Here is a 115,343-nt window from a genome sequence, read left to right on the forward strand (position 1 = left end):
AAATTCTTGAAGCTTTATTATATGTACAAGGTGATGAAGGCTTAACACCTCAACAAGTTAAAGATATTTTTAACTTAAATACCTTAGCTGAAGCTAGAAAAGTACTTAATGATTTTGTAAAAGCTTATAATGATCAAGATGGTGCATTAAAAGTAGTTGTATTTAACGAAGTTTATAAATTTGCTACTAGAGAAACTTACAAAGAATACATTACAAAAATGGTGCAAGTTGTTAAAAAACACCGTTTATCAAATGCTGCTATTGAAGTAGCAGGTATTGTAGCTTACAAACAACCTGTAACTCGTTCAATGATTAACAACATTCGTGGTGTAGCTAGCGAACAAGTTTTAAATACTTTATTAGCAAAAGGTGTTGTTGAAGAAGTTGGTATTAGCCCAACCCCAGGTAACCCTGTGCTTTATGGTATTACTAACAAGTTCTATGATTACTTTAAAATTAAATCACTTGGTGAATTACCAAAATTAACTGAATTCAACTTTGTTGATGGAGTTGAAAACGAATCTGAAGACTTCAACTTATTTGATAGTCAAAGAATGGATAATAACTAATAAAAAATGGTGCTGCTTTGGCACCATATATTATTTTTGAGGCAAAAGTGATAAAACTTATAGCAAAAGCAGATGATGAAGGACGTAAATTGTTTAAATATCTTCAAAGTGTATTTAAACATATGCCGACTTCTCATCTTTATAAAATTTTAAGAAAAAAAGATATTAAGATTAATTCTAAACGCACTAATGATGAGAATTTAATTTTACATGCAGGCGATTTAATTGAAGTTTATGGTGTAGAAAATGATGATTTAAATTTATATACTTATGATGCTTCAATTAAATTAACTAGTGAAATTATTTATGAAGATGACAACATCTTAATTTTAAATAAACAAAATAATGTTGAAGTGCATGGTTCTAAAAATTCATTAGATAACCAAGTCTTATCATATTTAAATTACAAGCAAGATTCAGCATTTAAAGTTAGTCATGTTGGGCGTTTAGATAAAGAAACTAGCGGGTTAATTATATACGCTAAAAATTATGCTGCAGTTACCGAATTAAACAGTAAAATAGGCAAATTTGACAAAATATATACTTTGAAAAGTGACTATAATGAACCTGATCAAATAGTGTCTTTTTATATACATCATGATGAAAAATTAAAGAAAATGATGGCGACAAATCAGCCATATTATCCTGATGATAAAAAAGCTGAAACCTACATTTTTAAAGAAAATAATAAGCTTTATGCGAAATTATTAACCGGCAAAAAACATCAAATAAGAGTGACTATGGCTTATTTAAATTGACCTATCTATGGTGATAAAAAATATGGTGGGAAACCAGACAAAAGATTGTTTTTACATTCATATAAATTAACTTTTAAAAACCTAGAAGGAAAATTAGCTTATTTAAATAACAAGACTTTTATTTGTGAACCTAATTGATAAAAGGAGTAATTATGAAGCAAATTACAAAAGAAGAATTGAAAACAATTGTTAAATCAATTGAGCTAGACACTAACGATGCTGTTTTAGACCAAATTCTACTTTTATGAAAAGATCTTTCAAAAAGAATAGATTCATTAAATGATTTTGATACAACAAATGTTAAGCCATTAAGCCATATTAATGAAGTTCCAATTGTAGATTTTCTTCGTGAAGATGAAGTAAATACAGAATTAGTTAGCATTAAAAAACAAGATTTATTAGACAACACAAAAGAACATGATTCAGATTATATTATTACTAATAAGGTGGTGAAATAATGAAATTAAAAAACTTAGGTAATTTTCAAGCAGCCTTAAAAGAATTGAAAAACAATAAAAATAATTGCGTTGCTTCTTTATATAATAAAGAACTTAAAGATGGTAAAGGTGTTTTAGATAATGCTGTTTTCACAATTAAAGAAAACTATGCAACTAATGATCAAGTTGCTACCTCTTCAAGTAAAATCTTGTTAAATTTTAAACCACATTATAATGCTACAGCTGTTCAAAAACTTATAAATGCTGGGGCTTTAAGAGTTGCTAAAGTTTATTGTGATGAATTAGCTTTAGGTGGTACAGGAACTTATAGTGCATTTGGTTTAGTTAGAAACCCTTTTGATAAAGAAAGATTAGCAGGTGGTTCATCGAGTGGATCAGTTGCTACTTTAACTGATAATGTTTCTTTTGCATTAGGTTCTGATACAGGAGACTCAGTTAGACTCCCCGCTAGTTATAATGGTAAAGTTGGTTTTAAACCTAGCTATGGAGCTATAAGTCGTTTTGGTTTATTTGCTTTTGCTTCTAGTTTAGATACTGTTGCTTATTTTGCTCACAACGTTAATGATATAGCTGTGCTTTCACAAGTTTTATATGGCAAAGATGAAAAAGATATGACTAGCGTTGAGGTTAAAATCAATAATATTACTAAAGCAAAACCTAAGAAAATTGGTGTATTAAACGTTAATTATTGCGAACCATTTGTTAAAGAAGCTTTAGACGAATTAGTCAATAAATTAGGCAAAGAAGTAAAAGTTGATGTTATCGAATCTGATGAAAAAATCTTAAAAGCTATTAAACCGGTTTATGAAGTTATTTCATTTTCAGAAGCATCAAGTAACTTATCTAACTTAAATGGTATTGCTTTTGGAAATAGATTAAATGGTGCTAATTGAGAAGAAATTATGACTAATACTAGAAGTCAAGGTTTTGGAAAAATGGTACAACTTCGTTTAACACTAGGTTCATACTTCTTACATGCAGATAATCAAAAAGAAATGTTTATTAAAGCTCAACAAGTTAGAAGAATTATCAAAGATTATTTTGATAACTTACATTCAAAATATGATATTTTAATTTATCCGGCTTATGCTGATGTTGCTCCTTATATTGATAGCGATAAAAATAAAGATCATAGCTATATGGAATATATTTTAACCGGTTCAAACTTAGCCGGCAATCCTTCTTTAACAATTCCATGAATTAAAAAAGGTAATTTATTTGTTAATTTAGCTGTGGATTCAAAAATTTATGAAGATGAAAAATTGCTTTCATCTGCTTTATGATTAGAAGAATTTTTAGGAGGTAAACATGAATAATTTTGAAGTTATTATTGGTATTGAAATTCACTTAGAATTAAATACAAAAACTAAAATGTTTTCTCCATCTAAAAATGATTTTAATGCAGAACCAAATACTTGCGCAAGCCAAATCGATTTAGGATACCCTGGAACCTTACCATTAGTTAATAAAGAAGCAGTTATTTCAGGTGTTAAATTAGCTAAAGCTTTAAATATGACTATTGATGATGAATTACACTTCGATAGAAAAAATTATTTTTATACAGACTTACCTAAAGGTTACCAAATAACACAGTTTTATAGACCTATTGGTTCAGAAGGATATCTATTTATAGATACATCTAATGGCAAGAAAAAGATTGAAATTGAAAGAATTCATCTTGAAGAAGATACAGCAAGACAACACCATGATGAATATACTAAATTAGATTACGACCGTGCTGGCGTTCCATTAATTGAAATTGTTTCACATCCTGTAATTCGTTCAGCTGATGAAGCTGTTGCTTATGTAGACATGATTAGAAGAATTGCCTTGAGTTTAAATATTTCAAGTGCCAAAATGGAATTAGGTTCTTTAAGAGCAGATGTTAATATCTCACTAAGACCTAAAGGATTTAATGGTTTTGGAACTAAAGTTGAAATTAAGAACATGAACAGCTTCAGAGCTATTAAAAATGCTATTGAATATGAAATTGAATGACAAAAAAATATGATTTTAAATCATCAAACCATTCAACAACAAACTAAAAGATATGATGAAGCAACTCAAAGTACAGTTTTAATGAGAGTTAAAACAGGTGCTATTGATTACAAATATTTCCCAGAACCCAATATTCCTTTTATTAAATTAAGTAAATCATTTATTAATAATGTTAAATTAAATGAATTACCTTGAGAAAAAGAAGAAAGATATAAAAACGAAGGAATTCAAGACATTTATATTAAAAGTTTAGTTAACGATCTAGAATTAGCAGAGTATTTTGATTCAATCAAATATGCCGATAGAAATAAATTAAGCAAGCTATTTTTTGCTGAAATAGTATCATTAGCTAATTCAAAAGGAATTCATCCTACAAAGTTAAATATTAAAAATAAATATCTTGAAGGTGCTTTGGCGGAACTTGATAAAGAAAATATTTCAGGTAAATCATTTAAAGCATTAATACCTTTATTAGTTAACTTCGAAGGTGATTTAATTGCTTTAATCAAAACAAATAATTTAATGCAAATTAGTGATAAGAAAACAATTACTAATTGAATTAATGAAATTATTAGTCAAAATGAACAAGTAGTTGCTGAGTATCCTGAAAGATCAGAAAGAGTTATTAAGTTTATTCTTGGTAATTTAATGAAGGTTTCAGGTGGTCGTGTAAATCCTACAAAAGCAAATGAAATTTTAATTGATATACTTAAAAATAAATTTAACTAAAAAGTTGTTTTATACTATTTTATAGTTATTTTAGCCAAAATCATTTGGCTATTTTTTATTATGAAAATTTTTCACATTTGCAAAATAATTATTTTAATTAGATTAAAAACAGATTTAAAATATTTATGTGGTGAAAATAACCACAATGGAGGTATCCGTTTAAAAAAGATGTATGAAAATATAATGAATGAATGTAAAATTCATAAAAATCAAAAATTTATAGTTGGTTATATTTTAATATCATCATTTGAAATTATAAATATATTACTTGGTATCTTAATTAGCGTTATATATTTTCAACATAACAAATTTATAATATGAATTTTTCTTGCTATTTTATTTATTTTATGAATTGTTAAAATAATTGTTATAAATACATGTAAACACGAAATGATAAATTTGTGATTATATATGATTCACACAAGAAAAATCACTTTTTATAAGTTTATATTGCTTTTTTATTGTTTCACTAATTATAAGAAGAAGCTTAAAGAAATCATAGAAGAACAGAACAAGAAAAATCAAAAATATGACATTTTAGCGAAACTTTTAACCGCATATAATCAAAACATAATTATTAAAGGGAGTTATTCATTAATAAAACAAAATGTAATATTTAGGGCTCCTAATGATTTAGATTTTATTTTGAATACCTTTGATGAATCTTTAAAAGCGAAAAATGATTTAATTGATACTATGATTAATCATTTGTTTGATGATTATGAAACAGGAAGAAAAAACACAGAAATAAAAAAATCTTGAAAATTAACATATAAAAGTGATTCTTTTTTGCTTGAAACAGTTGTTATTGAAGATATTGATAATAATTCAATAATAGAAATAGATAACGTTAAGTTTACCGCGATTGAACATTCTTTTTGTAGCAAATTTTTCCAATTATTATCTAATGCCTCTGGATTAAATAAAAAAGATCCTAAAGATTTAATTGAAGATTTAGAGTGCATATTAAATCGTTTTACTAAAAAGGATTATCCACAATTGATAAAATCATTTATCAAATTTTTGCATTCAAATATTAAGTTTCAAATTCTTTCATTTTCTTGAACACCGCTAGATGCTTATGAAAATATATACAAATTTGTATCAAATAGCAAAAAGATTTTAAAGTGTAAGAAATTATTAGATTTTCTTTATAGAACCCAAAATAATGATGAAATAGAATTTGAAGTTGAAAAATTTAAATTAATTTATGCAATTAGAAATTATCAATTTGAAATTTTTAAAATATGTCAATTTGAATATGGATTGGATATTAAAAATTATGGAAATATATTTCATATACCAATTCAAATGAAAGAGTATTTTATAAAGAAAATGAATGGTATTAAATTTATACCTGAAAATTTTTTAAAATTGAATCCTGCTCAAAATTTTATAGAGTTCGAGGATTCTGAATATTTTTATTTTAATTTTATGAGATTTATTGACATTTATTTACGTCAATCAATCTAGAAAGAAGTCATCATGATTGTTTATAATGAAAAAATAAACGATGAATCAAACATTGAACAAGATCAATATAATTTAAAAAACATTATTGATGAATTTTTATCGAAAATAGCTCAATATGGAGTTGACGTAAGTCTTTTTGATAAAAATACAAATAAGTTCGTAAAAGATATTTCAAAAATAAAAAATTTGAATAATCTTATTTTAATTCAAAATGAAAATAAAAAGAATATAAAGAATGAGAATATAAAAGCTAATTTTCTTAAATCTAAATTAAATTTAAAATCAATTTCTACTAATTATTTATATGCAGCGGAAAGAAGCGAAAGTATTTTATCTGTTTTAAAAGAATTTACAAATGAGATTTCTGCAGATATGAATAAGGTAAAAGATTTAGAAGAAAAAATGAAAAAAGAAATTAAGAAAATAAATGCTCAAAAAATTACTGCTGCCACTGTTGCCTCGATATTCAGCATAGCTGGAGCAATTTTGCTGTTCGTACCTGGCGTTAATGCCATTTCTACACCTATTGCTGCTTTAGTTTCATATGTTGGAACTGTTGGCAGTATAGAAAGTGATGGAGGCTTGACAATAGCTAAAAAGCAATTACTTGAAATTAGTTCTGATATATTGATACTCTCTGATTGCCTCGACATTGTAGCGAAAGAAGGCGGGTCATTATATGACATGATAGAGTCAAACAGATATCAAGATTTATCTTATTTGAATAAAAACTATGATTATATGAGTAAAATTATACATGTTATAGATTCACTGAAAAAAATACAAAAAATATTTGCAAAATACTCAATACCATATAATGATTATAGAATGGGCGCACTTATTCAATATTTATCAAACGCTAAAGATAACGCTAATTTAATTTTGAGGGATTATGACGGATACTAAAAATAATGATTTTACAATATCAAAACAATCATTTGAAAAATACAAGAAAAAAACAAATACATATCTAATATCTCTTTCTGTCACATATGCTATTGTTATTTTATTTACTATTTTAATATCTGTAATTAAAATCGAATGATTCAATAAAACGCGATATATAGCCTTTTTATCAGTAGGCGCATTGTGAATAATTTTATCAACAATATCTTTATTCGTTAACTCTTACTTATTGTGAAACAAAGTTATCGGAAAAAATATTTCATACATATATTGCAAGCTTTTTCTAAGTACTTTAAAAGAACGCCACAAAATGATGAACTATTTAAGACTTGCTTGAATAAAAGAAAATAATATTAAAGTTGAATACAATCAACAATATGAATTATTTAAAAAAGATTTAAGTCAGATAATAGACACATTAAAACAAAATAATTTAGATTTAGTTTATGATCAAAGAATCAATTTAATTTTAAATGGAAATCATGATTATTTTTGAAATAATAAATTTGATTTATTTATACATAAACAAGGTTTTGAAAGTTTTAGAAAAGTTTTATTGGAAAATTTTGACATTGTTGAGTTAAAACCAAACAGCGGTTATTTAGCTTCTTATATAATAAATATTCCTTATTCAGCGAACACTTTTACAATAAATATAAAAGTTTTAACCTCTGATAATACAATCAATTTTGAAGACACAAATTTTAAACTTGAATCTTATTCAGATTATTTCTTGAATATATTAAAAGAATATTCATTAAAAACTGAAATTAAGAATCCAAACGATCAAGTTGATGCGATATATGATATTTCATTATTAAATGAATCTGCCATGTCAAATAAAATAGATATTAATGTACTAAATGATTTTGCAAATAAATATTGCACAAATCTTGAAGAGATTTATTTCAACCTGCTTAAAATTTGCAATTACATTTTAGATTTAACCAATTTACGCAATATTTTTAAATTAAGAGGACAATATGATTATCAACACAGTTCATAATACAACTATAAATAAAGAAACAAGTGAAATAAATAAATTTAAAACACACGGCTGGATGCAATTATCTTCTAAAGAAGATTTAGAGACAACGGATTTAAGCATTATAGACACTTTATATGATATGACTATTCCGATTAGAAAAAATTATGACGCTATATTAGATACAAATAAAAAATTAAATGACGAATATTTTGATAGCAGAATGTCAGAATTTTTGACAACCGTTTCTTTAGTTACATCTGTTTTTGGCAATTTAGATGCTCTTTCGAAAACATCATCTGCAGTATTAAATACAATTTCAGGCGGGACAGCATTCGCTGATATTGTTCGTGACGCATCGAGCGGGAATAATTTTGCAAAATTAATTTTGGCTTTATATGATGTCAAAAACTTAAGTTATAATTTAGAAAAGTTTGAAACATCAGTTATTAAATTAAAGAATATTTATACATCCACTAATTATGAAGACATGTATAAAATTCATGAAAGCACCGCTTATATTGAATGTATTATTAATATTTCAGATTCATTAACAATAATATCATCTATTTTTAAGTCAAATCACATTCCTTTTAATGAGTATAGAATTAACAGACTATTGCAATATTTAAATCAAGCAAAATGAGGGTCTTCATATTTAAAAGGAGTATATGATGGTTATTAATTGATTAAATTTAAAAGCATCTAAAAAACAAACATTAAAATGTTTATGATCAACAATACTTTTATTTTTTACTTTAATTGTTATGCTAGCTTGGTCAATATGCGATACATTTTTAGCGGTAGACACGATAAACCTTCAAATAACTAGGAATGAGATATTCCGCGAAAAGCACCCAGTTTCATATTTATCTGCCTATATCGCAGCAGCAATGTGAGTGCTTTCAATAGTTTCAGTATTTTTAAGTTTTTTTCTAGGATTCAAAGTAATCTATAATAACACTATAAAAGATGAAAGTTATTTACTATATAAAATATCTTTATCAGATTCAAAAAATAAATCTTTTTGATATACATTAATGAAAATATCTTTAGCAAATCCTAAATATAAAAGAAACCTTTTATTTCAAACAATGGAAGCTATGTCTAGAAATAAAAGAGAATTTTTCAAAGATATCGAATCATTTAATAATTCTCATAAAGTTAAAAAAATTTTATTTATTAATAATATAGATAAAAGTCATGCAATAAATGGAACCAATGAACTTTGAATTGATGATGATGAACTTCGTAAAGAATTTTTAAACGAATATTTATTCAAAAAATATGATTATAAAAAAATATTTGTTCTAGGTAACAAAACCTTTTATCAATTTTCTCTAAAAGATCAATCGGCTAATTTTACAATTGTTTTCAATAACAAACTTCCAGATTTTGATTATAAAATCAAAGAAAATGGTGAACTTGAAACAGATTTACAAAAATACTATTTCGATGGATATCTTTCTGCTTTAAATAAACTAAATACCTTTAACATAAATGATTTATTGATATTGGATAAAAAACTTAAATCAGAAAACTTTAGTAAAGAGTTTAAGAATTATTACGTTTCCTTAAAATCGAACCAAATTCAAATAATAAAACAAAGCAAATCATTCAAAAACATTCTTATTAATCTAACTTTAAAAACATCTGATTTAAAAAACTTAGATAATTTTATAAACAATTACAACTAAAAAATAAAGAAGTGCAACACATTTGAAACTTGTATTTATAATGTGCGGCGCTTTTTTAATACTAAGTCTAATTAAAACAATTATATATATGTTGTTTTGAATTGAATTGCCTATTTATCCTGAGTTTCCAAGTTGGAGCTCTTTTTTTATTACTTTTTTCAGTGTTATTTATATATAAATAAAAAAAAGTTATTTTTTAACATAATTACATTGTAATTTGTGGTATAATAAAGATATGAAAAAAGACAAATGACTATTAATTTCAAGAAAAAATAAGAACTCTACTTACTTATCTTTAGCACTTTCAGGAGGATTTGGCAAAGGTTATAAGAAATCTATCGGTATCGGTACAGTTGAAAAATGAGAAAAATATTGTTCTGATCCAGTAGAAAAAATTAAAAAACTATCTCAAAACTACAATACTGATTGAGATAGAAATATGATAATTAGACAATTAGAGTTAGATATAAGCAAGGTTAAAATTGAAACAAAACAGTTCAATTATGGATATGATTTGTTATACAGTTTCTTAGAAAAATTAAATCCTTTTAAAGATGCTAAAGTATCAAAATCCAAGTATTTAAATGATTTATTAAAATATATGATTTCAAATAGAATTGTAAATCCGGGTAGCATGCTTTCATCCTTTAAAAATAAAGACAAATTCAATATAAATTTAGAAGTTGAAAAGACGACATTTTATAATACTTTAGACTATTTAGCTGAAAATAAAAATAACATTTTAAAGAGTGTTAACGATACATTGATCAAAGATAAAAATAGAAAAATAGATATTATTTGATACGACTCTTCAACGGTATATTTTGAAAGTTTTGTAAGAGAAGGATTGAGATATCCAGGTTATTCTAAAGATGGAAAATTCAAAGAAGATCAAATTGTTTTAGGTTTAGCAACAGATGAAAACGGCATTCCAATTCACTATAAATTATTCAAAGGGAACACTGCTGATGCATCAACATTTATTAATTTTATTTTGAATATAAAATCACAATATGAATTAAACAAAGTAACACTCATTGCTGATAGAGGAATGAGTACAAATAGAAACATAAGATTCTTAGAAGATAACGATATTGATTACATTTTATCTTATAGATTAAAAGCGGCTTCAAATGACCGAAAGACCTTTGCAATAGATGAATCCGGCTATTTTGGAGACAATAATTTTAAATATAAAGAAACTACTTTTTATTCGTTTTGAAAGAATAGAAGAGCAAACGGACACAAGAGAAGATTGGTAGTAACATATAGTAAAAAAAGAGCATTAAAAGATAAAAATGATAGACAAATTTTAATCGATAATTTTATTAAAAGACAAGATAAAGACGGACTAGTTCATGATCAAGTAATGTTCGGTCAAAAGAAATTTAAATTCTTCGAAAAAGTTGGTGGTAAAGGTTATTACAAACTTAACTATGACAAAATTATCGAAGATGAAAAGTTTGACGGATATTATGCTTATGAAACCTCTAGATTTGATTTATCACCTGAAGAAATTGTGAATTTATATTCAAAACAATGACAAATAGAATCAAACTTTAGAGCTTTAAAAAGTGCTTTAGCTGTAATACCTATTTATGTATGAAGTGAAAAGCATATTGAAGGTCATTTCGTACTTTGCTTCTTATCTCTTGTTTTATTAAATTTTGTTATTTATTATTTAAACAAAGGTTTGAAAGAACTCGGTGTTGTAGATGAAAAAATCACAATCAAAAAATTACAAGATGTAATAAAAGAAACAATCAAAACATGCAAGATTATTGACGGAAAAATTGAAAGTGAAGAATATATTATTAACGACAACAATAATCAAGCAATTCAAGATTATCAAACATATTTAAGAATTTTAAATGAATTAAAATTTTAAATTATTAAAAACAGCTCATCAAACAGATGAGTTGTTAAAAATTACATTGTAAAAGTTGGAAACTCGGGAATTGCCTATTTATAGTTACACTTTAATTACCACTTCATCCAATTAACTTTTACCAATTTAGTTATAAAACAACGGAATAAAGAAAATTTGAGAAGTTTTAGTTTATAAAACTAAAAAGAAAATTTTAGATATTGGTATAATATTTTTTAAAGGAGCATTTATGAAAAATATAACTTTAGAATCATATGAAGAATCAAAAAAACTACATAAAAAATTTATCGATTTCTGTATCGCATTAACTGTTTTATTCTTTGTTTATTTAGCAGGTCTTGCTTACATAATCACATCTTTAATTTATAAAATTCAATTAGACAATAAGCAAATAAGTGTGATGCCTAAAGGTTTGATTAATATGAGTATAAGTAGTTATTCATTAGTTATTATGGCTTTTATCTTACTAATAGCATCAAACTTATTCTTTTTACCTAGAAAATATTATCATTCTACTATTGAACAAAATCCAATATATCTTTATTTCGTCTTAACTGAAACTAAAAAAATGTCTTTTGCTTTTACTAAATTTTTCACAAAATTAAGTTACGCAAATATAACAAATATTAAAAATGACTACGATGAAAGGTACAATACACTTAAAAAGAACTTGTTAGAATTAGCTTCATTTTTAAGCAAGTATGATGAGTTATTGATTTTTGATAACAAAGTTCACTTAGTTTTAACATCTCCAAAAGAACATTTAATTAATAATGATTTTGTTGTATATATCGAAAAAGGTAAAGAAGCTATTTTAGATGATTTAGAAAAACATTTAGTTAAAGGCTATGATGTAACTGGTATTTCAGATGCTAATTATTTAAAAGTATATTCACTTGCTGGTCATTTAAGTCAACAACCTATTCTTTTAAAAATTAAAGAATATGATGAAAATACTTCATCAATTATTAAAAAAGATAATATTACTTTTGAAGACAAGGAACATTATGCTGCTAATATTTTAAAAAAGGAATCATTAGCTTTTAATGATAAAACTAAGGTTCAAAAACTTTCTCTAGAAACTGAATTTAATTTGTTATTGGTTAACCATTTATTAAAAAGCAAGGATCATTATTACTCAATTAAAAGATATTTAGATGAATGAAAAGTTGATATTGCTGAACTAGCAAAGTTTATTCATAAAATGCCAATTAACAACTTTAATTTAAGATTATTTTTACAAGAATATATTAACGAAATTCAAGCAAGAAAGAGTTATTAAATATTATAAAAAGCACAAAGGTTTAATTATTGCCTGAGTGCTTTTTATTTATCATTATTGTATTAATTTATCTGTTTATAGATGATTTAGAAAAAATAGCTATTGTTCTTGCATTAATAAAACTTCTTCTTCACTTAATTTTCTAATAGCTCCTTTCGCTAAATTATTATCAAGTTTTAACTTACCAATTTGAACTCTTTTTAAATATAAAACAGCATATCCAAAATGTCCAAGCATTTTCTTAACTTGGTGAAATTTGCCTTCATAAATAGTTAGAAAACAATGCTTGTTATCTATTAATTCATATTCATAATTTTTGATAATAGTATCTTCATCTAGTTTAATATCGGGGTGGCTATTTTTAAATTCTTCACTAAAAGGTTTATCAACTTCTACAAAATATTTTTTAGCAACATGATATTTAGGACTTAAAAGTTTATGACACATTAAGCCATCATTGCTGATGATTAATAAACCTTCAGTATCTTTATCTAATCTACCAAAAGAGAAATATTTGTCTTTATCTAATTTTAAAATATCGAATATAGTAGCATCATTGTTATCTTCATTAGCACAAACAAATCCAGCAGGTTTATTAAACATAAAATAATGATACTTTTCATATTTTAAAAGCACATTATCAAGTTTTACTTGATCTTTTTCTATGTTTATTTTGATGCTTTTTGTAATAATTTGATCATTTACTTTAATGGCTTTTTTGCTAATTTTATTTTTAATTTCATTTCTTGAAATTCCGGTTATATCTGCTATATATTTTTCAATTCTAACTAATGGCATCTTTCTCCTTAATATATAGTTATTTTACATTAAATGTAAAATATTATTAAGGCAAAGCTTTAAACAATATATAATAATTACTATGAAATTAATATCTGACAATAAAAGAAGCTTGCATGGTTATCGGATTATCGATAAATATGAAGCCGGCATTGAGCTTATGGGCTGAGAAGTAAAATCAGCAAGAGCTGGAACCGTTAATCTAACCAACTCATATATTTTTTATCGTAAAGGTGAGTTGTTTTTATGCAATGCAACTTTTAGTCAATATATGCTTGTAAAATGTGATGAAACTAGAGAAAGAAAACTTTTAATGCATAAAAGAGAAATTGAAAGATTAGAAAGTAAAAAACAAAAACTAGGTAGTTCAACCATTTTACCATGCAAAATTTATTTTAATGATAAAGCTAAAATCAAGCTTGAAATCGCTTTAGTTCAAGGCATGAATAAAGCAGACAAAAGAGAAAAAATTAAAAAGAGAGATAATGAACGGTACATTAAAAGTGTTCAAAACAAGTACTTGTAAGATTAGCCTAAAGGCTAATTTTTTAATAAAAAAACTAGCATAATGCTAGTGTCCATTTTTAAATAAAATTTTAGGTCTAAAAATGTTCTTTTCGACTGTTTTATTGGCTTTAAAGTTATTTAATATTCTTACAATTGTCATACCAATTTGAGGATAATCGATAAAGATTTTACATTTAAATCTTTGTTGTGTATCGTATATAGTTGCATAACTAATATCTGTTAATCTTAAGTTTCTATCTTTTGATGAAACTAAGTTAATAAATACTTCATGAGTTGAAGAAACAACATTAACAATGTTTTCTCTATTTAATCAATTTAAGAATTTAGTAAATTGTTTAGGAACTTTATTTGATAAAAGTACAACTTCGTAATCAAGGTTAAGTTCTTTACATGCTTTTTCAAAACCTTCTTGACGTTCACTTTTTTGCTTATCATCTAATTTAGTATCTAAAGCAAAAACCACTTTTTGACCTTTTTCAATATAGGTTGCGAATTGTTTAGTTAAGTTATAAAAGGCTTGTCCGTAATTGATACTAATGCAATTGAATTCATCTAATTCTTGTCCATAAATAAAGGTAGCACAATCAGTAACATTTTCCTTAATGTATTGAAGAATTTCTTCGTTACTCTTTTCTTGATCTTCAAGGTTTGCAGGTTGAGCGCCGCCTACACTATATTGAGGTAAGAAGAAAACAATTGATTTAGGTCTTCATGAGTTAGCATATTTAATAGTTTCTATATAATCCTTCACCGATGGACCTGAATAAGTAATAATTACTCTTTCTTTACTTCTTTTAGCACTTAATTCAATACCGTTCATAACTTGTGTGATCGAGTTATCGTATGATTGAGGGACAATGATAAAAATCGAGTTATCATGTCCACGAATTAAACGTGCTCCATGGTTTGGAGTATAATTATATTTTTTAATAATATCTTCAATTGCTTTTTTAGTTTCGTCAGAAACATAGCCACCATTATAGTAGCGGCTAACGGTACTAATTGACACTTTTGCTAATTTAGATATATCCTTATATGTGAAATTTTTCATAGTCTTTTATATTATATATAAAAAAATAAAATATGGAAATTTTCACATTTTCTTTTATTTTCCTTTGATTTTTTCAAAAAAGGGCTTATACCTTTTCCAAGATTTAATTAGATCTGCTTCAACAATTTTGGATATGTTTTTCAAAGAGCAATCTTAAAAAACACAGATCAAAAATTAAGCTTCTCCAAAATACAAATTTAGTGCCTTTAATTAACTTTTTGATATAATAATCAAGCCAGTGAAATAGAAACCTCATAACTTGGTCAGGACAGAGATGGAGCAGCCACATTGAGAAGTGCTATGTTTGCTGGCTTTTTTATTTTTCATTTTTTTGAAATAAAAAAGCACTTAGATAACTAAGCACTTATGGTATTCTTGCGAATATATGGAGCAAATGAGGGGAATTGAACCCCCGTATCAAGCATGGCAAGCTTGTGTTCTACCATTGAACTACATTTGCATTTAGTAAGTAATATTTTATATGAAAATTTATAAATAGCAAAATAATTTTTATTTTTTTCGAATGCAGTGAGTTATCTCATTTTTTTATTAACCTTATATATTTATATAAAAATAAAAAGATCAGCATTACATAATGCTTAGTTTCTTGATTGTTTAGCAGCTAAATAATTAGAACTTTTATTCTTTTGTTTCTTTTGATTCAAGTTCATCGATTCTTTTTTCAAGTTCAATGTTTTGGTTTTCTAAATCACAAATTCTGTCGAAAAGTTCTTGTATAAGTTTAGTAAACATGTGAGGGTCAAATTGTCCTTGCATGATTTCATTTCTTTCAGGTTTTCAACCTATTTTTGTTTTAACAGTTTCTTTAAGTTTAAGCGCCATAGTATTCTCTTTCTAATATAATATAATTATGTATATTATAATTTAAAAATAATAATAAGTGAAAGCGAGAAGTGAAAAAATGAAGAAAATTAAATTATTAGCTTTATCACCAGTTGCAATATTAATGCCAGTTATGCTCTCAAGTGGTTGTGGTAAAGTAACTCAAGAATTTCTTAATAAAGAAGCTGAAACATTATATAAAACTAGAGAAACAATTAATAATAAAGCTGTGGAAATCTCTAAAAAATATTCAAAAGAAGTGCAAGACGAATTTCCTAAAATTATTAAGACTTTAAGCGATGACATCATTAATAAATTTTTCACAAAGAAAATTAAAAACCAAACTAATCCTAAAGTTTTATCTCTTAAAAATGACTTTGTTTCAAAAATTCTAGATGACAAATTTTTAGATGAATATGCTAAAGAATATAGTGAATTATTATCTAAAAAACCTAATGCAAATGAAATTAAAAATAAAGATGAGTTTAAAAAAGCTATGACTGAATTCGAAAATAAAAAGAATGAATTAATCAAAAAACAAACTCTTGAAATTTATGAAGATGATTTAGAAATTTTAAGTGATAAAGTTAAAGAATTATTAAAGACAGATAAAAGTCAAGAATCACAAACAATTAGTGAAGAATTAAAAGATTTTGAAAATGATTTAGAACATAATGTTCAAAAAATAGACGAAAAATTATCAATCTTCTTTAATCCTATTAATCCTAATAAAGATCAAATTACATTTGTAAATATTTTAGTTCAATATTGTAATTTAATCTCTAAATAACAGCAAAGAAAAAATACCATTATGACTGTTTTATAGGTTAAATGGTATTTTTATTTTGCTTTTTTCGTAATCTTCTTTATTGTTGTATTTTTGTAATTTAATACTCAAGCCATTATTCTTTTAATTCTTGAGCTTGTATATCTTTTTGATGTACAAGCATCAACAAAGCATTCATATGTTGGCATGTTAATATGCTTGAATAATAAGTCTTCTAAACCTTCAGAAACAACTGGAATAAGTTTAATTTTTTCTTTACCTAAAAGCAATACTTTCTTTTGGAATTTAATGTAATAATCAGAGATATTTTTTGGTGTCTTTTTAAAAATCATTGGTGAATATTGGCTGATATCTTCACCTTGATAAATTTTATTTCTTAAAAATGATGCTGAAGCATATTCCCCTTGAGCTACATCACTATGGAAGTCCACATTTCTTTTAAGTGTAAAAATCTTAATAGGTAAATTATTATTAATAATTACTTTAACATATTCAAGTCCAAGAATATCATTAGGCATTTCATAACTAGAACCGGTTAAGTCTTTTAAAGCTTCAGCTGCAGCTTTAGGGAAACTAATTTTATTTTGTTTTTGCTTTTGTCTAATTAGTTCGTAATATTTTGCTTCATTATTTTTTAAAATTGTAGCGATATTAATCATAGTTGAAGGATCATTAGTTTCAGAACCAAAGACAAGTTTATCAATTTTGCCCTTAGTATAAAGTTTCATAATAGCATTGTAAGCAAAAATATGTGCTGCTTGGCAAGTTTCTTCAAAAGATAATTTTAAAACTTTATCAACTCCATATTTTTTAGCAATTTTAGATCTTTCTTTAAAAGATGCTACTGCTAAATCACCTCTTTGAGTGAATTTGTCAGACATTACCACAATAATTTTTTCACCAGGAAAATTTTCCTTAACTCACTCGATTTGTTTAATATGTCCATTGTGGAATGGGTTATACTCAACTACAATACCTACAGCCATTATTTGTCCTTTTTATATGTTATTTTAATTAAAAAATATATTTATGTTTGTTTAATTATTTTACATTATAATAAATATTATGAAAAAATATGCATTAGTAGTAGATTCATCTTGTGGTTTAACCAAAAAACAAGCTGAAAAATTAGGTTGATTTTACTTACCCTTGTATATCGATATAGATGGTAAAAATTATTCTGATGGTGTGGATTTAGATGCCACAACCTTATTTGACAAATTTACTTTAAAGTCTGAAGTCAAAACTTCAATGTTTAATTTAGTCACTGCTGAAACATTGTTTACTGAATTGTCAAAAGAATATGATGAAATTATTGTTTATCCAATTTCTAAATATTTATCAAATAGTTATGCAACCTTGAAAACAATGACAGCTGATTTTCCTAAATTAAGAGTTATTGAAAGTGTTGAAATAGCTTCATTAATTTTAATTGACTTGTTTTGATTTGAACTTGAAATGAAAAAAGATTCAAGCAAGATGGAAGAATATCTTAAGTTCATCGAAGCTGGTTCATTCCAAAAATCAATTACTTTGATACCTAAATATAATAAATATTTAGTTAAGGGAGGGAGATTACATCCAGCAGCTGCTTTAATTGCTAAGATGTTCAATATTGTTCCTCTTATCAAATGAGAAAATGGTCAATTATTAAAAGAAGGAATTGGTAGAAACTTTTACAAAACCATATTAAAAAACGCTGAACAAAAAGCAAAAGATTTTAAAGTAAGTGACAACCACAGTTTAAAAACCATTGTACTTCATTCAGGATCAACCGAAGAAGACAAAAAGAAATATCAAGAAACCGTTTCGGATTTATTTAAAAAAGAAAGTGATTTATTTAGTACACCTTCTGTTGTCTCAATTCACGTTGGACCAGAAGCTTATGTATTAATAGTAACTGAAGTACCTACAGAGTACGAAAAGGCTATTGATGAAAGATTTCAAATATTAAAAGAAAAATAGTTAAATATAAGAATATGCTAGTATGTTGGCATATTTTTATTTTGCTTAATTCAACAATCATATTAGTATTAAATTAATTTCAACAATTGAAAAAGTTGAAAATCAAGTTAAATTTCAAATTTAAATTTTGTTAAAAAAACTATATAAAATCAAATAGTTAATTAAATTCTCATTAAAATAAGTTATTTATCTATTTTGATTTAAAAACCTATAAAACAAATGAATTAGTAAAATGAGGCACGAAAAAAAGTAAATAAAAAAATGGCAGGAGTGACAGGACTCGAACCCATAACACACGGGGTTGAAGCCCGTTGTTCTACCATTGAACTACACTCCTACGCAATTAGTAAAACCATTATACACTATTTTTTCAAAACATTAGCAAAAACTTGTTCAATATCTTTAACTTTTTTGATTTTCATCAAATCTTCATCATTAACGGTTACGCCAAGTTTTTCTTCATAATCAAATACAATTTCTGCTAATGATAATGAGTCAATTTTTAATTCTTCAAAAGTTGATTCAGGTGTTACTTTAACCTTAGTTAACTTTTGAATTTTTGCAATAATTTCATTCATGTTCATAATAGTTTTATTATAAAGTAAAAATAATATATTGTTTAAATTTTATTTAGTGATCAATTTAAACGAAAAGAAATTTTAAAAAACGATAATATAAGATAGCTGAAATAAAGGTATAAATAGTTCCTTAAAGGTTCCTTATTCGTTCCTTATTCGTTCCTTATTTGTTCCTTATTTGATATAATTTTAATATGAAAAAGGAATTAGATTTATCATTTAAATATACTGATGAACTTGTAAATTATCTTCTAGAAATAGAAAAATATAGAAGTGCTTTGAATTATTTATCTTTACCTACAAGAAGCAAACAAAAAATTCAATATGAAGCTAAAATTAAACAAACTCATTTTTCTACGAGCATTGAAGGAAATGTTTTAAATATTGAACAAGTTAAAAATGTTGTAAATAATAAAGCAAAACAAACAAGAATTCAGGCAGAACAAGAAGTATTGAATTACTGAAATGCTTTAAGTTTTCTGGAAATAAGTAAAAAAGATAAAACAAAAATAACTAAAGATTTTATCTTTAATTTACATAATATTATTGAAGCAAAAAGCTCAAAGATTACCAAAATTGATTTTAGAAAACCTACTCCTCCTGGTTTTCTGTTCGCGGTTTACGATTCTATCACTAAAAACCCTGAATATATTCCACCTGAAGCTAAAGATGTTGAAGGTTTAATTGATGAATTAGTATTATGAATAGAAGATAATGCAAATTTACCAAGTGCTGTTAGAGCAGCTATTATTCATTATGCTTTTGTAACAATTCATCCATTTGAAGATGGAAATGGACGGAGTGCTAGAGCATTAGCTACTTATTCTTTAATGATTGATGATTATGATTTTAAAGGTTTCAATTCATTTGAAGAATATTACAGTAATAATTTAAATGAATATTATCAATCCCTACAAATGAATTTAGATCCTTTATTTTATAACGGACGTAATAAACCACCACACTTAGAACAATGGATTACTTATTTTTGTAAAATAATGGCTCTTAATGCTCAAAATGTATATTTATGTGCTTTAGAAGCAAGTGAGAAAAATAAAACCTTTAACGAATTATTAAATGACTTAAATAAAAAAGATTTAACATTATTAAGATATTGTATAGAAAATAATAAAAGCATTATCCATACTAAAGACTTAGCAAATATTTTTGGTGTCACTTCTCGGGCAATATTGAAATGAACTAAAGACTGAGTTAACAAAGGTATTTTGGTGCCTAATAGCGGTAAAGAAAGAATTACATCATATAAATTAAGTGATAAATATGGTAAACTCAAAATTAATGATTTAGGGTTTATAGATTAAGCGCAAAGCTAGGATATAAGACATAGACATTTTCAATTAGAAGTGTCTTTTTTACTACTTTTAAAAAAGATGAATATAAAAAATAATGCTGTTTAATAGACATTTTAGTCAAAAAGCATTATTGTTATTTTTTAATAATTTAACAAATTATGAGCTATATATTTTTTGTTTTCTAATATATAAATCCAAAAATTTTATTTAAAGAACTTAAATATTTCTTCGTAGTTTGGTTCATTAGAAACATTAGAACAATATTCTAAATGAACAATTTTATTATTTTCATCAACTACAAAAACTGCTCTTGTTAATAATCCAATATTTTCAAGTAAAGTTCCTGTTTTAGAAGCAAAATCATGGAATCTAAAATCGCTTAAAGTAGTAATAGCATCATTATCTTTACCTGCACATCAACGTTTAAAAGCAAAAGGTAAATCTTGAGAGATAACTAAAACAGGATATTGTTTTCCTTTAAAATAATTCAAGAACTTTGCTGTTTCTATTTCACAAACACCAGTATCGATTGATGGGATAGAAAATACTAATCTCTTTTTGTTTTTGAAGATTGAACTATCAAAATTATCCATATTTATATCAACAGCTTTAAATTCAGGAAATTCTTGATTTAATTCTAATTGTTTTCCTACTAAATTAGTAGGTTGGTTTTTAAAAAATACTTGCATAATAACCTCTTTCAAATAATTAAAACTTTGTTATTTTATTGTATTAAAAATTTAGATAAATTAATTATTTAGACTTAATAAATCTTTTCTATGTAAAACAACAAAACGATCTTTATTAGACATATCTTTAATAATTAAGGCATTTTTAATTTGTATTCATTTATTAATATGTTTTGGATTAATTTCAAAAATTAATATACCATTTTCATTTAGATATTCAGGCGCTTCATTTAATATTTTTTCATAAAAATATCAACCATTATCAGGAGCATAAATAGCATGCTCAGGCTCATGTTTTAAGCTTAAACTTTGAGCGTCAGGATCATCATAAGCAACATATGGAGGATTGCTTACAATTAAATCAAATTTTTCTTTTATGGCTGTAAAACAATCACTTTGAATAATTTTAACCTTTTCATTTTTATCAAAATTTAACTCAAAGTTTTCCTTAGTTTGTTCTAATGCTTCAGTATCAATATCACTTAAAGTAAAATTAATAGTTGAATTAAATTTCTTTAATGCTAGTCCAATAAAACCTGATCCACAACATAAATCTAAAACCTTCATATTATCTTTTAGATATTTATCTTTAATTAGATAAATTAATTCTTCAGTTTCGTATCTAGGGATTAAAACTTTATGATTTAAATTAATTCTAATATTAGCATATTCAACATATCCCATTATGTATTGAATTGGATAATTAGCCTCAAGCATTTTTAATTCTTTTTCGCTAATTTCTTCTTTTAATCCATATCTTCTTTTTTCTAATAATAAATCTTCTTTTGTAGGCATAAATCTCCCTTACTAAAATAATACAAAAAATTAACACATTTCGTGTTAATCATAATTATTAAAAACCACTTTCTTTAATCTTTTGATTTTGTTCTTCAGTTAATAAAGCATCAATTAAAGCAGTTAATTTACCTTCCATTATTGGTTTTAAACTTGTTGAATAACTAATTCTATGATCAGTAACTCTATCTTGTGGATAATTATATGTTCTTATCTTTTCGCTTCTATCACCATGACCAGCTAATTTTCTATAACCAGATTCTTCTTCTTGTTTCTTTTGTATTTCCAAATCATAAAGTTTAGATTTTAACACCATCATCGCTGTTTCTCTGTTAGCTATTTGGCTTCTTTCATCTTGCGATGTAACAACTATACCAGTTGGTAAGTGTGTAATTCTAACAGCTGAATCTGTTGTGTTAACTGATTGACCACCAGCTCCACTTGAACGATACACATCAACTTTTATGTCTGATGGTTTAACCTCAATTTCAATTGAATCGTCAATTTCAGGCATAACAGTAACAGTTGCTGTTGAAGTGTGAATTCTACCTTGTGATTCAGTAACTGGAACTCTTTGTACACGGTGAACTCCAGATTCAAATTTAAATTTTGAATAAGCCTTATCCCCTTTAATTGAGAAAACAATTTGTGAATAACCACCAGCTGGAGTTGGACTTGTTGAAAGCACTTTTAATCTAAAATCTAATTCTTCAGCAAATTTAGAATACATTCTAAATAAGTCACTAGCGAAAATATTTGCTTCATCACCACCGGCTGCACCTCTAATTTCAACGATAACGTTTTTATCATCATTTTCATCTTTTGGTAAGATTAAAACTTTAAGTTCTTGTTCTAACTCATCTAATTTAATGGTGTTATCATCAATAATACTTTTAGCTAATTCAACTTCTTCTTCATTTTTAGACTCAAGCATCTCTTTAGCCATTTGAAGATCATTGAGTAAGTTTTCATATTTAGTAAAAGTTTCGGCTATTTCCTTAATTTTATTGACTTCTTTGCTGATTTTTGTGTACTCTTTTATATTATTAATAGTTTCTGGATTATCTAATTTTTGTAATAAATTAGTATAACTATTTTTAATTTCAGTTAAAGATTTAAACATATTTTTTTCCATAATTTTTATATTATAAATAAAAAATTAAAAATTGGAAATGACTATATAGCATTCCCAAACTTAATTTATAGGTTTAATGTTAATTTATTAATTGTTATTTGTAGAATCGATTATTTCGATTTCTTTTTTAACTTCATTTAATCTTTTGTTAGCTTCTTTAATTAATTCATTTCCTAATTTGAAATCTTTAACAGCTTGTTCTAAATCTATATCATCAAGATTTTTGAATTTTTCATTAATGTTATTAATTTCTTGAATTAATTGTTTGAATGTTTTTTCTTTATTTTCCATTTTAATTTCCTCTTTCTTTTTTATTTTTTACAACAGTTTCAATAACGCCATCATACACATCTATGTTTAAAATATCGTTAGTTTTAACTTGGTTAACGCTTTTAATTAAATGATTGTTGAATTTCGCTAATGAATAACCTTTTTTAAGTATTGTATATGGACTATAACTTTCTAAGGTTTGACTAAGTAAATTAATTTTTTCATAAAATTTATCAATTCTATTTTTATATGAGTCAAACAACTTTTGTTTTGTATTTTGAATACTATTTTCTAGATATTGTGTTTTGAATTTAATGCTTTGTTTTATTCTTAATAATCAATCATTTAAGTGTTTTGATTTATCAGTTAAATATGAATGAAATTTGTTTGTTATATTTTCTTTAGTTTGTGTTAATTTAGCAATTAAACCACTAAACTTCTCAACTAATAATTTACCAATCAGATTGTTTTGTAGTAGTTTTAGTGTTTCTTGTTTAGACGATAATAAGTTTTTAATTCTATTTTTATAGTTTTCTAAATTCAATAAAGGCTTAGATTCAACATATTTTTCAAAAAGGTTTTTTATAGCTTCGGAAGGAGTTGAAAAACTTTTGCAACTTACTAAGTCAGCAAGAGATATATTAATACCATGTCCTATCGCTGTAACTACTGGGATTTTAGAATTTATAATAGCTTCTATAACTGGTTCTTTATCAAAAGTTTTTAGATCTGCTTCGCTACCGCCACCACGACATAACAAAATTAAATCAAAATGAACTTTTGTATATTCATTAGCTTCTTTAATTTTTTTAACTATTTGTTCAACCGCATCTTGTCCTTGAACCCTTGAGTCCATTAGATATAAATTTGTTGCATTGGTAGTTGATTGTCAACCATTTTGAACGTCTTTAATTACTGCTCCATCAGCAGAAGTTATTACTAAAATATTTTCAGGATAATGCGGGATCAATGAACTTCTTTTTTCTCTTTCACTATTACTAAAAGGAATTTTATATTTTTCCATTAGCATTTCTTTTTCGTTTTCTTCTAAAAAATGTTTATCAATTTCAAACTCATTTCCTTAAAATATGAATCTATTATTAGAGTTACCTAATCGAAACTTACCGCATATGCGAAAAATAAATTTATCATGATCTTTTATATCAATATTCTTTTCTTTAAACAATCTTTCAAATTTTCAGTATTTCGCTTGTTGTACTGAGACTTTTAATTGATAGTCAGGATTATTTATGTCATAAGCAGTTATACTTTTATATTTGTTTGAGTTTGATTCATCTGGTGATTTAAGTTCAATTTTGCATTTAATACAATAAGATAAGTTTTCTATATCTTTATTAAATTTTGATACGGCTTCACTAACATCATAAATTACATCATTTTTATTAATCATTAAACCTCCTTAATTTAATTCTATATCTAATAAGATATCGATAAATGTTTTTCTTATCATGTTAGTTCGCAAATTCTAAAAATATATTTTTAAACACATAATTTCTTTTTTAGAAAAGCAATTATTTTAGATATTTCTGTAATTTTTTAAAAAATATTTAGTTTTATATCCTAATAAAAAATGAATCAATTATTTTCTTATTTTTCTATTTAAATATTGCATTTATTTCTTACTTTTATGATATTTTATGTTTATCTAATATATGGAAAATTTCCACAAAAGGATCGTTTTTTTAATGGTGGGATTAAAATAAAAGGTATAAACCTTTTCTACAATCATTTAATAATTTTTCTATACAAACGGAGTTTATTTATGTCTATTGAAATACCATGCCTTTTATCAACATATGACAATTATACTGTTAAGCCAAGAATAAATGAAGACGACAAACATTTAAAGATATATTATGAGCGCAGTTATGGAACAACTTCAATTCAAGATATCTTTATTTCAAAATTAAAAAAAGTTTATTCTGACAAAAAAATATACGGCAAAAGCAACCAATATAATTGACGTTTAGCTTTTGCTCATTTTCTTTGAGATTTTCACAACGCTAAAAGCTACTATGCAATTTGTTTAAACAAAGATATAGTTTATATACATGCATTTTTTGATGAAAGTAAATTTAAAAGTTTCAAAAGTTATAATTCAGTTTTATGTTCTTTTAATTATAGTGAAAATGAGTAATGTTTTTATTTTAATAAAATAGAGTTTTTGAATTATGATGAACCTTCATCAGATGATGAAACATTTCGAAAAATTGATAAGGTACAATTAATAGCTCAAGACTTAAATTATTCTTATGCTTCTTCAAAAATTGCAAATATATTCGAACAATTAAAAAAAGTTGATTATCTCACTAAAAAACCGAAATTTTAGATTTTAAATTATTAAACAAAATTTTACATCATATGAGAGGCAAAATAGATGATAAATCTATTGATAGCGAATATAAAATTGTTAATCTTTCATTAGAAAATATTGAAGATGTTCATGCTAATCAATTAACTTCTAAAAAAGGAATTTATTGTATATGTCCCAAAAAAATAGGTGAAAAATCTAGAAAGTTAAGGTTTAACTTATATACATCTAATTCAATAAATGATGATGATTTCGAAAAAATAGAAGTATCTTTAAAAGAAACTGCTTTGGAAAAAGTCATTTCTGCTATGAATTACGATAAAAAAATAAAAGATATAGATAATGATATAAACGAAAAAGAAAAAATAATTTCTTCTTTAAAAAGAAACGAACTTAGAAATATAGCAGAACAAATAGAACAAGATAAAAAAGATTTGAATGAAGCCGAAACACAATGGAATGAAATAAAACAAGAAATAAAAAAAATAGAAAAAGATAAAAATGAAGATTCTAAAAACAAAAAAGCTAAGAGTAATGTTGATTCAAAAAATCCTTTATTAAAAAACTATGAAAATGAGAAAAAAATAATAGATAAGAAAATTGAAGAATTAAAAAATAAAATAAAACAAAACCAAGAAAAGAAGCAAAAATTTGAAAATAAAATAGATACTTTAAATAGAAATATCAAGGGTGAGAAATATAAAATATCAATCATTAACCAAATAAAGGGTTGTTTAAACAAATCTTTAAAAAACCCAAATAACAAAATTTATGAAATAGTATATCTTAATTATGAAAATCAAAATGATAGTGATTACGAACCAAAGTATAATTTGCCAGAATTTTTAAAAGAAACAAACTTTCTTCTTATGATTGAAAACCGACGAGCAGAAATGCAAGTTATTAAAAGATATTCAAATGAAATCTTGAATACTTCAAAAGGGCGCTCTGTCAATATTCATATTTTAAGATCTCTTATTAACCCTAAGAAACACTCAAATATTAAGATCAACTTTAATAATGATAACGAGTACCAGGAAGTTATTAAAAATTATAATTTAATCCCTAGACAAAAAGATGCTTTCGAAAAATCTATTTCTACAAGAGATATCCATTTAGTACAGGGACCACCAGGGACTGGTAAAACACAGGTTATATCAGCAACTTTGAATTATTTTGCTTCTAGAGGAGACAATTGCGTCATTTCTTCTTCGACACACAAGGCAATATCAAATTGTCTAGATAGAATTGATGACTATAATAAAAATAATCCTAATATCATTATTTATAAAAAAGATAAATTTAATTCACGCAAGAAAAATAGTTTTGCTGAAGAAAATCTTTACCAAAACTTTTGCACTAAAATAAGCAATTATATATTAGATAAAGATGATGATATTTCCAAATATGAAAATATTTTAAAACATAATAAATCTTTTTTTGCTAAGCACATTAAAACCAATAACTTTAAAAATGTTTATACTCAAGAAATTCTTGACGGAATCAATAAAAATGGATTTTCTGGTGATATATATAATAGTAATAAATACGGGGACAAGAATATAGAAAATATAAAAGAAGGTAAATGTAATTCTCTGAATCTAAAAAAACTTATAACACATTTTGCTACTAATTGGTCGATTGACGATAACTTAACATGAATTGAACAAAATGAAACAGAAATTAAAAAAATCAATAAGGATATTCAACAAATTATGAATGAGGAAAATAAATTATTTATAACTTATTGAGATTTTTATGATTATATTAATTCAAAGATTAATTCAAAAAAGAATGATTCAAATATTTTTAAAGAAAATTTTGAAAAGTTTTGACAATCATATACTTTTAATCCAGAGATTGAAACTATCGACGATAAAAACAGAGATTCAGAAGATAGACAATTTAGAAAAGTGATTTTTGACAATGCGTTGATTAATGTTATTGGTTTAACTAACACTTCAAAACCGATATTAGAAATCAATGATGAATCTAAAAATTTATTAGATGAATACCCCTTATATTTAAATGCAATTGATGAGGTTTCTAAATCATCAACTCCTGAAATTTTATCTAAAGTTAATTCATCTAAAGTTTTAATTTTGTTCGGTGATTATAAACAATTACCTCCTAGATCTACAATTGAACCAACTTTAATAAAAGATACACTTGAATCTCTTAAAGAAGATGATAAAAAAGACTTAAAAGTTTTGCTTAATAAATCATTACATGAAAATCATTTTAAAGAATCTCAAGATGATGTAGAAAATATTCAAAATATTTTAAATATCCCTGTTTTTGAAAAATTAGCAATTAAATCCAAAAAAGAAAATTTTGAATTATTATCAACTTTAACCGAACAACGTAGATTTAACAAAAAAATTGAATCATTAGTTAATGAAAACTATGACTCCGATGAGCGCCTTGAGTCTAAAGATTTAAATTTACCGGAATATAAAGTTAAAAATAACATTGAACAAGTAGTATATGTTGATACATCGCAATTATCTAAGACTTACGCTAAAAAATATAACATTAACGATTCATTAATTTCTTTTGATCGAATTACTACTTTAGATGATGATCTAAAAAACATGAAGCTTTCAGAAGGTTTATTTAATGAATACAATGCAAAAGTTATATTAAAAATAGTTAATGATATACAAAAAAGCAACTCTAAAGCAGACTTAAAAGATAAAATTGGAATTATATGTTTAACTAGTAATCAAAAGCTAATAATTAGGCAATTATTAAAAAATAAAAATTTAGAAAAATTAAATATTAAGGTTGACACAATCGATAACTTTCAAGGCAGAGAAAAAGAAATTATTATTGTGGGCTTCATTAAAGCTGAAAGAAAATATAAAGAAAAAATGCTAACTCTCAAAACAAGAGATCTTTCATTTTTAACATCAGATAAAAGAATTAATGTTGCTGCCTCAAAAGCAAGGTCATTATTGATTTTAGTGGGAGCTTTTGAATGATATTTAAAAGTAATAGAAGGGAATAATTTATTAATTAAATATATAAGCCACCAAAGAAATAAAAACCTTACGCTTTATAAAGGGGAGGAATTTTATGATGAAGATTAGAATACCATTTTATAAATATAACTTTAAATATGATGAAGTTTCATACGTATCATTAGAATTCTTCGAATTTCTTTTATTAAATATTTTTGTGACAAAAAATTCTAATAATAACTTGAACACTATAAAAGAAGCATTATTAGACAAAGCTAATATTCATGAAAGAAATGATGTTATTTTTGAGAAAACTTTTGAAAATCTAGTAAAAAATAAATCAATTGAATTAGATCCACCAGTATCAATTGATGACTTTTCAGAAATAAATTTAAGCAATATTACAGTCAACAAGCAAATAGTTCAATTATTTAACAAGAAAAAATTTTATCAATTTGATTTACTAAATGATTCGAATGAAGTAAAAAAAGAACATCGAAAGAAAGAATGCGATATTTTTTACTCAATGAAATTCAACAAGGTTGATGATGTTCCCGAAAATAATAAAGAAATAATTAACATTAATGTCCCGAATGATAAAGATGAGGTTATAATCGAAAGAGAAGAAGAAATAATAACAAATTACTTAATAGAGAATGATAACAACAAAGCAGTTTTGAATTTTGCTTTAAAATCTAAAACTTGTAATTTAGGCGAGATGAATATCGATAGTTTTAAAATATATTATAAAAATAATGATATTTACATAGGTTCAGAAAATAAAATTGTTAAAGACTTTTTTGAATGATTAGAAGAAGACTTTCGAGAAAGAAAAGAGTTTTTTGATACATTTATTCTTTCGTATTTTGAAGATGAATCTATTGTTTTTGATGATGAATTCATTCAAAGGAATCATCTTAAAATAACCGATATTGATAAAGAGAAAATTGAAAACTTATTTAATAAACGTTATTACCACGAATATTTAAATATTCTTAAAAATGGCAAAATAATCGAAGGGAGTGATTCGTTTTATTATTTAAATAATAATTTCTATAACATTTCAAAAACAAAAGTTAATGTGAAAATATTTAATGGTGATTATTCAAATGAATTAGGTATAGAAAAATCAATTAATATAATAAATGAATTAAATGAAAATGATGTTATCAACAATGTCTTCCCAATTGTAAATCCATTTTTCTTTCTATCTAACTTTTCTAAACCTTGATGTATTAAGTATTCGGAATGAATTGTTAAAAATAGAAAAATTACAGATTTAGATGAGAATACTATCTCTGGAGTGCATAAGTTTATAACAGAGTCAAACGATCAAAAATTGAAAGAAAAATTCTGAAAAGATTTTGAGAATAATAAAAAACATATTTTATCGCTTTTAACTCATGAAGTTAGTTATGAATTTTTAAATTATATTTTAAAGAATGAACCTACATTATTAGTTTCAATCAACTGAAATTCAATTCAATTAAATTATTATGATTACATAAACAAGGCCACTAATTTATTAAAAAATTGCAAAAAAGAATTGTTAAACATTTTAGATCATAAAAAAATGTTTAAATCATTATCTTTACCTCGATTATTCAATGAGATAAATGATGAATATGATTCAATGAAGAAACTATACAATCAAATTAAAAATGCCGATTCTAGTAAATTAGAACTCCCCACTATTAATGATTGAAATCACAAAATTCAAGACTGTAAATACAATTGATTATTTGAAACTTTAATAATTGATATTAGAGTTGAAATAAGCGAAAAATCAAAAGAAAAAGATGATATTTTACGTAATAATAACATAACCCTTTCTCATGAAATAAGAATTTCATTAGAAGGTCACATTGATAAAATCAATAATTCGTCAAACAATTCAACACAAAAAGTAAATAAGATAAGCAGAGAAAATTTAAAAAACTTGTTTAAGTCATTGAAGTTGTCAAAAGAAGATGAAAACAAAATTATAAATAATATTCTGGACAATAATAAAACAGCAAACAAATACCACCATTATGAAGGAGCAAGCGAAGATTCTAAAATTCTTTATGAAGATCAACAAAAGTTAATTAATTTTAAAAAATATATTCAAAATCTTTTAAATAAATTAAAACAAAAATAATAAGAATTAGGAGTGAGTATGAGTCATTCAGTACACATGGTTGTTGCTTTCGAAGACGAAGATAGAAATAATTTATTAGAGTCTTGCGATATCATCTTAAAAACTATTAATGATTGCCAAAAGCAATTTTCAAATATTAATTTATTGAACCAATTTTCAAATGAAATAAATAAAATTAATGACATCAAAGAACAGATAAATAAAGGCTTTTCATTTTCGTATAATGATTATAATAAGAAAGATTTGGAAAATATAAAAAGATTAAATATACAACTCGCTATCTCGAACATAAATAAGCAATTAATTAATTTAAGCTATTTAACAGCTTCTCAATTAAAAGAATTTGATAGTAATAATTTTGATTTTAATTTTGTGCCAATATTACTAAATTACGGTGAAATCGCATATGAAGCTATTAATAATTTAACTAATAACAATATAGATGTTACAGAAAAATCATTAACGGATGAAATTGATAGAATAAGAAATTTAGATGCTTCAAAAGAAGCTATCATTAAATTTAGAAAAGATTGTATAGATATAATTAAAAACGTTTTTCCGAATAATATTAACATTCAAGATGAATTATTTAAAAAGTGTACAAGTATATCTGTAAATAATGAATTAGCTGATTTTAAAGCATATGTTTATAGTAAAAAATCTTCATTAGTCAAGATTAAAAATCTGGCTCAAAAAATATATTCTTCACTTGAATCATTAAATGAAAACTATATGCAAATAGGTAAATCTATCACAAAAATCAACGATGATGGAACAGTAAAAGTCATTTATAAATTTGGTAATAAATATAAAGAAACTTTTGATATCTCTATTGATGAAAATTTACAAATAAGCTATAAAATAGGCGATTACGAAAGATACTGCTGCCAAAAAACATCAGAGAATATAATAAATTATCTAAATAAACATGGTGCTAAAGTTGTTAAATTTAATGTAGTTAGAGAATTTCAAGCTGCTAAGCCAAAATACAAAAGTATTCAAAAAATAAGTTCGAAAACTAAGGAGGCTCAATAATGTCTTTTAAAAATTCAATTTACAATCAATTAAAAATTAAGCTTGACAGGAAAAATATTCTAATTCTTAAAGGTAATGTTAAAGATATAGTTATTCCTTCTACATTAGGAATTGAATTCAAGAAACAAGAAGGTAAAATTTCTTCTTGCTCTTTTCCTGAATATTTATCTTTACTTTTAAATGAATTAGATTATAAAAATATATCTTGATTTTCACCATATTTAGGTAAATTAATTGCCGAAAATGGCTTATTTAATCCTGAAAATGAAAAAAATCATTCAGCGATGAATCAGAAGGCTCATCAAAATATACTCATGATGATTTTGATGATGATTTAAATGTTTCAAACAGTGCAAACAATAATGAAAACTTTGAAACTTTTATTGATAAATGTAATGAATATATTAAAAATCAAATTGATTGTTCAATGAAAGAGTTAGAAGAAAACTCTAGTGCCTTTATAATTGACTGTTCAGATTTTATTTTTGATAATAAAAGTCAATTGCCTTCAGAACAATTAGCCTCATTGCTTGAACAATTTACACTTCAATTAGAACATGAATACATTCGCTATCTTAAAAAGAAATCTAAGCTAATTTTGATAGTTAACAATTCTGAAATATTTAACTCAATTTCTTTCAATTCAAACCCTGAAGTATTAACATTAAACATCAGCAAGCCTGATAATGAAGAAAGAAAAGCCTTTTTTGGGAGTATTGCTTCATCTATAACTTTTAAAAATAAGAGCATTAGTTTAAATGATGAAAAAGTATGAAAAGAAGCAATTAGTATAACTGATGGTTTATCATTTAGAGAAATTTTTCAAATGTTAAGAGTTTTATATTCAGAAAACAATAAAGAAGTTAAGTTCAATGACTTTAAATCACTATATAGAATGATTTATTTCTCAAAGAAAGACTCAGAATGAGAAAAAAATGAACCAGATAAAATCAAAAAACTTGATGAATTTTTCAATAATAGAATAATCGGGCAAGAATCTGCGATTTCTGCTTTAAAAAAGACCTTAATTAGATCTTTAGTTGGTTTACAAGGTATTGTGCAATCAACTGATTCAACTTCTAAACCTAGAGGCATATTATTCTTTGCTGGTCCAACTGGGGTTGGTAAAACAGAAATGGCAAAAGCATTAAGTGAATTTGTTTTTGGTGATGAAAAAAGAATTATTAGATTCGATATGTCTGAATATAATCATGAAGAATCAGACCAAAAATTAATTGGTTCAGCTCCTGGATATGTTGGTTATGAAGCTGGTGGTCAATTAACTAATGCCGTATTAGAAAAACCGTTTTCAATTCTTTTATTTGATGAAATTGAAAAAGCTAACGGAAAAATTATGGATAAATTCCTCCAAATTTTAGAAGATGGTAGATTAACTTCTTCTAAAGGCGAAATGGTAGATTTTTCTGAAACATTTATTATTTTCACATCAAATATTGGTTCAAACAATTTCCAAGATAATTTTGATGCTGAATCATCTAAAAAGCACTTTATAAAAGCTGTTATTGATTATTTTACTAACACACTTAAAAGACCTGAAATCTTAAATAGAATTGGTATTAAGAATATTGTTCCATTTATACCTCTAAATGATGAAGCAGCAAGCAAAATCGTTGAATTGAAGTTCAAAAAAATTGCTAAATATCTTGAAAAAAACAAGAATATCAAATTAGCTTATGATAATAAAGTTATTAGTGGTCTTCAAAAGATAGTTATTCAAAATGCTGATAAATCAATGGGAGGTCGTGGATTAGTTACAAGATTAGAATCTATTTTTGTAGATAATCTTTCTCAATTTATATTCGAACATTTTGAAAAATTTGATAATTTCAAAACTTCTAAAATAATCGAATTAGAAACAAAATTATCTAATGGTAATTCAAAAATTGAATTTAATTTTAATATCAAATAAATCAATATAAACAATCATTTTTGATGTGTGCAGCGCAATTAGGCACATATACTATTACAAAAATATTTATAATTTTTGCGCAGATAATGAGTAATATGCATCTAACGATTAATTTTATGTTGATTTAAAAGCCTAACATTTACAATGTTATATTTTTGTGCTAAAATTAATATTATATTTATCATTTTGCATTTGTGAAGCATTATGAAAGATATGAATATTAATAAAAATAAAAAAGGAGTTTATGAAAAATAGTAAAAAATTAACAAAAAGTTCCCGAGTTTCCAACTTTTACAATGTAATTTTTAACAACTCATCTGTTTGATGAGCTGTTTTTAATAATTTAAAATTTTAATTCATTTAAAATTCTTAAATATGTTTGATAATCTTGAATTGCTTGATTATTGTTGTCGTTAATAATATATTCTTCACTTTCAATTTTTCCGTCAATAATCTTGCATGTTTTGATTGTTTCTTTTATTACATCTTGTAATTTTTTGATTGTGATTTTTTCATCTACAACACCGAGTTCTTTCAAACCTTTGTTTAAATAATAAATAACAAAATTTAATAAAACAAGAGATAAGAAGCAAAGTACGAAATGACCTTCAATATGCTTTTCACTTCATACATAAATAGGTCTTACAGCTAAAGCACTTTTTAAAGCTCTAAAGTTTGATTCTATTTGTCATTGTTTTGAATATAAATTCACAATTTCTTCAGGTGATAAATCAAATCTAGAGGTTTCATAAGCATAATATCCGTCAAACTTTTCATCTTCGATAATTTTGTCATAGTTAAGTTTGTAATAACCTTTACCACCAACTTTTTCGAAGAATTTAAATTTCTTTTGACCGAACATTACTTGATCATGAACTAGTCCGTCTTTATCTTGTCTTTTAATAAAATTATCGATTAAAATTTGTCTATCATTTTTATCTTTTAATGCTCTTTTTTTACTATATGTTACTACCAATCTTCTCTTGTGTCCGTTTGCTCTTCTATTCTTTCAAAACGAATAAAAAGTAGTTTCTTTATATTTAAAATTATTGTCTCCAAAATAGCCGGATTCATCTATTGCAAAGGTCTTTCGGTCATTTGAAGCCGCTTTTAATCTATAAGATAAAATGTAATCAATATCGTTATCTTCTAAGAATCTTATGTTTCTATTTGTACTCATTCCTCTATCAGCAATGAGTGTTACTTTGTTTAATTCATATTGTGATTTTATATTCAAAATAAAATTAATAAATGTTGATGCATCAGTAGTGTTCCCTTTGAATAATTTATAGTGAATTGGAATGCCGTTTTCATCTGTTGCTAAACCTAAAACAATTTGATCTTCTTTGAATTTTCCATCTTTAGAATAACCTGGATATCTCAATCCTTCTCTTACAAAACTTTCAAAATATACCGTTGAAGAGTCGTATCAAATAATATCTATTTTTCTATTTTTATCTTTGATCAATGTATCGTTAACACTCTTTAAAATGTTATTTTTATTTTCAGCTAAATAGTCTAAAGTATTATAAAATGTCGTCTTTTCAACTTCTAAATTTATATTGAATTTGTCTTTATTTTTAAAGGATGAAAGCATGCTACCCGGATTTACAATTCTATTTGAAATCATATATTTTAATAAATCATTTAAATACTTGGATTTTGATACTTTAGCATCTTTAAAAGGATTTAATTTTTCTAAGAAACTGTATAACAAATCATATCCATAATTGAACTGTTTTGTTTCAATTTTAACCTTGCTTATATCTAACTCTAATTGTCTAATTATCATATTTCTATCTCAATCAGTATTGTAGTTTTGAGATAGTTTTTTAATTTTTTCTACTGGATCAGAACAATATTTTTCTCATTTTTCAACTGTACCGATACCGATAGATTTCTTATAACCTTTGCCAAATCCTCCTGAAAGTGCTAAAGATAAGTAAGTAGAGTTCTTATTTTTTCTTGAAATTAATAGTCATTTGTCTTTTTTCATATCTTTATTATACCACAAATTACAATGTAATTATGTAAAAAAATAACTTTTTTTTATTTATATATAAATAACACTGAAAAAAGTAATAAAAAAGAGCTCCAACTTGGAAACTCAGGATAAACAATCATTTTTGATGTGTGCAGCGCAATTAGGCACATATACTATTACAAAAATATTTATAATTTTTGCGCAGATAATGAGTAATATGCATCTAACGATTAATTTTATGTTGATTTAAAAGCCTAACATTTACAATGTTATATTTTTGTGCTAAAATTAATATTATATTTATCATTTTGCATTTGTGAAGCATTATGAAAGATATGAATATTAATAAAAATAAAAAAGGAGTTTATGAAAAATAGTAAAAAATTAACAAAAAGTTCAGTTTTTTATTGAATGTTAATTTTAATGTGATTAGCCTTAGATGCTTCTTTCATTTATTATTTTGTAACATCAATAACGAAACTAAGTTTAAATAAACAAAATCCTTTTGGAAATGCAATTGATCCAAATAGTCTTCCAAGAATTGTGGCTGCGATAATATTTTTAGTTCTTAATGCAATTTTCTTATTGTTTTTTTGATTAAATGGTATCAAGGACTTTTTATATGTAGCCGTTTATTATCTTTTTAGAAGATTATTATTTAAAAAATATAAAAAAGTTTTAAACACAGATGTAAGTAAAGTTAACGATAGAGTTCTTTTAGTATATTGCTGTGCTAATGATATTGTTGAAAGTTCATTAGAAAAGTGTATTCAACAAAAATATAAAAACTTTGATGTAGTAATTCTAGATGATTCGACTGATGAAGAAGAAAAACTAAAAGTAGATAATTTCGTTAAGTCTCATCCAAATATTAATATTAAAGCTATAAGACGTGATAATCGTATTGGTTTTAAAGCAGGTAATTTAAATAACTATTTACAATCAGAAGATTGCAAAAGTAAAAATTATAAATTTTTTGTTATTTTAGACTCAGATGAAATCATTCCAAAGAATTTTATAACTTCTTCTTTAAAATATTTTTATGCCTATGAAAATATTGGAATCGTTCAAGCTAACCATATTGCTACTAACAACAGAAACTTCTTTATGAATCTATTTCATATAGGTGTTAATTCTCACTGACCAGTATATCAAACAATGAAACATAGATTAGGTTTTTCTTCTATGCTTGGACACGGAGCTATGATTGCAAGTGAATGTTATTATAAGCTTGAAAATGGATTTCCTCCAATGGTTGCTGAAGATTTATGTATTAGTATTGAACTTAGAAACTATGGGTACTATGTAGCCTTTGCACCTGAAATTATTTGTCAAGAAGAATATCCTGTAGACTACATAGCTTTCAAAAAAAGACACTCAAAATGAACTCAAGGTAATCTTGAATTTATCAAAAACTTTTCATCTAAAATTTTTAAATCAAAAATGAAATGGTTTGAAAAGTTAGATATTATATTATTTACGTATAACTTACCATTAACTGCTATATTTAGTTTTTATATTTTAATAAATCTTGTTATTTTACCAGTTATTGGGGTTTCTTTGGGAAGTATATATCCAACATGATTTATAATTCCAACCGTTATTTTCTTTTTCTCACCAATGGTAAATGATTTTATTTATTGAATGTTTAGAATAAACTTCTTTAAATTTATATTACACTTTCCACTAGTATTTATTCTTTATGGATCAATGTTCTTAACATCACTAATATCTGCTATTTTAGGTATTTTTGGTAAAAAAGCGAAATTTATTATTACACCTAAAACATCTTACAAATTTAAATTCTTAGATATGTTTAAATTTGAATGGAAATAGATATTATTCTCATTATTTTTAATTGGCATTTCATTAATTAACTTTAAAAATATTTGACCTATTGCTTTATTGGCTATTTCGGCGTTTTTATCTATAATATTAATTTACTTAAGTAATAGTCAATATAATCAAATTAAAACCTCATATATCGATTATAAAACCTCAAGAATATCAGCTCTTAGGATACAAAAAATCTTCCAAAAAACATGCGGATATGATTTAAAACTAAATGAAGAATTTAATTTTGAAAAAATTAATTGAAAAACATTTTTAAAACAAAATTCTCAAATATAACTTTTAATTTTATCTATCGAAATACATTTTTATTAAGTATTAATTTATCCTTAAACAAAACTCCGGCATTAAAATATGCTGGTTTTTTATTTATTTTTGACGGAATAAATGCATAATGATTAACTACATAAGAAAATAATGTTAAATTGGGTAAATAAACGTAATAACATTACAAAAAAATTAAAATTTTTCAATGATTTTCATCAACTTAATTCGTGAAAAAAACTATTTTGATTAAAAAATTAAAAATTAGTCATTCATTAATATTATTATATAATATTAATGTTATGAAAAGAAAATTAATGTTATTAAGCACAAGCATTGCTTGTCCAATTTTAATATCATCATCATGTGTTAGAAATGAAAATGATGATAAAAAAACTAACGATCCAGAAATAAATAGACAAAAAAATAAAATTGAAAATTTGATAACAACAAATTTAAAATACAATAAAGAAACATCAAATATTTACAGCAATCAAGCTACTAAAGAAAATATAAACATACATATTGCTGATGAACCTACATTAGTTTGTGATACTTTTAATGTAGAGATATTAGAACCTCAAAAGATTAAAATTACATTTGATATAAAAGACACAAACACAAATATAAAATCAGATATTCATGAAATTATTATTGATAATTTTAAGGTACCTGTTACCTTTGAAAATGACCATAATACCAATAAAAATAAAAATATTGTTGAAGTTGCAAATAATGCTGATTTAAACCTATTTTATAACCTTTATGGACAAAGTATATACAATAATTTTATTAGAATGTCTATGCTTGTTAAGGGAGATGTTTTATTTGGTATAAACGATAACGGTTTATTTGTATCTAACCAAAAATTACTAAATCAAGAAAAATGATTAGATTACCAAAAGAACTATAAAATAAATCCAGGATTAAATTCTAGAATGGTGTCTTTACCTCCAGAAGCTCGCGGTAAAGATGATGATAAATTTACTGCTATACCTTATTGAAAGAAAGTTATTATCGAAAATCCAGATAAAAAGATTAATATTTGATGTAGAACAGGTATTTCTCAAGACCAATATTTTGAATTATCAAAATACAAGAATGTGATTATAAACTTTGTTGAAGAAAATCCTGATAGATTCCATTACTGAAAAAATAGTGTAGATAAAATGATTGAAGAACATCAACAAAAAACAAATAAATCGATTAAAGATACAAAATTCAATAAGAAATCAGAGTTACCAAAAAGCTACTTTAATTGTTTATTATATGCAAATGTTGTAAACAAATTTAACTACTGATGATCAGTTGATGAATCATATGAATACTTTAAAAATAATGGTTTTAAGAATCATTTATTATTTAGTGGTGTTGATGAAAATGGCAAAGCTAAAAATTATGATTTAACCAATGAAATTTTTAATGTTAGAGATAAAAACAAAAAACGTTTATTCTCTAAATGATGACCAGAAATAAGTGGATATAATTGAGAATTACAAAGAGATATAGTTGATGAAGTAATGAATAATTCTAAACTAAAAGAAAAAGTATTAATTTTAGGAGACTTAACTCCAAAACAATGAGACCTAGTTATAACCGCCTTTGAAAAATACAAAGATAAATATGAATTCTTTTATAAAGGACACCCAGGTCATATTGAAGTTCCAAAATATATAGATACCGATATCAATGTTGCTGGAAATAAGAGATATTATAATTATCTTGAAAATAAATACAAAACATTTACAATGCCTAAAGGTAGAAAAATAACTATTTTAGATCCTCAAATAATTTCTGAAGAATTAACTACTTACCATGTTAAAGATGAAGTTGATGAAAACGGAAAAGTTAAAAAAGGATTAAAATTTGAAAAGTTTGTACCAGTAAGAATTTTTTCAAACGCATTATATGGTTTAAATAATGGATATAACAATTATAAAGAAGATATCTTATTAGCTTTTGATGATCAAGATAATTTCGCAGATTTTTCAGTTAATGACACACCTTTAAGACAAGCATTTTTAGAATGATTTGAGAAAAATCTTAAACAACAATAAAAAAACTAGTAAATAGATTTCATTCCATTCATACAAATAAAGATAAAAAGAGACATTTTCATTAGAAAGTGTCTTTTTAATTTAGTAATAATAATTAATTGAACTTTTATTAATTTATGAATATTATCTAACTTTTTTCATTAACTTTTTCTATGTATTTTGAAATATCACTCAAGGAAATTCCTAAGCATTTTAAAATCTCTTTTTGTTCATTAGATAGTGAGTACTTTCTCATATATGAAGCTTGAACTTTTGTTAATTGAATCTTTCTTAATTCATCCATAATTGTATTAAATGTTTCTGGTGGATGATTTTCTAAAAATGATTTACATTTATATAAGATAAAGTTTCTAACGATTAATGATAAAAATGTAATAAATGTTTTAGCTTCAAGCCCATTATCGTATTCATCAAAATTATTGTTTAACTGTGAATAATTTTTAATTTCTGAAAATGCTTTTTCTGTATTATTCTTGTTTTTGTATATTTCATAAATTTCTTGAGCAGTTTTTTCAATGTTTGAAATAACCACGAAGTATCCAACATTTTGAATTGCTTTTTGATAACTTTCTATGTTAATTTTAATAGACAAGATATTTCCTTTTGAATCGCATTCAAAATCTAAATATTTTTTATAGTTATTGATTTCTTTATTATTTATATTTTTAATGTTTTTTAATTGGTTTCTGTATGATGTGTAGACCTTGTTGTAGTATGAAACAATTTCATCTCTTTTATCTATGCTGAAAAATAAATAAACATTATATGTTGCGTTTTTATTGCTAAAGATTTTAGACTTAAAATGCTTACCGTATAAATTTTGATTGCCAATTAAATAATCTGAATTAAATGTTATTTCTTCTTTATTATTATCTAAAAGTTTTTGAAGATTATCATTTCAATTTTGAACCATAATCACAGTTTATAGTCATTTTCGTCAATAAAATCTAAAGTCTCTATAGTCAAAAAATCTTTCTCTATAACTAAACAAGGATTTTGAAAATTATATTGTTTTGCTTTTTCAATTAAGGAAATGTATTCAATTTGTTCATTAATTAATCCATAATATGTTTCATACAATAGCGGAATTCCAGTTGTTTGGTCATTGATTACACCAATATTAAAAGAAGGATTATAAATGTAATTAGACTGTCTATTTATATTATTCAGGTCAGTATTTGAGTAAACATCTTTTGTTTTAATTTTTAAGATATCTTGAACTTCAAAACATCATTCGTTCAAAAATTCATTTATCTCTTTTTCTGTTATTTCTTTATTAACAAAATTAGATAGTGAACTTGTTATTTCATTTTTGTCTATATCTGCAAAATTATCAAATGATTAATTTATAAAATCTTCTCATGCAAAGCTATTTGAATTAGCATAAAAACAGCTTAATGCTTCAACTAACTTTGTTCTCTCATAAAATATATTTTTTAAGATTTTTCCTATATTCAACACTTTAAAAATATGTTCAAATGTAAGTGATTGTCCTATTGAAATAGTATCTGAGAATTTTTGATTTTTTTCTGTTGTTTCAATATTTGAATCTTTAAAATAAACAAAATATTTATCATTAGGATTCATATAATCGGTATCATCATTAATTACTCTTCCAATACATACTTTCTTATCAAGATAATATCTTTTAACAGGAACATATGTATGATCAATAACTAATTGGACATATGTAAAATTTTGTCGTTTTGATAATTTACATCCTGAAGGAATTTTAACTTTCTTATCTTCATAGAACATTGAAAAAACTGCTCAAGAAATTTATGAAATATACAAAAACAAGAATAATACAGAAAAAGCATTTTCAGAAATTAAAAATTATTCACAGTTAAACAATAATTTTGATGAATACGATAATGGGCTTGAAGCTAAAACATTTATTACATTTTTATCATTAATCGTTAGAAACTTTATCTTATATAAATGTAAATCATTTTTAGAAAATCATCCACCAGAAACATTTAATACAATTATGGATGAATTAAGAAAGATTCAATTAACAAAAGTTCAAGCTTCATATATGAGAAAGTACTCACTATCTAATGAACAAAAAGAGATTTTAAAATGCTTAGGAATTTCCTTGAGTGATATTTCAAAATACATAGAAAAAGTTAATGAAAAAAGTTAGATAATATTCATAAATTAATAAAAGTTCAATTAATTATTATTACTAAATTAAAAAGACACTTTCTAATGAAAATGTCTCTTTTTATCTTTATTTGTATGAATGGAATGAAATCTATTTACTAGTTTTTTTATTGTTGTTTAAGATTTTTCTCAAATCATTCTAAAAATGCTTGTCTTAAAGGTGTGTCATTAACTGAAAAATCTGCGAAATTATCTTGATCATCAAAAGCTAATAAGATATCTTCTTTATAATTGTTATATCCATTATTTAAACCATATAATGCGTTTGAAAAAATTCTTACTGGTACAAACTTTTCAAATTTTAATCCTTTTTTAACTTTTCCGTTTTCATCAACTTCATCTTTAACATGGTAAGTAGTTAATTCTTCAGAAATTATTTGAGGATTTAAAATAGTTATTTTTCTACCTTTAGGCATTGTAAATGTTTTGTATTTATTTTCAAGATAATTATAATATCTCTTATTTCCAGCAACATTGATATCGGTATCTATATATTTTGGAACTTCAATATGACCTGGGTGTCCTTTATAAAAGAATTCATATTTATCTTTGTATTTTTCAAAGGCGGTTATAACTAGGTCTCATTGTTTTGGAGTTAAGTCTCCTAAAATTAATACTTTTTCTTTTAGTTTAGAATTATTCATTACTTCATCAACTATATCTCTTTGTAATTCTCAATTATATCCACTTATTTCTGGTCATCATTTAGAGAATAAACGTTTTTTGTTTTTATCTCTAACATTAAAAATTTCATTGGTTAAATCATAATTTTTAGCTTTGCCATTTTCATCAACACCACTAAATAATAAATGATTCTTAAAACCATTATTTTTAAAGTATTCATATGATTCATCAACTGATCATCAGTAGTTAAATTTGTTTACAACATTTGCATATAATAAACAATTAAAGTAGCTTTTTGGTAACTCTGATTTCTTATTGAATTTTGTATCTTTAATCGATTTATTTGTTTTTTGTTGATGTTCTTCAATCATTTTATCTACACTATTTTTTCAGTAATGGAATCTATCAGGATTTTCTTCAACAAAGTTTATAATCACATTCTTGTATTTTGATAATTCAAAATATTGGTCTTGAGAAATACCTGTTCTACATCAAATATTAATCTTTTTATCTGGATTTTCGATAATAACTTTCTTTCAATAAGGTATAGCAGTAAATTTATCATCATCTTTACCGCGAGCTTCTGGAGGTAAAGACACCATTCTAGAATTTAATCCTGGATTTATTTTATAGTTCTTTTGGTAATCTAATCATTTTTCTTGATTTAGTAATTTTTGGTTAGATACAAATAAACCGTTATCGTTTATACCAAATAAAACATCTCCCTTAACAAGCATAGACATTCTAATAAAATTATTGTATATACTTTGTCCATAAAGGTTATAAAATAGGTTTAAATCAGCATTATTTGCAACTTCAACAATATTTTTATTTTTATTGGTATTATGGTCATTTTCAAAGGTAACAGGTACCTTAAAATTTATCATAATAATTTCATGAATATCTGATTTTATATTTGTGTTTGTGTCTTTTATATCAAATGTAATTTTAATCTTTTGAGGTTCTAATATCTCTACATTAAAAGTATCACAAACTAATGTAGGTTCATCAGCAATATGTATGTTTATATTTTCTTTAGTAGCTTGATTGCTGTAAATATTTGATGTTTCTTTATTGTATTTTAAATTTGTTGTTATCAAATTTTCAATTTTATTTTTTTGTCTATTTATTTCTGGATTGTTAGTTTTTTTATCATCATTTTCATTTCTAACACATGATGATGATATTAAAATTGGACAAGCAATGCTTGTGCTTAATAACATTAATTTTCTTTTCATAACATTAATATTATATAATAATATTAATGAATGACTAATTTTTAATTTTTTAATCAAAATAGTTTTTTTCACGAATTAAGTTGATGAAAATCATTGAAAAATTTTAATTTTTTTGTAATGTTATTACGTTTATTTACCCAATTTAACATTATTTTCTTATGTAGTTAATCATTATGCATTTATTCCGTCAAAAATAAATAAAAAACCAGCATATTTTAATGCCGGAGTTTTGTTTAAGGATAAATTAATACTTAATAAAAATGTATTTCGATAGATAAAATTAAAAGTTATATTTGAGAATTTTGTTTTAAAAATGTTTTTCAATTAATTTTTTCAAAATTAAATTCTTCATTTAGTTTTAAATCATATCCGCATGTTTTTTGGAAGATTTTTTGTATCCTAAGAGCTGATATTCTTGAGGTTTTATAATCGATATATGAGGTTTTAATTTGATTATATTGACTATTACTTAAGTAAATTAATATTATAGATAAAAACGCCGAAATAGCCAATAAAGCAATAGGTCAAATATTTTTAAAGTTAATTAATGAAATGCCAATTAAAAATAATGAGAATAATATCTCTTTCCATTCAAATTTAAACATATCTAAGAATTTAAATTTGTAAGATGTTTTAGGTGTAATAATAAATTTCGCTTTTTTACCAAAAATACCTAAAATAGCAGATATTAGTGATGTTAAGAACATTGATCCATAAAGAATAAATACTAGTGGAAAGTGTAATATAAATTTAAAGAAGTTTATTCTAAACATTCAATAAATAAAATCATTTACCATTGGTGAGAAAAAGAAAATAACGGTTGGAATTATAAATCATGTTGGATATATACTTCCCAAAGAAACCCCAATAACTGGTAAAATAACAAGATTTATTAAAATATAAAAACTAAATATAGCAGTTAATGGTAAGTTATACGTAAATAATATAATATCTAACTTTTCAAACCATTTCATTTTTGATTTAAAAATTTTAGATGAAAAGTTTTTGATAAATTCAAGATTACCTTGAGTTCATTTTGAGTGTCTTTTTTTGAAAGCTATGTAGTCTACAGGATATTCTTCTTGACAAATAATTTCAGGTGCAAAGGCTACATAGTACCCATAGTTTCTAAGTTCAATACTAATACATAAATCTTCAGCAACCATTGGAGGAAATCCATTTTCAAGCTTATAATAACATTCACTTGCAATCATAGCTCCGTGTCCAAGCATAGAAGAAAAACCTAATCTATGTTTCATTGTTTGATATACTGGTCAGTGAGAATTAACACCTATATGAAATAGATTCATAAAGAAGTTTCTGTTGTTAGTAGCAATATGGTTAGCTTGAACGATTCCAATATTTTCATAGGCATAAAAATATTTTAAAGAAGAAGTTATAAAATTCTTTGGAATGATTTCATCTGAGTCTAAAATAACAAAAAATTTATAATTTTTACTTTTGCAATCTTCTGATTGTAAATAGTTATTTAAATTACCTGCTTTAAAACCAATACGATTATCACGTCTTATAGCTTTAATATTAATATTTGGATGAGACTTAACGAAATTATCTACTTTTAGTTTTTCTTCTTCATCAGTCGAATCATCTAGAATTACTACATCAAAGTTTTTATATTTTTGTTGAATACACTTTTCTAATGAACTTTCAACAATATCATTAGCACAGCAATATACTAAAAGAACTCTATCGTTAACTTTACTTACATCTGTGTTTAAAACTTTTTTATATTTTTTAAATAATAATCTTCTAAAAAGATAATAAACGGCTACATATAAAAAGTCCTTGATACCATTTAATCAAAAAAACAATAAGAAAATTGCATTAAGAACTAAAAATATTATCGCAGCCACAATTCTTGGAAGACTATTTGGATCAATTGCATTTCCAAAAGGATCTTGTTTATTTAAACTTAGTTTCGTTATTGATGTTACAAAATAATAAATGAAAGAAGCATCTAAGGCTAATCACATTAAAATTAACATTCAATAAAAAACTGAACTTTTTGTTAATTTTTTACTATTTTTCATAAACTCCTTTTTTATTTTTATTAATATTCATATCTTTCATAATGCTTCACAAATGCAAAATGATAAATATAATATTAATTTTAGCACAAAAATATAACATTGTAAATGTTAGGCTTTTAAATCAACATAAAATTAATCGTTAGATGCATATTACTCATTATCTGCGCAAAAATTATAAATATTTTTGTAATAGTATATGTGCCTAATTGCGCTGCACACATCAAAAATGATTGTTTATCCTGAGTTTCCAAGTTGGAGCTCTTTTTTATTACTTTTTTCAGTGTTATTTATATATAAATAAAAAAAGTTATTTTTTTACATAATTACATTGTAATTTGTGGTATAATAAAGATATGAAAAAAGACAAATGACTATTAATTTCAAGAAAAAATAAGAACTCTACTTACTTATCTTTAGCACTTTCAGGAGGATTTGGCAAAGGTTATAAGAAATCTATCGGTATCGGTACAGTTGAAAAATGAGAAAAATATTGTTCTGATCCAGTAGAAAAAATTAAAAAACTATCTCAAAACTACAATACTGATTGAGATAGAAATATGATAATTAGACAATTAGAGTTAGATATAAGCAAGGTTAAAATTGAAACAAAACAGTTCAATTATGGATATGATTTGTTATACAGTTTCTTAGAAAAATTAAATCCTTTTAAAGATGCTAAAGTATCAAAATCCAAGTATTTAAATGATTTATTAAAATATATGATTTCAAATAGAATTGTAAATCCGGGTAGCATGCTTTCATCCTTTAAAAATAAAGACAAATTCAATATAAATTTAGAAGTTGAAAAGACGACATTTTATAATACTTTAGACTATTTAGCTGAAAATAAAAATAACATTTTAAAGAGTGTTAACGATACATTGATCAAAGATAAAAATAGAAAAATAGATATTATTTGATACGACTCTTCAACGGTATATTTTGAAAGTTTTGTAAGAGAAGGATTGAGATATCCAGGTTATTCTAAAGATGGAAAATTCAAAGAAGATCAAATTGTTTTAGGTTTAGCAACAGATGAAAACGGCATTCCAATTCACTATAAATTATTCAAAGGGAACACTGCTGATGCATCAACATTTATTAATTTTATTTTGAATATAAAATCACAATATGAATTAAACAAAGTAACACTCATTGCTGATAGAGGAATGAGTACAAATAGAAACATAAGATTCTTAGAAGATAACGATATTGATTACATTTTATCTTATAGATTAAAAGCGGCTTCAAATGACCGAAAGACCTTTGCAATAGATGAATCCGGCTATTTTGGAGACAATAATTTTAAATATAAAGAAACTACTTTTTATTCGTTTTGAAAGAATAGAAGAGCAAACGGACACAAGAGAAGATTGGTAGTAACATATAGTAAAAAAAGAGCATTAAAAGATAAAAATGATAGACAAATTTTAATCGATAATTTTATTAAAAGACAAGATAAAGACGGACTAGTTCATGATCAAGTAATGTTCGGTCAAAAGAAGTTTAAATTCTTCGAAAAAGTTGGTGGTAAAGGTTATTACAAACTTAACTATGACAAAATTATCGAAGATGAAAAGTTTGACGGATATTATGCTTATGAAACCTCTAGATTTGATTTATCACCTGAAGAAATTGTGAATTTATATTCAAAACAATGACAAATAGAATCAAACTTTAGAGCTTTAAAAAGTGCTTTAGCTGTAAGACCTATTTATGTATGAAGTGAAAAGCATATTGAAGGTCATTTCGTACTTTGCTTCTTATCTCTTGTTTTATTAAATTTTGTTATTTATTATTTAAACAAAGGTTTGAAAGAACTCGGTGTTGTAGATGAAAAAATCACAATCAAAAAATTACAAGATGTAATAAAAGAAACAATCAAAACATGCAAGATTATTGACGGAAAAATTGAAAGTGAAGAATATATTATTAACGACAACAATAATCAAGCAATTCAAGATTATCAAACATATTTAAGAATTTTAAATGAATTAAAATTTTAAATTATTAAAAACAACTCATCAAACAGATGAGTTGTTAAAAATTACATTGTAAAAGTTGGAAACTCGGGAGTAAATAAAGTTAATTTTATGTAATTTGCAGCTGGAATTCAAAACCGTCAAATTTCCTTATTTTACTTTTAAATAAGGTTTTTGAAAAAATTACATTGTAAAAGTTGGAAACTATCATGATATAAAAAATTATTATCGCGCGATAATAATCCTTTATTTATTTTTGTATCTTTTCTTCTTATATACTCTTCTTTTAGGTTCTATTCTAAAATTATATGGCAATGAGCGGTCTTTTCTACTTATATCAATGTAATAATCAATTACTAAATCATTAAAGAAATATTCGCCTCTTTCATATTTTTGAATTACTTCATTAACTGCATCCCAAACCATATTTTTAACATTTTTAGGATAATGATAAAGTTCAGAATTAGTTTTAAATTCATCAGCATCAACTACATTAATTCCAGAATGAGGATAATACTTAACATCTAAGTCAAAATCTATAAACTTAATAGTATTATCTTCATAAAAAGGTTTTGAAGAAATATTAATATATAAATAATTTTGCTTAGGTTTAAGAAGCACTAAACCGTTATACATACTATGCTTTGGCATAAATCAAATTACAGGTTCTTTATAAGCTCAATCACTTTTAAATTTTTCAGAAACTTTGGTTTTATTTATTAATAAAACATAATGTTTCGGAGTATTACGAAGTACTTTAACTCCATTTCATTGACGGTATAATGATCCATTATATTTATAAGCTTGGACATTTATAATAGATCCAGCTAATGGAAAAATATCAGTTCTTTTATTATTCATTTTGTACCTCTTGGTCAAATTTCACAAGTTTAATATTGCCGTTATCCAAAATTAAACGTTTTGTTCTGAAATCACTTAATTTATAGTATAGGTAATCGCTACTAATTAAATATCTGTAATCAGGTAAATCGTTTTCATTGAAGTCTTTTCACACTTCATTATCATCGTGTTTTCCGTTATTATTTAAATCTCCTTTAAAGAAGTAAAGAGGTTTATTTGGATTGATTTCATTACTATTAATGAACTTAGTATAGTATGCATAATATTTGTTTTTATATTTAGTATTTAATATATCATTAAGCATTTCTGGACTTAAATCTCTAATGCCAGAAGCGTATGAATTTTTAACGTTATAGTTGTAATAATTTACATACGATAATGGTGTCATTTTGACTTTGTTATCGTGTGTATAATAAACTAAATATTTAAAATCATTGCTTGGTAAGTAGCCTGTAAATTGATAATTATTTAATTCTTTAGCATAGACAAAATTTACATTAAAGAAGGCAATTTCTGATTTAATTTGAGCAAATGGTTTTCCGTAAAACATTGTTTCAAGGAACTTTTGGTAAAATTCGTGATGTGTATCTTCAAATTCTCTAGATACTGCTCGATAGTTTTTGTCTCGATAATTATAGTTTAAGCCTCACACTGAATTTGGATAAGCGTAGCTTGAAGCTTCTTTATTTAATTCAAAAATAGTTTTATCATCATCGCCTATTTTAAAAAGCGATCCATTTTGCGCAGTTCTGCCTCAATCATTAGCATATGCTGAGAATAATGTCAATTGATCATATCCATTTTTAATTATGTTTCCATAATAATTTTGGCTTATAGTTCATTTTTGTCTTTTTGATTCATAATTAACGTCGTGTGTGATTTCAAGAGGTAATGCAAAATTATAATAATTATTTTCTTTTATAAATTTTTGAACTTGTTCAGTTTCATAATTTTTCTTTGTTACACCTTGAATATAATAAGGAACATAAGTAAATTTTTGTCATTCACGAGGCACTAATTCAGCCATTGAATAGAAATAAGGCATGCTATCAACATTCATCGAGTAGTCAATATTTGTATATTGAATTCATTTATTATTTGGTCTAAATGTGACACCTTTTATCTTGGTCAATTTATTATAGATTGAGAAAGATTTTGATGCTTCAGTTGAATTAGCATATTCAAAAATATCATTTAATGAAAGTTCTCTTGTAATTGAATCTTTAAAAGGCTCGTAATTTTGTCTTAAATAATTAAAATCATAGTGTAAGCTATTTTTATAACCTTCAACAAAGTTTTTATTTCATGGTTCAAGGCTAGCTTTTTCATTAAACTTTACACGATATTTGTAATAAATCGTATTTGGGTCATTTTGGTTTTTTGAACCATATGAAGCATAGCTAGTTGCTCAATGGTGTTGATATTCATGGAATAAAGCCTCCATTAAAAAGATAACTTTATTTCTTGTTGGATAATGTTTTTCAGCTAAATAAAAACCGTTTAAATAAATAGTATTAACTTGTGGTAAATATAATCCAGCTGAACTATTATCAATTACTGAAAAATCGTTTATATTGATGCTCTTTAATGAAATAATTTCTGGACCAAATGTAACTTTTTCATAAAATTCATGCGCTAATAATGCTAGTCCTGTTTTATCAAGGAAAAATCTAGTGTCCTCATCTGTCCCATAAGCATTATCAATAAATTTAATATGGTTAATAGGATCAGTATAAATCAGTCTATCGCCTACTCTTTTGAAATTACTCTCATCTAGTCAATTAGCGTCATTAAGTAGTTTGTTTGTGCTCTTAAAATATTTTGGATCAACATAATCATTTTCTTTTGGACCAGCAATTTTGATTTTACTTTTTTGTTCTGATGTATTGGTTATAGGCTTTGAAATATCATCATTGGTGCTTAATGGACTAACTTGCTTCATGAAGAAGAAAAGCCCTACCCCAATTCCTACAAATAAAAGCATTACAAGAAAAACTATTCCAAGAATGATTAATCATGTAAGATTTTTGCGACCCCGTTTCTTAGTATTTTTAGGTGGAATCATACCGTTGTTCTCTTTTCTTAAAATTTAAATAAATTTATATTTTAATCAAGATATTTATATATCTCTTGCACTTTTATTATACATACTAATATTAATAATTAAACTAATAATATATTAAAATAATAGATGTATTAAATTTATCTTGGAGGAAATATGAAAATAATAGTTATAGGTGCTAATCATGCAGGTACATCATTTATAAGAACATTAAAAACTGTTAATCCAGATGTTCAAATTACTGCTTATGATCGTAACACTAACGTATCATTTTTAGGTTGTGGTATAGCTGTATGAGTTAGTGGTGAAATGAAACAACCTGATGGATTATTTTATTCATCACCAGAAATTTTAGAAAATGATTATCATGTGAATTTAAAAACCAATCATGAAGTTATTAAGGTTGATACCCTTAAAAAAGAAGTAACAGTGAAAGATAATGCTACTGGCAAGACATTTACAGATACATATGATAAATTAGTTTTTGCAGGAGGAACATGACCTATTGAACCTAAAATTAAAGGGATTGAATATAACAATGTTGTGCTTTCAAAGTTATATCAACATGCTCAAGCATTAGTTGAATATGCTAACAATAAAAATATTAAAAGTGTTGCTGTTGTAGGTGCTGGCTATATAGGTACTGAGTTAGCTGAAGCATTTAGACATAAAGGTAAAAAAGTTACTTTAATTGATATAAAAGACCGTGTAATTGGTAATTATTTTGACAAACCTTTTACACAAATTTTAGAAACAAAAATGGTTGAAAACGGCATTAAATTAGCCTTAAACGAAAAAGTTGTAGAACTTAAAAGTAAGAACGGTAAAGATGTTTCATCAGTAGTTACTGATAAAGGTGAATATGCCGCTGACTTAGTAATTATGTGTGTTGGTTTTAAACCTAGAACAGACATAATTGATGTTGATAAATTACCAAATGGAGCTATTAAAGTTAACAAGTTCCAACAAAGCATTTCGAATAATGATGTTTATGCTTTAGGTGATGCTTGTGCCTTAAAAAGCAATTTAACAAATGACTATGATTATATTGCTTTAGCAACTAACGCTGTTAAAACTGGTGTAGTTGCTGCCTTAAGTATAGCTGGTGCTAATGTACCATTCCCAGGTGTTGTAGGCACTAATGCAATTAATGCTTTTGATTGTCATTATGCTTCAACTGGTTTTACATTAGAAAGTGCTATAGAACATAATTTTAAAAATGCTAAGAGCATTTATTTTGAAGATTATGATAAACCAGAATTTATGCATGATGCTGAAAAAGTAGCTTGCGAAATAGTTTATGATGATAAAACTAAAAAATTATTAGGTGCTCAAATTGGTTCATGAGGCAAAAACATTCATACTGAAACCATTTACATGTTAGCAATGGCAATTCAACAAGGTTTAACATTAGATCAAATTGCATTGAGCGACGTATACTTCTTACCTCACTTTAATAAACCATTTAATTTTGTGCTAGTTCCAATTTTAAAAGCATTAGGAATTGATTATAAATATTAATTATGCATTTTAACATTGAAGAAAACAAAGTTAAATACCAAAGAAGTACAAAATTAATTGCTATTCTTGCAACTTTAATCACAATTGAAATTCTTTTTATAGCAGGTGTTATAGGAATGGTTGTTGCTTTTATCAAGAATAATAATCAAAAATCAATCTGACTTGGAATAACAGGTACACTAGCTTCAATCTTTATTGTTTTAATAATTCCATATATTGTCTTCTTTTTAAAAGTTCATAAGAATGCTCAAGTTTTAGCTTACAAACAATCAATTTGACAAGGAATTTATCTTTTTTCAATTTGTATTTATTCATTAAATAAATATAGAAAATTTTTAGTTAAGATAGATAAAGAAGAATTAACTGAAGCCGATTACAACATTAAAGAAAGCGAAGCTTTAGAATTAAAATTACAAGAAGAAGTTAAAAGAATCATGGAACAAGAAAGTAAAACAAAAGAAGTTGAAGATTTAGAAAATGAAAACAAACATGAAATAAATAACACAAATTAACAATATTTTAAGAATAATCATAAATTTAATTGCTTACACATTATAATTTAATTAGTAGGAATAATCCTACTCAAAGGAGATTTATGTACAAATACAAAGCTAAATTAATTTCTACACAAGAGATAATCGCGGAAGCAAATACAATCGATGATCTTGAAGGTCTTATTTTAGGCTACCGTCGTAAACAAAAACTCGGTCAACACACGAGCGGGAATGAAAAAGTAGAAATCATTCATGTGGAAAGAAATTCATTAGGAGGTAAGCATAAATCTAGAGAAGAAATAGTTAAAGTTGTTTAAAATTTGATTATTTCAAAAAGTGCGGAATAAAAAAAGTTCCGTGCTTTTTTCTTTTAAAAGTTGTTAAATTTTATTATTTATCTGTTTTATAGTGTAATTCGTAAATTTTAAAAGTTTAATTTTATCCAAAATAATTAAAATTAGAATGTGAAAAATATTTCCACATCAAGTTTTGAAAATAATTGTCTAAAACATAAAAGTTTATAATTACTATAGTATTTTTTAATAAATACTATGAATGGAGAATTTATGAAAATAAAAAAATTATCTTTACTTTTAGCATCTGGAGCGACACCATTATTAGTTATGGTGTCATCAAGTTGCTCTAAAAATACAAATCAAGATAATGAAAAAGATATAAATAAACTTTTAAATGATGTTAAGCTAGAGGTTAAAGACAAAGCTAATATCTTAGCTTCAAGCATTACATTACAAAACGCTCAAGATAAAATACAAGCAACAGCAGTTCCAACTGGATATAGCATTGTATATAAAGAAATTAAGGCGTCAAATACATCTTTAACTATTAGCTTTATTATTAAAAAAGGAGATAAAACCTCAACTGTAAAAACTATTACAATTGATGGATTTAAATCGCCTCATATTTTTACTGTTGAAAAATTAAATGAATTTGTTAATGCTTTAACTGCTGAAGATATTTATATTAAAGATATGAATACTTTATTACCTAGTGCAATAACTGATGAAAACATTGCAGTTTCATACAGAGGACAATTTAGAGGTATAGATAAAAAAGTTAAATTTATTATTGTTAAAAAAGAAGCTGATGATAAAGCAGGAAGCCTTAAATTAACATTACGCTTAAAAGAAGTTGTTAATGTTGAAGGTGTAACTGCTCTTGAATCAAGTGCTTCAAAAGAAATAACAATTACTGGATTTAAAGCTAATAACGATGCACAAACAATTCTCGAATCACTTGAACTTGTAATTGATGATATTGCAAGCAAAGAAATTACTTCAATTAAAAAAGAAGATATTAAACCTAAAACACCTCTTAAAGAAGGATATTCATTAGTAGTTGAAAAACTTGTTCCACAAGGTGATAAATTACTTGTAACTGTTTATGTTAAAAATGATGCTGAGGGATTCAAATCAGCAGAAAAAGTCTATGAATTTAGTGGTTTTAAAGAAGCAGAAGGCAAAAAATATGTAAATAAAACAATTTACGATTTATCTAAGAAAGGAACTTTATTCTCATTAGAACCATCAGCTAATAAAGAAGAATTAAAGAAATTGCTTGATAAAGCAATCAATGACGCTAAAGGTATTCTTAGAGTTTATAAAGGCGTAGTATCATTTAAAATAAAATCACAAACAACAAAAATAGAAGGCATTACTGTTAATTCTACTGTTAAAGACAATGTTAATACTCATGGTAGTGGTTTAAACGCAACAATTGGATTAGCTGAACCAAGTGGAAATTCAAAAGGAATTAATATTACAAAAGTAAACGACAACCTTTATGAAATTTCATGAGTTGTAATGGTTGCTGGTTCTAAAACATCTGAACGTGATGATGAAGTATTTAAATACACCATTAATTTAGCTTAATTTAAATTAAAAGAGGGCTAGCAAAAAAAGCTAGTCTTTTTTCATATTATCCTGAGTTTCCAAGTTGGAGCTCTTTTTTATTACTTTTTTCAGTGTTATTTATATATAAATAAAAAAAGTTATTTTTTTACATAATTACATTGTAATTTGTGGTATAATAAAGATATGAAAAAAGACAAATGACTATTAATTTCAAGAAAAAATAAGAACTCTACTTACTTATCTTTAGCACTTTCAGGAGGATTTGGCAAAGGTTATAAGAAATCTATCGGTATCGGTACAGTTGAAAAATGAGAAAAATATTGTTCTGATCCAGTAGAAAAAATTAAAAAACTATCTCAAAACTACAATACTGATTGAGATAGAAATATGATAATTAGACAATTAGAGTTAGATATAAGCAAGGTTAAAATTGAAACAAAACAGTTCAATTATGGATATGATTTGTTATACAGTTTCTTAGAAAAATTAAATCCTTTTAAAGATGCTAAAGTATCAAAATCCAAGTATTTAAATGATTTATTAAAATATATGATTTCAAATAGAATTGTAAATCCGGGTAGCATGCTTTCATCCTTTAAAAATAAAGACAAATTCAATATAAATTTAGAAGTTGAAAAGACGACATTTTATAATACTTTAGACTATTTAGCTGAAAATAAAAATAACATTTTAAAGAGTGTTAACGATACATTGATTAAAGATAAAAATAGAAAAATAGATATTATTTGATACGACTCTTCAACGGTATATTTTGAAAGTTTTGTAAGAGAAGGATTGAGATATCCAGGTTATTCTAAAGAGGGAAAATTCAAAGAAGATCAAATTGTTTTAGGTTTAGCAACAGATGAAAACGGCATTCCAATTCACTATAAATTATTCAAAGGGAACACTGCTGATGCATCAACATTTATTAATTTTATTTTCAATATAAAATCACAATATGAATTAAACAAAGTAACACTCATTGCTGATAGAGGAATGAGTACAAATAGAAACATAAGATTCTTAGAAGATAACGATATTGATTACATTTTATCTTATAGATTAAAAGCGGCTTCAAATGACCGAAAGACCTTTGCAATAGATGAATCCGGCTATTTTGGAGACAATAATTTTAAATATAAAGAAACTACTTTTTATTCGTTTTGAAAGAATAGAAGAGCAAACGGACACAAGAGAAGATTGGTAGTAACATATAGTAAAAAAAGAGCATTAAAAGATAAAAATGATAGACAAATTTTAATCGATAATTTTATTAAAAGACAAGATAAAGACGGACTAGTTCATGATCAAGTAATGTTCGGTCAAAAGAAGTTTAAATTCTTCGAAAAAGTTGGTGGTAAAGGTTATTACAAACTTAACTATGACAAAATTATCGAAGATGAAAAGTTTGACGGATATTATGCTTATGAAACCTCTAGATTTGATTTATCACCTGAAGAAATTGTGAATTTATATTCAAAACAATGACAAATAGAATCAAACTTTAGAGCTTTAAAAAGTGCTTTAGCTGTAAGACCTATTTATGTATGAAGTGAAAAGCATATTGAAGGTCATTTCGTACTTTGCTTCTTATCTCTTGTTTTATTAAATTTTGTTATTTATTATTTAAACAAAGGTTTGAAAGAACTCGGTGTTGTAGATGAAAAAATCACAATCAAAAAATTACAAGATGTAATAAAAGAAACAATCAAAACATGCAAGATTATTGATGGAAAAATTGAAAGTGAAGAATATATTATTAACGACAACAATAATCAAGCAATTCAAGATTATCAAACATATTTAAGAATTTTAAATGAATTAAAATTTTAAATTATTAAAAACAGCTCATCAAACAGATGAGTTGTTAAAAATTACATTGTAAAAGTTGGAAACTCGGGACACCATTAATTTAGCTTAATTTAAATTAAAAGAGGGCTAGCAAAAAAAGCTAGTCTTTTTTCATATTATTTTTGCTAAAATTTATCTATGAGATTACGTAAAGACAGTAAAGCAGAGGAAAAGCTAGAATTATCTAATTTGCTTATAAAACAAACAGATAAGAAAATTTTGCTTAAAGAAACTGATGTATTAGAAATAGGCATGGGCAAAGGTGAAATGATCACAAAATTAGCCAAACTTAATCCTAATATTCATTATTATGGTTTAGAAAAATATGCCACAGTAGCAGCTAAAGCGGCAAAGAGAGCCATAAATTTAGAACTAAAAAATTTTAATATTGTATTAGAAGATGCCTCGAAATTAACGGATTTATTTGAAGGGCAATGTAATACAATATGATTAACTTTTAGTGATCCATGACCTAAAGCAAGACACATAAAAAGAAGACTAACCTATAAAACATTTTTGAATTTATACGCATCAATTTTAACAAAAGATGGACTTTTGAAATTTAAAAGCGATAACGATAAATTATATGAATTTACTTTAGAGAGTCTGAAGGAAAATAATTGACAAATAATAGATTATGGCACTGATTTACACACAAGTAAATATAATGACGAAAATCAAACAACTGGTTATGAAGATAAATGGAGTGCCTTAGGTAAAAATATTAATTTTATATGAGCTAAAAAACCTAAAACAGATATTTAAAAATGCTACAAAATGATCAAATCTTGTATGAAAAAATACAAGACTATTTGCATATTTAATTCAATACGAATAGTATTATTTTTAATTTTGCCTTCAATATTTTTATGTTTATGATTATTAAAAACTTTCTTACTGATTGTTTTAAAATTCTTTTCAAAAATTTTCTTAAATTGCATCATTTTCCTTTATATATAGATAACCAATTAGAAATAATGGACTATAAAGAATTACTAAAATGAGACAATACATACAAAAATTAAAAAAAGAATTTTTATTTGAAGATTGATTTAGATAAGATTTTGGTTTAAATTAAGGTACTATAAACAGTTCTTTTTAAAATTTTAATTTAGTATACTTAAACTAGGAGGAATATATATGAATAAAAAATATTTAAAATTCTCATTTAGTTTAGCACCAGTTATTGCATTACCTATGGTTGCTGCTGGTTGTGGAAGTACTGAAGATAAAAATACATATGATGCTGTTAATGCAGTTATTGAAGCTAATAAATCAAATCAAAAACTTGTTAAAGCATTAGAAACTCTTAAAGAAGGTTCTAAATATGCTGCTATAGCACAAGCTATTAAAGATACAAAATTAGATGTTAATGCTAAAATTGATTCATCTAATAAAGAAGCTATTACTAAAGCTAAAAATGAAATGCTTAAAACAATTGCTAAAGCAGTTGAAATCATGATTAACAATGGTGGTTTTGAAGTAACAACAGATGCCAAAGAAATTCAAAATGCTAAAGCTAATTTAACTAAGAATGAAACATTTGTTCAAGTGTATAAAAACTCAATTGGACGTACAGCATTTAAAATAATTACATTTTCAAGCACATTTACCGATTTTTATAATGCTGTTAGAGAAGTAGCTAGAATTTCAACTCTCTACCCAAATACATACGGTGGGGAAACAAAAGCTCACGCTAATGGAGCAAACCTTGAATTAGTTGATGGTAAATTAGCAATTAAATTTGTTATCTTTGAACCAGATGAACAAGATGGAACTGTGTTAATTGACAATCTTGTATTTAAAATCGAAAAATAATAATTAATATTAATGCCTTTATGTTTCAAACATAAAGGTGTTTTTTATTCTTAAAAGAATAACTAACTAGAATTAAAAAATAAAAATGTATAATCTTTTTATATGAAAAATAATAATGAGAATAAGGTTTCTTTTTGAAAAGTATTATGGTTTATTATCTCCTGAGTTTCCAAGTTGGAGCTCTTTTTTATTACTTTTTTCAGTGTTATTTATATATAAATAAAAAAAGTTATTTTTTTACATAATTACATTGTAATTTGTGGTATAATAAAGATATGAAAAAAGACAAATGACTATTAATTTCAAGAAAAAATAAGAACTCTACTTACTTATCTTTAGCACTTTCAGGAGGATTTGGCAAAGGTTATAAGAAATCTATCGGTATCGGTACAGTTGAAAAATGAGAAAAATATTGTTCTAATCCAGTAGAAAAAATTAAAAAACTATCTCAAAACTACAATACTGATTGAGATAGAAATATGATAATTAGACAATTAGAGTTAGATATAAGCAAGGTTAAAATTGAAACAAAACAGTTCAATTATGGATATGATTTGTTATACAGTTTCTTAGAAAAATTAAATCCTTTTAAAGATGCTAAAGTATCAAAATCCAAGTATTTAAATGATTTATTAAAATATATGATTTCAAATAGAATTGTAAATCCGGGTAGCATGCTTTCATCCTTTAAAAATAAAGACAAATTCAATATAAATTTAGAAGTTGAAAAGACGACATTTTATAATACTTTAGACTATTTAGCTGAAAATAAAAATAACATTTTAAAGAGTGTTAACGATACATTGATCAAAGATAAAAATAGAAAAATAGATATTATTTGATACGACTCTTCAACGGTATATTTTGAAAGTTTTGTAAGAGAAGGATTGAGATATCCAGGTTATTCTAAAGAGGGAAAATTCAAAGAAGATCAAATTGTTTTAGGTTTAGCAACAGATGAAAACGGCATTCCAATTCACTATAAATTATTCAAAGGGAACACTGCTGATGCATCAACATTTATTAATTTTATTTTGAATATAAAATCACAATATGAATTAAACAAAGTAACACTCATTGCTGATAGAGGAATGAGTACAAATAGAAACATAAGATTCTTAGAAGATAACGATATTGATTACATTTTATCTTATAGATTAAAAGCGGCTTCAAATGACCGAAAGACCTTTGCAATAGATGAATCCGGCTATTTTGGAGACAATAATTTTAAATATAAAGAAACTACTTTTTATTCGTTTTGAAAGAATAGAAGAGCAAACGGACACAAGAGAAGATTGGTAGTAACATATAGTAAAAAAAGAGCATTAAAAGATAAAAATGATAGACAAATTTTAATCGATAATTTTATTAAAAGACAAGATAAAGACGGACTAGTTCATGATCAAGTAATGTTCGGTCAAAAGAAGTTTAAATTCTTCGAAAAAGTTGGTGGTAAAGGTTATTACAAACTTAACTATGACAAAATTATCGAAGATGAAAAGTTTGACGGATATTATGCTTATGAAACCTCTAGATTTGATTTATCACCTGAAGAAATTGTGAATTTATATTCAAAACAATGACAAATAGAATCAAACTTTAGAGCTTTAAAAAGTGCTTTAGCTGTAAGACCTATTTATGTATGAAGTGAAAAGCATATTGAAGGTCATTTCGTACTTTGCTTCTTATCTCTTGTTTTATTAAATTTTGTTATTTATTATTTAAACAAAGGTTTGAAAGAACTCGGTGTTGTAGATGAAAAAATCACAATCAAAAAATTACAAGATGTAATAAAAGAAACAATCAAAACATGCAAGATTATTGATGGAAAAATTGAAAGTGAAGAATATATTATTAACGACAACAATAATCAAGCAATTCAAGATTATCAAACATATTTAAGAATTTTAAATGAATTAAAATTTTAAATTATTAAAAACAGCTCATCAAACAGATGAGTTGTTAAAAATTACATTGTAAAAGTTGGAAACTCGGGAAAAGAATAACTAACTAGAATTAAAAAATAAAAATGTATAATCTTTTTATATGAAAAATAATAATGAGAATAAGGTTTCTTTTTGAAAAGTATTATGGTTTATTATCTTATCAACCTTTGTCGGTTTTGGTGGTGGAAATGCTTTAATGCCCATTTTAAAAAGATATTCAGTTGATAAATATAAATGATTAACAAATGAAGAATTCAAAGAAAATATATTAATAACTAATATGTTGCCTGGTCCAAGTGTTATTGAAGCTTTAAGTTATATTTCTTTTAAAATGCTCGGATTTTGAAAAGGGTCAATAGCAGTTATTTTTGGAGTATTGCCTCATGTACTAGTTGCATTTTTACTTTTTTATTTCACTAAGTATATTCCCAAAAATTATCTTTATGTAATCGAAGTTGCCGTTTTATCAACAATTATTGGAACTTTAATTATTTTTGTTGTTAATTATTTTAAAAAAGGTAGCAAACAAATAGGTATTTCGTTATGACTTATTCTCTTTTTATCAACCTTCTTTTTCACATTATTTATTCCTAATCCATATAATATGCCTATTGGTATTATGATAGTAGTTATCTTAATTTTTACTAGTGTTTTTTATGCTAAAAAAAGACTTGATAAAAAGCATAATAAGCCTATAAAACAAGATAATCAGGAAAATAAGGAGGTAAATTAATATGTTCTTCTTATTAGCTTTAACTGTTATTGGTTTACTTATTTTTATAAGCTTATCAGTCTTTGGTGGTGGTCAAATTTTTATACCGATTTTCCAATGATTCTGATCATTATTAAACCGTGTATTTCATACAAATATTTCATTTGATACGATGAATAATTTGTTCGCCATAAGTAATTCAACGCCTGGTGTTTTCTCAACCAAATTAGCTTTTGCTACAGGTTATCTTGTCTCTGAAGGACAATGATGAGGATTTTTATTTAGCTTCTTAACTTATTTTGTTTTTATCATTGTACCTATTTTAATTATGTATGGAGCAATGAGACTAATTGCTAAAAAGCAAAATACTAAATACTTTATTAGTTTAATGAAAGTCATGAACCCAGTAATTGCTGGTATTATTGGAGCATTAGTTATCCAATTATTTATTGGTTTAATGTTTCCACAAATCATCTTTAACTTTTCTGCTAAAGAATACATTTTAAGCCGCCACACCAGCGAAAAAGCTATTTTCTTTGATGATAAGAGAAAAGTTATTCTTGCTTTATATATTCCTTTTGCTATTACACTTTCAACTATTTTATATAAATATAAAGTTTCAGTTTTATGAATTATTTTAATTAATCTTACACTTGGAATGATTTCGTTTTATCCATGAACTTAATAAATCACAATATGTTTTAGCATATTGTTTTTTATTGCTTTATTTAATTACGAAGAAAAAAGGACTCTTGCGAGCCCCTTTAAAAATATTAATAAGTAAAATTAGTGTTTGAATCCACCGTGGTGTTTTTCATCCATTGAAACTGAAGGCTTGTGAATTTTAAGTTCTTCAATAGCTTTAGTAATATCTTCAATTAAGATAGAAGCCATATCGTAGCCAAAACCTTGTCTTACTAATACACGTTGTACAACAACGTTTTGAGCATTAGCGGGTAATGAGTAAGCAGGAACTTGTCATCCACGAACTCTTAATTTATCAGCTAAGTCATAAAGGTTAAATCCTAAGTCAACATTCTTTTTGAATTTTCATGCAACAGCAGGAATTCCTTTTTGTGGATCACCATCGCTAATTAAGTCAAAGTATCCTAACTTTTTAATTGATTTTGCGATGTATTGTGCTGTATCATAGCAGTTTTGGTGAATCTTTCTGTATCCTTCTTTACCTAATCTTAAGAATAAGTAGTATTGGCTAATAATTTGACCAGCAGGTCTTGAGAAGTTAATTTGGAACACAGGCATTCCCCACCAAGATAGTTAACATGGAAAATTAATTTTTCTGGTAAGTATGATTTATCTCTTCAAACAACTCAACCAGCACCTAATGGAGCGAGTCCAAATTTGTGACCTGAAGCACTAATTGATTTAACTCTAGGTACTCTAAAGTCTCATACAATATCTGGTGCACAGAATGGTGCTAAGAAACCACCACTAGCTGCATCGACGTGTAAGTCAATATCTAAACCTTTATCTTTTTGTAATTTATCTGAAGCATCGCTTAATTGTTGAACTGGTTCATACATACCGGTGAATGTTAAACCGAATGTTGTTACAACACCGATTGTATTTTCATCAATGTATTTAAGCATGCTTGCAGGATCCATGTAGAATCTATCTTCTTCCATAGGAACTTGTCTAATTTCAATATCTCAGTAACGACAGAATTTTTCTCAAACAACTTGAACTGGACCACAAACTAAGTTTGGTTTTAATGTGTCTTTACCAGCTGCAATTCTTTTTGCTTTTCAACGTTCAAGCATTGCCATGCCACCAAGCATACATGCTTCACTAGAACCAATACCAGATGTTCCAACTGGGTGTTCTTTGCTTGAAGCGTTTCATAAGTTAGCAATAATTGAAACACAACGTTGTTCAAGTTCGGCAGTTTGTGGATATTCATCTTTATCAATTAAGTTTTTGTTAATTGAAATATCCATTAATTCATGAACTTGAGGTTCTTCATATGTTTGACAGAATGTAGCTAAATTTTATCTAGCGTTACCATCTAAGAATAATTCATCCTTAACTAATTCAAGGACAACATTTGGATCAGTTTCCTTAGCTGGCATTTCATATTTTGGTAATTGAATATCGGCAAATCTGCTACCAAATACGCTATCATTTTTGCCGTTTTTCTTAACATCATGTAATGGCATTGTTTTATGTCCTTTCTACAAAAAATTATTTTTCTCCATATAAACAAAGGTTCATTTTATTGCAAAAATCTTTAGTAATTTTAAAACCTTTTACACTGTTTCCATATGGATCAAGGGGTGGTGCGAAGACTGCAATACCCATTTTACCAGGTACAACAGTCATAAGTCCGCCACCAACTCCACTTTTTCCAGGTAACCCTACTAAATAAGCAAAATCGCCTGAAGTATCATATAGTCCTTCCATTGTCATTTCAGCTAGAATATGTGGAATATTCTTTTTATTAATAACTTGTTTTTTCGTAATTGGGTTTAAACCGTTATTTGCTAAAGTAGCAGCCATAGTTGCTAAATCTAATGATGAAACAAGAGTTGAACATTGTCTTGTATAAACTTCACAAGCATCCATAGGATCTGAGTACATGTTTCCAGCAGAATAAAGCAGTCATGCAATTGCTCGATTATGAAAGTTGGTTGTTTGTTCTGAGTTATTAACTTCATCTGATAAAGCAACTTGATTAGACATTAATTGTCTTTGAAAATCTAAGATTTTATTTCATCTTTCTTCTTTATCTTTAGCTTTAATAATACTGGTTGTAGCCATTGCACCTGCATTTACAAGCGGTGATAATGGTTTGTCTTTATGCAATTCAAGAGCCATTACTGAATTAAATGGCAAGCCAGTTGGACGGTCTCCAATTTTTGAACGAATAATTTCAGGACTATTTTCTTCAAGAGCAAGTGCTAGAGTACAAACTTTAGAAATAGATTCAATTGCAAAACGATAATCATAATCTCCAAGTGAAATAACTTGACCATCAACTGTTACAACTGATACTCCACAAAGTTTTGAATCTACGCTTGCTAAATAAGGAATATAACTAGCATTTTTGCCTTCTTTTATATCCTTATATTTTTTATAAGATTCGTTTAAAACATCTTTTAATTTTTTTAAATCCATATATATCTCTTACAAATTTATTTATTTTCAGTTGAATTAGCACTTGGTGCTGACGAATCAGTTGGTTGTGCTTCATTGCTATCAGCAGGAGCATTGCTTTCTGCTTTTGTAGGTTTCTTTTTGCCTTTTGAAATTGTCTTATTTAGCTGTTTTATAGCCTTTTCTTCATATTTTTTAACGTCGGAGACTTCTCGAACTTCTTCTTTCGTTAAGTTTTGTGCCTCTTTATCCAGTTTGCTGTTCAGTATCTTAGCTTTTGCTAAAATCTTGTCTTCAGCTTTATTAAGTACATCTTTTACTTCTGATTCAAATTCATTGATGTCTGCTTCAACTTTTGTTTCAAATCTCTTAGCATACAATTCAGCAGCATCATTTGATGAACGGTTAATTAAGCCAGGACTTACACCTTCAATTTCTCATGTAAATGGAGCAAAGTCTGATTCTGGATCTTTTCAGTGATCTTTTTTACATTTTACAATGATGAATGGAATAGCACAGAAGACAATTGTTAATACTACTAAGATAGCTATATAGGCTTCTGGACTACCTACTGCAATTTGTGAAGGTGGAACGAAGCTTACAACGAAGGCAAGCAATGAACCAATAAATCCAAGTCCAGCGATAATCCACATACCGACGTTTTTACCCGGTATCTTATAAGGTCTTGGTCTATTCGGTTGGCTATATCTTAGATAAATGGCGGCGGCAAACATTAAAAGATACATAATCAAGTAAAGTATTGTCGTCAATTGACTAAGAATTTGGTAAGCAGATTGAACTGATGGCATAACAACAAAGATAATTGATAATGCTGTTACAATTAATCCTTGAACTAATAATAAGTGGGTTGGTACACCTCTTTTATTAGTGTGTTGTCATCATCTTGGTAAGTAGCCGGCTTTACCAATAACTAACATACCATTACTTGGTCCAGAAACCCAAGTTACAATTCCTGCTAGCACACCGACTGCTAGCATAAGAGCGAGTACAGGTCCTAACCATGGTACTTTGGCTCATCTAAACGCTTTATAGAAAGTCGTTAATAAACCACTAGTAAGGTTAATTTCACCAGCTGGAACGATAAATGCAACAGCTAATGTACCTAAAATAAATACTAATACAGTAACTAATGATGAAACTAATACAGCAATAGGGTAGTTTCTCTTAGGATTATTCATTTCTGTTACGTGGATAGCATTCATTTCCATACCAGCATAGAATAAGAACACACTGGCGGCTAATACAACGCTATCAAATCCCTTAAATTCAGGAATAATATCTCTTGCTCTAATTGGAGTTTGAGGGTCTTTGGTTACGATTACATAAGCGAAACCAAAACCAATCAAGATAATCGCAGGGATAATGGTTCCAATAATACCGCCTCATTTAGCAACTTGGGCAAATACTTTGGTTCCAAAATATGACAAGAATGTAGCTGTTCAATAAATTGCTAAAACAACTAAAAGAACAAACCATTTATTCTCAGATAGTCATATCGCAGTTTTGGTATAAGGGTCAATATATGCTAATGACACAGCACCAAAGGTTAAAGCGGTTGGGAATCAAATTGTAACTTCGGCTCATAGCATGAACATAGCTAAGAATGCGAGCTTAGGTCCAAACGCTTCACCAACTCATCTAAATACACCTCCTTTTTCCGGATATGTCGAAGCTAATTCAGCTGCAACAAGCGAAACAGGAATTAAGAACATGATTGCTGCAAATACATAGTAGAATATCGATCCTAGACCATATTCAGCTTCAGCTGGTAATCCTCTTAAGCTGACTACAGCAACTATATTCATAATGATTAAACTAAATAAACTTAATACTTTTTTACTTTTCTAAGTTCCGTTTGCACTGCTATTTGCGGCAGTATTTGTGCCTGCGGTTGGAGCAGTTGAACTTGGAGACATACCACTCGTTTGAGTGTTATTTTCCATAAAAATATTCTTCCTAACTATACTTACATATTTTTTCTTTATATCAGTCTACTTAAATTATACATTTTATAAAATGTATTGTTCATATGTTTTGCAATATAACCTTTTTTATCTGCAAAATAGATGCGTAAGTAAAAAAACAAAAAATTAATTTTTTGCATTTAGATCATTTTCTAACAAATAATTTTTATTTGTATTTAGATAATATAAAAAGTAATACTAGTTATGTATATTGATTTAAGTTGTTTTAATAATATTTTTAAGCTTAATTATTGCTTAAAATTATGTGAATTTAAAATGAGTTTTTATATATAATTCTCATATGTTAGTATTAGAAGTTAAATATAAAGAAAGAATTGATAAGTACATTAGTGATAATAGTGATATTTCGCGTAATGATGCTAAAGCTTTAATTGAGCAAGAAGCTGTATATATTAATGACCATGTTTATGTTCATAAACCTAATTATATAGTGCGTGAAGGAATGACGATTACCATTATGAAACTGCTAGAAAAGGAAATTGATATTAAGCCTGTTAATATCCCGCTTGATATCAAATATGAAGATGATTACTTGATTGTAATTAATAAGCCAAGTGATTTAGTAGTTCATCCAGCGCCAGGTCATATGAATGATACTTTAGTAAATGGTTTGCTTTATCATTTTAATACATTATCAAATCAAAATGGATTATTACGTCCTGGTATAGTACATAGAATTGATAAAGACACTAGCGGATTATTAATCATAGCTAAAACCAATGAAGTACATAATAAACTAGCTTTAATGTTAAAAGAACATAAAATTCACCGTTCTTATGTAGCAATATGTGAAGGTATCATTGAAAATAAAATCACAAAGATTAATCTTCCAATTCAAAGAAATGTGCAAGATCGTAAAGTAATGAGTGTGCATAAAGAAGGCAAAGAGTCAGTAACTTATGTTTATTTACTTAAAACATTTTACATGGATAATAAGCCATATTCTTTAGTAAGGTGTGAACTTGAAACGGGTCGGACTCATCAAATTAGGGTTCATTTAGCTTATATTAAGCATCCTGTTTATGGGGATCCAACATATGGCAAGGAAGTAGACAAATTTAATCAAAGATTACATGCTTATAAATTAGATTTTATACATCCAATAACCAATGAAGAAATTAAAGTCTTTGCCCCAGTACCTGAGGAATTTAATGTAGCAGATTATGATTTTAATTCATTAATGCATTAAATTATTTTTTAAGATAATAAAATACTATTAAAATACCTTTGTAAAATACTTTTTTAACGATTTTTTAAAGAAAATAACCAAAAAATCATTAATAAAATAACACATTCATTAATATTATATCAGTTATTTGAGCGACAATGAAAAATAAGACACTCGATCAAGAAAATTATCCACATAAAAATAAAGATATTTGATTCATTAATATATATTAATAAGCAAAAATATTGACGCATATCAGCAAGCTCAATATTTTTGCTTATATATACAACAAAATAAAAACGGTATTTTTGACGAACCGTTTTTATTTTGTTTTAATTAAGATATAAGAAATATTTCTTTAGATGTTTTTAAATTGATAAAAGTAAACTTATTTTGTTTTTTAAAAACAAGTACTGGAATCGCATTATGATCATTAGCGAATTTTATTAGTGTTTTCGATTCTTTATTATCTAAGTTTTTAGGTTGATTCTTAAGTTGTAAGTAATATTTTAAATTGGTACTTATATTGATAGCAATTAAATCAACTTTGAAAATTGAATCCAACTTTAGATCAGAAACGATTACTTTAAAATTATCGCTCAGTAATTTAATTAATTGCTGTTCTCTTCTAAAGTTAATGAAAGATCAATAGAATAAAACCTCATAATTATTTGGTATTAATTTATAACTTATATTTTCTTTATTCATTCAAGTTTTTAAGTGACTTAAAAATTTTTTAGAAAACATGCTTTTTCATTCATTGAAACTTTTTGGATTATTTTTGTATAGTAAATCTTTTATATTCATTTTTAACTCTAAAAATGTCGGCATTTTTAGTTTTTGATTCATTACGATTTCCTTTTTTAAGTTTTTTAATTTGTTCTTTTTGCAGAATTATTTGTTCTTTTAGAAACACAATTTGTTGGTTTTGATTCATAATAATTTCTTTTAATTTATTGATTTCCATTGAATCTATGGCATCCATATTTCCAAGTTCTAAAAGTTTAAAGGAAAATATTAGAGAACAAATAAAAAAGGAGTATAATAAAGACGTGTAGATAATTGTTATAAGGTGTGTTTTGTTTTTTCTTATTTAACATTCATCTCACATGATAAAACAGAGTGATTTTCATCTCTGTTTTTTTCTTTATTTGTTATATAATATAAATAATAGATATAAACACACTTTATAAAAAGGAGCCTACACATGAGAAGCAAAGTAGAGTTATTTTGTGATACAGAAACTTTTAATTGCTGAAATAAAAACAAGAGTTTCTATATTTAATTTTTTTCAACCAACTCCTTTTTTATGAATTGTTAAGCCATCTTTTTCTAATTTGATAATGTTTTCTGTTTCACTTTTAATTTCAATTCAATCAGGGGCAATTCTTGTTCCATATGGATGTGCTCAACCATTAGCAGCACAAAAAGGTTTGATAAAGTTGATAATTTTTAGATCATCATTAGAAACTGTTATGTTCATATTTTTAATTCTTCGATCCAAATGTTGTATATTTTCTTTCGATTCTAATGAATCGTGTTCAAGTTCTTTAATTTGCTCCTTTTGCTCATCATTTATCTTTTTAATTTGAGTTATTTCTTTTAATACTGTGTCTTGTATATCTGCTTTAATTTGTTTAATTTTATTTAACGTTTCTTCATCATTTAAATTATTACTTTCAATTAGCTTAATAATGTTTTCATTATTTTGTTTTAAAAGATCTATTTGTTCTTTTAATTTGGTTTTTTCATTATCTATTAGTTCTAATATACTTTGTTGTTGATTATCAACAATTTCTTTTAATGATAATAGTTCATCTATAGTTGGCAAATTAATTTTATTTCATGCTGAATTAATAATTAAAGTTGCAGAAATAGGACACAAATAATTTTCAATTAAACTAAAGTCTCTATTATTCCCAAATTTATTAAAAGAATTAGGCACAAGTGAGTTTTGATAATATAATTATGTAATAAAGGAGACATATGTTTAACAAAAATTATCAATTCGAAACCACCATTGAGGGTTTAAATAAACATTACGAAAAAAGCTTTAAACCAGTTTTTATCGGAACGATTATCGCATTTGTGTTTTACACAATTGTTTCATTTGGTCTTGCTATCTTTGACCTAACAGTAACAAAAACTTTTTTAGCTGATGCTAAAGAAATGGTCTATGCAAAGGCTGAAGCAAATCAAGAAGCTATTTATAGTAGCAAATTCGCTAACTGAATATTTACAATTACGCAATATTTTATAACCGGGGTTTTATTTTTAGTAATGGTGATTATGCTAGGTGTATCAATTTTAAAAGGTAAAAAGAACAAGAATTTTAGCTCATTGCCAATTTGACAAATTTTTGTTTATTTACTTATAACCATTTTTGCAATTTCAACCTTGATTATCCGTTTAATTACCGGTCAAAAATGAAACAATTTAAAACCATATAATATTGTTCCACCAATTGTTGAAGGTATTTCATCAATTGTAATGCTTATACTTTATTTCATTTTCTTAAGAAGATATGCATTAATAAGAGCAGTTTATATTAATGTTACAAGAATTATGGAAGCACAAAAATTCATGCAAGAAAATCCATCTATGAATGAATTTATGACAAATTTATCAAACTTATTATCAAATGGTAATGCTGCCGCAATCGACAATACTAATGATGATGAAATATTAGCAGGTGCGAATACATTACTTCGTGATGAAGAAGAAAAGATGCAACAAAGACAAAAGCAATATGATAAATTAATGCAATTACCTAATGAAAAACTTTATGAAATTGCTAAGGCGCTTTACATAAGTGGCTATCAATCAATGCAAAAAGACGAATTGTCAAATTTAATTTTGAATATTTTTGAGCAAGAAAAAGCTAAAAAAGCAACTGCTGCTCAACAAGAAATTGAGGCTAAAGAAGAAGCTATAATTGATAAACAAGTTGAAAGAGCTAAAAAAGAAGAATCTAAAAATAATACTAATTCTACTAATTCTAAAGATAAAGACAATTCATCCAAAAAATAATATTTAATAAATGCTTAAGATATAATTAACCTTGTATGTAAATATAAGGTTTTTTTATTTAAACGAGGTTAGTATGTTAAATTATGAAAAAGAAAATTACAAAGACTACAAATTAATAGCAGGTTGCGATGAAGCTGGTAGGGGTTGCTGCGCTGGTCCTTTAGTAGTTGCTGCTGTAATTATGAACCCAGATTATGTTAATGACGCAATAAATGATTCCAAACAATTAAGTGAGCCCAAAAGAGAACAATTATTTGAGATTATTAAGGAAAATGCTTTAAGTTATCAAATTAAAGTAATTTCAAATAAAGAAGTTGATGAATTAAACCCTAAAGCTGCTTCAAGATATGGCATGTTTTTAGCCGTTAAAGATTTAAAAATTAAACCTGATTTAGTAATTACTGATTTCGAAAAAGTTGAAAACCTTGATATTAAACAAATTAATTTAGTTAAAGGCGATGCTTTAAGCTTTAATGTGGCTTGTGCTTCAATTCTAGCTAAAGTGTATAGAGATCATTTGATGATTGATTTAGATAAAAAATATCCTAATTATAACTTTGCTAAAAACAAAGGTTATTGTACAAAAGATCATACTGCTGCAATTGAAAAATATGGCATTTGTGATGAACATAGAATAACATATAAAAATGTTAAAAAAGCTTTAGAAGTTTTTGAGAGCAAAAATAACTAATTTCCCTACAAAACAGAGTAATAATAAAAAAATAACTATCTTTTTTGAGATAGTTTTCTTTCATTCATTAGTACTATTTTATTTCTCTATAAAGGTTAAAACATCTTTAACCGGAATACGAGAACTTCTGAAATTATTGATAATAGAATCACTTTTGTATCCTATAGCAATTCCGGTTATAATATCAAATTCGTCTGGTATATTTAATACTTGTCTTAATGGTCTAGCATACTTAACAATTTCATAAGCATGAATTGAATCGATTCCATAATTTTTGGCACTTAACATTAAAGTAGCTGAAAAGGCGCCAAGGTCTAAAATGCTTCATGCTGGTGAGTTTTTAGGTATGCACAAAAGTAAAATAACAGGTGCATTAAATAAATTTTGATTTTGTCTAATGAATTCTTCATTTGAAATTTGAGCATTTGAGATTTCTTTATTAAAAATAGTCATATTGTTAGCAGAATATTTTGGTCATTCGCTTCTTTGAATTGATTTTAGATCAGAACTTCTTTTATCATTATTTGTTGAAGATTTTAAATGATCTATTTTCACCCTTTTAAGCGCTTCGCCCTTAATTGCAAACACTTTTCAAGGTTGTGAATTAGCTCACGATGCACTCTTTTGAGCTTCTGCTACAATTTTAGTAATTAAATCATTAGCTACATCAGTGTTTCTAAAATCTCGAATACTTCTTCTTTTATTAATAACCTCTTGAAATTCCATATTTTTATTATAAATAAAAGCAAAGTAAAAGAAAAATAAAAAGTCGCTTTTTCCTAAAAATACTATAAAAATATGGATTTCTACAATGTATGTTATGAAAAAAATATGAAAAATTTGTGATTATTGCAAAAATAAAAAGAATTTTTTTATCTATGATTATTGAATATATACAAACCTTTTCTAACGTTATATATTATAATTTTATAGGTTGAATTATAAGGAGATGAATGACAAATAACGATGAAAAAACTTCAGTTATCTCAGACTGAGATAGCTATAATCCAATCAAAAATTATCAAGATATTTATAAATCTGATCTTCATAAAAAGGCTACAGAATATTTTGATAAAGAAGTTGAAAAAACTGATTTTAATTTTGAAAAAGATAGAACATTAGAAAAAGCTATTAATCATGAGAAAAGCGTTAATGCTAAATTAACTTCAAGAAAAAAAGGCTTAAAAGCAGGAATGATTTTATTTTTCGTGCTTGCTGCCTTCTTAGCTATTTGTGCAGTAATTGCTTATTTTATAAATAAAGAAAGTGCTAAATATGCATACAATGGAGGAACAAAAATTAGCACGGCAACAATACTATTTATTGTATTTTCAGTTATTTGCTTTATTTTAGCTATAGCACCTTTTGTAGTACTTTTTCATAAAACTAAAAAACAACTTCAATCCTCGGATAATCTGCTAAAAAAATTGTTAGCAGAAGCTAGAGAAAATCTTACTCCAATCCTTAATATTTTTAAACATGGAGCAACTCAACAAATCATTAATGAAACAATTCCTGAAATAGAAATTTATAAATATTTTTCAACCAAAAACCAATATGGCTTTGCAAGTAGAAGTCCTGAAATGTTTGATTACATTGACAACTTAGAAGTTTCTTGCTTAGATGTAATTAACGGTACAATTAATAAATTCCCATTTGTAATTAGTAAATTAAGAAGACATAAAATGGGAACTAAAACATATACAGGACATTTAACTATTACATATACAGTTACAACAACTGATGCTAACGGTAATAGAGTTACAACAGTTAGAACACAAGTATTAACTGCGACTGTAACAAAACCATGCCCATATTATTCAAATCATGTTACTATGTATTATGCAAATGATGCTGCTCCTAATTTATCTTTCAAAAGAGAAAGAAATTATGTACATCAATTAAATTCTGATCAAGTTAATAAATTGATTAAGAAAAAAACTAAAGAGTTTGAAAAACTAACAACAGCCGCCACTAAAAAAGGTAAAAACTTTACTATGCTAGGTAACAATAAATTTGAAGCATTATGAAACTGCGCTAATCGTGATAATGAAATGGAATACAGACTTATGTTCACACCATTAGCACAAAGAAGTATGACTGATGTTTTACTAGATAATAAAGTCTTTTATGGTGATTCATTTGATTTTACAAAAAGTAAAAAAATTAATGCAATTCAAAGTGATGCATTAGATCAATTAGAGTTTACATTTAATGATCTTAATATAAGTGAAGCTTATAGCTTTAACATGCTTAAAACAGAATTTTTAAGATATAACGATCAATTCTTTAAAGCATTATATTCAGGTTTAGTTCCTGTATTATCAATTCCTTTATATTTAAAGCAAAGACCAATTGATGTTATTTTTGATAACAAAGATAATGAGCTTAACTTAAGTCAATGACAACATGAAGCTTTAGTTAACAAGTCTCCAAGAAAAGCTAGAGCTTTTATAAATCCTAAAAACCTTGATACAGTTGCAATGTATAAAACATTTAGCATTGGCAAAGATGATAAGAGTGATGATGTCGGTGTCTATGCTTGAGGTTATAAAATAATTCCTCAAATTGATTATGTTCCAGTTTATGGTAATGATGGACATACACATATGGTTCCAGTTCACTGAGACTTATATGAACCAGTTGATCGCTTTTCTAAAGTTAAAATTAATTTATTAAACAATTATGCTAACTCATTAGCATACAATGAAGAAATTAAAGAACGTATCTTAAATAATGATATGGCAGACAAAATGTATCAAGTTAATTCAACAATTCTTGAATATAACGAAATACTTAAAGATGAAATTAATCATTACAAATAATAATTTAGCAAAAATGCAATTTAATTAAAATTGACTTATCAAATTGCATTCATACATTATCTATATAGAATAATGTATAATTTTTAAGATAAAAAATAAACATGGAGGTTTAAAATGGCAAACGAATTAGATGAAACACAAGACCGTGTTAGAACTGAAGGACGTGATGTTAATGTTCTAGATAAACAATTACCAGTTAAAACAGGTGCTGGTTCAATTGTATTTCAAGTATTTTTATGATTTCCACTTATCATTCCTGGCTTAATCTTCTTATTTATGAAAATTAATGCTAGAAACTATTTACGTCAATTACAACAAAAAATTCAACACAATGCTTCTTTAATCGATAACTATATCGAACAAAGAGTTGTTATTCTTGAAAATGCAGCCGCTTTAGTAGGTAAAGCAGTTAACTTAGATAAAGAAGTTATGACTTCAGTTGCTGCTTTAAGAAGTGGTGTACAACCTGGAGCAAGTGAATCAGGTGATGTTCAAAGAAATGAAATTGCTGCTAAAGTTGATGCTGCTTCAAATAGTTTATTTGGACAAATTAGAGTTCAATTAGAACAATACCCAGATTTAAAAGCACACCAAGCTATTCAAGAAGCAATGCAAGAAAACTCATACTTACAAAGAGAAATTACAGCAGCACGTGAAATTTACAATGACACTGTTTTACAATGAAATACGGAAATTTACCAATGACCAACTAAGATGATTGTTGCTGCAAAAGCTGGTTATACAACTAGAATTCCATTCTCAACAACTGCTGAAATGAAAACTAAAGCAAGAGGAAACTTTTTTCAATAATTAACACGAAGATGCTTATTATAAATAAGCATTTTTTATTAGCTTTATTGAGCCAAAAATTCACTCAATTTTAAGAATTGTTATATAATAATCATATGTTTAAGAAAACTTGTAGAGATGCGTGAAATGTTGTTAAACGTGGCAACATGTTCATGTTAGCAATTGGTCTTTTATTAGGAGCATCTTTCAACGCTGTTGTAAGTTCACTAACAAATGACATACTTGCTAAAGCAATTGCAAATGCAATTAATATTAAAGAAGCTGAAGGCTTAGTAATTAACGGGTTAGCGGTTGGTAAATTCCTTTCTGCCTTATTCTCATTTATTATAGTTTCAGCAATTGTATTCTTTAGTTTGATTATTGTTTTCGGCATTCGAAATTCATTAATCGCTAAAAAATATAAAAAATATCCACCAGTTAATGTTATTCAAGCTCCTTCAACTGAACAATTAATGTTAGCTGAATTAAAGAAAATGAATGAACATTTAACTAGTATAGATACAAACAATACAAAATAAAGGATTAAAATAGTAACTTCTTAATGGAGTTGCTTTTTTGATACTTTTGCTATACTTTTCTCATTTATGTTCTTTTTTTGAAGTTTTATTGCCTTTTAATAATAAAAATGTGAAAGGAGGTAAAATGGATAATCTTAAAAAAGTTAATGATAAAGAAGCCTCTAATATTTACGGTGGTGGTGCGATACTATCAACTATTTTAGCGGTAACTCCTGTAATAATTAGTGCAGTTTCATCATTAGTACCACTCTTTAGATCAATTAAAAGTAAACGTGGAGAAGTTAATAAAAATGGAACAGTCAAATGAGATGATTCAAATGTCGAAACCGTTTATAAACCAGTTTATGTAGCATATTAATACCTTGGAACTTCCAAGGTTCTTTTTTATTTATAAGTCTATAAAACAACAAAAAAGAACATTTTGCATGTTCTTAATTTATTTAAAATTATTCCTGAGTTTCCAAGTTGGAGCTCTTTTTTTATTACTTTTTTCAGTGTTATTTATATATAAATAAAAAAAGTTATTTTTTTACATAATTACATTGTAATTTGTGGTATAATAAAGATATGAAAAAAGACAAATGACTATTAATTTCAAGAAAAAATAAGAACTCTACTTACTTATCTTTAGCACTTTCAGGAGGATTTGGCAAAGGTTATAAGAAATCTATCGGTATCGGTACAGTTGAAAAATGAGAAAAATATTGTTCTAATCCAGTAGAAAAAATTAAAAAACTATCTCAAAACTACAATACTGATTGAGATAGAAATATGATAATTAGACAATTAGAGTTAGATATAAGCAAGGTTAAAATTGAAACAAAACAGTTCAATTATGGATATGATTTGTTATACAGTTTCTTAGAAAAATTAAATCCTTTTAAAGATGCTAAAGTATCAAAATCCAAGTATTTAAATGATTTATTAAAATATATGATTTCAAATAGAATTGTAAATCCGGGTAGCATGCTTTCATCCTTTAAAAATAAAGACAAATTCAATATAAATTTAGAAGTTGAAAAGACGACATTTTATAATACTTTAGACTATTTAGCTGAAAATAAAAATAACATTTTAAAGAGTGTTAACGATACATTGATCAAAGATAAAAATAGAAAAATAGATATTATTTGATACGACTCTTCAACGGTATATTTTGAAAGTTTTGTAAGAGAAGGATTGAGATATCCAGGTTATTCTAAAGATGGAAAATTCAAAGAAGATCAAATTGTTTTAGGTTTAGCAACAGATGAAAACGGCATTCCAATTCACTATAAATTATTCAAAGGGAACACTGCTGATGCATCAACATTTATTAATTTTATTTTGGATATAAAATCACAATATGAATTAAACAAAGTAACACTCATTGCTGATAGAGGAATGAGTACAAATAGAAACATAAGATTCTTAGAAGATAACGATATTGATTACATTTTATCTTATAGATTAAAAGCGGCTTCAAATGACCGAAAGACCTTTGCAATAGATGAATCCGGCTATTTTGGAGACAATAATTTTAAATATAAAGAAACTACTTTTTATTCGTTTTGAAAGAATAGAAGAGCAAACGGACACAAGAGAAGATTGGTAGTAACATATAGTAAAAAAAGAGCATTAAAAGATAAAAATGATAGACAAATTTTAATCGATAATTTTATTAAAAGACAAGATAAAGACGGACTAGTTCATGATCAAGTAATGTTCGGTCAAAAGAAGTTTAAATTCTTCGAAAAAGTTGGTGGTAAAGGTTATTACAAACTTAACTATGACAAAATTATCGAAGATGAAAAGTTTGACGGATATTATGCTTATGAAACCTCTAGATTTGATTTATCACCTGAAGAAATTGTGAATTTATATTCAAAACAATGACAAATAGAATCAAACTTTAGAGCTTTAAAAAGTGCTTTAGCTGTAAGACCTATTTATGTATGAAGTGAAAAGCATATTGAAGGTCATTTCGTACTTTGCTTCTTATCTCTTGTTTTATTAAATTTTGTTATTTATTATTTAAACAAAGGTTTGAAAGAACTCGGTGTTGTAGATGAAAAAATCACAATCAAAAAATTACAAGATGTAATAAAAGAAACAATCAAAACATGCAAGATTATTGACGGAAAAATTGAAAGTGAAGAATATATTATTAACGACAACAATAATCAAGCAATTCAAGATTATCAAACATATTTAAGAATTTTAAATGAATTAAAATTTTAAATTATTAAAAACAGCTCATCAAACAGATGAGTTGTTAAAAATTACATTGTAAAAGTTGGAAACTCGGGATAAAACAACAAAAAAGAACATTTTGCATGTTCTTAATTTATTTAAAATTATTTGCTTTGAATATAAGGTTTGATTGCTTTAAAATAATTTACTCCAGAGAAAATACTAAAGAATAGTGCAACCATTGTAGGTATATTAATTATATAAAGAGCAACGAAATACATTAATGTTGGATGATTTACAAGTCCAAGATAAACATTTGGAGATGAATAATCATAGCCTATTCCAATACATAAAAGAACTATAATTGCAATTGTTTGGAATAAGGTTTTTAATTTGCCCCATTTTGAAGCAGCAATTTCTACATTATTTTGTACCATTACAATTCTAAAACCATCAACAACTATATCTCTTGCTACGAATAAAACTGTAATTCAAATAGGAACAAAACCGAAAGCACATAAACCAATTAATGTTGTTGAAACAATTAATTTATCAGCTAATGGATCTCATAATTTTCCAAAAGTTGTAATTAAATTTCTTTCTCTAGCGATTTTACCATCAAAATAATCAGTTATCATTGCAGCAACAAAAATTAAAAGCATAATTGCTAAAAGAATTCTACCAGCTATATAATATTGTACAAGAAGTACTTTAATTAAAACCTCATAAAGAATAATAGCAACTAATAATGGTGCTAGTAAAATAATTCTAGTTAATGTTAATTTATTTGGTAGATTCATTGCCGAAAAGTCCTTTTTCATAGTATTGTGTAATTTCAACTTGTGCCTTATCACCTACTTCTTTTACTAAATCTGGGTCTAAATCAGCTACATTTTTATCAAAGAATGCTTTAACATCAGCACATTGTTTTGATCAGTTGTTGCAACGAACATGAGTTAATTTAACAAAAGCTCTTAAAAAGTCTCTTGAATCTTCAGAGTTAATGATAAATTCTTTAAAATCAGTATCATTTTCAATGTTTGATAAGTAAGTATTTGCTACTTTAACAATATCTTTCATTTTAAAGTCGCCAATTGATGGCTTAAATTTTGCTAAATACTCTTCAGTGATTTCCATTAACACTTTAAGTCTAATGTTCATGATTTGCATTTGCTCAGCAGTTTTTTGTTTAAAGATAGCATCTTGCTTCTTCTTTTTCTTTTTCTTAACCTTATCTTTAATTGCTGTGAAAACAAAAAGACCTAAGATGATAACGATTAATACACCAAGTATAATTCACATGGTAACGCCACCAGCTGGATTATTAGAGGCAGCCTGTGAGCTAAATTTTTTAGTAATTTCTACATTTATTGTGTTCATGAATTAATCTCCATATAACTTCTATAATAATTTAATATTTAATTTATAATCTTAATTATAATATTAAAGTTAAGTTTTACTTAGCAAATAATTAAAACGATGGTTGCTCGAGTGGCTGAAGAGGTCTGTCTCGAAAACAGATAATGGCTATTAAAGTCATTCAAGGGTTCAAATCCCTTACCATCGGCCAGATCATCAATTGATGAAAATCGTGCTCTTATGGAGCACTTTTTATTTTCCTTAAATAAAAAACACATTAATAATAATGTGTCTTATAAATTAAAATTATTTAAATAGTTATTCTTTATTTTGATTATTTTCAGCTAGTTTTTTATAGAATTCATTTCTACGTTCTTTTGCTAGTCATTTTTCACGTTTTATTTCATTTTCTTGTTTTATTAAATCAATTTTAGTGCGGTGGATATAATCCTTAATCGCTTCACCAAAACCATTTTGTAAAACATCACTTGTATAATACTTCGAAGCCTGTTTTACAGTGTTATTAGCATTATCCATAGCGTATGAAAAACCACTAACTTCGAACATAGCACAATCATTTTCACCATCGCCAATAGACATAACGTATTTAGGATCTGCATCAAGTATTTCACACACTTTAAGCAAGCCAGAACCTTTAGAAATCCCTATAGGTGTAATTTCTAAATGAGTTGAAAGATATAATAAATTGCAATTATCTAGTTTAGCTTGTAACTCTTTATATATTTTGTTTTGTACTTTAGGATTGTTAGCATAAATTTCGATTTTACCTATAGGTTCCGTTAGATAATTATCATTATCGGTTACTCAATCTGAATATTCAAAAAATTCATCAAAGAAATTATGAACTTTTTCATTTCCATTTAATAAGTAATAATTATCTTTACCATACATAAAAGTTGCAACATTTTTATTATTAACAATTTCTGCAGTTTTTTTAACTACATCTGATGGAATGCTATGAAAATCTAAAATTTTATGGCTAGCAATATCATAAATTAAGGCACCACCAGCACAAATTAAATAATTACTTTGTAATTCATTGGCTAATTTAATTAATTTAGGTAAAAGAGGATTACCAGTTGTTAAAACTAATTGAACACCATCAAGCTCAATTGCATTTAAAACATCTTCTTTAGTTTCTGGCATTAATTGTTTTTCAGGAAAACCATAAATTGTGCCATCTATATCACTAAAAACTATTCTTTTAATCATAATTGCCTTATTTAATTAATAAAGATTTTTCTTTCATTTCTTTAGGAATTTTTACACCAATATAATCTAAAACAGTTGGAGCAACATTAGCTAATTTACCATCAGCTAATTTAACTGATTTATCAGTACATACAAACATTACTGGACTGCTTGTATGTTTAGTAGCTGGGTCACCATCTTTATCTTCAGTAATTTCAGCATTACCATGGTCAGCAGTAATAAAGACAGTAACATTATTTTTAGCAGCAAAATCAACTACTCTTTTAATTTGCGAATCTAGGAATGAAACAGCTTCAATCGTCGATTTTAAATTACCTGTGTGACCTACCATATCAGGGTTAGCATAGTTCATAATTGTAACATCATAATTTAAGCAGTTAGCTAATAATTCATCTGTAATTTCTTTAGCAGACATATGTGGAGCATCAGCATAACTTTCAACTTTTAATGAAGGAACCATAATTCTTTTTGAATTCTTAAATTCAATATCATTACCACCATCCATAAAGAAAGTAACGTGAGCATATTTTTGAGTTTCAGCTAGTCTTAATTGTGTTTTACCAGCTTGTTCAAGTACTCTACCAATAGGCATTTTAACTTCCATTTCATTAAAAGCAACCATTGTATTAATTCCTTCATATTTCATCATTGAAGCAAATTTTGAAATGTGAACTGGATGTTTTGGTTTAGCATCATATAATGATGAACCAATAAATAAGTGAGTTAATTGTCTTGCTCTATCTGGACGGAAGTTGAAGAAGATAATTGAATCATTATCTTTAACAAATTTAGCATGGTTATTACATGCTGGTACTAAAAATTCATCAGTAATACCTTCAGCATATTGTTTATTTACATAGTCAATTACATTATCGTAGTGGTGATCTGAATTGCCTAAAATAGCTTCATAGTGTTTTTCAACCCTATCAAACATTTTATCTCTATCCATTCCATAGAATCTACCACCGATTGAAGCAATTTGGTATCCATATTTATCACAAATTGCTTGTAATTTTTCTAATGAAGGAATAATTGACTTAGGAGCAACATCACGACCGTCTCCAAATACATGTACTGATACATTTTTAAGTCCATATTTATGAGCCATGTCTAATAATTCAAATAAATGATCTTCTAATGAGTGAACTCCACCTGGGCTTAATAATCCCATAAGATGAAGTGTAGCATTCTTTTCTTTTACATCTTTAAATACATCTAAGAATACTTTGTTTTTGTCAAATTCACCTTCTTTAATTGCTTGGTTAATTAAGCTTAAACCAGTATAAACAACTTGTCCAGCGCCAATGTTTAAGTGTCCAACTTCTGAATTACCCATTTGCCCTTTTGGTAATCCAACATATTCTCCACTAGCTTGTAAAACGCTATTTGGATAATCTTTTAAAAGCATATCGAAGGTTGGGGTTTTAGCTAATTTGAAAGCATTACCTTGGCTTTCTTCTCTTAAACCTAAACCATCAATAACGATAAGAATTGTATTTTTCATAAATACCTCCTAAAATATAATTATATTTTATCTTATTGTTTGTACTTTTTTGAAAATTAAGATAAAAGATTAGCAAAAAATATAAATACATTTTCATACATTTAGAACAAAGAAAAATGAAGCACTTTATTATTATGCACTTCATTTTTAATTTATCATTAATTTATATAATTCTTCTGTTTTATAGTTATTTTAGCCAAAAAACTATTTTGCTATTCTTTCAAAATAACCACTAATTGCTTTTACTTCAGCTTTGTCCATATTTGTAAAGTCATTAGCATCTAAAGGCATAATGCTTGTTGGAATCTTTTTAGTATCAATTAATGCATTGTATTGTTGAACTAATTTTAATTTTTCAGGATCGTTTTCGAATTGTTTTGTTTCAATTTTTTCATAGTTTGCAATTAAAGTATCAGGATTAACTCCTAAGTATTTATTCAATACTGTGAATAAATCGACTTTTTTTGCTGATAATCCAGTAGAAATTAAACTTAGGTTTGTGAAAAATGCAAAGTCATTTTTAGTTCATTTTGTTGTTTTTGCTTTTCCTTCTAATGCAAGTAAGTCAATTACTCTAGTACTTTGATTTCTAAGCTTTGCAAATTTATCATTTTTTATAGATTGAATTTCTTCACTACTTAAAAAAGTTTTTTCAGTTAATTTCTTGATGTTTGAGAATGCTATACCAACTGGTTTATTAGTCACTAAACTACTCATGATTGCGCTAGTATCTTCAACAGGAGTTGTTAGATATTTATTTCATTTTAAGATTAATTTCATATTTGGATCAGTATATGATGTTATTTTTTCTTTAACTTCTTTGTATTTTCTGTCTTTAATTAAAGGAGTTAACTCATAAACTATATTAGTAGGATCATTAATTATAAATGGTGTTAAAAAGATATAAGGATTATTAACGGTCATTAAGTAAAATTCTTTTTGAATTTCATTTTTTAATCCATCAGTTTTTAAGTCATCTGGTTTTTTTGATCAATCTTTTATCGTATCATAAGGTATTAATTTGCTTGCTACATTAGGCAATTGAACAATGTTATGTGTTAACATTGGCAAAGCATTTAAAACTGCATCAACAATAGCTTTTTTAGAAGGATCTAATAAACCTTTTTCTAATAAGAATTTATAAACTGTTTCAGGATAGATTTTTCCATCTAAAAAGGCTACAATTTCATCTGGAATAATTCTAGTTTTAGCAACTTCTATTAACTCATTTATTCTCTTTGTTGCCTTATCGATTAATTCTTTATGTTCTTTTGGAATTTCAAAAGGTGGTTCGCTAGGTGTAACAGGGTCAGGTGTAACTGGCTTATCTGGATCTTTTGGTTTTTCAGGTGTAACTGGTTTGTCTGGTTTGTCTGGGTCTTTTGGCTTTTCTGGTGTAACTGGTTTATCTGGATCTTTTGGTTGTTCAGGTGTAACTGGTTTATCTGGTTTGACTGGGTCTTTTGGTTTTTCAGTTGTACCAGTATCAGCAGGTTTATCGTTTTGCTTTTGATCATCATTTTTATTACATGCTGAAGATATAGTAGGTATTAACAATGTTGTTGAAACAGAAGCTAATAATAAAGATATTTTTTTAATTTTTTTCATGATTCTCCATTCTTTTATTTTTTACACAATAATTATATATTTTTATTTTTTTCTAATAAAGTTATATTTATATGTATTTAATGTTTTAAAATGAGCATTTTCTTTAGAAAATGTTGATTGATTTATATTGAAAAATATGCTTTATTTATTGTTAAAAAACCTAATTTTAAAAATCTTTTGAAACTAAATATTATTAAAAAAATATAAATAAAGTAAGATTATGTTGCTATGAAGGAAATTGAAATTAAAATTGAAATATCAAAAAATTCTAATATTAAATATGAATATGACCGTGCCGATGGTCAAATTCATGTTGATCGTATTTTAAGAGGAGATTTTAAATACCCTTGCAATTATGGATTTATTCCTAATGCATTAGATTGAGATGGTGATGAATTAGATGTTCTTTTATACAGCCCTGAAACTTTTGTACCTGGTGTTGTATTAAACGCTAGAATTGTTGGAGCAATGAAAATGAACGATTCAGGTGAAACAGATACAAAATTAATTGCTGTTCATGCTGATGATTATCGTTTAGATCACATTAAATCAATTCATGGCATTCCTGAACCATTTTTAAAAGAAGTTGAAATGTTCTTCAATAACTATAAAAACTGAAAGAAACCTGGTATTACAAAAGTATTAGGTTTTGAAGGTGAAAAATGAGCTGAAGAAGAATTAAAAGAATGTATCGAATTAATGGACAAATATGGCAAAATGCCTAAAAAAGAATTCGTTGCTAAAATGATGAAAGAACACCCTGATAAATACACATTTTAATAAATTAAGTTGCTTAATCAAGCGACTTTTTTTATGAAATTTTTTCATAAATATTTCAGAATTCTATATTAAATATATAGAAGTAATACAATTATATATACAACAATTATTCAAAAAATACATGAAGGAAATAAAAAACATGAAGAAAAAATTATTAATTTTAACTCTATCAAGTGCTTCAGTTGTTGGTATTTTGCCAATAGCTTCAGTATCTTGTTTAAATACAGGGACAGTTCAAACACAACCTCAAGTAACTATTGTTGATCAAGCAAATAAACAAGTAGATACAAATAAATCATCTACTGGAGGAAATACTGGCACAAATACTAATACAGGAACTGGTGGTAATACAAGTACTGGTGGTAACACAGGTGGTAACACTGGCGGTAATACAGGCACAGGTGGCAATACAGGCACAGGTGGAAATACTGGAGGTAACACTGGTGGAAACACAGGCGGTAACACTGGAACTGGAGGTAACACTGGTGGAAACACAGGCACAGGCGGTAATACTGGCGGTGAAACAGGTACAAATGTAGAAATTTACACTCCAAAACAAATCAATGGTAGATGATTAAGTACCTATAAACATAATTTAGTTTACGATAAAAATGATTCATATTATTCATCTTTAAACGGACTAAGAGGTCAAGATTTATTTACAGCTCTTTATAATTTACAAAACCAAAAAGCAAAATCCTCTGTTAAAAGCGGAGCCTCAGGATATGCTCAATTATATGAAACTTATAATACAGCATTTATCGATAAATACTTTGAAAACAATGGTACTATTTTAGATCTTTATTCTGAAAATCCAGATGGCAAAGATCCTTATGAATTTGAAGTCGGATATTATCATGGTAACGGATCAATAGGTTCATACCCTCCAAAAAAATATAATGAAGGAATAAGGTATAATAGAGAGCATATGATCCCTCAAGCGTGATTCCGCAAGGCAGAACCCACTCGTAATGATGCGCACTTTGTTTGACCATCAGATGAAACAGTGAATAATCATCGTGGCAATGATCCTCATTATTGAACTCCAGAAGGCAGACCTAGTCTAAATGGCACTAAAGTTCTTTCTGATGTAACCACAGAACCAATTAATATTTTTAAAGGAGATACAGCAAGAGTATATATGTATTTCCAAATTACATGAAAAAATGCTTATTATAGCAAGTCTTCAGAAGTATTCACATCTTCATTCCCATTTTTCACTAAAGATTATTTAAAATGTTACATGGAATGAGCTAAAAAAGATCCTGTTGATATTATTGAAATTGACAGAAATAATGCTATAGCAAATGCACAAAAAGGATTAAGAAATCCATTTATAGATTACCCTGAATTAGTTGAATTAATTTGAGGACAAGGAACAGAAACCTTTAAAGATAAAGGAGTTTTAAAAGATATTCAATAACTTTATTTGTCTATAAAACAGATTAATAAGTAAAAAATAATATTCATATAAAAATCAAAAAGGTATATTCTCATTCAGATATATCTTTTTTGACTCTTATTTTATTCTCTTAAATATATTGATTGAATTAATGAAAGAGATATATTTGAATCAAATTTATTTCATCATGAATGTGCGAATGTTTAAACAACTTTGCAATTATTTCTTTTATAGTACTTAAAGTATTAGTTTTCATAAATGTTACTAATATTACTTGTTCGAATTTTTATTTAATCTAATTATTATCAGAAAGTAATTAAATATTTAATCCTGTAATCCTGCTCTAATTCAAAATCTACTATATTAACTATCATTTTAGATAATTTGTATTAGATTAAATGTATAATTTAATTGTAAATTATTAAGGAGTATTAAAATGAAAGAAAACCAAACATTATTATTTGGAATGCCTAATTGTCAAAAATTAGCGGAAAAGATATCAAAAATCATTCACATTCCATTAACAAATTTAACAGTTACTAAATTTGCTGATGGTGAAGTAATGCCTGTTAGTGATTTAGCAGTTAGAGGTAAAGATGTTTATGTAATAGCAAGTACATCTAGACCTGTAAATGATAATTTAATTGAATTATTATTATTTATTGATTCTTTAAAAAGAGCAAGCGCTAAATCTATTACAGTAGCTTTAACATACTATGGCTATGCTCGTCAAGATAGAAAAGCTAGTGGAAGACAACCAATTGGTGCTAAACTAGTAGCTGATTTATTACAAACTGCTGGCGTAACTAAAGTTATTGCTGTCGATTTACATAATACAGCTATCCAAGGATTCTTCGATATCCCAATCGATGACTTACATGGCCAATTTACTTTAGCTAAAGCTATTAAAGCAACACATGAAAAATTCACAGTTGTTTCGCCAGATCATGGTGGTACAGTTAGAGCAAGAGCTCTTGCTGAATTAATTTCGGATGATATTAAAATTTGTATTATTGATAAACGTAGAACAGGAACCAATCAAACTGAAGTTATGGGATTAATTGGTGATATTTCTAACCAAAACGCTGTTATTATTGATGATATTATCGATACTGGTGGGACTATTATTAAAGCTGCTGAAACCTTGAAAGCTAATGGTGCTAAGAAAATAGTATTAGCCGCAACACATGGTATTTTTAGTAAAGGCTTTGATATTTTTGAAAATAACCCAGTTATTGAAAAAGTTATTATTACAGATTCAATTGACAATTCATCATGAACTAAGAATTATAAGAAAATTGAAGTTGTTAGCTTAGACGATTTCTTAGGTAATGTAATAGATTGTTCAATAAAAGGTAAATCAATTTCTAAGCTTTATGATAAATATACCGAGGAATTTCGTAAGAATGCTTAAGTTATCAAAAGAAGAAATTATTAATCTTTTCCCCGAAGCTATTCCTAAACTAAAAACCTATGCAAAAATGATTCATGAACAAAATCAAATAATGAATATTACTGGTTTTAAAAGTGAAGAAGAAATTTTTGAACAAGGGATATTAACTTCTATTTACACTTTTATGCAAGCTAAAGATGCTTGCAATTTCGATTACACCAATAAAGAAATATTAGATATAGGTGCTGGTGCTGGTTTTCCATCTGTGCCATTGTTAATTGCTCTTAATAATTCATTTCATTTAACAATTATCGAAAGTATAACTAAAAGATGTTTATTTTTAGAACAAGTTAAAAAAGAATTTAATTTAAATATGACTATTATTAATGCCAGAGCCGAAAATGTTACAATAGGTTATGAAAACAAATTCGATTTTATTTGTGCTAGAGCTCTTGCATCATGTACTATCATTTATTTAATTTCAAATCATTTGATGAAAAAAGATGGATATTGAATTTTACCAAAAGGTAAAAGTGCTTTAGATGAAATAAGTTACTTTCAAAGTAAATTTCCTTTAGAAAAAGAAAATATAAAAGCTTATCCTTTTTATGATCCAATTGAAAAAGACAATACATTCTTAGTAACAATTAAGAAGGTAAAAACTTCACCAAGGGGATGACCTTGAGCATGAAGTAAAATTAAAAATTATTAAAAAAATAGTTTTTGGGCGTCTATGAATTTTTCATAAATGCCTTTTTTATAGTCTTTTTGTAATAATATAATTCTTCAAATATAAAATATTATTTTTGACTTGTTTATAGTGCTTTCATGAATTTCCTTATATGAATTTTCATCAAATAATTATTATCCTGAGTTTCCAAGTTGGAGCTCTTTTTTATTACTTTTTTCAGTGTTATTTATATATAAATAAAAAAAGTTATTTTTTTACATAATTACATTGTAATTTGTGGTATAATAAAGATATGAAAAAAGACAAATGACTATTAATTTCAAGAAAAAATAAGAACTCTACTTACTTATCTTTAGCACTTTCAGGAGGATTTGGCAAAGGTTATAAGAAATCTATCGGTATCGGTACAGTTGAAAAATGAGAAAAATATTGTTCTGATCCAGTAGAAAAAATTAAAAAACTATCTCAAAACTACAATACTGATTGAGATAGAAATATGATAATTAGACAATTAGAGTTAGATATAAGCAAGGTTAAAATTGAAACAAAACAGTTCAATTATGGATATGATTTGTTATACAGTTTCTTAGAAAAATTAAATCCTTTTAAAGATGCTAAAGTATCAAAATCCAAGTATTTAAATGATTTATTAAAATATATGATTTCAAATAGAATTGTAAATCCGGGTAGCATGCTTTCATCCTTTAAAAATAAAGACAAATTCAATATAAATTTAGAAGTTGAAAAGACGACATTTTATAATACTTTAGACTATTTAGCTGAAAATAAAAATAACATTTTAAAGAGTGTTAACGATACATTGATCAAAGATAAAAATAGAAAAATAGATATTATTTGATACGACTCTTCAACGGTATATTTTGAAAGTTTTGTAAGAGAAGGATTGAGATATCCAGGTTATTCTAAAGATGGAAAATTCAAAGAAGATCAAATTGTTTTAGGTTTAGCAACAGATGAAAACGGCATTCCAATTCACTATAAATTATTCAAAGGGAACACTGCTGATGCATCAACATTTATTAATTTTATTTTGGATATAAAATCACAATATGAATTAAACAAAGTAACACTCATTGCTGATAGAGGAATGAGTACAAATAGAAACATAAGATTCTTAGAAGATAACGATATTGATTACATTTTATCTTATAGATTAAAAGCGGCTTCAAATGACCGAAAGACCTTTGCAATAGATGAATCCGGCTATTTTGGAGACAATAATTTTAAATATAAAGAAACTACTTTTTATTCGTTTTGAAAGAATAGAAGAGCAAACGGACACAAGAGAAGATTGGTAGTAACATATAGTAAAAAAAGAGCATTAAAAGATAAAAATGATAGACAAATTTTAATCGATAATTTTATTAAAAGACAAGATAAAGACGGACTAGTTCATGATCAAGTAATGTTCGGTCAAAAGAAGTTTAAATTCTTCGAAAAAGTTGGTGGTAAAGGTTATTACAAACTTAACTATGACAAAATTATCGAAGATGAAAAGTTTGACGGATATTATGCTTATGAAACCTCTAGATTTGATTTATCACCTGAAGAAATTGTGAATTTATATTCAAAACAATGACAAATAGAATCAAACTTTAGAGCTTTAAAAAGTGCTTTAGCTGTAAGACCTATTTATGTATGAAGTGAAAAGCATATTGAAGGTCATTTCGTACTTTGCTTCTTATCTCTTGTTTTATTAAATTTTGTTATTTATTATTTAAACAAAGGTTTGAAAGAACTCGGTGTTGTAGATGAAAAAATCACAATCAAAAAATTACAAGATGTAATAAAAGAAACAATCAAAACATGCAAGATTATTGACGGAAAAATTGAAAGTGAAGAATATATTATTAACGACAACAATAATCAAGCAATTCAAGATTATCAAACATATTTAAGAATTTTAAATGAATTAAAATTTTAAATTATTAAAAACAGCTCATCAAACAGATGAGTTGTTAAAAATTACATTGTAAAAGTTGGAAACTCGGGAATTAAAAAAGACAATACATTCTTAGTAACAATTAAGAAGGTAAAAACTTCACCAAGGGGATGACCTTGAGCATGAAATAAAATTAAAAATTATTAAAAAAATAGTTTTTGGGCGTCTATGAATTTTTCATAAATGCCTTTTTTATAGTCTTTTTGTAATAATATAATTCTTCAAATATAAAATATTATTTTTGACTTGTTTATAGTGCTTTCATGAATTTCCTTATATGAATTTTCATCAAATAATTATTATCTATTTAGGCTTATTATTGCATAAATTGACGCATGATATTTTAATCGTTTATCATTTTGTTATTCATTATTAACATTTATTAGAGAATTTCTCTGCAAGGTTTATTTCATATTAAATCGCCAATAATACCTTTGTCAATTTAATAGTTTGTAATAAAGATATGAAGAAAAAATATTTTATGAATTTATCAGCAGTCATTTCTATGACTACTCTAGTATTTATTTCATCTGCATGTGTAAGCAATGAAAATAACAAAAAAGACAAAAACGACAATATAACTATAACTGACAACACAACAACTCCTGGTACAAATCCAGGCACAACAACTCCTGGCACAGACCCAAACCCTGGCACAACAACTCCTGGCACAGACCCAAACCCAAACACAACAACTCCTGGCACAGACCCAAACCCAGGCACAACAACACCTGGCACAGATCCAAATCCTGGAACAACAACTCCCGGTACAGATCCAAACCCCGGCACAGATCCAAATCCAGGCACAACAACTCCTGGCACTGAAGAAGAAATTAAAAAATCAACTGCAAATCTTATTTCAAGCGATAGAGATATCAAATTTTCAAATAACAAAATCAATATTTATAAGAAAGGAACAAACGAATTACCTTATATTGATGTTGTAGAAGCTATAAATGCTTTAGATGGCTTCTTCGACAGCACAAAAGCAACTGTTGCAAGTAAGGATAGCAACACAATCAAAATAACTAACGATGATACCTACTTAGAAATTGATCATGTTCAAAATACAATTCAGACTAATAGCTTAAATTTCTTTAATTTATTTGGTTCTGATGAAGAAGGAACTCAAAACGCTATCTTAAAAAATGTTAAATATAACGAAATTAAGGATGGAACAGGTGATATTGTATTTGATTTAGATAAATATAAACTAGATATTTTAAATACAGATGACAAATTTTTAATCCCATTAGCAGTGTTTAACACTTTATTCTGTTCACCTAATTATTATGGATTGTATTACAATGGTAAATCTATAACAGGTTTTGATTTTGCACCTGATGTAAAGAACGCTCAATATAAGAAAATGGTTAAATCTTCAACTTTTAATGGTAAACAAACCGAACAATTTAGAAAAGACACATTTAATCATATGTGCTTTGCCTTCGATTATTATTATGGTTTGAAAGCATATAAAGGAATTGATGATTCCTTTGAAGACTTTTTCAAACAAAAACACAAAGAAATTTATAATAATATTCTTTCAACTGTGGTCGAAAATAATAACAAAGGATATATAGGATTCATTAATGGAACATTAAATGAATTACATAGTTGGATTAATAATTTTTCATTATATAATCCAAAGAATTTAAACGTGTTTGATGCTGATTATTATGAGGATGGAAAAGAAGCTATAGCTTCTGATGAACTAAGAGGAAAACTTGAAAACTTATTTATTAAGTCATTTCCTACTAAAGATGATGCAACTCCATTAAGAGTATATAATGATATGGCAGTAATTACCTTTGATGAATTCAATGAAGGAGATGAAAGCAATTTAAATGTTGAAGACGATACTTATACATTCATAGCTGAATGCCTCAAAACTTTAGACTCCTCAAAAATTAACAAAATAGTACTTGATCTTTCATTAAATGGTGGTGGATCAGTTTCTGCAATGATTAAAACATTAGGTTTTATGACTAAAGACAACATTGAAACAAGAGATTATGATACTTTAGCTAAAACATCATATATTGCAGAATATTCAGTAGGTATTCCTAAAGAACTAGAAGTCTTTAGAAATAAAAACTGATATGTATTAACAAGTAAAGGAACTTTTAGTGCAGCAAATCAATTAGCAGCAATTGCTAAAGAAAAGAATTATGCAAAAATTATTGGTAAAAAATCTGGTGGTGGCATGTGCGCAATTATGCCTATTGTTTTAGCTGATGGAACAACTTTTGTAATTAGTTCAAATCTTGCTGGATACGTAACAGACAAACCAGAAATCATTGGACCTAATTCAATCGAAGGTGGTGTAGCAGTTGACTATGAATTTGATTATAAAGATTTTTATAATTTAAAAGCTTTATACTCTCATCTTAAATAAAAGAGTTTGAATTAAATTAACATAATTTAAACTTTGCATGTGGTGTGTATTACACATCACATTTTTTATATTATTGAATAATTCAATTAATTGGATTTTTAATTTTTAGAATGCTATAATTTTGCTCTAAAATTTTCTAAAACAACTGTTTAATAAGTGTTTTAGTAAATTGTACGGCGTTATATTTTACTATGGGGTTGTATTCCTTATCGATTACTAAGGGCTTTACTTATATTTTTTGTATATTATAATTTAAGTATGAAGATAAATAAGTTAATAAAAAATATTTCATTAGTTTCAAGTGCAATAGCATTGCCATTACTTTCAATGTCTTGTTCAATTCTAGGAGAAGAAGATAAAAATATCAGCCAAACAAAAATGCCATTTAAGCATTATGGCAAAGAATATGAAGTTGAAAATCAACAAATTTCAGTTTATTATAAAAATGGTAGTGATTTACCATATGTTGATGTAATTGAAATGATAGACAAATTAGATGGGTTTTTGAAAAGCAATATGATTTATTATACTCACAAAAATTTTTTTACTAGAAAGTTAGAATTATTTAACAATGGAACTGTTATGAAAATTGATCATAAAAAGGACGAAATATATGTTAATGATCTAAGCTTTTTTAATTTTGTGAATGAACCTACAGTAACAAACTATGCAAAAAATATAAACTTAGAAGCATACAATATTCAAAATTATTCAAAAAGAAAAGGTGTTGAATTTGATTTAGACGATTATGATTTAGATATTTTGTATTTTGAAAACAAAATTCTTTTACCTTTAGCTGTTTTTAACACAATGTTTTGCTCACCTAATTTTTACAGTTTATATTGCAATGGTAAAGAAGTTATTGGATGTGAATGATATATTAATGAAAAAAATTCTAGTCTTTATTCATCATTTGCTAATTCACTATATGCAAATAAAACACCAACAAAAGAATATAGAAAAGATGTTTTTAATCACATGTGTTTTTCGTTCGACTATTATTATGGTTTAAAAAAATATAAAGAAATAAATGAATCGTTTGAGGATTACTTCAAAGAAAAACGCAAGGATATTTATAATAATATCCTTTCTGAGTCAGTGAGCGATAACAATAAAGGTTATACTGATTTTATTTATCGTGATTTAGATGAATTACATAGTTGAGTAAATAATTTATCTTTCTATAATCCTGAAAGTTTTAGATTTAACACTCCATCGAATGATTCTATGAGATACAGCATAGTGTCGGAGAAATATTATGATACACATGATACGCTTGAAGCTTATTATAAAAATGCAACAGGTTCAAATGATAAACAATCTTTAAGAACTTATAAAGATATGGCTGTAATAAAATTTGATCAATTTATAGTAGGTCCAGGCAAGAACTTAAATAGTCAAAATGATACATATACTTTCATATCTGAATCTTTAAAACAACTAGATCCAAATAAATATAATAATATAGTAATAGACCTTTCATTGAATGGTGGTGGTTCTGTTGCTGCTATGATTAAAACAATCGGTTTTATGACTGATAAATTAGTGCCAGTAAAAGATTACGATACTCTTTCTAATGTTGCTTCTAGTTTATATTATTCTGTAAATATTCCAGAACATGCAAAACCTTTTAGAAACAAATCATGAAGTATATTAACAAGTTTTGATACCTTCAGTGCCGCTAATCAACTAAGCGCTATTGTTAAAGAACAACAAATAGCCAAAATTGTAGGTAAAAAATCAAGTGGTGGTATGTGTGCAATTATGCCTATTGTCTTAGTTGATGGAACAACATTTATTATTAGTTCAACTAATGCTGCCTATGTTACTAAAAAGCCTATTTTATATGGACAAAAGTCAGTTCAAAATGGTGTACCTGTAGACGTTAATTTAGAATACAAAGACTTCTATAATTTAGATGCTTTATACAAAGCAATTAAATAATTTTTGCTTAATTACTCAATAACGCATTATGAAAAATGCAATACATTTAAGTGTATTGCAATTTCGTTTATTCTAAGGCATTAATAAGCCGAGTCGTTTTCACCAGTTAATATCTGTGAGTTCTTGTTTTTTAAAGAATTTTTATATTCTGTTAATAATTTATAACTTGAAGTTAAATTTTTATCATTCTTTTTATAATTAATTATTAAAGCTTCTAAATCTAAGAAAGGATTAATTAATTTATCAATTTTTGTAATAATAGTTTTTCTTTGATCACGTTCGTTTGAAACCAAGTTTTTAATTTTGTTGCTGCTTGAAGAGTTTTTGGTTCATCTTTTGAAATATTTTAATGGAGCGATTACATAGTGGTCATCATTAACTGAAATTTCTTCAGTATAAACATAGTCTTCAGCCATAATACTTGGCATATTTCCAAGATGATTCTTTTCAAGATTATATCTAACCGAAGGGTTAACAGGATGCTTCATAACTTTTTCTACTGTTCCATGTTCTACTTCCTTATTATTTACAAACATGTAAACATAATCGAAGTATTTTGGAGTAATTGTTTTCTTTTCATCGGTTATGAAAACAAAACCAATATTATTCATAATTGTTAATTCGTTGCAAACCCGGATGATTTCAAGTTTTAAGTTAATATCTTTTTGTAAAATATCATCTTCAACAATTACTAATGAAGGTCTTTTAACTAATTTTGAAATAAAGCCCATTTTTACCTTATTAATATAAGGTACTTGTTCAAATGGCTTAACAAGATTGTTAAGCGGAATAGATGACTTATTGAAAATATCAATAAATGAAGCAAAAAGATAATATTTAATTATTTTGTCTTTTTTAGAAATTTGTCTATTTAAGATTAAAGCTTTAAGACCATAAATTTCCTTCATGGTGTTTGATAAAGAATCATTAATTAATTTCAAAGTTTTAATAATTTGATAACTATTATTTAATTCAGGAATAACTTGTATTTTCTTCTTACCAATTTTACATTTTTTAAAAATAGACATTGAAATCAAATAATTCATTTTTTTAGAAATTGAACTATTAACATCCATAATTTTCTTAAAATCTGGAAGCACTCTTTTATCTTTTTGAATTGTATTAAGGAAAGCATTTTTGGTGTTTTCTTGTCTTCATTCAAATTCGTTTTTAATTCTTTGAATTTTTATTTCAAGATCATTAATTGTTTTTGAAAAGTTAATATTATCTTTAACTTTATAAAGTTTCTTCTTAATATCTTTAATGTTGTTAATGTTATATGCTATGTTTTCTTTAACACTTTCAGCATTTTTGTTTGAACTCGAAATATAGTTATCAATATTAAAGTCAAAGTTTTCATTAATTTCTTTATCAATTTTAGCAATTGAGAAGTTTTTGTGAGCCACACTAATTGAACTTAAGTTATTATTAATGAAAAGTTTAAGTTCGAAATCTAAGTTAGTTGTTAAGTCATTTATTTCTTGTTGGCTTAAATATTGCATATATTTTTTGTTATATCTTAAGAACTTATATATGTATTTTTCTAAACGAGCTTTTTTGATTAAAAATTGATATTGATTAGTAACTTTTTCAAAGAAGTTTGCTCTACATAAGTCTGTTTTATAGGCATTTCTGTATTTATAGATTAAATACTTCATGTTTTCGCGAGCATTATTTTTCATTTGTTGAAGTAAGTTATTAAGTATCTTAATTCCGTTTAAATTATCTCTGAGAATTAATTCTTTTTTAACGTTGATCATTGTTGGATTTTTAATTTTTTTCATGAATTCATATTGCTTTTCAAGTGAAGATAATTCATAAGAATCAAAGAAACTAATATTTTCTTTATTTGATTTATAAAGGATTGAAAACTTTTTAGTAAAGCTAGCATAAATATCAAAAGTCTTGCGCAAGATATTTATTACAAATTCTTCAAGTTCATCTTTAGTTTCATTAATTAATTTTAAAAACTCTGGATAATTATTATTAATTAATTGTTCTTCACAATTTTTAATTAATGAACCAAATAACTTATCAAACTTTTGAAATTCATCTAATAGAGCAATTTCATTTTCTTTAATTAATTTAAAGATAATGCCTTTTAATGTGTAATTATATTTTTCTATCACACTTTGAAAATCACGAATAATAGCATCACTAACATTGAATTTATCTTTAATTTTTTGAAATTGTAAATATAAAGGTAATGCAATTTCATCTTTTTTAATTGAACTAATTTCAAAGAATTCAATATTATTAAGCACTTTTTTATTTCTTAAAAACTTGTATTTTTTATTAATTGATGTACCGCTAGCTAAAAGTTGATATTTATTATTTTGTAATATTTTTCAAAAGTTACCATTAAAAAATGATTGCTTATCATCATTTATTAAAAAACCTACTCTTTCTCTTTTTGCTACTTTAATATTATCAATGTCGATCGTTGCTTCATTGTTAATACCTTCGCAATAACAGTCATTAATATTTAACACAGGTTTTTTGTTATCTAAATTGTCTCTACTCATATTAATAATATTTTAACATTAATACGATTTTTATAATAAAGCTTATGCTTTATATTATAATTATTGTGCATTTCGGGGGTGTAATGGTTTCGACATGCATTGAGTTTTATTATGGTTAGTGGTCCGCAAACCTTAAGGCGTCTAGGCTTTATACTCGCAAAAGACGAAAAAGCAGAAGTTCAAACAGAACTCCCAGCATTTGCTTACGCAGGTGCACAATCAAATCTTGCCTTCGCTTAGTTATAGCAGCAAGTGGCTTATTTAGACTTTCTCATCTATTTAAGTTGGTTTCGAGAATTACTCTATGACAAAGCCGATAAATAGAGGACATTCAGGCTTAGTAGTGTAAAAGTTTTTGTTAGTTTTCTAATTGCATTACTTATTTAAAAATTAACTAAACTATAAAAAGCCATAATAAAGTTTGGTGTGTGGACTCGGGTTCGACTCCCGACATCTCCACCATATGTTTAAATACACCATAAGAAAAGGAGCACGCGCTCTTTTTTCTTTTTTGCCTTTTTTAAAGGTATATTAGTCTTTTTGCATTTTTATATTTTTTATAAAATTAGATTTTTAAAATTAAAATTTATGTTCTATCGATATTGTCTTTTCTTCTCTAAAAATATCTTGAAAAAGGTTATAATATTTTATATATTCATAAAGGAGGACTATGAAAAAATCACCTAAACCAAAAATCGCTGGTACAATTGTACTTTTAGTTTTAATCACTTTAATTTTTATTCCAGCGCTTGCACTACTTGCTAAAGATTCAAACTATCTTTCTGATAAAGTTAAAAACATAGAAGGATTTTCTCTTAAGTTTATGACAGGTTTTCTTGGTATTTTTATTCTGTTTGCAGCAAACAATAAACTTGGCATTCCAGCTTCAGATTATTACCCTGAATTTTTTAAAGAAGTATATGAAAGCAGTGAAACAGTCGGTACAAAAGCCACTATAACATTTGGTATGATTTGCTTTATAATTCTAGTGATTTGTTTTATAGTATTTTTTATAAACATGTTCATTATAGCAGTTAGACAATTTTCATCACAAAAAGTAATGCAAATTATTATTGGTGTTCTTTTATTATTGGTATCACTCAGTGCGTCGGCTATATTAGCATTGTATATTTGTGCTGTTCCTGTTTGAATGAACGGCTGATTCAACAACGACAAAACACTCAATTTTATGGGATACGCTCCTGTTGTAATTGTTTCGCTTATGGCTGCTGTACTTATTTTAGGAATTCTTGCTTTAGTATTCCCTGCTCAAAAACCAAAAGAAGAACAAAAAGCTATGGATTAATTCATTGTACATATATTGAGTACAAAAAAAGTTTAATAATAAACTATTTGTTCCTAATCATAAATTTACACATAAAAATTAAGATATATCTATATAAGGTATATCTTTTTAATTAGTTTTAATAAAACATTGAAATAAAGAAAAACGCAAATCCTTTTGACTAATAATCAAAACACATTGCGTTTTAAATCATATTTAAAGAAGTAATTTGATTTATTTTTTATCAATATATTTAGTATAAAATGATCGAATAATTTGCCTTCTAACATTTTGGATTTCAGTACATTTATTAGTTCATAATTGTTGAGCTTCAATGATTTTATTTTTTAATTCCTCATAAGTCATATTTTTACAATTTAGTTTTTTTATAGGGTTATTTGTTAAAAAGTCCATGTATTCTTTTAAAGGTTGTTCCTTATCTTTAACATGTTCTTGGATTAATTGATAGCATTCTTCTAAACTATATTTATCTTTGTTGGAATATGGATTATTTTTAAAAAAGAGTTTCATGACACTGTAAAGATTACGATATTCCTTAAGATGAATTGATGCTCTATAATCTCCTAATTCTTTTTTCAATTTTTGTTTAACAACTTTATAATCTGCAAGAAAAGTTTGAAATTCATTTATATGATCGTAAATAAAAGAGGCTTTGATAACATCATATTTTGAATATTCTGAAAGTTCATTTTTTAATGTACCTTCTTCTAAATTTTTTGAGTACTTATAATAATCTCTAACTGAACGAGCATTTATTTTACGATGATGATAAATATAGAAATAGCCATATTCTGCTGCTGTAAAACCATTTTGCTGCCTTCATGAATTTTTATCATATAAATTTTTGCTTTTTAAAAAGTTAACTTTAGTTTGAAAAAATGATTTGTCGAAAGAAGAATGATCAAATAACTTATCAAGTGAAATAAGTTCATCGTGACTATATACGTTTTTAACTTTAATTAAATTTTTGGTTTCATCAAAAGATTCAAAAAAATGATTTTCTAGTTCAGGATTTCAACCATAAAATTGAATATTATTATTAATTTCTTTTCATGACTTTGCTCCAATTTTATTTTTTATATAGCGAAAAATATCTTTCAAAATCATTCTTCCTAAATGTAAAGGATTATTAATTCAACTAATTTGAGGAATATAAAAATGTTTAGTTCATCCACCTGTACCTTCTTTAGTTTTGAAAGCAATTGAATAGCAAAAAAATAGTTCAGAGTCCTTAGCTTTGCCTAAACCGAGATATGTTTTAAATGGATTTGAAACTGCTTCAAAATCAATTATTACAGGTATTTTCATATTAATAATTATATATGCGTCTAGTATTCATCAAAAATGTTTTTTAGAAAAAATATGAAATATTTTTCAATAATTATTTCATTTATAAGTGTGCTTTAATTGTTTCTAATTATTTAGTCGCATTTTGAGTATAAAATGTCAAAAAGCACTATAAATAAAGGATAAACATAAAAGCTAGATTTATGAACTTTTACTTATAAGTAAAAAACTTAAAGAATTAGTAAATTTAAAATAAATTACTAACCCATTTTTAAGAGCACATTTTAATAAATCTATTATTTTAGTTTATAACTTAATATATAATAATATTTAATATGAATATAGATTTTACTAAGAAACCAATTATTATCTTCGCAGGACCAAGTGGTGTTGGAAAAGGAACTATTGAAAAGTTTTTATTTAGTGACGAGGAATTAAGATTACAACTATCATGCTCAGCAACAACTAGAAAGCCTAGAGTTGGTGAAATTGATGGCGTACATTATTTCTTTATAAATAAGGAAGACTTTTTAGAAAAAATTAAAGAAAATAAATTTTTAGAATATAGTTTTCACTTTGACAATTACTATGGTACCTTATACGAAGAAATAGATCGCATTCATGCGATGAATAGAATTCCATTTTTAGAAATAGAAACTAATGGTGCAAAACAAATTTTAGAAAAAGAAGCTAAAAAACATGATTATCAATTAATCACGTTGTTTATTTTGCCTCCAACTATTAAAGATTTGCAAGAACGCATTATCAAACGTAATACAGAAAATGAGGAAGCTATTCAAAAACGCTTAATAAAAGCTATTCAAGAATTAAAAGAAAAAGACTTATTTAAATATCATATCGTCAATGACGATCCAGAACGTGCAGCACGCGAAATAAAAGAAATTATAATTAATGAAATCGAGAAAAAATAATGGATTTTGGAAAAACATCAGATGTAGGTAGAGTTAGATTAGAAAATCAAGATGCATTAGCAATTTTTGCTAATGATGATTTTGTTTTCTTGCTCTTATGCGATGGTATGGGCGGTCACTATGGAGGTGGAATTGCTTCAAGCACTACAATCAGTACTTTTGATAAAGAATTTAAAAAGAGTTTCCCTAAACATAGCCAACCTTTAGATGTAAAACCTTATATAGAATGATTTAAAAACACTATTTTACTAGCAAAAAATGAAATGACAAGACTTAGTGACCGTGATGAAGCTAAACTAGATATGGGAACTACAGTTACAGGAGCTTTAATCAATCATAAAGAAAATTACATTATAGTTTTCAATATTGGTGATTCAAGAACTTATGCTTTAACAACATCCGGTGAGTTGATTCAAGTAACTACTGACCATAATTACTTAAATCAATTAATTGCACAAGGAGTTCCAGAATTAGAAGCTAGGAAACATCGCAACCAAGCAGCTTTAACAAGTGCTTTAGGTCCTGATAAAAAATTGAAGATAGCAGTTACAACGATTATGCCTAATGATTATAAAAGCGTCTATTCTCTAATAGTAACTAGTGATGGCGTACACGATTTTATAGATAAACCAGAAATGGAACAAAGATTAAGACAAGCGAAAAGTGCTCAAAAACTAACTGAAGAACTTGTTTTATGCGCTTTGGATAATCACTCAACCGATAATTCAAGTTGTGGAATTGTTGTTTTAGATAACGAACCATTGTGGAGGTAAAAATGAACATGAAACCAACGAGTAAAGTTTTTAAAAAGTACCGTGTTGTAAGATGTGTTGGCTCAGGTGGATTTTCAAAAGTTTATCAAGTTGAATTATTAAAAGATAATTCACCTATAAAAACTTATTATGCTCTTAAATATTTTGAACCAGGTGAACATGCTGGTGAAAAAGAAAGCTCACTTAAAAGATTCAAACAAGAAATTGACATTATGAAGCGTATTAATTCCAAATTTTATCCAAAATATATCGATTCATATTTTGGTGAAGATGAACAATACTTAGTAATGGAATTTGTTGAAGGAACAAACTTAAGAGATCAAATTAAAAGAGACGGAAAAATTTTACCTCGTGATGCGGTTAATTATTTAATGCAAATTTGTGAAGCGGTACATGAATTGCATGTTAATAAAATCATTCACCGTGATATTAAAAGTAACAATATCATTATCACAAAAGATAGAAATATTAAATTGCTTGACTTTGGTTTATCTTTAGCTCCTGATAGCCAAAGATTTACTCAAACAGCCAAAATTGTTGGTTCAGTTTATTACATGGCACCTGAATTATGTGTTTCAAATAATGAGCCAAATGAAAGAACTGATATTTATTCATTAGGTATTTTGCTTTATGAACTCTTAGTTGGTGAATACCCAATTCAAGGTAATAATGTAAACGACACAATTAAAAAACAAAAACATTCACAAATGCCTCGTTTGACTGAATACATTAATGCTCCACAAGCTTTAGAAAATGTAATTATTAAAGCAACTGCTAAAGATCCATATAAGCGTTATAGTTCAGCTTGAGCTATGCGTGAAGACTTAAGAACGGTTTTCACAAATAAAAGAGTTTATGAAAAGCCGCTTAATGTGAGAAGAATTAAACCTAAGAAAACAGCTTCTGAAATTGTTAATAGTAAGCAATTTTTGATTGCTATGATTGTAGTTATTGTTGCAATTATTGCTATCGCAATTGGACTTGTTTTTGGTTTAATGAGAGGTTAAGTTGGAAGGTAAAATATATTCAATTAATGCTGGTAAATATTATATTTGCGACAAAGCAGATAAAATGCATATTTTGCCAGCTGCTGGTGTTTTAAGACACAACAAAATTAAACCTTTAGTTGGTGATAATGTTATATTTGATGAAAATAAACATATTAGTGAAATATTGCCTCGCAAGAATTCTTTAATAAGACCTAAGGTTGCTAATATTGATTATGTCATTATTGTAATGTCAATTAAAGAACCAAATTTTTCAACTTATTTAGTTGATAAATATATGGCTTTTATTGAAGCCAATAACTTAACTCCAATCTTGTTTCTATCTAAATGTGATTTAGATCCTAATGAAGCAAATGAATATAAAAAGCAGTATGAAAAATTAGGCTATGAAGTTTATGAAATATCCTATAAAACAGATGAATGAGTAAAAAATATAGCACCAGTTTTTGCTAACAAAACTAATGTTTTAATGGGTCAAAGTGGTGTTGGAAAAACTACTATCGTAAACAAAATAACTAATAGTGATTACGAGACGCAAAGCATTTCTAAAAATGCTAATCGTGGTAAGCATACCACTAGAATTGTACAAATTGTTAAGGCGCTTAATGGTGAATTAATTGATACGCCAGGCTTTTCAAGTTTAGATATTCATTTTACTAAAAGTGAAATTTCTAGGTCATATAAACAATTTGCTGAACTAGCTAAATTATGTAAATTCAAAACTTGTTTGCATTGTAATGAACATGAAGATTTTTGCAATGTGAAATTAGCAATAAAAAATAATTTGATACCTGAATTTAGATATTTAAATTATTTAAAAATTTTAAAGGAGATTAAAGATGAATAAATATGTAACACCCTCATTATTAAACGTCGAAAAAGATGAAAGGTTAAACATGGCTAATACTTTAATTGATGAAGGTATTAAATGAATTCATTATGATGTTATGGATGGTGAATTTGTGCCTAATACAGCTATTGAATATGCTGAAATTGAAAACATTAAAAATAATGGTAAAAAACACTTAAAAGATGCTCATTTAATGATCGAAAATCCACTTGAAGTTATCGCTGAATATGCAAAAATAGTTGATTTTGTAACATTCCACTATGAAGCTGAAACTCATAACAAAATTAAACAATTTTTAAAGAAAAATCAACATGATTTTAAATTAGGTTTAGCAATTAAACCTGCTACTCCAGTTAGTGAAATTGAAGATTTATTACCATATTTATCATTAGTTTTAGTTATGTCAGTTGAACCAGGCAAAGGTGGTCAAAAATTTATGCCTATTGCTTTAGACAAAATTAAAGAACTTAAAAGATTAAGAGATTTAAACCAATATGAATACTTAATTCAAGTTGATGGTGGAATTAATAATGAAACTGGTCCATTATGCTTTAAAGCAGGCGCTGATGCTTGTGTAGCTGGAACTTTTTTAGTTAAAAATCCTACTAAAGAAACCATTAATTCTATTTTAGGAAAATAATAAAATAAATTTTGTGAACTGAACTTCAAAAATAACGATTTTTTTAAATCAAATTAATTATTGGAAAAACATTAAAATTCTTCTTTTTTAAAAGAAAAAAACTATAATCATCTTGGGTAGATTATAGTTTTAAAATTTTAAAATCTTTGCGTTTAAATGACGTCGAGATTTTTTGATTCTATTTCTAAAAGTCATTTATGGAAAAACTCTAGAATTTCATCGTTTTGAACAACAATATTCTTTAATGTTTCATCATCTGGATCAAACTTAATTAAAGCTTCTTTAAGCTTAAAAACTCCTGAGTTTCCAAGTTGGAGCTCTTTTTTATTACTTTTTTCAGTGTTATTTATATATAAATAAAAAAAGTTATTTTTTTACATAATTACATTGTAATTTGTGGTATAATAAAGATATGAAAAAAGACAAATGACTATTAATTTCAAGAAAAAATAAGAACTCTACTTACTTATCTTTAGCACTTTCAGGAGGATTTGGCAAAGGTTATAAGAAATCTATCGGTATCGGTACAGTTGAAAAATGAGAAAAATATTGTTCTGATCCAGTAGAAAAAATTAAAAAACTATCTCAAAACTACAATACTGATTGAGATAGAAATATGATAATTAGACAATTAGAGTTAGATATAAGCAAGGTTAAAATTGAAACAAAACAGTTCAATTATGGATATGATTTGTTATACAGTTTCTTAGAAAAATTAAATCCTTTTAAAGATGCTAAAGTATCAAAATCCAAGTATTTAAATGATTTATTAAAATATATGATTTCAAATAGAATTGTAAATCCGGGTAGCATGCTTTCATCCTTTAAAAATAAAGACAAATTCAATATAAATTTAGAAGTTGAAAAGACGACATTTTATAATACTTTAGACTATTTAGCTGAAAATAAAAATAACATTTTAAAGAGTGTTAACGATACATTGATCAAAGATAAAAATAGAAAAATAGATATTATTTGATACGACTCTTCAACGGTATATTTTGAAAGTTTTGTAAGAGAAGGATTGAGATATCCAGGTTATTCTAAAGAGGGAAAATTCAAAGAAGATTCAAATTTTTTAGGTTTAGCAACAGATGAAAACGGCATTCCAATTCACTATAAATTATTCAAAGGGAACACTGCTGATGCATCAACATTTATTAATTTTATTTTCAATATAAAATCACAATATGAATTAAACAAAGTAACACTCATTGCTGATAGAGGAATGAGTACAAATAGAAACATAAGATTCTTAGAAGATAACGATATTGATTACATTTTATCTTATAGATTAAAAGCGGCTTCAAATGACCGAAAGACCTTTGCAATAGATGAATCCGGCTATTTTGGAGACAATAATTTTAAATATAAAGAAACTACTTTTTATTCGTTTTGAAAGAATAGAAGAGCAAACGGACACAAGAGAAGATTGGTAGTAACATATAGTAAAAAAAGAGCATTAAAAGATAAAAATGATAGACAAATTTTAATCGATAATTTTATTAAAAGACAAGATAAAGACGGACTAGTTCATGATCAAGTAATGTTCGGTCAAAAGAAGTTTAAATTCTTCGAAAAAGTTGGTGGTAAAGGTTATTACAAACTTAACTATGACAAAATTATCGAAGATGAAAAGTTTGACGGATATTATGCTTATGAAACCTCTAGATTTGATTTATCACCTGAAGAAATTGTGAATTTATATTCAAAACAATGACAAATAGAATCAAACTTTAGAGCTTTAAAAAGTGCTTTAGCTGTAAGACCTATTTATGTATGAAGTGAAAAGCATATTGAAGGTCATTTCGTACTTTGCTTCTTATCTCTTGTTTTATTAAATTTTGTTATTTATTATTTAAACAAAGGTTTGAAAGAACTCGGTGTTGTAGATGAAAAAATCACAATCAAAAAATTACAAGATGTAATAAAAGAAACAATCAAAACATGCAAGATTATTGATGGAAAAATTGAAAGTGAAGAATATATTATTAACGACAACAATAATCAAGCAATTCAAGATTATCAAACATATTTAAGAATTTTAAATGAATTAAAATTTTAAATTATTAAAAACAGCTCATCAAACAGATGAGTTGTTAAAAATTACATTGTAAAAGTTGGAAACTCGGGAAAATAACGATTTTTTTAAATCAAATTAATTATTGGAAAAACATTAAAATTCTTCTTTTTTAAAAGAAAAAAACTATAATCATCTTGGGTAGATTATAGTTTTAAAATTTTAAAATCTTTGCGTTTAAATGACGTCGAGATTTTTTGATTCTATTTCTAAAAGTCATTTATGGAAAAACTCTAGAATTTCATCGTTTTGAACAACAATATTCTTTAATGTTTCATCATCTGGATCAAACTTAATTAAAGCTTCTTTAAGCTTAAAAACTAAGTCATCAAGCATTCTATAAAAAGAATAGCCTCTTTTAGATCATTGATATATTTCTTTCGAATATGACTGACTAGAATCAAATTTAAAGTGAATACAAAATTGCTGAAAATCATTTAGCTCCTTGTCTTTTAAAATTTCAGTTTTGTATTCTTTTTGGTTTATTAAGAAACATAAACTTCCATCACTTTTAATAATAAATGCAGCATCGTCATCAGGCGAAATAAATTGCCTTTTGTTTTCTTCATTAACAGCAACATAAAACTTATTTTGAAATTGTACAGTTGATGCGTATATCTTTCTTTTTATTGTTAAGTAGACACTACATTGACTTTCATCCATTTTAGAAAATATATTTTTCTTGTGCTCATAATCTTTTTTATTTCTTTTATTATAAGCTTGAATGATTTCTTCTTTATTGTGAATAAAATCTTCAAATGTTTTTATTTTCTTTAAATGTAAATATGGAGGTAAGAATTGTTGTAGAGAATTATTTGCTCTTTCAACATGAGGTTTAAAAATGGCAATACTAGAGCTTTGGAGTTCTATACCTTTTGAATTTAAATACTGTTTTAAAGGCGTATCCGAATAATCAGTACCTCAAAAAGTTCTTCTTTTATCAGTTCTAATTATTTTTGGTTTACCATAATTTCTAAATAAATCTTCCAATAATTTCATATAGCCTAGATTAGTCTCTTCTTGTTCAATATGTACTGCTAAAACTCTTGAAGTTGATGAATCTACAGCTACATAAATATGAGATTTTTCGCCATTCATTTAACGATGTTCACAAGCATCAAGTTCAACTATTTCACCAAAATCAAGGTTATTATCTCTACATTTTCTTGCTTTAAACATTGTCGTTTCCATAGTTTCATTATATTTAATTAATCTTTTTATTGCTATTACATCTCCATTATTTTCTTTAAGTTTTCTTAAATTTTCTCTTGCTTTTTTCTTTGTTTTCTTGGTCATATTTTTTGAATAAAAACCCTTAGCAACCAGATTCTTTATGAATGATTTATAAGTCATATTGTTCTTGTCAAAATCTTTTAAGCAATAATCATAAAAAAATATTAATGAAACAGAACAATCGCATTTTCAATTATATACATCATCAATAAAAGTGAGATATTCATTAATCAACTCATCAATCCTATTAGTGCTAATTTTTCTATGGTGTTGATTACCTTTATTTTTATGAGAAATAATTAAGCAATTGTTTAACACTTTATCTCTAAGTTTCTTTGCTGTATGCCAATTAATTTGCAAATATTTACTAATTCAAGTGATGGATTTATTCATATTTTTTGCTATAAATTCTAATCTGTACTCATTTCTAAGTTCATAATTCAGAACAATTTATTTTTTCAATTTTTTTCATAGCATAAATAAAGATACCAAAAAGTTAAAAATTCGTTATTTTTGAAGTTATTATAAGTATCGTATTTTTGAAGTTCACTTCACACATTAATTCTATTTTAGGAAAATAATAAAATAAATTTCATATTCTTATATACTTTATCTATATATTTAATATGGAGGATTTATGAAGGAAACAGTTTATGCATTTATAGCATATAGTATCTTCTTATTACCTTTATTTATTGCTTTCTTTTATGGATTTAATATCCCTGAATTGATCAATAAATCTAAAGTAAGTAGAACGTATTTTCTTGAAAATAAAATTCGTGTAAAGCAAAGCTTTTTCAGAATGATTGTTAAAAAGATTTTTAATGTTCAAATTACCTTTTTAACATTCCTAATAGTTTTATTTGCTTTATTTATAACTAGCTTATTTTTCTCAATTAATATTATTTTAGATTCTAATGCTAACTATAATGACAAAATGTTTTGTATCATTACAACCTTCTTTGCTTTATTAGTTCCAGGTAGTTTATATATCTATGGTATTTTAATAACTAATAAAGTTAAAAAAGGTTTGCAACAATGAATGGTTGAAAATGCTACATTTCACCATTATACTTGTAAAACAGATAAATTAGACAAAAGCAACTACTTTACCAAAAAGACAAAACTTATTTTCTTTGATCCTGAATCAAATAACAAAGGTATGGAATTTAATAACAAAAGATTACTTAGGGCTATAGATAAAAAAGCTAAGAATTTGCCTGAAATTATGTATTACTCAATTATCTTAGCTTATGATACAACTACACTAAATAATCTTTTCTATACTTATGATGATTTATATAGTGAATATATAGAATTTTCAAAAGCACACAATATTGAAATTATTAAGGAGGACTAATGCTTTACGCAGCCGCTGCTACTAGTACAACACCACAAACTCCAACTCCTGACAATTCAGCTCAAGGTGGAATGATTGTTACATTTTTATTGTTTTTCATAGCAATCATAATTATCGACATTATTTTAGGTTTTATGTTACCTGAAGGTAAACACGCAATTTACAAGTCAAACTTTGTTTCAAAATATTACATTAGAAATAAATATAAAGTTGAAGATACAGTTTTTGATATCTTAGGCGATAACTTAAAATCATATTTAATTTTATCAACTGTAGTGAACTTACTTTTAGTTGCCTTTTTCACAGTTGGAGTTTGTCTCTCAATTAAGTCATATGATATGTGACTAACTGATAAGAAAAATTATTTATTTGTTTATTGAATTATTTTTGAATCAATCGTTGGTTTAGAATGCATTATGACCTTCATCCACTGAGTTTTAGCTATTTCAGGAATTGAAAGAGCTAAAATTTGAAAAAGAAGAAATGATGAATTTGAATTTTATGTACCTAAAGAAGTTACAGATTTAGGACCAGATATTTTCAAAACCGAAAGAACATTTGTAATATATAAAAGACTTAAACCAATTAATAAAAATCTTAAACCTTTAAAGAGTATTAAATGAAAATTTGCTAATACTAAATTAACAAAAGAATTTACAGCAACCACAATGCCAAACCCAGCAATTTTATATTACTGAACAGTTCAAGATTATGATGATTTAATGCTCGATTATAAACTTGAAATCACATATGACCAAGCATTAGCACAATATAATAAATTGCTTACTCAAATTAAAAAATAAGAAAATTTTGATGCTTAATAAGGCATCATTTTTTTGTGCTTTAATTATGGCTGCTATTTGAATTATTAACCTATTAAACAGCGCAATAAATAAAACATAAGACTGTTACATCTTATGCTTTAATGATAATTAGATTATTATTTTTTCTTGCTTTCTAATTCAAGTTTTAAAGCCACACTTCTAGCTGCTTCTCAAACAATTTCGCTAAATGTTGGGTGTGGGTGAATTGTGTAAGTTAATTCTTTAACTGATACTTCTTGTTCCATAGCTAAAATGATTTCAGCGATGTAATCAGTAGCATTTGGACCAATAATATAAGCACCTAAGATTTGACCATATTCTCTATCAACGATTAATTTAATAAAGCCATCTGTTTGTTTTGCAGCAATAGCTTTTCCTAAATAAGCAAATGCATATTTTGAAGTGAAGCAATTGTGTCCTTTAGCTTTAGCTTGTTCTTCTGTAAGACCAACAAATGCAATTTCAGGTGTTGTGTAAATACATGCTGGGACTGGTTTTGTTTTCTTATATACAATATTTTCATGGTTTAAAATATCTGCAACTGCTACAAGTGCATGACCATAAGCCACGTGTGCTAATAAGTTTTGACCTGTAACATCACCAATAGCATAAACATTCTTAATATTGGTTCTCATGTGTTCATCTACAATAACACCATTTCATTGATCAAATTTAAGGTTGATATTTTGAATATCTTCAGTAGCAGGTGTTCTACCAACTGCAACTAAGTAAAGATCTGCTTTAATTTTGTTTTCTTTACCATCTTTAAGGTAAGTTAAGCCTTCTTTTTCATTATATTTAGTGGTTGAAGCATCGTAAATAATTTCTACACCAAGTTTTGCTAAGTGTTTTGATAATTCTGTTGATACATCTTTATCTACACCAGATAATATTTGGTTATCTTTTTGTAAAATTGTAATTTTGGTACCAGCTGTAGCATAAACTTGAGCAAATTCTACACCGATAACTCCAGCGCCAATGATTACCATTGATTTTGGAAGTTTCTTGTCATAGTTAATTGCTTCACGAGAAGTAATGATTTTTCCTTTTTTGAATCCTTCTTCAAAACCTTCAATACTTTTAAGTTTACGTGAGTGGCTACCAGTAGCTATAATCATGTTTTTACATGTGTATACTTTGCCATTAACTTTAATTGTGTGAGCGTTAAGAAATTCTGCTTTACCTTCTTCAATTTTGCATTTTGAACTAAGCATTAATGTTCTTACGCTACCTGAAATTTGTTCAACAACTTTAGCTTTTCTTTCATGCATTTTAATTCATGTTTTATTTTTATCTAATTTAAGATCGCTAAAGTTTCCAACAAGACCATATTCACTAGCGTGCAATACATCTTCAATAATTTCAGTTGATTTAAGCATTGCTTTAGTTGGAATACATCCAATATTTAAGCAAACACCACCTCAGAATTCTTTTTCAACGATTAAAGTTTTTAATCCTGATTTACCAGCTTCTTCAGCAGCCAAGTATCCACCAGGACCACTACCTACAACAATAGCGTCAAATTCGTCATCAATTTTTACATTTGAAAGTGGTTTATCTTCATCAACAAATGATGTTCCATTTGATGATTTTAGAACTTCTTGTTTTGGTGTTTCTGGTTGTTTTGTAGAGCTATTAGCAAAATTAAGATTAATTAAATCGCTTGAGTTTGGAGCATCTCCAACAAGGCATTTTTCTTCTTCTTTTTTAACTGAACTAGCAGCGCTAGCACTTGGGGCGTTGGCTGTTGTAATGATAAATATTTCATCACCAACATGAATAACTTTACCTTTTTCAAGTTTAATTTCTTTAATTTTTCCACTAACTGGGCCAGGAATATCTGAAGCTACTTTATCAGTTTCAACACTGAAAAGAGAATCACCTTCTTTAACTTCATCATTTACTTTTACATAAACATCGCCTACAGTTCCTTCGTGTAAACCTTCACCGATATCTGCAAATTTAAATGAATAGTCAACTAATCCACCAGCATTTGGTTTTTCTTTAGTTTCAGGTTTTGCACTGCTTTCACTAGCTGAATCTCCTGAACCATCATCAATATCAATAACGTTATCACCTACATGGATAACATCACCTTTTTTAATTCTAACTGTTTTAACAACTCCACTAACTGGGCTAGGAATATCTGAAGCTACTTTATCAGTTTCAACACTGAAAAGTGAATCGCCTTCATTAATTTTCATGCCTTCTTTTACAAAAACATCACCAACTGTTCCTTCGTGAAGTCCTTCACCAATATCTGCAAATTTAAATTTATACATATTAATAAACTCCTAACAATTCTGGATTTTCTAATAATTCTTTGATTTTTGTTGCAAATCTTCCAATTTCTGCACCATCAATTCAACGGTGGTCAGCAGCAACTGTTAAGTACATAACTTTACCTGGAACAACTTGGTTATTTTTTACAACTGGTTCGTCAATGATTGCTCCGACACCACCAATTGCTAATTCTGGGTAGTTAATTACAGGTACACCTCATAATGATCCGACTGAACCATAGTTAGTGATTGTAAAACCTGCTCCTTTTGTTTCATTTGGTTTTAATGTTTTTGTTCTAGCGGCATTAGCTAGTCTTGTAACTTCTTTAGCAATTTCAACAATGCTTAATTTATCAGCATTATTAATTACAGCAGTCATTAAACCAGCTTCAGTATCAATAGCAATTCCAATGTTAGCTACACCGGGGTAGTCTAAAGTTTGGCTCGCTTCATTATATTTAGCACTAAATTTTGGATAGCTATTAAGTGCTACTGCACTAGCTTTAATAATATAAGGTAAGAATGTGATTTTTACATTTTCATTTTTAAGAATGATGTCTTTTATTTTGCTTCTTGATTCTCATAAAGTACTCATATCGATTTTATGAACTAAATTTGTATAAGCAACATTGTCTCATGAGTTAGTCATTGCTTTCGCAATAGCTTTTCTAATTGGAGTAATTGCTTCGCTATGAGCTTCATTATTTACAACTGGAGCTGCCACTTGACTAGGAGCACTAGTCGCTGCTTGATTTGGTTGATAGTTTTTAATATCTTCAATTAAAATACGTCCATCGATACCAGTACCTTTAACAAGATTAATATCGATACCCATTTTCGCAGCCATCGCTCTAGCGATTGGTGTTGATTTAATACTCATTATCCCTCCTAAAATTTAAATGACATTACTTCAGTAATTTTGTCAAGTACTTTTTTATCGTTAATGCATTGTCATGCTTCACCTTTTGCAAGAGGCACTGTTACGTCATAACCTGTGCAACGTGTCATAGGTGCTTTTAAGTATTCAAAAGCTTTTTCATTTACTCTCGCCATAATTTCAGATGAGACAGAGAATGATTTAACAGCTTCATGAACTACTAATAATCTACCAGTTTTCTTAACACTTTCAATAATTGTTTTAGTATCCATTGGTTTAATTGTACGTAAGTCAATTAACTCAATTGAAACATTTGGATTTGCCGATTCATATTGTTTTATAGCACTAATTGAATCAAACACTTGTGCTCCATAAGTTACTAATGTTAAGTCTTTTCCTTCTTTAACGATGTTAGCTTTACCAATTTCTACTGTGTAAGCTTCAGCTGGAATTTCTTGTTTACCAGCACGGTAAATTTTCTTGTTTTCTAAGAAAATAACAGGGTCTGGATCATTAATTGCAGCTAGCAATAAACCTTTAGCATCATATGGGAAAGCAGGCATAACTACTTTAACTCCAGGCACATGAGCATAAATAGCTTCGATAGCTTCTGAGTGGTGTTCCATAGCTTTAATACCACCACCCATAGGCATTCTTAATACCATAGGTACCGTGAAACGACCTCTAGTTCTATTTCTTCAACGAGCAGCATGTGTAAATACTTGTTGCATAGCTGGATATGAGAAACCTTGGAATTGAATTTCAGCAACAGGTCTTAAACCAGCTAATGCTGCACCAACTGCTGAACCAGCAATTGCTGCTTCACTAATAGGAGCATCTCAAGCACGGTGTTTACCATATTTCTTTTGTAAGCCTTCGGTAGCACGGAATACACCACCTTCAACCCCAGCATCTTGACCATATGATACAACACGACTATCTGCACCCATAGCTAAGTCTAAAGCGTTATTAATAGCTTGAATGTTATTAACTGTAATTTTTTCAGACATTAGTTGCCTCCTTTAACTGATGATCAGTGTTTGATAGCTTCTGCTTTTTGTTCTTTTAAGTCATCATCGAGTTCAGCATATGTGTAATCAAAAATATCTTCAAGTTTTGTATTAATTGTTTTTAATGATTCTTCATATGTTGCTTTAACAGTAGCTAATGAGTCTTCTCAAAGTTTTTTAATTTGTGCATCAGTAATTAATTTTCTATCTTTAAGATAGTTTTCAATTCTGTGCATTGGTTCTCATTTTTCGTGTTCTTTTTCTTCTGCTTCGGTTCTATATAATCTAGGGTTATCACTAGTTGTATGAGGACCTTGTCTTCAAGTTACAAACTCAACAATAACTGGTTTGCTTTCTTTTCTAGCATATTCAATTGCTTCTTTAACAGCTTCATAAGATGCTAATAAGTCGTTACCATCTACTCTAATACCAGCACAACCGAAAGCATGTGCTTTAGCAGCAATTGTTTTACTAATCGTTTCTTCTGAATTAGGTGTTGAAATAGCTCATTGGTTATTATTTACACAAAAGACAGCAGGTCAACCTTGTACGGCAGCCATGTTAACACCTTCTGAGAATTCACCTTCAGTAGTACCACCATTACCAATAAATGAAACGGCAACACCACCTGTTTTTTGTTCTTTTAATGCGTATGCTACACCAGCGCATTGACTAATTTGAGTTGCAATAACAATATTAACTGGAACAACATTTACATCTTTAGGGAAGTGATTACCTCATTCTTGTCCATTTCAGTATTGGAATAAATTAATCATAGGTACACCTAAGCGTAACATTAAAGCATTTGATCTAAATGCAGGCAAGAATCAATCTTTCTTTTGCAAAGCCATAGCAGTTGCAATTTGTAAAGCTTCTTCACCTAAGTTAGGAGGGAATGTTAACATTCTACCTTGTCTTTGAAGTTGAAGCATATATGTATCTTGTTGTCTTGATAATACCATTCATTTATATGCATCAAGTATTTCTTCATTCGTTAATGAAGATTTTTGTTTAGGATCAATAAGTTTTCCATCGATGTCATAGAATCTAATTAATTCTTTTGGATCATCCATGATCTTATCGACATTAACATATTTGTACTTCATATTACCCCTTTATTTTTATATGCGTTTAATACATAGTTAAAAATAGTCATACGACTATAATTAAATTTTATACTTATACTAATTATTAATATTTATATTGATTAAAAACGAGCAAAAAGTGGTAATTTTCCATATTTTGTTTTTAATACTTTTTGCTAGAAAAAAATATATTTTAAGCAATATTTAAAAAATAATTCTCCAGTATAAATATTTTGTTTGACTAATTAAACTATAAAATAGGTTAATTAATAAAAAATCCGGTTATAAATTTTCCGTGCTAATCATTTTCAAAAATATAGTTTTAATTTATAATTAAAAACGAGTATTTTATTAAGATATATCTAATACCCCTTGACAATCAAAAAGAATAAGATTGTCCCGATGTCCAAAAGGAGAAAAATGAGTAAATACGAAATTATGTTAATCGTTGATCCAGCTATCGATAGCATTATGGCTACTGAATTAGTTGAATCAGTGTTTGGCAAGAAAAATGTTTCTAAAGCTGAAAAGTTAGAACAAACAACTCTTGCTTACCCAATTAACAAATCTAAAAAAGCACAATACATGCTTTACTTAGTAGAAGCTGAAAGATCACTTATTGCTGAATTTATCCGTAAAAGCAACATAACTAAATTTATTTGAAGACATTTAGTTATTAACTTAGATACTGAAAAAGGTTTTGGTAAAAAACCTCGTAAAAATGTTGTTGCTAAAGAAACTAGAATTAAAACAGCTAACACTAAAAAATTAGTTGATTCAATTAATAAAGTTTCAAAAACAAAGTCTGAAAAACCTGCTAAAAAAGTTACAAAAGCTAAAGAAGAAAAACCAGCTGAATAATACTTGGAGTTAATATGAACAAAGTTATAATTTCTGGAAAAATAGTTTCTGAATTGGAACTTAAAACAACTTCATCAAAAAATCCACATGTAAGATTTTCAATCTTATCTCGTGAGTATGGTTATAAAAATGAATTCTTCAATGTTATTGCTTGAGATAATAATGCTAATTTCATTACCAATTATTTATCAAAAGGCTCATACATTGTTATTGAAGGTCGTTTAGCAAATAACCTTTATGAAAAAAATGGAATCAAAGTAAAGAATCTTGAAATTATTGTAACTCGTGTTGAATCACTTAATGATAATAATTCAACTAGTGGCGAAACTCAAAGTACTAAAGTAACTAATTCATATTCTAAAAATCAATCAATTAGCGAAGATACTGCTTATACAGATTATCCACTCGATAAAATTGAAATTGATGATTAATATTAAAGGAGCAAATAATGGCTAATTTAAAAAACAAAAAAGTTAAAACTTTCAGACGTAGATGTGAACTTTGTGAAGCACAAATGGATTATGTAGATTACAAAAACGTTAGCTTCCTTG

The 115,343-nt window shown here is 26.4% G+C and carries 106 protein-coding genes, 3 tRNA genes and 2 other RNA genes (3 of these 111 cut by a window edge); 68 read left to right on the top strand and 43 right to left on the bottom strand.

Annotated features, from left to right (window positions below; genetic code table 4):
- A protein-coding gene (locus ACJA22_RS01220; RefSeq protein WP_406617315.1) for a segregation/condensation protein A crosses the window boundary here: on the top strand, position 1 shows a 1-nt sliver of it. It extends 767 nt beyond the left edge of the window; just 1 of its 768 coding nucleotides falls inside the window; the start codon falls outside the window, past its left edge; the stop codon is cut by the window's left edge — 1 of its three bases falls inside, at position 1.
- A protein-coding gene (scpB, locus tag ACJA22_RS01225) for an SMC-Scp complex subunit ScpB (protein ID WP_406617316.1) crosses the window boundary here: on the top strand, positions 1 to 569 show its 3' portion. Its footprint begins 10 nt before the window's first position; 569 of the gene's 579 nt are visible here — the last part of the coding sequence; its start codon lies beyond the left edge, outside the window; it ends in the stop codon at positions 567 to 569. The genes ACJA22_RS01220 and scpB overlap by 11 nt, the downstream gene beginning before the upstream one ends.
- Before the next feature lie 47 nt (positions 570 to 616).
- Positions 617 to 1,468 (top strand): RluA family pseudouridine synthase, encoded by an 852-nt coding sequence (locus ACJA22_RS01230; protein ID WP_406617317.1) that lies wholly within the window; start codon positions 617 to 619, stop codon positions 1,466 to 1,468.
- Between the two features lie 11 nt (positions 1,469 to 1,479).
- Positions 1,480 to 1,785 (top strand): aspartyl/glutamyl-tRNA amidotransferase subunit C, encoded by a 306-nt coding sequence (locus ACJA22_RS01235; RefSeq protein WP_406617318.1) that lies wholly within the window; start codon positions 1,480 to 1,482, stop codon positions 1,783 to 1,785.
- Positions 1,785 to 3,101, top strand: a complete 1,317-nt coding sequence (locus ACJA22_RS01240) for an amidase family protein (protein WP_406617319.1) — start codon at positions 1,785 to 1,787, stop codon at positions 3,099 to 3,101. The genes ACJA22_RS01235 and ACJA22_RS01240 overlap by 1 nt, the downstream gene beginning before the upstream one ends.
- A complete protein-coding gene (gene gatB / locus ACJA22_RS01245; RefSeq protein WP_406617320.1) occupies positions 3,094 to 4,512 on the top strand; it encodes an Asp-tRNA(Asn)/Glu-tRNA(Gln) amidotransferase subunit GatB in 1,419 nt (472 codons plus the stop codon). The genes ACJA22_RS01240 and gatB overlap by 8 nt, the downstream gene beginning before the upstream one ends.
- Positions 4,513 to 4,923: 411 nt before the next feature.
- Positions 4,924 to 5,985: a hypothetical protein gene (locus ACJA22_RS01250; RefSeq protein ID WP_406617321.1), complete on the top strand. Its 1,062-nt coding sequence runs from the start codon at positions 4,924 to 4,926 to the stop codon at positions 5,983 to 5,985.
- 12 nt (positions 5,986 to 5,997) lie between these two features.
- On the top strand, positions 5,998 to 6,891 hold the full coding sequence (locus ACJA22_RS01255; protein ID WP_406617322.1) for a hypothetical protein: 894 nt from the start codon (positions 5,998 to 6,000) through the stop codon (positions 6,889 to 6,891).
- Positions 6,892 to 7,201: 310 nt separating this feature from the next.
- Positions 7,202 to 7,897 carry a hypothetical protein gene (locus tag ACJA22_RS01260; RefSeq protein ID WP_406617323.1) on the top strand — a complete coding sequence of 232 codons (696 nt, stop codon included), beginning with the start codon at positions 7,202 to 7,204 and terminating at the stop codon, positions 7,895 to 7,897.
- A complete protein-coding gene (locus tag ACJA22_RS01265; protein WP_406617324.1) occupies positions 7,875 to 8,561 on the top strand; it encodes a hypothetical protein in 687 nt (228 codons plus the stop codon). Before ACJA22_RS01260 ends, ACJA22_RS01265 begins: the two co-directional genes overlap by 23 nt.
- Positions 8,548 to 9,573, top strand: coding sequence for a hypothetical protein (locus ACJA22_RS01270; protein WP_406617325.1), 1,026 nt, complete (start codon positions 8,548 to 8,550; stop codon positions 9,571 to 9,573). Before ACJA22_RS01265 ends, ACJA22_RS01270 begins: the two co-directional genes overlap by 14 nt.
- A 235-nt stretch (positions 9,574 to 9,808) precedes the next feature.
- Positions 9,809 to 11,461, top strand: a complete 1,653-nt coding sequence (locus ACJA22_RS01275; RefSeq protein ID WP_406617326.1) for an IS1634 family transposase — start codon at positions 9,809 to 9,811, stop codon at positions 11,459 to 11,461.
- 229 nt (positions 11,462 to 11,690) lie between these two features.
- Positions 11,691 to 12,743, top strand: a complete 1,053-nt coding sequence (locus ACJA22_RS01280; RefSeq protein WP_406617327.1) for a hypothetical protein — start codon at positions 11,691 to 11,693, stop codon at positions 12,741 to 12,743.
- Positions 12,744 to 12,842: 99 nt separating this feature from the next.
- On the opposite strand, the gene ACJA22_RS01285 is transcribed toward ACJA22_RS01280, so the two are convergent.
- On the bottom strand, positions 12,843 to 13,541 hold the full coding sequence (locus ACJA22_RS01285; protein WP_406617328.1) for a pseudouridine synthase: 699 nt from the start codon (positions 13,539 to 13,541) through the stop codon (positions 12,843 to 12,845).
- A gap of 82 nt (positions 13,542 to 13,623) precedes the next feature.
- Here ACJA22_RS01285 and smpB point away from each other — a divergent pair, with 82 nt between their 5' ends.
- Positions 13,624 to 14,067 carry an SsrA-binding protein gene (gene smpB, locus ACJA22_RS01290; RefSeq protein WP_406617329.1) on the top strand — a complete coding sequence of 148 codons (444 nt, stop codon included), beginning with the start codon at positions 13,624 to 13,626 and terminating at the stop codon, positions 14,065 to 14,067.
- Between the two features lie 45 nt (positions 14,068 to 14,112).
- Here smpB and ACJA22_RS01295 read toward each other — a convergent pair whose 3' ends face one another.
- A complete protein-coding gene (locus ACJA22_RS01295) occupies positions 14,113 to 15,120 on the bottom strand; it encodes a LacI family DNA-binding transcriptional regulator (RefSeq protein ID WP_406617330.1) in 1,008 nt (335 codons plus the stop codon).
- 227 nt (positions 15,121 to 15,347) lie between these two features.
- Here ACJA22_RS01295 and ffs point away from each other — a divergent pair.
- Positions 15,348 to 15,445: signal recognition particle sRNA small type (ffs, locus tag ACJA22_RS01300), an RNA gene on the top strand.
- Positions 15,446 to 15,506: 61 nt separating this feature from the next.
- Here ffs and ACJA22_RS01305 read toward each other — a convergent pair.
- Positions 15,507 to 15,580: transfer RNA gene (locus ACJA22_RS01305), tRNA-Gly, on the bottom strand.
- 179 nt (positions 15,581 to 15,759) lie between these two features.
- Positions 15,760 to 15,963 carry a hypothetical protein gene (locus ACJA22_RS01310; protein WP_406617331.1) on the bottom strand — a complete coding sequence of 68 codons (204 nt, stop codon included), beginning with the start codon at positions 15,961 to 15,963 and terminating at the stop codon, positions 15,760 to 15,762.
- Between the two features lie 79 nt (positions 15,964 to 16,042).
- Between ACJA22_RS01310 and ACJA22_RS01315 the strand changes: the two genes are divergently transcribed.
- The gene (locus ACJA22_RS01315; protein ID WP_406617332.1) at positions 16,043 to 16,753 is read left to right on the top strand and encodes a hypothetical protein; all 711 of its coding nucleotides are present in this window, start codon (positions 16,043 to 16,045) and stop codon (positions 16,751 to 16,753) included.
- Between the two features lie 50 nt (positions 16,754 to 16,803).
- Here the strand turns inward: ACJA22_RS01315 and ACJA22_RS01320 are convergent, their stop codons facing one another.
- The gene (locus ACJA22_RS01320; protein WP_406617333.1) at positions 16,804 to 17,736 is read right to left on the bottom strand and encodes a nucleotidyltransferase; all 933 of its coding nucleotides are present in this window, start codon (positions 17,734 to 17,736) and stop codon (positions 16,804 to 16,806) included.
- 79 nt (positions 17,737 to 17,815) lie between these two features.
- Between ACJA22_RS01320 and ACJA22_RS01325 the strand changes: the two genes are divergently transcribed.
- On the top strand, positions 17,816 to 18,715 hold the full coding sequence (locus ACJA22_RS01325) for a DegV family protein (RefSeq protein WP_406617334.1): 900 nt from the start codon (positions 17,816 to 17,818) through the stop codon (positions 18,713 to 18,715).
- Positions 18,716 to 18,977: 262 nt separating this feature from the next.
- On the opposite strand, the gene ACJA22_RS01330 is transcribed toward ACJA22_RS01325, so the two are convergent.
- Positions 18,978 to 19,052 (bottom strand) — tRNA-Trp (locus ACJA22_RS01330).
- A 25-nt stretch (positions 19,053 to 19,077) separates the two neighbouring features.
- Positions 19,078 to 19,293 carry a phosphopantetheine-binding protein gene (locus ACJA22_RS01335; RefSeq protein WP_406617335.1) on the bottom strand — a complete coding sequence of 72 codons (216 nt, stop codon included), beginning with the start codon at positions 19,291 to 19,293 and terminating at the stop codon, positions 19,078 to 19,080.
- A gap of 194 nt (positions 19,294 to 19,487) precedes the next feature.
- On the opposite strand from ACJA22_RS01335, the gene ACJA22_RS01340 reads away from it, so the two are divergent.
- Complete coding sequence (locus tag ACJA22_RS01340) at positions 19,488 to 20,615, top strand: Fic family protein (protein WP_406617336.1); 1,128 nt, start codon at positions 19,488 to 19,490, stop codon at positions 20,613 to 20,615.
- Between the two features lie 194 nt (positions 20,616 to 20,809).
- Here the strand turns inward: ACJA22_RS01340 and tpx are convergent, their stop codons facing one another.
- The 6 genes from tpx to ACJA22_RS01370 form a co-directional block, all read right to left on the bottom strand.
- On the bottom strand, positions 20,810 to 21,295 hold the full coding sequence (gene tpx / locus ACJA22_RS01345; RefSeq protein ID WP_406617337.1) for a thiol peroxidase: 486 nt from the start codon (positions 21,293 to 21,295) through the stop codon (positions 20,810 to 20,812).
- 60 nt (positions 21,296 to 21,355) lie between these two features.
- Positions 21,356 to 22,090, bottom strand: a complete 735-nt coding sequence (gene prmC / locus ACJA22_RS01350; RefSeq protein WP_406617338.1) for a peptide chain release factor N(5)-glutamine methyltransferase — start codon at positions 22,088 to 22,090, stop codon at positions 21,356 to 21,358.
- Between the two features lie 58 nt (positions 22,091 to 22,148).
- Entirely contained in the window at positions 22,149 to 23,225 is a 1,077-nt protein-coding gene (prfA, locus tag ACJA22_RS01355; RefSeq protein WP_406617340.1) for a peptide chain release factor 1, read from the bottom strand.
- Between the two features lie 87 nt (positions 23,226 to 23,312).
- A complete protein-coding gene (gene xseB, locus ACJA22_RS01360) occupies positions 23,313 to 23,516 on the bottom strand; it encodes an exodeoxyribonuclease VII small subunit (RefSeq protein ID WP_406617341.1) in 204 nt (67 codons plus the stop codon).
- A 1-nt stretch (position 23,517) separates the two neighbouring features.
- Positions 23,518 to 24,519: an exodeoxyribonuclease VII large subunit gene (gene xseA, locus ACJA22_RS01365; protein WP_406617342.1), complete on the bottom strand. Its 1,002-nt coding sequence runs from the start codon at positions 24,517 to 24,519 to the stop codon at positions 23,518 to 23,520.
- A gap of 57 nt (positions 24,520 to 24,576) precedes the next feature.
- Positions 24,577 to 24,906 (bottom strand): hypothetical protein, encoded by a 330-nt coding sequence (locus ACJA22_RS01370; protein ID WP_406617343.1) that lies wholly within the window; start codon positions 24,904 to 24,906, stop codon positions 24,577 to 24,579.
- Positions 24,907 to 25,278: 372 nt separating this feature from the next.
- Between ACJA22_RS01370 and ACJA22_RS01375 the strand changes: the two genes are divergently transcribed.
- The 7 genes from ACJA22_RS01375 (at position 25,279) to ACJA22_RS01405 (ending at position 33,895) form a co-directional block, all read left to right on the top strand.
- On the top strand, positions 25,279 to 25,653 hold the full coding sequence (locus ACJA22_RS01375) for a hypothetical protein (RefSeq protein WP_406617344.1): 375 nt from the start codon (positions 25,279 to 25,281) through the stop codon (positions 25,651 to 25,653).
- A 27-nt stretch (positions 25,654 to 25,680) separates the two neighbouring features.
- Entirely contained in the window at positions 25,681 to 25,845 is a 165-nt protein-coding gene (locus tag ACJA22_RS01380; RefSeq protein WP_406617345.1) for a hypothetical protein, read from the top strand.
- A gap of 32 nt (positions 25,846 to 25,877) precedes the next feature.
- Positions 25,878 to 28,919 carry an AAA domain-containing protein gene (locus ACJA22_RS01385; protein ID WP_406617346.1) on the top strand — a complete coding sequence of 1,014 codons (3,042 nt, stop codon included), beginning with the start codon at positions 25,878 to 25,880 and terminating at the stop codon, positions 28,917 to 28,919.
- Positions 28,906 to 30,930 carry a hypothetical protein gene (locus ACJA22_RS01390; protein WP_406617348.1) on the top strand — a complete coding sequence of 675 codons (2,025 nt, stop codon included), beginning with the start codon at positions 28,906 to 28,908 and terminating at the stop codon, positions 30,928 to 30,930. Before ACJA22_RS01385 ends, ACJA22_RS01390 begins: the two co-directional genes overlap by 14 nt.
- A gap of 18 nt (positions 30,931 to 30,948) precedes the next feature.
- Positions 30,949 to 31,965, top strand: a complete 1,017-nt coding sequence (locus tag ACJA22_RS01395) for a hypothetical protein (RefSeq protein ID WP_406617349.1) — start codon at positions 30,949 to 30,951, stop codon at positions 31,963 to 31,965.
- Entirely contained in the window at positions 31,965 to 32,303 is a 339-nt protein-coding gene (locus ACJA22_RS01400) for a hypothetical protein (protein WP_406617350.1), read from the top strand. Before ACJA22_RS01395 ends, ACJA22_RS01400 begins: the two co-directional genes overlap by 1 nt.
- 89 nt (positions 32,304 to 32,392) lie before the next feature.
- Positions 32,393 to 33,895: an AAA family ATPase gene (locus tag ACJA22_RS01405; protein WP_406617351.1), complete on the top strand. Its 1,503-nt coding sequence runs from the start codon at positions 32,393 to 32,395 to the stop codon at positions 33,893 to 33,895.
- A gap of 343 nt (positions 33,896 to 34,238) precedes the next feature.
- Here ACJA22_RS01405 and ACJA22_RS01410 read toward each other — a convergent pair whose 3' ends face one another.
- Entirely contained in the window at positions 34,239 to 35,891 is a 1,653-nt protein-coding gene (locus ACJA22_RS01410; protein ID WP_406617352.1) for an IS1634 family transposase, read from the bottom strand.
- 354 nt (positions 35,892 to 36,245) lie between these two features.
- Here ACJA22_RS01410 and ACJA22_RS01415 point away from each other — a divergent pair, with 354 nt between their 5' ends.
- Entirely contained in the window at positions 36,246 to 37,715 is a 1,470-nt protein-coding gene (locus tag ACJA22_RS01415; protein WP_406617353.1) for a glycosyltransferase, read from the top strand.
- 581 nt (positions 37,716 to 38,296) lie between these two features.
- Positions 38,297 to 40,051 carry a hypothetical protein gene (locus ACJA22_RS01420; RefSeq protein ID WP_406617354.1) on the top strand — a complete coding sequence of 585 codons (1,755 nt, stop codon included), beginning with the start codon at positions 38,297 to 38,299 and terminating at the stop codon, positions 40,049 to 40,051.
- A 127-nt stretch (positions 40,052 to 40,178) separates the two neighbouring features.
- Here ACJA22_RS01420 and ACJA22_RS01425 read toward each other — a convergent pair whose 3' ends face one another.
- The 3 genes from ACJA22_RS01425 to ACJA22_RS01435 form a co-directional block, all read right to left on the bottom strand.
- The gene (locus ACJA22_RS01425; RefSeq protein WP_406617355.1) at positions 40,179 to 40,964 is read right to left on the bottom strand and encodes a hypothetical protein; all 786 of its coding nucleotides are present in this window, start codon (positions 40,962 to 40,964) and stop codon (positions 40,179 to 40,181) included.
- Positions 40,925 to 41,293, bottom strand: coding sequence for a hypothetical protein (locus ACJA22_RS01430; protein ID WP_406617356.1), 369 nt, complete (start codon positions 41,291 to 41,293; stop codon positions 40,925 to 40,927). The genes ACJA22_RS01425 and ACJA22_RS01430 overlap by 40 nt, the downstream gene beginning before the upstream one ends.
- A gap of 99 nt (positions 41,294 to 41,392) precedes the next feature.
- Positions 41,393 to 41,809, bottom strand: a complete 417-nt coding sequence (locus tag ACJA22_RS01435) for a hypothetical protein (RefSeq protein WP_406617357.1) — start codon at positions 41,807 to 41,809, stop codon at positions 41,393 to 41,395.
- A 232-nt stretch (positions 41,810 to 42,041) separates the two neighbouring features.
- On the opposite strand from ACJA22_RS01435, the gene ACJA22_RS01440 reads away from it, so the two are divergent.
- Positions 42,042 to 42,197, top strand: a complete 156-nt coding sequence (locus tag ACJA22_RS01440; protein ID WP_406617358.1) for a hypothetical protein — start codon at positions 42,042 to 42,044, stop codon at positions 42,195 to 42,197.
- A gap of 127 nt (positions 42,198 to 42,324) precedes the next feature.
- On the opposite strand, the gene ACJA22_RS01445 is transcribed toward ACJA22_RS01440, so the two are convergent.
- Positions 42,325 to 44,079: a hypothetical protein gene (locus ACJA22_RS01445; protein WP_406617359.1), complete on the bottom strand. Its 1,755-nt coding sequence runs from the start codon at positions 44,077 to 44,079 to the stop codon at positions 42,325 to 42,327.
- Between the two features lie 287 nt (positions 44,080 to 44,366).
- Entirely contained in the window at positions 44,367 to 46,130 is a 1,764-nt protein-coding gene (locus ACJA22_RS01450) for a glycosyltransferase (RefSeq protein WP_406617360.1), read from the bottom strand.
- A 353-nt stretch (positions 46,131 to 46,483) separates the two neighbouring features.
- Between ACJA22_RS01450 and ACJA22_RS01455 the strand changes: the two genes are divergently transcribed.
- Positions 46,484 to 48,136 (top strand): IS1634 family transposase, encoded by a 1,653-nt coding sequence (locus ACJA22_RS01455; protein WP_406616757.1) that lies wholly within the window; start codon positions 46,484 to 46,486, stop codon positions 48,134 to 48,136.
- 222 nt (positions 48,137 to 48,358) lie between these two features.
- On the opposite strand, the gene ACJA22_RS01460 is transcribed toward ACJA22_RS01455, so the two are convergent.
- Together ACJA22_RS01460 and ACJA22_RS01465 are read right to left on the bottom strand one after the other, a co-directional pair.
- Entirely contained in the window at positions 48,359 to 48,973 is a 615-nt protein-coding gene (locus ACJA22_RS01460; protein ID WP_406617361.1) for a DUF402 domain-containing protein, read from the bottom strand.
- The gene (locus ACJA22_RS01465) at positions 48,966 to 51,038 is read right to left on the bottom strand and encodes an MYPU_1760 family metalloprotease (RefSeq protein ID WP_406617362.1); all 2,073 of its coding nucleotides are present in this window, start codon (positions 51,036 to 51,038) and stop codon (positions 48,966 to 48,968) included. Before ACJA22_RS01465 ends, ACJA22_RS01460 begins: the two co-directional genes overlap by 8 nt.
- 153 nt (positions 51,039 to 51,191) lie before the next feature.
- Between ACJA22_RS01465 and ACJA22_RS01470 the strand changes: the two genes are divergently transcribed.
- The 10 genes from ACJA22_RS01470 to ACJA22_RS01515 all read left to right on the top strand — a co-directional run bounded on the left by ACJA22_RS01470 (position 51,192) and on the right by ACJA22_RS01515 (position 61,936).
- Positions 51,192 to 52,556, top strand: coding sequence for an FAD-dependent oxidoreductase (locus ACJA22_RS01470; RefSeq protein WP_406617363.1), 1,365 nt, complete (start codon positions 51,192 to 51,194; stop codon positions 52,554 to 52,556).
- 2 nt (positions 52,557 to 52,558) lie between these two features.
- Positions 52,559 to 53,068, top strand: a complete 510-nt coding sequence (locus ACJA22_RS01475) for a hypothetical protein (RefSeq protein WP_406617364.1) — start codon at positions 52,559 to 52,561, stop codon at positions 53,066 to 53,068.
- Between the two features lie 83 nt (positions 53,069 to 53,151).
- On the top strand, positions 53,152 to 53,367 hold the full coding sequence (locus ACJA22_RS01480; RefSeq protein ID WP_406617365.1) for an MAG6790 family protein: 216 nt from the start codon (positions 53,152 to 53,154) through the stop codon (positions 53,365 to 53,367).
- 249 nt (positions 53,368 to 53,616) lie between these two features.
- A complete protein-coding gene (locus ACJA22_RS01485; protein WP_406617366.1) occupies positions 53,617 to 54,939 on the top strand; it encodes a lipoprotein 17-related variable surface protein in 1,323 nt (440 codons plus the stop codon).
- Positions 54,940 to 55,104: 165 nt separating this feature from the next.
- Entirely contained in the window at positions 55,105 to 56,757 is a 1,653-nt protein-coding gene (locus ACJA22_RS01490; RefSeq protein ID WP_406617367.1) for an IS1634 family transposase, read from the top strand.
- A 156-nt stretch (positions 56,758 to 56,913) separates the two neighbouring features.
- A complete protein-coding gene (trmB, locus tag ACJA22_RS01495) occupies positions 56,914 to 57,540 on the top strand; it encodes a tRNA (guanosine(46)-N7)-methyltransferase TrmB (RefSeq protein ID WP_406617368.1) in 627 nt (208 codons plus the stop codon).
- A 375-nt stretch (positions 57,541 to 57,915) separates the two neighbouring features.
- Positions 57,916 to 58,593 (top strand): hypothetical protein, encoded by a 678-nt coding sequence (locus tag ACJA22_RS01500; RefSeq protein WP_406617369.1) that lies wholly within the window; start codon positions 57,916 to 57,918, stop codon positions 58,591 to 58,593.
- A 275-nt stretch (positions 58,594 to 58,868) separates the two neighbouring features.
- Positions 58,869 to 60,521 carry an IS1634 family transposase gene (locus ACJA22_RS01505; protein ID WP_406617370.1) on the top strand — a complete coding sequence of 551 codons (1,653 nt, stop codon included), beginning with the start codon at positions 58,869 to 58,871 and terminating at the stop codon, positions 60,519 to 60,521.
- 118 nt (positions 60,522 to 60,639) lie between these two features.
- Positions 60,640 to 61,272: a chromate transporter gene (locus ACJA22_RS01510; protein WP_406617371.1), complete on the top strand. Its 633-nt coding sequence runs from the start codon at positions 60,640 to 60,642 to the stop codon at positions 61,270 to 61,272.
- 1 nt (position 61,273) lies between these two features.
- On the top strand, positions 61,274 to 61,936 hold the full coding sequence (locus tag ACJA22_RS01515) for a chromate transporter (RefSeq protein ID WP_406617372.1): 663 nt from the start codon (positions 61,274 to 61,276) through the stop codon (positions 61,934 to 61,936).
- Between the two features lie 101 nt (positions 61,937 to 62,037).
- Here the strand turns inward: ACJA22_RS01515 and ACJA22_RS01520 are convergent, their stop codons facing one another.
- The 5 genes from ACJA22_RS01520 to gadC are packed head-to-tail and all read right to left on the bottom strand — an operon-like array spanning position 62,038 to position 66,215.
- Complete coding sequence (locus tag ACJA22_RS01520) at positions 62,038 to 62,514, bottom strand: pyridoxal-dependent decarboxylase (protein WP_406617373.1); 477 nt, start codon at positions 62,512 to 62,514, stop codon at positions 62,038 to 62,040.
- Positions 62,445 to 63,209 (bottom strand): aminotransferase class V-fold PLP-dependent enzyme, encoded by a 765-nt coding sequence (locus ACJA22_RS01525; protein ID WP_406617374.1) that lies wholly within the window; start codon positions 63,207 to 63,209, stop codon positions 62,445 to 62,447. Before ACJA22_RS01525 ends, ACJA22_RS01520 begins: the two co-directional genes overlap by 70 nt.
- A 51-nt stretch (positions 63,210 to 63,260) precedes the next feature.
- Entirely contained in the window at positions 63,261 to 63,428 is a 168-nt protein-coding gene (locus tag ACJA22_RS01530) for a hypothetical protein (RefSeq protein WP_406617375.1), read from the bottom strand.
- Positions 63,429 to 63,453: 25 nt separating this feature from the next.
- Positions 63,454 to 64,386 carry a glutaminase A gene (gene glsA, locus ACJA22_RS01535; protein WP_406617376.1) on the bottom strand — a complete coding sequence of 311 codons (933 nt, stop codon included), beginning with the start codon at positions 64,384 to 64,386 and terminating at the stop codon, positions 63,454 to 63,456.
- Positions 64,387 to 64,403: 17 nt separating this feature from the next.
- Positions 64,404 to 66,215 (bottom strand): putative glutamine/gamma-aminobutyrate antiporter GadC, encoded by a 1,812-nt coding sequence (gene gadC / locus ACJA22_RS01540; protein WP_406617559.1) that lies wholly within the window; start codon positions 66,213 to 66,215, stop codon positions 64,404 to 64,406.
- A gap of 436 nt (positions 66,216 to 66,651) precedes the next feature.
- Between gadC and ACJA22_RS01545 the strand changes: the two genes are divergently transcribed.
- Positions 66,652 to 67,560 (top strand): RluA family pseudouridine synthase, encoded by a 909-nt coding sequence (locus ACJA22_RS01545; RefSeq protein ID WP_406617377.1) that lies wholly within the window; start codon positions 66,652 to 66,654, stop codon positions 67,558 to 67,560.
- Positions 67,561 to 67,875: 315 nt separating this feature from the next.
- Here the strand turns inward: ACJA22_RS01545 and ACJA22_RS01550 are convergent, their stop codons facing one another.
- From ACJA22_RS01550 to ACJA22_RS01560, 3 genes are all read right to left on the bottom strand, one after another.
- Positions 67,876 to 68,346: an excisionase gene (locus ACJA22_RS01550; protein WP_406617378.1), complete on the bottom strand. Its 471-nt coding sequence runs from the start codon at positions 68,344 to 68,346 to the stop codon at positions 67,876 to 67,878.
- A complete protein-coding gene (locus ACJA22_RS01555) occupies positions 68,315 to 68,524 on the bottom strand; it encodes a hypothetical protein (protein ID WP_406617380.1) in 210 nt (69 codons plus the stop codon). The genes ACJA22_RS01550 and ACJA22_RS01555 overlap by 32 nt, the downstream gene beginning before the upstream one ends.
- Positions 68,525 to 68,764: 240 nt before the next feature.
- Entirely contained in the window at positions 68,765 to 69,370 is a 606-nt protein-coding gene (locus tag ACJA22_RS01560; RefSeq protein WP_406617382.1) for a hypothetical protein, read from the bottom strand.
- A 155-nt stretch (positions 69,371 to 69,525) separates the two neighbouring features.
- On the opposite strand from ACJA22_RS01560, the gene ACJA22_RS01565 reads away from it, so the two are divergent.
- Both ACJA22_RS01565 and ACJA22_RS01570 read left to right on the top strand, forming a co-directional pair.
- Entirely contained in the window at positions 69,526 to 70,569 is a 1,044-nt protein-coding gene (locus tag ACJA22_RS01565) for a hypothetical protein (RefSeq protein ID WP_406617383.1), read from the top strand.
- A gap of 73 nt (positions 70,570 to 70,642) precedes the next feature.
- Positions 70,643 to 71,260 carry a ribonuclease HII gene (locus tag ACJA22_RS01570; protein WP_406617384.1) on the top strand — a complete coding sequence of 206 codons (618 nt, stop codon included), beginning with the start codon at positions 70,643 to 70,645 and terminating at the stop codon, positions 71,258 to 71,260.
- A gap of 78 nt (positions 71,261 to 71,338) precedes the next feature.
- Here the strand turns inward: ACJA22_RS01570 and ACJA22_RS01575 are convergent, their stop codons facing one another.
- Positions 71,339 to 71,986 carry a nitroreductase gene (locus ACJA22_RS01575; protein ID WP_406617385.1) on the bottom strand — a complete coding sequence of 216 codons (648 nt, stop codon included), beginning with the start codon at positions 71,984 to 71,986 and terminating at the stop codon, positions 71,339 to 71,341.
- A 227-nt stretch (positions 71,987 to 72,213) separates the two neighbouring features.
- Between ACJA22_RS01575 and ACJA22_RS01580 the strand changes: the two genes are divergently transcribed.
- The 5 genes from ACJA22_RS01580 (at position 72,214) to ACJA22_RS01600 (ending at position 77,633) form a co-directional block, all read left to right on the top strand.
- A complete protein-coding gene (locus ACJA22_RS01580; protein ID WP_406617386.1) occupies positions 72,214 to 74,085 on the top strand; it encodes an MAG1210 family protein in 1,872 nt (623 codons plus the stop codon).
- 114 nt (positions 74,086 to 74,199) lie between these two features.
- A complete protein-coding gene (locus ACJA22_RS01585; protein ID WP_406617387.1) occupies positions 74,200 to 74,895 on the top strand; it encodes a LemA family protein in 696 nt (231 codons plus the stop codon).
- Positions 74,896 to 74,990: 95 nt separating this feature from the next.
- Positions 74,991 to 75,413, top strand: coding sequence for an MscL family protein (locus ACJA22_RS01590; protein WP_406617388.1), 423 nt, complete (start codon positions 74,991 to 74,993; stop codon positions 75,411 to 75,413).
- A 124-nt stretch (positions 75,414 to 75,537) separates the two neighbouring features.
- Entirely contained in the window at positions 75,538 to 75,771 is a 234-nt protein-coding gene (locus tag ACJA22_RS01595) for a hypothetical protein (protein WP_406617389.1), read from the top strand.
- A gap of 209 nt (positions 75,772 to 75,980) precedes the next feature.
- A complete protein-coding gene (locus ACJA22_RS01600) occupies positions 75,981 to 77,633 on the top strand; it encodes an IS1634 family transposase (RefSeq protein ID WP_406617390.1) in 1,653 nt (550 codons plus the stop codon).
- Between the two features lie 116 nt (positions 77,634 to 77,749).
- On the opposite strand, the gene pgsA is transcribed toward ACJA22_RS01600, so the two are convergent.
- Positions 77,750 to 78,406, bottom strand: coding sequence for a CDP-diacylglycerol--glycerol-3-phosphate 3-phosphatidyltransferase (gene pgsA / locus ACJA22_RS01605; protein ID WP_406617391.1), 657 nt, complete (start codon positions 78,404 to 78,406; stop codon positions 77,750 to 77,752).
- Positions 78,369 to 78,965 (bottom strand): MHJ_0274 family protein, encoded by a 597-nt coding sequence (locus ACJA22_RS01610; protein WP_406617392.1) that lies wholly within the window; start codon positions 78,963 to 78,965, stop codon positions 78,369 to 78,371. Before ACJA22_RS01610 ends, pgsA begins: the two co-directional genes overlap by 38 nt.
- Before the next feature lie 97 nt (positions 78,966 to 79,062).
- Between ACJA22_RS01610 and ACJA22_RS01615 the strand changes: the two genes are divergently transcribed.
- Positions 79,063 to 79,155 (top strand) — tRNA-Ser (locus ACJA22_RS01615).
- A 107-nt stretch (positions 79,156 to 79,262) separates the two neighbouring features.
- Here ACJA22_RS01615 and ACJA22_RS01620 read toward each other — a convergent pair.
- From ACJA22_RS01620 to ACJA22_RS01630, 3 genes are all read right to left on the bottom strand, one after another.
- Entirely contained in the window at positions 79,263 to 80,177 is a 915-nt protein-coding gene (locus tag ACJA22_RS01620) for an HAD family hydrolase (RefSeq protein ID WP_406617393.1), read from the bottom strand.
- Positions 80,178 to 80,184: 7 nt separating this feature from the next.
- Positions 80,185 to 81,681 carry a 2,3-bisphosphoglycerate-independent phosphoglycerate mutase gene (gpmI, locus tag ACJA22_RS01625; RefSeq protein WP_406617394.1) on the bottom strand — a complete coding sequence of 499 codons (1,497 nt, stop codon included), beginning with the start codon at positions 81,679 to 81,681 and terminating at the stop codon, positions 80,185 to 80,187.
- 204 nt (positions 81,682 to 81,885) lie between these two features.
- Positions 81,886 to 83,289, bottom strand: a complete 1,404-nt coding sequence (locus ACJA22_RS01630) for a hypothetical protein (RefSeq protein WP_406617395.1) — start codon at positions 83,287 to 83,289, stop codon at positions 81,886 to 81,888.
- 228 nt (positions 83,290 to 83,517) lie between these two features.
- On the opposite strand from ACJA22_RS01630, the gene ACJA22_RS01635 reads away from it, so the two are divergent.
- The 7 genes from ACJA22_RS01635 (at position 83,518) to ACJA22_RS01665 (ending at position 93,860) form a co-directional block, all read left to right on the top strand.
- Positions 83,518 to 84,069: an inorganic diphosphatase gene (locus ACJA22_RS01635; RefSeq protein WP_406617396.1), complete on the top strand. Its 552-nt coding sequence runs from the start codon at positions 83,518 to 83,520 to the stop codon at positions 84,067 to 84,069.
- Between the two features lie 139 nt (positions 84,070 to 84,208).
- Positions 84,209 to 85,492 (top strand): endonuclease, encoded by a 1,284-nt coding sequence (locus ACJA22_RS01640; protein ID WP_406617397.1) that lies wholly within the window; start codon positions 84,209 to 84,211, stop codon positions 85,490 to 85,492.
- 415 nt (positions 85,493 to 85,907) lie between these two features.
- On the top strand, positions 85,908 to 86,885 hold the full coding sequence (locus ACJA22_RS01645; RefSeq protein ID WP_406617398.1) for a ribose-phosphate pyrophosphokinase: 978 nt from the start codon (positions 85,908 to 85,910) through the stop codon (positions 86,883 to 86,885).
- Positions 86,878 to 87,576, top strand: a complete 699-nt coding sequence (gene rsmG / locus ACJA22_RS01650) for a 16S rRNA (guanine(527)-N(7))-methyltransferase RsmG (RefSeq protein WP_406617399.1) — start codon at positions 86,878 to 86,880, stop codon at positions 87,574 to 87,576. The genes ACJA22_RS01645 and rsmG overlap by 8 nt, the downstream gene beginning before the upstream one ends.
- Positions 87,577 to 87,847: 271 nt before the next feature.
- Complete coding sequence (locus ACJA22_RS01655) at positions 87,848 to 89,500, top strand: IS1634 family transposase (protein WP_406616883.1); 1,653 nt, start codon at positions 87,848 to 87,850, stop codon at positions 89,498 to 89,500.
- A 481-nt stretch (positions 89,501 to 89,981) separates the two neighbouring features.
- Positions 89,982 to 91,916: a S41 family peptidase gene (locus tag ACJA22_RS01660; protein WP_406617400.1), complete on the top strand. Its 1,935-nt coding sequence runs from the start codon at positions 89,982 to 89,984 to the stop codon at positions 91,914 to 91,916.
- Positions 91,917 to 92,174: 258 nt separating this feature from the next.
- A complete protein-coding gene (locus ACJA22_RS01665) occupies positions 92,175 to 93,860 on the top strand; it encodes a S41 family peptidase (RefSeq protein ID WP_406617401.1) in 1,686 nt (561 codons plus the stop codon).
- 80 nt (positions 93,861 to 93,940) lie between these two features.
- Here the strand turns inward: ACJA22_RS01665 and ACJA22_RS01670 are convergent, their stop codons facing one another.
- Positions 93,941 to 96,385 carry an MAG1360 family OppF-related protein gene (locus ACJA22_RS01670; protein ID WP_406617402.1) on the bottom strand — a complete coding sequence of 815 codons (2,445 nt, stop codon included), beginning with the start codon at positions 96,383 to 96,385 and terminating at the stop codon, positions 93,941 to 93,943.
- Positions 96,386 to 96,459: 74 nt separating this feature from the next.
- On the opposite strand from ACJA22_RS01670, the gene ssrA reads away from it, so the two are divergent.
- Positions 96,460 to 96,847, top strand: a transfer-messenger RNA (tmRNA) gene (gene ssrA / locus ACJA22_RS01675).
- Between the two features lie 208 nt (positions 96,848 to 97,055).
- Positions 97,056 to 97,691: a hypothetical protein gene (locus ACJA22_RS01680; protein ID WP_406617403.1), complete on the top strand. Its 636-nt coding sequence runs from the start codon at positions 97,056 to 97,058 to the stop codon at positions 97,689 to 97,691.
- 213 nt (positions 97,692 to 97,904) lie between these two features.
- Here the strand turns inward: ACJA22_RS01680 and ACJA22_RS01685 are convergent, their stop codons facing one another.
- Complete coding sequence (locus tag ACJA22_RS01685; protein ID WP_406617404.1) at positions 97,905 to 98,999, bottom strand: hypothetical protein; 1,095 nt, start codon at positions 98,997 to 98,999, stop codon at positions 97,905 to 97,907.
- Between the two features lie 314 nt (positions 99,000 to 99,313).
- Between ACJA22_RS01685 and gmk the strand changes: the two genes are divergently transcribed.
- The 6 genes from gmk to ACJA22_RS01715 all read left to right on the top strand — a co-directional run bounded on the left by gmk (position 99,314) and on the right by ACJA22_RS01715 (position 105,245).
- Positions 99,314 to 99,910, top strand: a complete 597-nt coding sequence (gene gmk / locus ACJA22_RS01690) for a guanylate kinase (protein WP_406617405.1) — start codon at positions 99,314 to 99,316, stop codon at positions 99,908 to 99,910.
- The gene (locus tag ACJA22_RS01695; protein WP_406617406.1) at positions 99,910 to 100,683 is read left to right on the top strand and encodes a PP2C family protein-serine/threonine phosphatase; all 774 of its coding nucleotides are present in this window, start codon (positions 99,910 to 99,912) and stop codon (positions 100,681 to 100,683) included. The genes gmk and ACJA22_RS01695 overlap by 1 nt, the downstream gene beginning before the upstream one ends.
- 8 nt (positions 100,684 to 100,691) lie before the next feature.
- The gene (locus ACJA22_RS01700) at positions 100,692 to 101,690 is read left to right on the top strand and encodes a serine/threonine-protein kinase (protein WP_406617407.1); all 999 of its coding nucleotides are present in this window, start codon (positions 100,692 to 100,694) and stop codon (positions 101,688 to 101,690) included.
- 1 nt (position 101,691) lies between these two features.
- Entirely contained in the window at positions 101,692 to 102,537 is an 846-nt protein-coding gene (gene rsgA / locus ACJA22_RS01705; protein WP_406617408.1) for a ribosome small subunit-dependent GTPase A, read from the top strand.
- Positions 102,530 to 103,180 carry a ribulose-phosphate 3-epimerase gene (locus ACJA22_RS01710; protein WP_406617409.1) on the top strand — a complete coding sequence of 217 codons (651 nt, stop codon included), beginning with the start codon at positions 102,530 to 102,532 and terminating at the stop codon, positions 103,178 to 103,180. Before rsgA ends, ACJA22_RS01710 begins: the two co-directional genes overlap by 8 nt.
- A gap of 412 nt (positions 103,181 to 103,592) precedes the next feature.
- Positions 103,593 to 105,245: an IS1634 family transposase gene (locus ACJA22_RS01715; protein WP_406617410.1), complete on the top strand. Its 1,653-nt coding sequence runs from the start codon at positions 103,593 to 103,595 to the stop codon at positions 105,243 to 105,245.
- Positions 105,246 to 105,437: 192 nt separating this feature from the next.
- Here ACJA22_RS01715 and ACJA22_RS01720 read toward each other — a convergent pair whose 3' ends face one another.
- The gene (locus ACJA22_RS01720; protein ID WP_406617411.1) at positions 105,438 to 106,358 is read right to left on the bottom strand and encodes a hypothetical protein; all 921 of its coding nucleotides are present in this window, start codon (positions 106,356 to 106,358) and stop codon (positions 105,438 to 105,440) included.
- On the bottom strand, positions 106,359 to 106,886 hold the full coding sequence (locus ACJA22_RS01725) for a hypothetical protein (RefSeq protein WP_406617412.1): 528 nt from the start codon (positions 106,884 to 106,886) through the stop codon (positions 106,359 to 106,361).
- Positions 106,887 to 107,130: 244 nt separating this feature from the next.
- Between ACJA22_RS01725 and ACJA22_RS01730 the strand changes: the two genes are divergently transcribed.
- On the top strand, positions 107,131 to 107,853 hold the full coding sequence (locus tag ACJA22_RS01730) for an MAG0920 family protein (RefSeq protein WP_406617413.1): 723 nt from the start codon (positions 107,131 to 107,133) through the stop codon (positions 107,851 to 107,853).
- Entirely contained in the window at positions 107,853 to 108,656 is an 804-nt protein-coding gene (locus ACJA22_RS01735; RefSeq protein ID WP_406617414.1) for an MAG0920 family protein, read from the top strand. Before ACJA22_RS01730 ends, ACJA22_RS01735 begins: the two co-directional genes overlap by 1 nt.
- Before the next feature lie 137 nt (positions 108,657 to 108,793).
- Here ACJA22_RS01735 and lpdA read toward each other — a convergent pair whose 3' ends face one another.
- Genes lpdA through pdhA form a run of 4 tightly spaced genes read right to left on the bottom strand, consistent with a single transcriptional unit; the run spans position 108,794 to position 113,952 of the window.
- Positions 108,794 to 110,959, bottom strand: a complete 2,166-nt coding sequence (gene lpdA, locus ACJA22_RS01740) for a dihydrolipoyl dehydrogenase (RefSeq protein WP_406617415.1) — start codon at positions 110,957 to 110,959, stop codon at positions 108,794 to 108,796.
- Between the two features lies 1 nt (position 110,960).
- On the bottom strand, positions 110,961 to 111,839 hold the full coding sequence (locus tag ACJA22_RS01745) for a 2-oxo acid dehydrogenase subunit E2 (protein ID WP_406617416.1): 879 nt from the start codon (positions 111,837 to 111,839) through the stop codon (positions 110,961 to 110,963).
- Positions 111,840 to 111,847: 8 nt separating this feature from the next.
- Entirely contained in the window at positions 111,848 to 112,846 is a 999-nt protein-coding gene (locus tag ACJA22_RS01750) for an alpha-ketoacid dehydrogenase subunit beta (RefSeq protein WP_406617417.1), read from the bottom strand.
- Positions 112,846 to 113,952: a pyruvate dehydrogenase (acetyl-transferring) E1 component subunit alpha gene (pdhA, locus tag ACJA22_RS01755; RefSeq protein ID WP_406617418.1), complete on the bottom strand. Its 1,107-nt coding sequence runs from the start codon at positions 113,950 to 113,952 to the stop codon at positions 112,846 to 112,848. Before pdhA ends, ACJA22_RS01750 begins: the two co-directional genes overlap by 1 nt.
- A 399-nt stretch (positions 113,953 to 114,351) precedes the next feature.
- On the opposite strand from pdhA, the gene rpsF reads away from it, so the two are divergent.
- The 3 genes in view from rpsF to rpsR are tightly spaced (at most 17 nt apart) and all read left to right on the top strand, a layout consistent with a single transcriptional unit that may run on beyond the window.
- Positions 114,352 to 114,792: a 30S ribosomal protein S6 gene (gene rpsF, locus ACJA22_RS01760; RefSeq protein ID WP_406617419.1), complete on the top strand. Its 441-nt coding sequence runs from the start codon at positions 114,352 to 114,354 to the stop codon at positions 114,790 to 114,792.
- Positions 114,793 to 114,806: 14 nt separating this feature from the next.
- Positions 114,807 to 115,223: a single-stranded DNA-binding protein gene (locus ACJA22_RS01765; RefSeq protein ID WP_406617420.1), complete on the top strand. Its 417-nt coding sequence runs from the start codon at positions 114,807 to 114,809 to the stop codon at positions 115,221 to 115,223.
- 17 nt (positions 115,224 to 115,240) lie between these two features.
- Positions 115,241 to 115,343, top strand: the start of a protein-coding gene (gene rpsR / locus ACJA22_RS01770) for a 30S ribosomal protein S18 (protein WP_406617421.1). Its footprint extends 188 nt past the window's final position; the window shows 103 of its 291 coding nt (coding positions 1–103); it begins with the start codon at positions 115,241 to 115,243; the stop codon falls past the right edge of the window.

This window comes from Mycoplasmopsis adleri, from assembly GCF_045276205.1.
In the GTDB taxonomy this organism is placed as follows: Bacteria; Bacillota_I; Bacilli_A; order Mycoplasmatales; family Metamycoplasmataceae; genus Mycoplasmopsis; species Mycoplasmopsis adleri.